General features: G+C 63.5%; 87 protein-coding genes and 1 riboswitch. Of the genes, 56 read left to right on the top strand and 31 right to left on the bottom strand.

The window, feature by feature from the left end; genetic code table 11:
- Positions 1-117: 117 nt before the first annotated feature.
- The 7 genes from BG61_RS19940 to BG61_RS19910 form a co-directional block, all read right to left on the bottom strand.
- Positions 118-774: an SDR family oxidoreductase gene (locus BG61_RS19940; protein WP_035936413.1), complete on the bottom strand. Its 657-nt coding sequence runs from the start codon at positions 772-774 to the stop codon at positions 118-120.
- Between the two features lie 96 nt (positions 775-870).
- A complete protein-coding gene (locus tag BG61_RS19935) occupies positions 871-4,176 on the bottom strand; it encodes an efflux RND transporter permease subunit (protein WP_035936410.1) in 3,306 nt (1,101 codons plus the stop codon).
- A 4-nt stretch (positions 4,177-4,180) separates the two neighbouring features.
- The gene (locus BG61_RS19930) at positions 4,181-7,303 is read right to left on the bottom strand and encodes an MdtB/MuxB family multidrug efflux RND transporter permease subunit (protein ID WP_035936407.1); all 3,123 of its coding nucleotides are present in this window, start codon (positions 7,301-7,303) and stop codon (positions 4,181-4,183) included.
- A gap of 19 nt (positions 7,304-7,322) precedes the next feature.
- The gene (locus BG61_RS19925; protein WP_035936405.1) at positions 7,323-8,657 is read right to left on the bottom strand and encodes an MdtA/MuxA family multidrug efflux RND transporter periplasmic adaptor subunit; all 1,335 of its coding nucleotides are present in this window, start codon (positions 8,655-8,657) and stop codon (positions 7,323-7,325) included.
- Positions 8,658-9,069: 412 nt separating this feature from the next.
- Positions 9,070-9,900, bottom strand: a complete 831-nt coding sequence (locus tag BG61_RS19920; protein WP_035936402.1) for an IclR family transcriptional regulator — start codon at positions 9,898-9,900, stop codon at positions 9,070-9,072.
- A gap of 582 nt (positions 9,901-10,482) precedes the next feature.
- Positions 10,483-10,791, bottom strand: a complete 309-nt coding sequence (locus tag BG61_RS19915) for a hypothetical protein (protein WP_035936399.1) — start codon at positions 10,789-10,791, stop codon at positions 10,483-10,485.
- Between the two features lie 175 nt (positions 10,792-10,966).
- Positions 10,967-11,548 carry a DJ-1/PfpI family protein gene (locus tag BG61_RS19910; RefSeq protein ID WP_035936396.1) on the bottom strand — a complete coding sequence of 194 codons (582 nt, stop codon included), beginning with the start codon at positions 11,546-11,548 and terminating at the stop codon, positions 10,967-10,969.
- A gap of 248 nt (positions 11,549-11,796) precedes the next feature.
- Between BG61_RS19910 and BG61_RS19905 the strand changes: the two genes are divergently transcribed.
- Positions 11,797-12,252 (top strand): BCAL1086 family glycoprotein, encoded by a 456-nt coding sequence (locus BG61_RS19905; protein ID WP_051672668.1) that lies wholly within the window; start codon positions 11,797-11,799, stop codon positions 12,250-12,252.
- Positions 12,253-12,408: 156 nt separating this feature from the next.
- The gene (locus tag BG61_RS19900) at positions 12,409-15,096 is read left to right on the top strand and encodes a mechanosensitive ion channel family protein (protein ID WP_035936394.1); all 2,688 of its coding nucleotides are present in this window, start codon (positions 12,409-12,411) and stop codon (positions 15,094-15,096) included.
- Here the strand turns inward: BG61_RS19900 and BG61_RS19895 are convergent, their stop codons facing one another.
- The gene (locus BG61_RS19895; RefSeq protein WP_035936391.1) at positions 15,097-15,666 is read right to left on the bottom strand and encodes a cysteine dioxygenase family protein; all 570 of its coding nucleotides are present in this window, start codon (positions 15,664-15,666) and stop codon (positions 15,097-15,099) included.
- A gap of 129 nt (positions 15,667-15,795) precedes the next feature.
- Here BG61_RS19895 and BG61_RS19890 point away from each other — a divergent pair, with 129 nt between their 5' ends.
- The 7 genes from BG61_RS19890 to tnpC all read left to right on the top strand — a co-directional run bounded on the left by BG61_RS19890 (position 15,796) and on the right by tnpC (position 24,041).
- Positions 15,796-16,272, top strand: a complete 477-nt coding sequence (locus BG61_RS19890; protein WP_075584189.1) for an Lrp/AsnC family transcriptional regulator — start codon at positions 15,796-15,798, stop codon at positions 16,270-16,272.
- A 172-nt stretch (positions 16,273-16,444) separates the two neighbouring features.
- On the top strand, positions 16,445-17,653 hold the full coding sequence (locus BG61_RS19885) for a site-specific integrase (protein WP_063741066.1): 1,209 nt from the start codon (positions 16,445-16,447) through the stop codon (positions 17,651-17,653).
- A 480-nt stretch (positions 17,654-18,133) separates the two neighbouring features.
- A complete protein-coding gene (gapS1, locus tag BG61_RS19880) occupies positions 18,134-19,645 on the top strand; it encodes a GapS1 family protein (protein ID WP_035936388.1) in 1,512 nt (503 codons plus the stop codon).
- A gap of 47 nt (positions 19,646-19,692) precedes the next feature.
- A complete protein-coding gene (locus tag BG61_RS19875; protein ID WP_081868130.1) occupies positions 19,693-21,525 on the top strand; it encodes an AAA family ATPase in 1,833 nt (610 codons plus the stop codon).
- Positions 21,526-21,648: 123 nt separating this feature from the next.
- A complete protein-coding gene (gene tnpA, locus BG61_RS19870) occupies positions 21,649-22,056 on the top strand; it encodes an IS66-like element accessory protein TnpA (RefSeq protein WP_051672664.1) in 408 nt (135 codons plus the stop codon).
- Positions 22,053-22,400: an IS66 family insertion sequence element accessory protein TnpB gene (gene tnpB / locus BG61_RS19865; protein ID WP_035936384.1), complete on the top strand. Its 348-nt coding sequence runs from the start codon at positions 22,053-22,055 to the stop codon at positions 22,398-22,400. The genes tnpA and tnpB overlap by 4 nt, the downstream gene beginning before the upstream one ends.
- Positions 22,401-22,451: 51 nt before the next feature.
- The gene (tnpC, locus tag BG61_RS19860; RefSeq protein ID WP_035936382.1) at positions 22,452-24,041 is read left to right on the top strand and encodes an IS66 family transposase; all 1,590 of its coding nucleotides are present in this window, start codon (positions 22,452-22,454) and stop codon (positions 24,039-24,041) included.
- Between the two features lie 389 nt (positions 24,042-24,430).
- On the opposite strand, the gene BG61_RS19855 is transcribed toward tnpC, so the two are convergent.
- The 9 genes from BG61_RS19855 to BG61_RS19825 form a co-directional block, all read right to left on the bottom strand.
- The gene (locus BG61_RS19855) at positions 24,431-24,697 is read right to left on the bottom strand and encodes a pyocin activator PrtN family protein (RefSeq protein WP_035936380.1); all 267 of its coding nucleotides are present in this window, start codon (positions 24,695-24,697) and stop codon (positions 24,431-24,433) included.
- Entirely contained in the window at positions 24,694-25,791 is a 1,098-nt protein-coding gene (locus BG61_RS19850; protein WP_081868129.1) for a ParB/RepB/Spo0J family partition protein, read from the bottom strand. The genes BG61_RS19855 and BG61_RS19850 overlap by 4 nt, the downstream gene beginning before the upstream one ends.
- On the bottom strand, positions 25,784-26,068 hold the full coding sequence (locus tag BG61_RS19845; RefSeq protein ID WP_035936378.1) for a hypothetical protein: 285 nt from the start codon (positions 26,066-26,068) through the stop codon (positions 25,784-25,786). The genes BG61_RS19850 and BG61_RS19845 overlap by 8 nt, the downstream gene beginning before the upstream one ends.
- Positions 26,058-26,300, bottom strand: a complete 243-nt coding sequence (locus tag BG61_RS19840; protein WP_035936376.1) for a hypothetical protein — start codon at positions 26,298-26,300, stop codon at positions 26,058-26,060. Before BG61_RS19840 ends, BG61_RS19845 begins: the two co-directional genes overlap by 11 nt.
- The gene (locus BG61_RS19835; RefSeq protein ID WP_035936375.1) at positions 26,297-26,653 is read right to left on the bottom strand and encodes a hypothetical protein; all 357 of its coding nucleotides are present in this window, start codon (positions 26,651-26,653) and stop codon (positions 26,297-26,299) included. The genes BG61_RS19840 and BG61_RS19835 overlap by 4 nt, the downstream gene beginning before the upstream one ends.
- An 8-nt stretch (positions 26,654-26,661) precedes the next feature.
- Positions 26,662-26,865 (bottom strand): hypothetical protein, encoded by a 204-nt coding sequence (locus BG61_RS42020; RefSeq protein ID WP_129572225.1) that lies wholly within the window; start codon positions 26,863-26,865, stop codon positions 26,662-26,664.
- A gap of 8 nt (positions 26,866-26,873) precedes the next feature.
- On the bottom strand, positions 26,874-27,128 hold the full coding sequence (locus BG61_RS19830) for a hypothetical protein (RefSeq protein ID WP_129572224.1): 255 nt from the start codon (positions 27,126-27,128) through the stop codon (positions 26,874-26,876).
- Positions 27,125-27,289: a hypothetical protein gene (locus BG61_RS42860; RefSeq protein WP_161783688.1), complete on the bottom strand. Its 165-nt coding sequence runs from the start codon at positions 27,287-27,289 to the stop codon at positions 27,125-27,127. Before BG61_RS42860 ends, BG61_RS19830 begins: the two co-directional genes overlap by 4 nt.
- A gap of 139 nt (positions 27,290-27,428) precedes the next feature.
- The gene (locus BG61_RS19825) at positions 27,429-28,097 is read right to left on the bottom strand and encodes an XRE family transcriptional regulator (RefSeq protein ID WP_035936371.1); all 669 of its coding nucleotides are present in this window, start codon (positions 28,095-28,097) and stop codon (positions 27,429-27,431) included.
- 71 nt (positions 28,098-28,168) lie between these two features.
- On the opposite strand from BG61_RS19825, the gene BG61_RS42015 reads away from it, so the two are divergent.
- The 17 genes from BG61_RS42015 to BG61_RS19745 all read left to right on the top strand — a co-directional run bounded on the left by BG61_RS42015 (position 28,169) and on the right by BG61_RS19745 (position 42,447).
- On the top strand, positions 28,169-28,366 hold the full coding sequence (locus BG61_RS42015; protein WP_035936368.1) for a hypothetical protein: 198 nt from the start codon (positions 28,169-28,171) through the stop codon (positions 28,364-28,366).
- 109 nt (positions 28,367-28,475) lie between these two features.
- Positions 28,476-28,673, top strand: a complete 198-nt coding sequence (locus BG61_RS19815; protein ID WP_035936365.1) for a hypothetical protein — start codon at positions 28,476-28,478, stop codon at positions 28,671-28,673.
- 111 nt (positions 28,674-28,784) lie between these two features.
- A complete protein-coding gene (locus tag BG61_RS19810) occupies positions 28,785-29,321 on the top strand; it encodes a phage regulatory CII family protein (RefSeq protein ID WP_035936362.1) in 537 nt (178 codons plus the stop codon).
- Positions 29,322-29,325: 4 nt separating this feature from the next.
- Positions 29,326-29,718 carry a hypothetical protein gene (locus tag BG61_RS19805; protein ID WP_051672663.1) on the top strand — a complete coding sequence of 131 codons (393 nt, stop codon included), beginning with the start codon at positions 29,326-29,328 and terminating at the stop codon, positions 29,716-29,718.
- Positions 29,719-29,860: 142 nt separating this feature from the next.
- The gene (locus tag BG61_RS19800) at positions 29,861-32,560 is read left to right on the top strand and encodes a VapE domain-containing protein (protein WP_035936360.1); all 2,700 of its coding nucleotides are present in this window, start codon (positions 29,861-29,863) and stop codon (positions 32,558-32,560) included.
- A 276-nt stretch (positions 32,561-32,836) separates the two neighbouring features.
- On the top strand, positions 32,837-33,574 hold the full coding sequence (locus tag BG61_RS19795) for a hypothetical protein (RefSeq protein ID WP_051672662.1): 738 nt from the start codon (positions 32,837-32,839) through the stop codon (positions 33,572-33,574).
- Positions 33,575-33,833: 259 nt separating this feature from the next.
- On the top strand, positions 33,834-34,007 hold the full coding sequence (locus BG61_RS42855; protein WP_161783687.1) for a hypothetical protein: 174 nt from the start codon (positions 33,834-33,836) through the stop codon (positions 34,005-34,007).
- A complete protein-coding gene (locus BG61_RS19790; protein WP_035936359.1) occupies positions 34,007-36,079 on the top strand; it encodes a phage terminase large subunit family protein in 2,073 nt (690 codons plus the stop codon). Before BG61_RS42855 ends, BG61_RS19790 begins: the two co-directional genes overlap by 1 nt.
- 10 nt (positions 36,080-36,089) lie before the next feature.
- The gene (locus BG61_RS19785) at positions 36,090-36,296 is read left to right on the top strand and encodes a phage head-tail joining protein (protein WP_035936356.1); all 207 of its coding nucleotides are present in this window, start codon (positions 36,090-36,092) and stop codon (positions 36,294-36,296) included.
- On the top strand, positions 36,293-37,783 hold the full coding sequence (locus BG61_RS19780) for a phage portal protein (RefSeq protein WP_035936353.1): 1,491 nt from the start codon (positions 36,293-36,295) through the stop codon (positions 37,781-37,783). The genes BG61_RS19785 and BG61_RS19780 overlap by 4 nt, the downstream gene beginning before the upstream one ends.
- Before the next feature lie 14 nt (positions 37,784-37,797).
- Complete coding sequence (locus tag BG61_RS19775) at positions 37,798-38,931, top strand: head maturation protease, ClpP-related (protein ID WP_035936352.1); 1,134 nt, start codon at positions 37,798-37,800, stop codon at positions 38,929-38,931.
- A gap of 29 nt (positions 38,932-38,960) precedes the next feature.
- Positions 38,961-39,308, top strand: a complete 348-nt coding sequence (locus tag BG61_RS19770; RefSeq protein WP_035936350.1) for a head decoration protein — start codon at positions 38,961-38,963, stop codon at positions 39,306-39,308.
- Positions 39,309-39,378: 70 nt separating this feature from the next.
- On the top strand, positions 39,379-40,374 hold the full coding sequence (locus tag BG61_RS19765) for a major capsid protein (protein ID WP_035936349.1): 996 nt from the start codon (positions 39,379-39,381) through the stop codon (positions 40,372-40,374).
- A 10-nt stretch (positions 40,375-40,384) separates the two neighbouring features.
- Positions 40,385-40,678: a head-tail joining protein gene (locus BG61_RS19760; RefSeq protein ID WP_035936348.1), complete on the top strand. Its 294-nt coding sequence runs from the start codon at positions 40,385-40,387 to the stop codon at positions 40,676-40,678.
- 2 nt (positions 40,679-40,680) lie between these two features.
- Positions 40,681-41,220 carry a phage tail protein gene (locus BG61_RS19755; RefSeq protein ID WP_035936346.1) on the top strand — a complete coding sequence of 180 codons (540 nt, stop codon included), beginning with the start codon at positions 40,681-40,683 and terminating at the stop codon, positions 41,218-41,220.
- Positions 41,210-41,773 (top strand): hypothetical protein, encoded by a 564-nt coding sequence (locus BG61_RS19750; RefSeq protein WP_051672667.1) that lies wholly within the window; start codon positions 41,210-41,212, stop codon positions 41,771-41,773. Before BG61_RS19755 ends, BG61_RS19750 begins: the two co-directional genes overlap by 11 nt.
- Positions 41,770-42,447, top strand: a complete 678-nt coding sequence (locus BG61_RS19745; protein ID WP_035936344.1) for a phage baseplate assembly protein V — start codon at positions 41,770-41,772, stop codon at positions 42,445-42,447. Before BG61_RS19750 ends, BG61_RS19745 begins: the two co-directional genes overlap by 4 nt.
- Here the strand turns inward: BG61_RS19745 and BG61_RS42010 are convergent.
- Positions 42,431-43,189 (bottom strand): hypothetical protein, encoded by a 759-nt coding sequence (locus tag BG61_RS42010; RefSeq protein ID WP_129572223.1) that lies wholly within the window; start codon positions 43,187-43,189, stop codon positions 42,431-42,433. The genes BG61_RS19745 and BG61_RS42010 overlap by 17 nt on opposite strands.
- Positions 43,190-43,243: 54 nt before the next feature.
- Here BG61_RS42010 and BG61_RS19730 point away from each other — a divergent pair, with 54 nt between their 5' ends.
- The 15 genes from BG61_RS19730 to BG61_RS19660 all read left to right on the top strand — a co-directional run bounded on the left by BG61_RS19730 (position 43,244) and on the right by BG61_RS19660 (position 56,098).
- Positions 43,244-43,588: a GPW/gp25 family protein gene (locus tag BG61_RS19730; RefSeq protein ID WP_035936338.1), complete on the top strand. Its 345-nt coding sequence runs from the start codon at positions 43,244-43,246 to the stop codon at positions 43,586-43,588.
- Positions 43,585-44,469: a baseplate assembly protein gene (locus BG61_RS19725; protein WP_035936336.1), complete on the top strand. Its 885-nt coding sequence runs from the start codon at positions 43,585-43,587 to the stop codon at positions 44,467-44,469. Before BG61_RS19730 ends, BG61_RS19725 begins: the two co-directional genes overlap by 4 nt.
- Complete coding sequence (locus tag BG61_RS19720) at positions 44,459-45,004, top strand: phage tail protein I (protein WP_035936333.1); 546 nt, start codon at positions 44,459-44,461, stop codon at positions 45,002-45,004. Before BG61_RS19725 ends, BG61_RS19720 begins: the two co-directional genes overlap by 11 nt.
- Before the next feature lie 2 nt (positions 45,005-45,006).
- Complete coding sequence (locus tag BG61_RS19715; RefSeq protein WP_035936330.1) at positions 45,007-46,584, top strand: phage tail protein; 1,578 nt, start codon at positions 45,007-45,009, stop codon at positions 46,582-46,584.
- Positions 46,585-46,594: 10 nt separating this feature from the next.
- Positions 46,595-47,467, top strand: coding sequence for a phage tail protein (locus BG61_RS19710; RefSeq protein WP_063741063.1), 873 nt, complete (start codon positions 46,595-46,597; stop codon positions 47,465-47,467).
- Positions 47,468-47,534: 67 nt separating this feature from the next.
- Positions 47,535-48,707: a phage tail sheath subtilisin-like domain-containing protein gene (locus BG61_RS19705; RefSeq protein WP_035936329.1), complete on the top strand. Its 1,173-nt coding sequence runs from the start codon at positions 47,535-47,537 to the stop codon at positions 48,705-48,707.
- Positions 48,708-48,789: 82 nt separating this feature from the next.
- Positions 48,790-49,293 carry a phage major tail tube protein gene (locus tag BG61_RS19700; RefSeq protein ID WP_035936327.1) on the top strand — a complete coding sequence of 168 codons (504 nt, stop codon included), beginning with the start codon at positions 48,790-48,792 and terminating at the stop codon, positions 49,291-49,293.
- 113 nt (positions 49,294-49,406) lie between these two features.
- Positions 49,407-49,730 carry a phage tail assembly protein gene (locus tag BG61_RS19695; RefSeq protein WP_035936324.1) on the top strand — a complete coding sequence of 108 codons (324 nt, stop codon included), beginning with the start codon at positions 49,407-49,409 and terminating at the stop codon, positions 49,728-49,730.
- 64 nt (positions 49,731-49,794) lie between these two features.
- Positions 49,795-52,251, top strand: coding sequence for a phage tail tape measure protein (locus tag BG61_RS19690; RefSeq protein WP_035936321.1), 2,457 nt, complete (start codon positions 49,795-49,797; stop codon positions 52,249-52,251).
- Positions 52,252-52,259: 8 nt separating this feature from the next.
- On the top strand, positions 52,260-53,141 hold the full coding sequence (locus BG61_RS19685) for a phage tail protein (protein WP_035936318.1): 882 nt from the start codon (positions 52,260-52,262) through the stop codon (positions 53,139-53,141).
- Positions 53,116-53,322, top strand: coding sequence for a tail protein X (locus BG61_RS19680; RefSeq protein ID WP_035936316.1), 207 nt, complete (start codon positions 53,116-53,118; stop codon positions 53,320-53,322). Before BG61_RS19685 ends, BG61_RS19680 begins: the two co-directional genes overlap by 26 nt.
- A gap of 20 nt (positions 53,323-53,342) precedes the next feature.
- Positions 53,343-54,395: a phage late control D family protein gene (locus BG61_RS19675; protein WP_035936314.1), complete on the top strand. Its 1,053-nt coding sequence runs from the start codon at positions 53,343-53,345 to the stop codon at positions 54,393-54,395.
- A 67-nt stretch (positions 54,396-54,462) separates the two neighbouring features.
- Entirely contained in the window at positions 54,463-54,912 is a 450-nt protein-coding gene (locus BG61_RS19670; RefSeq protein WP_035936311.1) for a hypothetical protein, read from the top strand.
- Positions 54,909-55,460 carry a glycoside hydrolase family 108 protein gene (locus BG61_RS19665; protein ID WP_035936309.1) on the top strand — a complete coding sequence of 184 codons (552 nt, stop codon included), beginning with the start codon at positions 54,909-54,911 and terminating at the stop codon, positions 55,458-55,460. Before BG61_RS19670 ends, BG61_RS19665 begins: the two co-directional genes overlap by 4 nt.
- Positions 55,457-56,098 (top strand): hypothetical protein, encoded by a 642-nt coding sequence (locus tag BG61_RS19660; protein WP_051672661.1) that lies wholly within the window; start codon positions 55,457-55,459, stop codon positions 56,096-56,098. The genes BG61_RS19665 and BG61_RS19660 overlap by 4 nt, the downstream gene beginning before the upstream one ends.
- A gap of 94 nt (positions 56,099-56,192) precedes the next feature.
- Here the strand turns inward: BG61_RS19660 and BG61_RS19655 are convergent, their stop codons facing one another.
- Positions 56,193-56,543, bottom strand: coding sequence for a hypothetical protein (locus tag BG61_RS19655; RefSeq protein ID WP_035936306.1), 351 nt, complete (start codon positions 56,541-56,543; stop codon positions 56,193-56,195).
- A 263-nt stretch (positions 56,544-56,806) separates the two neighbouring features.
- Between BG61_RS19655 and BG61_RS19650 the strand changes: the two genes are divergently transcribed.
- Positions 56,807-57,598, top strand: coding sequence for a DNA adenine methylase (locus tag BG61_RS19650; protein ID WP_035936304.1), 792 nt, complete (start codon positions 56,807-56,809; stop codon positions 57,596-57,598).
- Between the two features lie 191 nt (positions 57,599-57,789).
- Here BG61_RS19650 and BG61_RS19645 read toward each other — a convergent pair whose 3' ends face one another.
- The gene (locus BG61_RS19645) at positions 57,790-58,233 is read right to left on the bottom strand and encodes a hypothetical protein (protein ID WP_129572222.1); all 444 of its coding nucleotides are present in this window, start codon (positions 58,231-58,233) and stop codon (positions 57,790-57,792) included.
- Between the two features lie 343 nt (positions 58,234-58,576).
- On the opposite strand from BG61_RS19645, the gene BG61_RS19640 reads away from it, so the two are divergent.
- Both BG61_RS19640 and BG61_RS19635 read left to right on the top strand, forming a co-directional pair.
- The gene (locus tag BG61_RS19640) at positions 58,577-59,506 is read left to right on the top strand and encodes an HNH endonuclease (protein WP_035936300.1); all 930 of its coding nucleotides are present in this window, start codon (positions 58,577-58,579) and stop codon (positions 59,504-59,506) included.
- 388 nt (positions 59,507-59,894) lie between these two features.
- Entirely contained in the window at positions 59,895-61,994 is a 2,100-nt protein-coding gene (locus BG61_RS19635; protein WP_129572221.1) for an ATP-binding protein, read from the top strand.
- A gap of 377 nt (positions 61,995-62,371) precedes the next feature.
- Here BG61_RS19635 and BG61_RS19630 read toward each other — a convergent pair whose 3' ends face one another.
- Both BG61_RS19630 and BG61_RS44835 read right to left on the bottom strand, forming a co-directional pair.
- Positions 62,372-64,651, bottom strand: a complete 2,280-nt coding sequence (locus BG61_RS19630) for a hypothetical protein (protein ID WP_206540603.1) — start codon at positions 64,649-64,651, stop codon at positions 62,372-62,374.
- A 167-nt stretch (positions 64,652-64,818) separates the two neighbouring features.
- Positions 64,819-65,382 (bottom strand): hypothetical protein, encoded by a 564-nt coding sequence (locus BG61_RS44835; protein WP_169743313.1) that lies wholly within the window; start codon positions 65,380-65,382, stop codon positions 64,819-64,821.
- On the opposite strand from BG61_RS44835, the gene BG61_RS19620 reads away from it, so the two are divergent.
- Positions 65,315-65,578: a hypothetical protein gene (locus tag BG61_RS19620; protein ID WP_051672660.1), complete on the top strand. Its 264-nt coding sequence runs from the start codon at positions 65,315-65,317 to the stop codon at positions 65,576-65,578. The two genes, BG61_RS44835 and BG61_RS19620, sit on opposite strands and share 68 nt — an antisense overlap.
- 10 nt (positions 65,579-65,588) lie before the next feature.
- Here BG61_RS19620 and BG61_RS19615 read toward each other — a convergent pair whose 3' ends face one another.
- Positions 65,589-68,252, bottom strand: coding sequence for an FUSC family protein (locus tag BG61_RS19615; protein WP_035936289.1), 2,664 nt, complete (start codon positions 68,250-68,252; stop codon positions 65,589-65,591).
- Positions 68,253-68,442: 190 nt separating this feature from the next.
- Between BG61_RS19615 and recC the strand changes: the two genes are divergently transcribed.
- From recC to arfB, 4 genes are read left to right on the top strand one after another with little or no spacing between them, the layout of a single operon-like run.
- Positions 68,443-71,859, top strand: a complete 3,417-nt coding sequence (gene recC, locus BG61_RS44035; protein ID WP_035936287.1) for an exodeoxyribonuclease V subunit gamma — start codon at positions 68,443-68,445, stop codon at positions 71,857-71,859.
- Positions 71,856-75,569 carry an exodeoxyribonuclease V subunit beta gene (gene recB, locus BG61_RS19605; protein ID WP_035936285.1) on the top strand — a complete coding sequence of 1,238 codons (3,714 nt, stop codon included), beginning with the start codon at positions 71,856-71,858 and terminating at the stop codon, positions 75,567-75,569. The genes recC and recB overlap by 4 nt, the downstream gene beginning before the upstream one ends.
- Entirely contained in the window at positions 75,566-77,644 is a 2,079-nt protein-coding gene (locus BG61_RS19600) for an AAA family ATPase (RefSeq protein WP_035936283.1), read from the top strand. Before recB ends, BG61_RS19600 begins: the two co-directional genes overlap by 4 nt.
- A 3-nt stretch (positions 77,645-77,647) precedes the next feature.
- On the top strand, positions 77,648-78,058 hold the full coding sequence (gene arfB, locus BG61_RS19595) for an alternative ribosome rescue aminoacyl-tRNA hydrolase ArfB (RefSeq protein ID WP_035936281.1): 411 nt from the start codon (positions 77,648-77,650) through the stop codon (positions 78,056-78,058).
- A 239-nt stretch (positions 78,059-78,297) separates the two neighbouring features.
- On the opposite strand, the gene BG61_RS19590 is transcribed toward arfB, so the two are convergent.
- The 6 genes from BG61_RS19590 to thiC all read right to left on the bottom strand — a co-directional run bounded on the left by BG61_RS19590 (position 78,298) and on the right by thiC (position 85,001).
- Positions 78,298-79,239, bottom strand: a complete 942-nt coding sequence (locus BG61_RS19590) for a DMT family transporter (RefSeq protein ID WP_035936279.1) — start codon at positions 79,237-79,239, stop codon at positions 78,298-78,300.
- A 381-nt stretch (positions 79,240-79,620) separates the two neighbouring features.
- A complete protein-coding gene (locus BG61_RS19585) occupies positions 79,621-81,219 on the bottom strand; it encodes an L-lactate permease (protein WP_035936276.1) in 1,599 nt (532 codons plus the stop codon).
- Between the two features lie 247 nt (positions 81,220-81,466).
- Positions 81,467-81,730 carry a hypothetical protein gene (locus BG61_RS19580; RefSeq protein WP_035936273.1) on the bottom strand — a complete coding sequence of 88 codons (264 nt, stop codon included), beginning with the start codon at positions 81,728-81,730 and terminating at the stop codon, positions 81,467-81,469.
- A 134-nt stretch (positions 81,731-81,864) separates the two neighbouring features.
- Entirely contained in the window at positions 81,865-82,293 is a 429-nt protein-coding gene (locus BG61_RS19575; protein WP_035936270.1) for a hypothetical protein, read from the bottom strand.
- Between the two features lie 269 nt (positions 82,294-82,562).
- Entirely contained in the window at positions 82,563-82,775 is a 213-nt protein-coding gene (locus BG61_RS19570) for a glycine zipper 2TM domain-containing protein (RefSeq protein ID WP_035936268.1), read from the bottom strand.
- A gap of 294 nt (positions 82,776-83,069) precedes the next feature.
- Positions 83,070-85,001 (bottom strand): phosphomethylpyrimidine synthase ThiC, encoded by a 1,932-nt coding sequence (thiC, locus tag BG61_RS19565; RefSeq protein ID WP_035936265.1) that lies wholly within the window; start codon positions 84,999-85,001, stop codon positions 83,070-83,072.
- A 157-nt stretch (positions 85,002-85,158) separates the two neighbouring features.
- Positions 85,159-85,289: riboswitch (TPP riboswitch) on the bottom strand.
- 293 nt (positions 85,290-85,582) lie between these two features.
- Here thiC and BG61_RS19560 point away from each other — a divergent pair.
- Complete coding sequence (locus tag BG61_RS19560) at positions 85,583-86,536, top strand: EamA family transporter (RefSeq protein ID WP_051672659.1); 954 nt, start codon at positions 85,583-85,585, stop codon at positions 86,534-86,536.
- A gap of 439 nt (positions 86,537-86,975) precedes the next feature.
- A complete protein-coding gene (locus BG61_RS19555; protein ID WP_035936262.1) occupies positions 86,976-87,758 on the top strand; it encodes a DUF4397 domain-containing protein in 783 nt (260 codons plus the stop codon).
- Between the two features lie 279 nt (positions 87,759-88,037).
- Here the strand turns inward: BG61_RS19555 and BG61_RS19550 are convergent, their stop codons facing one another.
- Both BG61_RS19550 and BG61_RS19545 read right to left on the bottom strand, forming a co-directional pair.
- Complete coding sequence (locus BG61_RS19550; protein WP_035936257.1) at positions 88,038-88,172, bottom strand: entericidin A/B family lipoprotein; 135 nt, start codon at positions 88,170-88,172, stop codon at positions 88,038-88,040.
- 242 nt (positions 88,173-88,414) lie between these two features.
- A complete protein-coding gene (locus BG61_RS19545; protein ID WP_081868128.1) occupies positions 88,415-89,935 on the bottom strand; it encodes a sensor histidine kinase in 1,521 nt (506 codons plus the stop codon).
- Between the two features lie 173 nt (positions 89,936-90,108).
- Here BG61_RS19545 and BG61_RS40170 point away from each other — a divergent pair, with 173 nt between their 5' ends.
- The 5 genes from BG61_RS40170 to BG61_RS19520 all read left to right on the top strand — a co-directional run bounded on the left by BG61_RS40170 (position 90,109) and on the right by BG61_RS19520 (position 92,576).
- A complete protein-coding gene (locus tag BG61_RS40170; RefSeq protein ID WP_035936254.1) occupies positions 90,109-90,285 on the top strand; it encodes a DUF1328 domain-containing protein in 177 nt (58 codons plus the stop codon).
- 169 nt (positions 90,286-90,454) lie between these two features.
- Positions 90,455-90,616, top strand: coding sequence for a DUF1328 domain-containing protein (locus BG61_RS40165; RefSeq protein ID WP_035936253.1), 162 nt, complete (start codon positions 90,455-90,457; stop codon positions 90,614-90,616).
- A gap of 173 nt (positions 90,617-90,789) precedes the next feature.
- Entirely contained in the window at positions 90,790-91,365 is a 576-nt protein-coding gene (locus tag BG61_RS19530) for a ferritin-like domain-containing protein (protein ID WP_035936250.1), read from the top strand.
- Between the two features lie 114 nt (positions 91,366-91,479).
- The gene (locus tag BG61_RS19525; RefSeq protein WP_035936247.1) at positions 91,480-92,112 is read left to right on the top strand and encodes a response regulator; all 633 of its coding nucleotides are present in this window, start codon (positions 91,480-91,482) and stop codon (positions 92,110-92,112) included.
- Between the two features lie 38 nt (positions 92,113-92,150).
- Positions 92,151-92,576 (top strand): response regulator, encoded by a 426-nt coding sequence (locus tag BG61_RS19520; protein ID WP_035936245.1) that lies wholly within the window; start codon positions 92,151-92,153, stop codon positions 92,574-92,576.
- Positions 92,577-92,599 lie beyond the last annotated feature (23 nt).

Raw genomic sequence — 92,599 nt, 5'->3', positions numbered from 1 at the left:
GCGAACAAAGCAAGTTTCATAGAGGCCCGAGCGCATCAAACGGTGTAAACAACAAGCGCCGCTTAGCAAACACCAATCGCATAGCGAAAAAACCGCCAAGGGTCAGCCCCAACGCAACTACCCCCCGAGCGCGAGCGAAGAAATCCCGGCCAGTACGTCGCCGATAGGCAAATCCCCGCCGACAAATCCAACGACGCCATCCCGCAGCCCAAGCTGCACGCACTGCACGGCGACGTGCGCCACATCTTCCCGCGACACCGGCGGCGCATTCGCCGCACGTTCCGATGCAAGCGCGATCGTCCCGCTCGCCGGTTCATCCGACAGCGGCCCCGGCCGCAAAATCACATACGGCACGCCGCGCTTCTCGACGTAATCGTCGCCCTCGCGCTTCATCTTCGAATAGTGCTTGAGCGCAAGCGAACTCGCGTCGGGCCAGTAAGCCGAAATGGCGCTAATTACGACAAGTTGCTGCACGCGCCGGCGCCTGGCGTAGTCGGCGGTACGCTGGACAGCATCGCGATCGATCGCGCGCTCCTCGTTCACGCCCTCCGATTCGGCGGAACCGGCGGCATAGATCACGTGCGTGACGTCGTCGAATGCGTGGGAGAAATCGTGCGTCAGGTCGCCGAGCACGATCTCCGCGCCCAGCGCCACGAATTCAGGCTTGTGGGCGGACTTGCGCAACATGACCTTGAAAGGAATGGCTTCGCGCTGCAATTCCCGTGCGATGTGGCGCCCGGTGCGGCCGTGTGCGCCGATCAGCAGAACTTTCATCGAAAACGCTCCTTGTTCGGGATGAACCGTCCTCAACGTTAAGCGATTTTCGCCGATCGCGCTGTCAGCAGCATGCAGGCGCCGCACCGTGCGCCGCTATTTCGCCGCGCCCGCGGGACGCGCGCCGCCGTTCTTCGCGGCACGCCGCCGCTCGCCCCACAGCCGGACGCGGTCCATGTACAGATAGACGACCGGCGTCGTGTAGAGCGTGAGCATCTGGCTCACGATCAGCCCGCCCACGATCGCAATGCCGAGCGGCGCGCGCATCTCCGAACCCTCGCCGGTGCCGAACGCGAGCGGCAGCGCACCGAGGAGCGCCGCGGCCGTCGTCATCATGATCGGCCGAAAGCGCAGCAGGCACGCCTGTTCGATCGCCTCGCGCGATGAACTCGCGCCCTGCCGCGACGCCTCGATGGCGAAGTCGACCATCATGATCGCGTTCTTCTTCACGATGCCGATCAGGAGGATCACCGCGATCAGCGCGATGATGCTGAATTCGGTCCGGAACAGCAGCAGCGCGAGCAGCGCGCCGACGCCCGCTGAGGGCAGCGTCGAGAGAATCGTGATGGGGTGGATGTAGCTCTCGTAAAGGATGCCGAGCACGATGTAGACCGCCGCGAGCGCCGCGAGAATGAGGAGCGGCTGGTCGTTCATCGACTGCTGGAACGCCTGCGCCGTGCCCTGGAAGCTGCCGTGAATCGTGGCGGGCACGCCGATCTGCGCCATCGTCTCGTAGATCGCGGCGGTGGCGTCGGAGAGCGACTCGCCGGGCGGCAGGTTGAACGAGATCGTCGAGGCGACGAACTGGCTCTGGTGATTCACCGAAAGCGGCGTGCTGCCCGGCCCGAACTTCGCGATGGCCGAGAGCGGAATCATGGTTTCCCTCGACGTCGACACCGCCGCGCCCGAGGACGAGCCCGACTTGCCGCTTGCCGCGATCGAATTGGTCGCCGAATTGCGCACGGATTCGAGCGAGAGCTGCGTGGCGGTGTCGGTCGCCGCGCCGGTGCTGGCGTTGGCCGCGGCCGTCGCGTTCGAGGTGGTGGTCGAATTGGTCGACGCCGCGCCGTTCGCTGTCCCGCCCGACGTGCTGACGTAGATCTGCTTGAGCATCTCCGGGTCCTGCCAGTACTTCGGCGCAAGCTCCATCACGACGTGGTACTGCGAGAGCGCGTTGTAGATGGTGGACACCTGGCGCTGGCCGAACGCGTCGTAGAGCGTGTTGTCGATTTGCGCGGGCTTGATGTTGAAGCGCGCGGCGGTTGCGCGGTCGATCGTGACCATCGACTCCAGCCCGCCTTGCTGCTGGTCGGAATTCACGTCGGCGAGTTCGCGCCGCGCCTGCAGCGCCTCGGTCAGCTTCGGGCCCCACGTGTAGAGATCTGTGGTGCTGTCGGAGAGCAGCGTGAACTGGTACTGCGCATTCGATTGCCGGCCGCCCACCCGGATGTCCTGCACGGCCTGCAGAAACGTGCGTGCGCCCGCGACGTCCGCGAGCGGCTTGCGCAGCCGCTGGATCACGGTGTCGGCGGACACCTTGCGCTCGCTCTTCGGCTTGAGCGAAATGAACATGAAGCCCGAATTGGTCTGCCGGCCGCCCGTGAAGCCCGCGACGCTGTCGACGGCCGGATCGGCCTCGACGATGTGCATCATTTCCGAGAACTTGCCCTTCATCGCCTGGAACGACGTGCTCTGGTCCGCCTGAATGCCGCCGACGATGCGCCCCGTATCCTGCTGCGGGAAGAAGCCCTTCGGCACGATGATGTAAAGATAGACGTTGAGGCCGATGGTCGCGAGAAGCACCACGATGATGAGGCGCGGGTGCGCGAGCGCCCAGCCGAGCGTGCGCGCATAGCCGCCCTGCATGCGCTCGAACTGGCGTTCGAGCCACGCGGCGACGCGCCCCGGCTTCTTCTGCTCGTGCGGCTCCTGCAGCAGCCGTGAGCACATCATCGGCGTGACGGTCAGCGAGACGGCGAGCGACACGGCGATCGCAAGCGAGAGCGTGAGCGCGAACTCGCGAAAGAGCCGCCCGACGATGCCGCCCATCAGCAGGATCGGCAGGAACACCGCGACGAGCGACACGCTGATCGAAAGCACCGTGAAGCCGACTTCCTTCGCGCCGAGTATTGCCGCCTTCATGCGCGGCACGCCGTTCTCGATATGCCGCGAGATGTTTTCGAGCACGACGATCGCGTCGTCGACGACGAAGCCGGTCGCGATCGTCAGCGCCATCAGCGAGAGGTTGTCGAGCGAGAAGCCTAGCAGGTACATCGCCGCGAAGGTGCCGATGATCGATATCGGCACGGCGACGCTCGGTATCAGCGTGGCGCGCCAGTTGCGCAGGAACAGGAACACGACCATCACCACGAGCGCGACGGCGATCACGAGCGTCGCCTCCGTGTCGTGCAGCGACGAGCGGATCGTGACCGAGCGGTCGGAAGTCGGCGTGATCTCGACGTCCGCGGGCAGTGCCGCCTGCAGTTGCGGCAGCATCGCCTTCACGCGGTCGATGGTTTCGATGATGTTCGCGCCCGGCTGGCGATACAGGATCACGAGCACCGCGCGCTTGTTGTTGATGAGGCCGAGGTTGCGCAGGTCCTCGACGGAATCCACCACCTCGGCGACGTCCGAGAGCCGCACTGCCGCGCCGTTGCGGTACGCGACCACGAGGTCGCGGTACTGGTCGGCCCGGCTCGCCTGGTCGTTGGTGTAGAGCTGAAAATGGGTGCCCTTGAATTCGATCGCGCCCTTCGGGCTGTTCGCATTCGCCGACGCGAGCGCGGCGCGCACGTCCTCGAGCCCGATGCCGTAGTGAAAGAGGGCGCCCGGCTCGAGCTCGACCCGCACGGCCGGATTGGCCGAGCCGCTCACGTCGACTTCGCCGACGCCCGGCACGGTGGAGAGCGTCTGCTGCAGGACGGTCGCGGCGGAATCGTACATCGAGCCCGCCGTGCGCGTGGGCGACGAGAGCGCGAGCACGAGGATCGGGGCGTCGGCGGGATTGACCTTGTGGTAGGTCGGATTGCTGCGCAGCGCCGTCGGCAGGTCGGCGCGCGCCGCGTTGATCGCGGCCTGCACGTCGCGGGCGGCGCCGTCGATGTCGCGGTTAAGGCCGAACTGCAGCGTGATGCGCGTCGCGCCGACCGAGCTCATCGACGTCATCTCGGTGACGTCGGCGATCGAGCCGAGATGCCGTTCGAGCGGACTTGCGACGCTCGTCGCCACCGTCTCCGGGCTCGCGCCGGGCAGGCTCGCCTGCACGGAGATGGTCGGGAAATCGACTTGCGGCAGTGGTGCCACCGGCAGCTTCACGAACGCGAACATGCCGGCGAGCGCGACGCCGATCGCGAGCAGCGTCGTCGCGACGGGGCGGGCGATGAAGGGGCGCGAGAGGTTCATCGCGTCACTCCGCCTCGCTCACCGGGCGCGGCGGCGGGGCGCCGCGGTGAAAGCGGGCCCGCAGGCGGCGGCCGAGCGAATCGAACGCGAGATAGATCACCGGCGTCGTGAAGAGCGTGAGCAGCTGCGACACGATCAGGCCGCCCACGATCGCCACGCCGAGCGGGCGCCGCAGCTCGGAGCCGGCGCCCCAGCCGAGCATCAGCGGCAGCGCGCCGAGGAGCGCTGCCATCGTCGTCATCAGGATCGGGCGAAAACGCAGGAGACACGCCTGGAAGATCGCGTCGCGCGGCGCCTTGCCTTCCTCGCGCTCGGCTTCGAGCGCGAAGTCGATCATCATGATCGCGTTCTTCTTCACGATGCCGATCAAAAGCACGATGCCGATGATCCCGATGATGTCGAGATCGTGCCCCGTGAGCATCAGCGAGAGCAGCGCGCCGACGCCCGCGGAGGGCAGCGTCGAGAGGATCGTGATCGGATGGATGAAGCTCTCGTAGAGCACGCCGAGCACGATGTACATCGTGATGATCGCGGCGAGGATCAGGAACAGCTCGTTCGACAGCGACGCCTGGAACGCGAGCGCCGCGCCCTGGAAGCGGATCTGGAACGACGCGGGCAGGTTGATGTCCTGCTTCGCCTTCTCGATTTCCTTGACCGCCGCGCCGAGCGACGCGCCCGGCGCGAGGTTGAACGACACGGTGGTCGCCGGGAACTGGCCGAGGTGCGTGACGAGCAGCGGCGCGGCGCGCTCGTGGAACGTCGCGATCGACGAGAGCGGAACCTGGCCGTTGGTCGCCGTCGACGACGGCAGGTAGATGCCGTTGAGGATATCGGCGTAGTGCGCGTCGGTCGGCTCGGATTCGAGAATCACGCGGTACTGGTTCGACTGCGTGAAGATCGTCGAGATGATGCGCTGGCCGAAGGCGTCGTAGAGCGCGTTGTCCACCGTGGCCGGCGTGATGCCGAAGCGCGCGGCCGTCGACCGGTCGATTTCCACGTATACCGACTGGCCGTTCTGCTGCAGGTCGGTCGCGACGTCCGCGAGCACCGGCGAATGCTGCAGGCGGTCGATCAGCTTCGGCACCCACTCGGCGAATTCGGTGGCGTTCGGGTCGGTCAGCATGAACTGGTACTGCGTCGGGCTGACGGTCGAGTCGATGGTCAGGTCCTGCACCGGCTGCATGAAGAGCTTGATGCCCGGAATGTTCGCGACGTCGCTCTGAAGCGCGCGGATCACGTCGCTCGACGTGTTGCTGCGGTCGTCGCGCGGCTTCAGGTTGATGAGCATGCGGCCGCTGTTGAGCGTGATGTTCGTGCCGTCCACGCCGATGAACGACGTGAGGCTCTCCACGTCCGGGTTCTTCAGGATCTGCGCGGCGAGCGCCTGCTGCTGGTCCGCAACCGCCTTGTACGACGCGGCCTGCGGCGCCTGCGTGATCGCCTGGATCACGCCGGTGTCCTGGGTCGGGAAGAAGCCTTTCGGAATCACGACGTAGAGCAGGGCGGTCACGACGAGCGTCATCACCGCGACGAAGAGCGTCGCGCGCTGCCGGTCGAGCACCCACGTGAGCGCGACGGCGTAGCGCGCGATCACGTAGTCGATGAACTGGTGCGCGCGCGCTTCGAAGCGCTTGCTTTCCTTCGGCGGCGTGTGGCGCAGGAGCTTCGCGCAGAGCATCGGCACGAGCGTGAGCGACACCACCGCCGAAATCACGATGGTCACGGCGAGCGTGATCGCGAATTCATGAAAGAGCCGCCCGACCACGTCGCCCATGAAGAGCAGCGGAATCAGCACGGCGATCAGCGAGACCGTGAGCGAGATGATCGTAAAGCCGATCTGCCTGGAGCCCTTCAGGGCGGCTTCGAGCGGCGGATCGCCGTCCTCCACGTAGCGCGCGATGTTCTCGATCATCACGATGGCGTCGTCGACCACGAAGCCTGTCGCGATCGTGAGCGCCATCAGCGAGAGGTTGTCGAGCGAGAAGCCGCACAGGTACATCACCGCGAGCGTGCCGACGAGCGAGAGCGGCACCGACAGGCTCGGGATCAGCGTCGCCCAGACGTTGGCGAGAAAGAGGTAGATCACGAGCACGACCAGCACGACCGAGAGCGCCAGTTCGAACTGCACGTCGCGCACGGACGCGCGGATCGTGGTCGTGCGGTCGGTGACGATGCGCACGTCGAGCGCGGCGGGCAGCGACGACTGCAGCTGCGGCAGGACCTTCTTGATGCTGTCGACCACCTGAATCACGTTCGCGCCCGGCTGGCGCTGCACGTTCAGGATGATCGCGGGCGTCGAATCGACCCACGCGCCGAGCTTCGTGTTCTCCGGCCCCTCGACGATCGTCGCGACGTCCGTCAGCATCACGGGCCGCCCGTTCCGGTACGCGATGACCGCGCTCTGATACGCCTTCGCGTCGGTCAGCTGGTCGTTCGCGTTGATCGTGTAGGCGCGGCTCGGGCCGTCGAAGCCGCCTTTCGGCGTATTGACGTTCAGGTTCGAGATGGTGGTGCGCAGGTCGTCGATGTTGAGCCCGTACGACGCGAGCGCGCGCGTGTTCGCCTGGATGCGCACGGCCGGGCGGTTGCCGCCGCTCACCGACACGAGGCCGACGCCCGCCACCTGCGAGATCTTCTGCGCGAGGCGCGTGTCGGCGAGATCCTGCACCTGGGTGAGCGGCAGCGTCTTCGAGCTGATCGCGAGCGTGATGATCGGCGCGTCGGCGGGGTTCACCTTCGCGTAGATCGGCGGCGCGGGAAGGTCCGACGGCAGCAGGTTGCCCGCCGCGTTGATCGCGGCCTGCACTTCCTGCTCGGCGATGTCGAGCGGCAGATCCAGGTTGAACTGGAGCGTGATCACCGACGCCCCCGCCGAACTCTGCGACGACATCTGGTTCAGGCTCGCCATCTGGCCGAACTGCTTTTCGAGCGGCGCGGTGACGGAGGACGTCATCACGTCGGGCGACGCTCCGGGATAGAAGGTCTGGACCTGGATCGTCGGATAGTCGACGGCGGGCAGCGCGGAGAGCGGCAGAAAGCGCAGCGCGACGAGGCCGACCAGCATGATCGCCGCCATCAGGAGCGCCGTGCCGACCGGGCGCAGAATGAAAAGTCGTGACGGGTTCATGCTTTACGTACCCGCGCCGTCATTGCGGCTGTTGCTGGCGATGGCGGCCGCGGCGCGCGCCCGACGCAGCATGGGCCGCCGACGCGCCCGACGCCGACGCCGCGCCCGATGCCCCCTTGGGCTTGTCGGCGGGGATCGTGATCTTCGCGGCTTCCTTCAGGCGGTCCGAGCCGTCGATCACGACGCGCTCGCCCACCTCCAGGCCGCTCTTGATGCTGGTGCGCTCGCCGTCCACGGGGCCTGTCTTCACCTTGCGCACGGTGACGGTGTTGTCCGGCTTCACGACGTAGACGAACGTCCCCGACGAGCCGTTGAGCACCGCCGACGTCGGCACGATGGTCGCGTTCCGGATCACGTCGACGAGCAGTTTCGTGTTCACGAACTGATTCGGAAAGAGCATGCCTTCCTTGTTGTCGAAGGTCGCGCGCAGCTTGACGGTGCCGGTGGTCGTGTCGATCTGGTTGTCGACGGTTTCGAGGTAGCCGGCTTCGAGCGCCGTGGTGTTGGCCCGGTCGTAAGCCGTCACCGACATCTTCGTGCCCGCGTGCAGCGGCTTGAGGATCGCGGCGAGGTTGTCCTCCGAGGTGGTGAAGACCACGCTGATCGGCTGCAATTGCGTGATCACCACGACGCCGTTCGTGTCGCCGGTGGTCACGTAATTGCCCGCGTCGACCTGCCGCAAGCCGACGCGCCCCGAGACCGGCGCCGTGATGCGCGCGTAGGTCAGGTCGAGCCTGAAGGTATCGACGTTCGCCTGGTCCGATTTCACCGCGCCTTCATACTGCTTGACGAGCGACGCCTGCGTGTCCACCTGCTGCTTGGCGATCGAATCCTGCGCGAGCAGCGTCTGGTAGCGCTGCAGGTCGAGCCGCGCGGTCTGCAGGAGCGCCTGGTCCTTCGCGAGCGTGCCCTGCGCGTTGCGCAACGAGATTTCGTAGGGGCGCGGGTCGATCTGCGCAAGCACGTCGCCCTTCTTGACCATCTGGCCTTCCTTGAAGGCGACATCCACCAGAATGCCGTTCAGCTGCGTCTTGACGGTGACGTTCGCGAGCGGCGTGACGGTGCCGAGCGAATTGATGACGACGGGCATCTCGCCCTGGGTCACGCTCGCGACATGCACCGGCTGCGGCTGGTTGCCCGTGCCGCCGCGCCGTCCGCCCGCGGACGAACCCGCCTGCGGCTCCTTCGCGCCGTCGCCGCGGCTCCACGGATGCCACCACGCGAGCGCGCCCGCGATGACGAGCAGTGCCACGACGAGCCATCCGAGCCGGCGGCCCCGGGTGGAAGGGGCGGGAGCGGACGTCGGGGAGGCGGTCGGATGCGGCGGTGTCGGAGGGGTTTTCTGGTCGTCCATCGGTCTGGTGGCTTGCGTGTTTCGGTGTTCGATTGGTGCGCGGGATGGGCGGCTTTCGGCAGTTGCGCGCTCGCGGACGCAAGCGCGCTGGCGAGCGGCGCAGTTGGCCCGATGCATGACGGATCCCCGGAATCAGCCCGGGAGTCGTTGTCTGGAAAGCTTTGAAAGCCGGCCCGGTGCGCGCGAAGCATGATGCTACGTCCCGTGCTTCGTTACAGTCCAGCTATCTTTCTTTCGGATGATTACGAGTGTTACACCCGCGCGAAGGCGGATGTAACGGATCGGGCGGACATGCGGATGGCGGCCGGGCCGCCGGCGATCGTGACTTCGGCGGGCGCGGTGCCCCTTTGACCGGGCGCGCCCGGCTGGATGAATGCGGTGCCGGAATCGGCGAGTCGGGCGCTCGTTGGCGTCACTCGGCGAGACGGGCCGCGGGCGTGCCGCCGATCTCGTGGACGATGATATCGACGCATTTGAGCAGCGCCGGCGCCACGGATTCGATGAGCGTCTCGCGCGGGCACTGATGCGCCGCGCCGCCGCAGTTGACGGCGTAGCGCTGCCCCGACGGGCCGACGAATCCCGCCGCGACCGCGTTCAGGCCGTAGTGCCATTCGCCCGTCGAAATGGAAAAGCCGAGGCGGCGCGAATCCGCGAGGCCGGCCTGAAGACCGTTGCTGATGTTTGGCCAGTCGTCGCCGGAAGCTGTCTGAAGGCTTGCGAGGAGCGTCTGGCGATCCGCCGCCGTCAGCACCGACAGATAGGCGCGCCCGACCGCGGTGCGGCACATGTCGATGTGACCGCCCACTTCCAGCCGTGACACGAGGACGGCCGAACGCGGCCGGATCGCGTCGATGACGACCATTTCCAGCCGGTCGCGCACCGCGAGATGCACGCTCAGGCCCGTGAACTCCGCGAGTTCGATGAGAAACGGGCGGGCACGGGCGCGGATGTCGAAATTGCGCAAAAAGCCGTTGCTCAGTTCCAGCACCGACGCGGTCAGGACGAATCGCTCGCTGTCGGGCAGGCGAAGGAGCAGCCCCGCGCCGACCAGCGTGGCGGTGATGCGCGAGACGGTGGGTTTCGGGATGCCGGTCAGCTCGGTCAGTTCGCGGTTGCTCACGGGGGCATCCGCGGCGGCGATCCGGCGCAGGACATCCAGTCCGCGCGCGAGCGCCGTGACTTCCTCTCCGTCCTTCTCTCTGGCCTTTTCCCGAATGGCCGCTCGACTCTCGGAGGTGTGCATTGTTTTTTTAAAACGTCGTTTCGACTCTTGCTAAATGGATGCGGAAGTCACCGGGATTTCCCAACATTGCAGATTATGCAAGGCTTCTTTAAAAAGTGCATACGGCGTGACAGTTTTGGCATATTACAGAACAATATGCTGCGTTGGGCAGTTGCCCAAGTCGAGAAATTTTGCTTGACTTAGGCAGCATTACCGGAAAAAATGGAACCCGATTTCGAAAGTGCGGGCGTGCTGCGAGTAGGTGCAACGTGCATTCGGATACCGACTCTCAGGTTCTAGCACGGCCCTCGGAATGGCTAGAACTTTTAAGGCGCTGCGGCAACGCGGCGCCTTTTTTTTGCCGAATCATTTCGGTATGCCCCCAATATACGCTCGCAGCGCGCGGCGTTCCATCGAGAAATAAGGGCTGGGGTGACTGCGCAGACTGGGTCCGACCGGAAGGTCGGCAGGCGGGAGGAGGCAGGAGGAGGGCAGGGCTGACCGATCGGATGCCCGTGTGGCCGGACCGCTATATGGATAGACGGGAGCCTCGAGGGACCGCTCCCCGGCGAACCACCGGCTCGGCGCGGTCCGGCAAGCGGATCAGTGCCGCTCGATAAACATGCGGCGAGGCTTCAGAAGACGCGCACCGCGCACGATCCAGTAGACGCCCGCAAGCGCGAGCAATGCCGCGACGCCGAATAAGAGCAACGGCGAAAGGCGTTCCGGCGCGGGCTGGCTCGTCGCGATCATCAGCGACGCCATGATCGCGACGCCCGCCTGCATGAACGAGCGCATGGCGCGATTGCGGCACGCGGCGACGCGCATCGATCGGGAGACGGGGGCGCGTGTGAAGGGTTCGAAAAGGATGATGCCGGCGACGAGGGCGACCACGAGACTCATGAGGTTCATAACAGCGCTTCTGGGCGGGGCGGTTGACCCGCGACTATAAGAAGCGCGCTCGCCACGGAGAATACGAAACATCCTAAAGGTAGTGCGGCAATGCGTTCTATCGCATTGCCGCGGCGGATGTTGCGTCGACACGTCCCACCGCATGCCGAGCAAAACGTGCATTACACCGCGCGCCTCACAGCTCGATGCGCGTCCCCAGCAGCGCCAGGAACTGCCGCAGCCATTCCGGATGCGCGGGCCACGCGGGCGCCGTGACGAAGTTGCCGTCTGTGATCGCGGCGTCGACCGGGATATCGGCGTATTCGCCGCCCGCGAGCCGCACTTCCGGCGCGCAGGCCGGATACGCGGAAATGCGTTTGCCCTCGATCACGCGTGCCGCCGCCAGCAGTTGCGCCGCGTGACACACGGCGGCGATCGGCTTGTTCGCCTCGGCGAAGTGGCGCACCAGCTCGATCACGCGCTCGTTCAGGCGCAGATACTCGGGCGCCCGGCCGCCCGCGATGGCGAGCGCGTCGTACTGGGCGGGATCGATGTCGTCGAAGGTGGCGTTGAGCGCGAACAGGTGGCCCGGTTTTTCGGTATAGGTCTGGTCGCCTTCGAAGTCGTGGATCGCCGTCTTGATGCGCTCGCCGTTCTTTTTGCCCGGGCACACCGCGTCGACCGTATGGCCGATCGCCTGCAGCGCCTGAAACGGCACCATCGTTTCATAGTCCTCGGCAAAGTCGCCGGTGAGGAAGAGAATCTTCTTTGCTGCCATCGATAACCTCCGGGAAAGATGAATTCGGGTTGCGCCGAACGGGTCCAGCCATCGGTTAGTCTACTCTCACGGCCTTGACGGTTTGACGTCGGCCGGCCCGCCGGACGCTGCCGCGCCGCAGCGTATCATTGGCGCTTTTGGTGAATCCCGGACCGCGCGAGCGCCGCCGCAGGGCGCGTACGCAAAGCCGGTCCGTACGGTGCGCTGGCGGGTTTCGGGCGCAGCCTCAATTGTGGAAGGGCATGATGATGCAAAAGAACACTTTGAACCGGATCGCCGTCGCGCTCGCCGCGCTTGCCGTGCTCGCGGCGTGCGAGAAGCACGACGCGACGGCCGGACAGGCGGCGAGCGCGCTGAACAATCTCGCGAGCCAGACGAACCAGAAGTTCGATCAGGCCGCGAGCTACGTCGGCCAGCACGTCGATGCGGCGAAGCAGGCCGCGCAGAACAACCTCGATTCGGCGGCATCGGTGCCCCATATTTCGGCAAGCGGCGTCGCTGAGACGGCGAAGGCGAATCTGGCGGGCGCCGCGAGCGCCACCAACGCGGCGATCGCCGATGCCGCGAGCAGCACGGGCGCCGGCCTGCAAACGGCGGGCAGGAAACTTCAGGAGTGGTCCGCGAAGGACGGCACAGCGAACCAGGGCGCGAGCAGCGGCGCGGCGGCGGATTCGAGCGGCGCGCGCACGGAAATGGACAAATAGGCCGCTTTTCGCGACCCGCAATAGTGCTCCCGCAGCCAGCGGGAACCCTCAGACGAAACCCGCCACGCCGGCGACTAACATTCGGTTACGCGCCGGCCGCGCGCCGAGCAGGGCCCAGCGGCTAAACTGGCGGTCTTCCCGATCTTGCAGACCGCTATGAAGTCAAGCATGTGCGCACTGGCGAGCCTCGCGATCCTTTTTGTCGTCATCTGTGCGCGGCTCGCCGGCCCCCTTGGCGTGCGCCGCGTGCGCCCCGGATACCGCGTGTTTGCCGCGCTCGCCGCCGCCGCATCGTGCGCGCTGTTTTCGCCCGTCGCGGGCGCGGCGGGCCCGGCGCTCACGCTGCCGTCGTTCCAGGAACTGATCACGCCTCCGGCCCCGGCTTCCGCGCCGGATGCCGCAGCGGCGAGCGCCGTCGGCGATGCCGAACTGACCCGCTCGCTCGACAACGTCATCTCGACACTCGACAGCGACAAGCAGCGCGCTGCGCTCGTCGCCCAGCTGAAAAAGCTGCGCGACGCCAAACGCGAGGCCGATGCCGCGCTCGCCGCGTCGGCAGCCGGGACCGGCGCGCCGGCGGCCGGCGCGAGCGCCAGCGCGGCTGCGGCCGTGAGCGCGCCCGCGGGGGCGAGCGCCGCGCAGCCGGCGGCGTCGTCGGTGGTTGCGACCATCGCGCAGAACGCCGGCCTGCTCGGTGCGATCGCATCGGCCGTGTCGAACATCGAAGCCGACGTCAAGCGCGGCAAGACGCCGATCGCCTATTGGGGCGGCCGTTTCAACGCGGCGGGCAACGAGCTTTTCACGATCGTCACGAGCCAGAGCCGCGAGCCGTTCGGCCGCACGCTGCTCAACTATTTCGCGACGCTCGCCGGCTGGGGCGCGTGCGCGTTCGCGCTCGTGTATCTGCAGCGCCGCGTTCACGCGCACTACGGGATCGCCGCCGGCCTGCATCACAATCCGACCACGCGCGAGCTCCTGCTGTTCGCGCTGCGCCGCGTTGCGCCCTATCTCTTCGCGTTTCTCGCCGCGCTCACCTTCGTGCACCTGATGCCGCAATCGCTCGGCCGCACGCTCGCGATGGTCACGGCCTACGCGATCGTCGCGGGCGCGGTGTTTTCGTCGATCTGCCTGATCATGTTTTCGCTGTTCGGCTCGGCGCACCGGCGCGTGGCGGTGAACGTGCTGATCCTCCACGCGCGGCGGCTGCTCTTTCTGATCGGCACGTTCGGCGCGCTCGGCGACGCCGCCGCCAACTACGACGTCGCGCAGCAGCTCGGCAGCAATCTCTCGGCGCTGATCTCGACCGTCGCGAACATGGTCGCGGCGGGGCTGACCGCGTACTTCGCGCTTGCGTACCAGCGCCCCGTCGCGCACCTGATCCGCAGCCGCTCCTACGAGCAGCGCCACAACCGGCGCGCGGCGACGGAAACCTTCGAGGTCGTCGCCTCGCTCTGGCAAGTGCCGATGCTGCTGCTCGCCTCGGCGTCGGTGATCGCGACGCTCGCGGGCATCGGCACGTCCGAAAACGTGCTGCAGATGGCGATCGCAACCGCCGGCCTTCTCGTGGTCGCCTTCTTCCTGAACGCGATCGTGCTGCGCATGACGCGGCTCAAGACGAAGAAGCCGCGCCGCCAGTCGGCTTACGTGCAGCGCCTCGTGAAGTTCATCGGCACGCTGATCGTGGTCGGCATCTGGCTCGTGTTTTTCGAGCTTTCGTCGCGTTTCTGGGGCTTTTCGCTCGCGAAGCTCGCGGAGGAGAGCGTCGCCGCCCGCGGCATCACGCACGCGGTGAGCGCGATCGTGCTCACGTTCTTCGTTGCGTGGCTGATCTGGATCCTGATCGACACCGCGATCCAGGAAGCGCTCAGCCCGAACGCGCTGCGCGGCAAGTCGCGCGGCCCGAGCATGCGTGCGCGCACGATGCTGCCGCTCGTGCGCAACGTGGTGTTCGTCCTGCTGCTCACCATCGCGGGCATCGTCACCGCGGCCAATCTCGGGCTGAACGTCACGCCGCTGCTCGCCGGCGCGGGCGTGATCGGGCTTGCGGTGGGCTTCGGCGCGCAGTCGCTCGTCGCCGACCTGATCACGGGGCTGTTCATCATCATCGAGGACACGATCTCGGTCGGCGATTCGATCGAGGTCGACGGCGGCCATGCGGGCGTCGTCGAGAGCCTGACGATCCGCACCGTGCGGCTGCGCGACGGGCAGGGCGCGATCCACGCGATTCCGTTCTCGCAGATCAAGATCGTGAAGAACCTGTCGCGCGACTTCGCCTACGCCGTGTTCGAGGTGCGCGTGCCGTTCTCGGCGGATGTCGATCAGGTCACGCAGATGATCCGCGAAGTCGGCGCGGAGCTGATGGCCGATTTCCGCTACCGGCGCGAGATGCTCGGCCCGATCGAGGTATGGGGGCTCGACCGGTTCGACCCGAACTGGATGGTCGTCAAGGGGCAGATCAAGACGCGGCCGCTGCAGCAGTGGAGCGTCGCGCGGGCGTTCAACGTGCGGATCAAGCGCAAGATGGATGAGATCGGCATGCGGGTGCCGGTGCCGCAGATGAACGTGCAGATGTCGCCCGAGGCCGCGGGGCTCTTCGCGCCGCGCACGGGCGAGGACGAGGACAAGAACGAGGACGCGACGGGTGAATCCGCGGATGCGCGCGAGACGGACGGCGGCGAGGCCGGCGCGCCGGCGGAGCCGCCGCCGCTCTCGCCGGTGGTGAAAAGCGCTGTCGCCAAGGCGCGCGACGTCTCCCACGAACCGCGGCCCGCGCCGCCGCCGACCGATCAGTCGGCGCAGGTTCCGCCGCAGATTCCGACCGCGACGGAGCCGGGCAAGGGCTGATCAGACGGCGACGAGGTCGTTGACGTGCGTCGCGATCCGCGCGCCCTCGACGCCGTACACGTGCAGCGATATCGCGCGACGGCCCGAGCCGTGCGCGTTGCCGAGCTGGTGAATCGCCCCGCGCCCCGCGCCTACCACGGAGACCGCGCCCGCCTCGCGTGCATGGCGTCGCGTGGGAATCGCGCGATTGTCCGCGGCGTCCCATTGAAAGAGCGTTTCCGTGAGCGTGCCCTCGAGCACCGCATACCCGCACCATGTCTGATGGCCGTGAACGGGGCTCGCCTGTCCCGGCTCCCAGACGAGCGCGGCGAGCGCGTAGCGCCCGAATGGGTCGGCGGCGAGCAGATGGCGCCGATAGGTGTGCGCGTCGGCCGCACGCTGCTCCGGCGTCAGGAATTCGCTGTCGCGCGAGGCCTCGGCGAGCGCCGCCCGCACGCGCCGTGCGAAGGTGCGGGGATCGTTGAGGGCGGCGTCGAGTTCGGCGCACAGACGGGCGAGCGCATGAGAGTCGGCGCTCGAAGCGAAGCGGGGCGCGTCTGACGGGGATGCGGCGAGAGGGGCGGGGAGCATAATGGCGGACCGTGTCGTTGTTATTGCGATAGGCCATTTATACCGGTTTGCATCGGGAAAAAGTTTCCATATAATTTCGCTCAAGCATCCAAAAGTAGAATAATTTCCTATAAGGGGCGCAGTGTGGGAATGGACCTCATCGACCGAAAGCTGCTGGAACTCTTGCAGACCGACGTCACGATGCCGATCGCGGAACTGGCGCAGCGAGTGAACCTCTCGCAGACGCCGTGCTGGAAACGCGTGCAGCGGCTGAAGGAGACCGGCGTAATTCGCGCGCAGGTGGCGCTGTGCGACCCGCGCAAGCTGGGCGTGGGCACGACGGTGTTCGTTGCCGTGCGCACGAACCAGCACACGCAAAGCTGGGCGGAGGATTTCACGCGCGCCGTGCGCGATATTCCGGAGGTGGTCGAGGTGTACCGCATGAGCGGGGAAACCGACTATCTGCTGCGCGTGGTGGTGTCGGATATCGACGACTACGATCGCGTCTACAAGGAACTGATCCGCGCCGTGCCGCTGTACGACGTCAGTTCGAGCTTCGCGATGGAGCAGATCAAGTATTCGACCGCGCTGCCGGTCAGGCCGCCGCTCGTCGATACTGGGCGCTGACGCGGGCCTTGGGATTCCCGGCTCTGCGTTGTCAAATAAGGCTTTCCGGTATTTTGTCGGCGGTGCTTATTTGATCGTATGAATTCGCGTTTTCTCTTGTTTTTGTGGTGCCGTGGCTCCAAAATGGGTGCCATTTTGACGTGGCACCACGACGACGGGAAAAGGAGCGCGAATGGGAGCGATCACGCCGCGAACGAACAAAGATGGCAGCACCTCGTACAAGGCGCAGGTGCGCGTGCGCAAGGGCGGCAAGGTGCTGCACCAGGAAACCAAAACGTTCGATCGGAAACAGGCAGCCCAGATCTGGGTCAAGAAGCGTGAAACCGAGTTGGCTCACGCGGATGGACTGAGGGCGGCGCTGCAGGAAAACCCGTCGGTGAAGGAGATCATCAAGCGGTACACCGAGGAGCTGAACAAGCCCCTGGACCGAACCAAGAAGATGATCCTCAACCAGATATCGGCATCGGCGCTCGGTGCCACCAAGGCGGCGGACCTGACAAGTGCCGATATCGTCGCGTACATGCGAACGATCGATGTCGCGGCGTCGACGCGCGGTCATTACCTTGCGCACCTGTCGAGCGTGCTCAAGCTCGCGCGGCCAGCGTGGAACTATCCGGTTGATGGATCCGTTGTCGCGGACGCGCGCGTGGCGCTGACCAATATGGGCGTGGTGGGGCGCTCAAAGCATCGCGAGCGCCGACCGACGCTCGGCGAATTGGATCGTCTGATGGCCGAGTTCGGGAGGGTCCGTGTGGGCGCGCCGGACAGTATTCCGATGCAGGCGATCGCAGCATTCACGATCTACTCGATTCGACGCATTGGCGAGGTCTGTCGGCTCTTGTGGACGGATCTGGATGAGGAAGGGTGCCGTGTCATGGTGCGCGACCTCAAGCACCCGAATACCAAAGTCGGCAACGACACCTGGGTCGACCTGACGCCCGAGGCGCTGCGGATTATTCTCGCCCAGCCTCGAGCTGATGACCGCATTTTTCCGTATCGAGCACTGACAGCGAGCACAGCATTTACGAACGCAGTTCAACTGCTCGGTATAGAAGACTTACACCTCAACGATCTGCGTCACGAAGGGGCCAGCCGGCTCTCAGAAATGGGTTGGACGATCCAGCGCGTGGCGGGAGTCAGCGGGCATCGCAGCTGGAACACGCTGAAACGGTACACGCACCCGCGGAAAGTTGGTGACAAATACGCAAACTGGAAGTGGCTCGATGTCGTCGCGTCCGCTGACTCGATTCTTCGGCAAACCTGTCTTAGACCTGGGACCGCAACAAGCGTCGAGTCAGCACCACTCTCGTCGCAGCCATCAGTTCTTGTCTCATTGGACGAGCCGCGTACGATCCTCGTCGAAGGGGGCAGCCCGGCGTAGATCTGCCATCTTCGGACGTTGACCAGTGTGCAGACTTGACCACTAGATCGTCCCCTCACGTTGGTGACGGACGTTCGCGCGGGGAACACGGTCGTCAGGTCGTTGGCCTTTTCGCAACGCACTCTTGCGCGACAAGGTTCGCCACACGTTCATCGCCTAGACGGCGTCGACGCCTTGCACTCGGTCTTCGACCTAAACGCAGCAGCGCTCTCTGCAGAATTCAACGGCAGGGACGTCGCTCACCAACGCGACCGATCAATGTGTCAGTCTGATCTCTGCGTCTACCGGCACGTTCGACATGGACCGGTGCTGTTCCACGAGTGTTTCGGCGGGTCGACAGAGTTCTTGCGTTCAGGGGAGTTTTCTCCAGCGATGCGCAGTGGTAGCGTATCGGCTTTCGGAAACCTACCGGGCCGGACAGCCTGTTCATCGCTGATGAAAGTTTCATCGTTTTCAGGAGATGCGCCCTTCGCGCATCGGATGGCAGCGCAGATACCGATGCCGAAGGTAGGTATCGAAGAAGCGTACCGTGCGATCAGAAACAGATTGCGGAGGTATAGCGCGACGTCGATTATCGACGCAGCTTTGCACATCCTCTGGAACCCGCCGGTAGGGCGTCTTGATGAGGTCAGGAGCGCGCCGTGGCTGACTTTGCTCATCGTAAAGTGGGCGCTACAGGACGACGGCGTACACCTGCGCATTGGTCCGCCGATCCCCATGGAAGAGATGGACAGGATCCGGCAGGCGCTATGGGATATGCCGGAGAAGGTGCGTGACGATCCGGTGCCGAACATCTTCTTGATGCTTCGAACACTTATGCACGCTCAGATCGAGTTTCAGCGTCCAGAGAGCCGCGGGTTCATGCGATGGGCCGCATTGTACGCGCGGATCCCCGAGAACCGAAACGAGCGGCGGCAGTTCCGCGATGCTTTCGGGATGGAGCCGGACGTGTTTTTGGTACTTTCCTTCGCGCTCTACGCGGCCGTTCTTGCTGGCGACATGCCAGTCACGCGAGGCTGGATGCAGCCGTTGCGTCAAACTTACGGTGCCAGCGTCGACCGCATCTACGAGATTTTCTCGCGTGACATCATCAGCCTTCGAGAAGAGCTGCGGAAGGACGCGGCGCGAAAAGTCCGCAGGAAGGCGGAGCTCCACGAGTTTCCCTACGTGAAGCGCTTTCCGCTCGTGCAGTTGCAAGACGGGATGATCCATTGCTGGCATCGACTCGTTTTTGCACGAGGCGTTGAGGAAATCGTGCACCTTCGGCTCTCGGAGCTTTTCGGGGAGCAGTACACGCAGTCCTTTAGTCGCGTGTTCGAAGACTACGTTACTGAACTTGCCAGGGAATCTGGCCTTCCCATGATGACCGAGGCCGAATATAAGGCGATTGTCGGTGGGCATATGGCAGCCGTCGAGGTCATGTTCGATGGCGACGACTGCAACATCCTCATCGAGGCGAAGATGAGTTTGTTCGCGGACGATGTGCTCTTGCAGGACAGTCCGCTCGTCGCGCATCGAAAGACCAAACGCGTGCGCGACGCAATCGCTCAGGGTTGGAAGGTCGGTAAACTTATCAGGGAAAACGCGAGTCTTGGTGAGCGTTTTCGGAAGCCTCGCGATTTTCTGTTGGTCGTGACCAGTCGCGAGCTATACATCGGCGGCGGGGAAATGCTGCAACGCCTTTTTCCAGCCGGAGAATTCGGCTACCCCGATGAGGAGGCCGCACGCTGCCTTCCCCTGTCCAATGTATTTGTGATGGGTATAGAGGAATTCGAGCGTCTGATGGGCTGCGTGAAGGCAGGGGAGGTCAAGCTGCCTGAGCTGCTCCGCGAAGCTGCACTCGCTAACCAAGATGGCCGGACGTCGCGGATGTTCTTCAGCGACTTCCTGAAAAAGTACGTCAAGGCGTGGACACTTCCCACAGTCCTGCAAGAAGTTCAACAGGACGTCGAGGACCAGATTCACGCAGCGCTCACCGGGCGCAAAGGATAGCCGGGTGAGCACATAACCGGATTTTCAACGCCTCGGGTCACTGTAATATGACTGATGCGCTACCTTGCAAAAAAAACAGAAGCGAGAAGGAGCAGGTCCGAATGGCTAAGTCAGCTGGTTCAATACGCGTAACTAGCGTTACTTTTAATCATTACAAGGGTCTTAGACGCTATAGCGTTGCGTTAGATCGAGTTAACGTGTTTACGGGAGCGAATAACTCAGGAAAATCGACCATCGTGGGAGCCTTTCGGAGTCTAGCGGTAGCGCTGCGCACAGCACGCACTCGAGCCCCTCAATTGGTTACTGTGGGCGACTCGCAGACCTTCGGCTATTTGATCAACGAAAGCCAGCTTCCTATTTCTCTTGAAAATGTGCGCACTAACTACGAGGAAGGGGATTCCCGTGTCAGCTTTCGGATAAGCAATGGTAACCAGCTTCACTTGCACTTCGATCAGAACAGTTGCGTGCTGGTTCCTGAGACACGTGGCGCGGCAATTAGGACGCCGGCCGCGTTTAAGTCGAGCTTCCCCCTTGAACTTTCAGTGGTCCCGGTGTTGGGGCCGGTCGAACACCGCGAAGTGTTGCGCGAAAAGGAGACAGTCGCGTCTGCGTTAGCAACACACCGAGCCTCGCGACATTTTCGTAGCTATTGGTACCACTTTCCGGAGACTTTCAAGCAGTTCGCCGATCTCGTGGCGTCGACATGGCCCGAGATGGTCGTTCACCTTCCTACCCTCGCACTTAATCGTGAATTAACAATGTTCGTTCGTGAGGGACGCATGGATCGCGAACTATATTGGGTCGGTTTTGGATTTCAAATTTGGTGCCAATTACTGACTCATATACACCGTGCTTCCGATAGCTCATTGATCGTCGTCGACGAACCTGAGGTCTATCTCCACCCCGACGTACAACGACGGCTACTGGGAGTACTTCGCTCTGCGGGTCCGGATATTATAGTGGCAACGCATTCAACGGAGATCATTGCCGAGGCTGATCCCGCGGACATAGTTCTCGTTGATAAAACGAAGTCCAGTTCCGAGCGAATCAAGGACATTGATGGTGTGCAGAGGGCCATGACCTTGCTCGGATCCCAGCAAAACATCTCGCTGGCGGCTCTGGCGCGAAACCGCCGGGTGGTCTTCGTTGAGGGCGACTATGACTTCACGCTTCTGCGACGCTTTGCCAAACGCCTTGGGCTCGATGATCTTGCAGCAGGGCTTGGCGTGGCCGCAATGCCATCGGGGGGCTTCGGCTCTTGGTCGCGAATCTCAGCTCTGGCGCAAGGTGTATCACAGACGCTAGGCACCGAACTACTAATCGCCGCAATCTACGACCGCGACTATTATTGCGAACAGCAGATCGAAGACGTGCAAACCAAGTTACAGGCAGCGCTGAGGTTCTCGCATATACATAAGCGCAAGGAAATTGAAAATTATCTTTTGGTTCCGGCCGCCCTTGATCGGGTGGTGGCAAAGGGCATTGCAGACCGCAGGTCGAAAGGGGTCGACATAGGCGACGCCGATGAGTCGGCGCTCCAAACGCTTCTCAGACTGTCTGACTCCCTAAAAGACGATGCTCAAGACCAATATGTAGGGAAATACATCGAGTTTCATCGGGGGGGTGGAAAAGACACTCCAACAAAAATGAAAGACGCTACAACATACTTTCGCACCCGATGGAATGTTCCTGACGAACGGTTGATGATTGTGCCCGGCAAAGAGCTGCTGCGGCGTTACCGCGAACATGTCCAGAATACATACAGTGTGTCCGTAACCGATGCCAAGATCGTCGAAGCTTGTCGTCATGATGAATTGCCTGGAGATTTAGTTGAATTGCTCAATGGTATCGACGCGTTTCGCCAGGCAAAGGTTAGCTAGAAATTCTGGTTGGTGAACTGTTCGTAAGCATCTGATTTGTACCGTTCCCCGCTTTGCGTAGAAGATGCAATCATCGGCTGCGACGGACACGAGTGACCGACTCTGTCCACAAACAGCCCGAGAATGGACACAGTGCCTCAGACAGTCGAGTTACCTGCCAAGCGCCAGAACCGACGGCATCCATTGGAATGGAAGCGATCGGTCGTAGAGCAGACGCTTGAAACCGGCGCGTCAGTCGCCAGGGTCGCTCGCGACAACAACATCAACGCCAATCAGGTGTGGGCCTGGCGCAAACTGTACGCCCAGGGTCTGCTGGTCGAAGATGCGCAGGCGGAGATCATGTTGCCCGTCGTTGTCGATGGACGGTCCGATCGTCCGGCGGCCCATGCGCTGGAGGCGACGAACGCGCCGGCACCTCCGCAGGCTGCAAACGGCAGCATTCAGCTTCGGCATGGCAATACGTCGGTCCGGATAGAAGGCGTGCCCGACGCGACGATATTGTGCCTGGTCCTCGAGCGGATTCTGCGATGATCGGGCCGCCTGCAAACACACGGATCTGGATCGCTGCCGGCGTCACTGACATGCGCTCCGGCTTCAATTCCCTTGCGGCGAAGGTACAGATGGTGCTTGAGAAGGATCCATACGGCGGCCATGTTTTTATCTTCAGGGGCCGCCGTGGTGATCTGCTGAAGGCGTTGTACTGGAGCGATGGCGGCCTATGTTTATTTGCGAAGCGTCTTGAGAAAGGGCGTTTTGCATGGCCCCGCGCCGACACCGGCGTCGTGGCGTTGAGCACCGCTCAACTATCGCTCCTGCTCGAAGGGTTTGACTGGCGACAACCGGTCGAGGCAGCACGCCCGCGCAGTGCTTTGTAAACGTCTGTTACCCGATGATCCGCATGTAGCAGATGGTCGTAAACTGTCGCAATGGATCTGACCGATACCGACCTGCCCGACGACATTGATGCGCTCAAGGCGCTGGTGCGCGCGCATGCGGCGTCAGCTCATGCAAACGCGCAGCGGGTCGTCGAGTTGCAGGACCAACTCAGCTCCCGCGTAATCGAGATCGAGCATCTGAAGCTGACGATTGCGAAGCTGCGCCGCATGCAGTTCGGTCGCAAGTCTGAGAAGGTGGAGCGTCAGATCGAGCAGCTCGAACTGCGACTTGAGGACCTGCAGGCCGATGAAGGTGCGGCCGCCCAGGCTGATTCGAAGAAGGCGCATCAACGCCGCGAGAGCGCCTGTCGCAAACCACTACCTGATCACCTCGAACGCGAAGAGCGTGTGCATCGGCCCATCGAGGAAGACTGCCCGGAATGCGGTGGCACACTCAAACCGCTGGGCGAAGACGTATCCGAGCAACTTGAATACGTGCGCGCGCACTTCCGCGTCATCCGTCATCGCCGTCCCAAATTCGCCTGTTCGTGCTGCGACTGCATCGTGCAAGCCGCTGCGCCGAGCCGGCCGATCGATCGCGGCCTGCCCGGTCCAGCTTTGCTCGCCCACATCACGACATCGAAGTTCGCGTACCACATCCCGTTCTATCGCCAGTCCGTCATGTACGCGCGCGACGGAGTCGAGATCGAACCGGGCACTATGGGCCACTGGCTGGGCAGTCTGACCTGGCTACTCAACCCGCTGGTCGACGCGGTGCGCCGCCATGCACTTGGCGGCAGCAAGGTTCACGCCGACGACACACCGCTGCCGGTGCTTGCGCCGGGCAATGGCAGGACGAAGACCGGCCGGCTCTGGGTGTATGTGCGCGATGACCGGCCCAGCGGTTCGGACGAAGCGCCGGCGGTCTGGTTTGCCTATACACCGGATCGTCGCGGCGAACATCCACAGCGTCACCTGGCCAACTTCACGGGCGTACTGCAGGCAGACGCCTTCGCCGGCTATGCAGATCTGTACCTCGGCGGTCAGATTCGCGAAGCAGCGTGCATGGCGCATGCACGTCGAAAGCTACATGATCTGCACGCTGTTCGGGCATCACCGATCACCAGCGAAGCACTCGAGCGCATCGGCGCTCTCTATCGCATCGAAGAGCACATTCGTGGCAAGCCGCCTGAAGAACGACGGCGCGTTCGCCAGGAGAAGGCTGTGCCGCTGCTTGATGATATGAAGCGGTGGTTCGAGGCGACGCTTCTCACACTCTCCGCGAAGTCGGACACCACCAAAGCGATCCAGTATTCGTTGAATCGCTGGCCTGCGCTGGTCTATTACTGCAGCGATGGTCAGACTGAGATTGACAATCTGATTGCCGAGCGCGCATTGCGCGGTGTAGCAATCGGAAGGCGGAATTTTTTATTTGCCGGTGCGGACTCAGGCGGTGAACGTGCGGCTGCGATGTACAGCCTGATCGGTTCTGCCCGCCTGAACGGCATTGATCCAGAAGCCTACCTGCACTACGTCATCGAACGCATCGCAGATCACCCGGTGAACCGGATCGACGAACTGTTACCCTGGAACGTCGCTCCTTTGCTTCCCGCTGCCTCACACATCGATCCCGTTCGCTAGCAGCCGATCCCCTCACACGTCAACGTAATCCGCGACGGTGCAGGTCGAATGCTTACAACTGTTCCGCGGGGCGTTTGGCGCTATGCATGCGTAGACCACGGTCCAGTAGGAGGATTGACGAGCTGCGAACATTCGTCTTGCGTCCGGAATCGGTCGCGCTCTTGGTTGCCTGCGGGTGGCACCCACCGTTTGTTAAGGGATCCGAACGCGACTGTCCGAGGCCAGTCGCGTCCTACCGCTGTAGCAAGGAAGCAACCGAGTTGATGGCGCTCGGTCGCTCGCGATCAGTGTCGGACACCTCGTTCTTGTCGGTGACTGGACAAAGAGGTCTTCGCTCGGTTGTTAGAGTTTTCGCATTCACTTGCATTCGACACGGCGCTTTGCAGGTATCAGGACGTGTGAGTCAACTGGTTACATTCTTTCTTCGCTGCCGCCCTGCGTTCATCAATGTAGTTGGCGAGGTCTTGCACATAGACCCCTTTGGCGCTCTTCTGCGACGCCTCAATGCGTACAAGAGGAAGTTTGATCTCGCCGTAGTTGATCTTGCGCAGGAGCTTGTCGACCTCAAGATGCGGAAAATAGGCGCGGCACACCTCATCGATGGGGATCACAGCCCTCGCGCCGAACTGGGCCATCAACAGGAATACCGTGTTCATTCAGCTGCTCCATTAATTTTATCTGTCCGCTTTCCGTCGCTATCGCGACCGGGCGCATACTGCGCGATGCGGATCTCGGCCAAAGGCCTGTCGCCGCGCCGTCCGCCCGGTGTGAAGATCTCGCTCGGTTCGACATTGCCGTGCTCATCGGGAGGCGTCACCGCGTAGTCGTTTGGGTCGCCTTCTGCATCGATATGCGCTGTCTCCGGTGAGCCCTTTTTAAGTGCCGCATCGAGTAGGTCCGCGAGTGGCATGAGAGCGGTGTGTACACCGGTAATCGTGCCCGGCGATAGTTTTCCGAAGAACGGGTCGTGCAGCACAGCGTGCAATGCCTGCAAAAGTTGCTTTGCATGTGGGGCGCTGATTTTGTCTATCGCCGGCTTTTCGAGTGCCTTCTTGGTGATCTTGTATTTTCCGCTTGCCTTGGCATTTGACACCGCCTTTGCAAGGCGGTCTAGCGCCTTTTTCGCACCGTGCTGACGAATCTCTTCGATGGCGAGAGTCGATGAGACTGTCTTTGACCGAACAAGCGAATGAATCTGCTCGGGCGCATTTGCCAGCAGCACAACATCACGCACAGTCTGGTCCGAAATGCCGAGGCGTTTGCAGATCGTCGCCTGGTCGACGTCGAGGAGCTGCAGCTCGACGACGGCAGCGGCCAGCTCGAGTGGCGTGAGCTTCTCGCCATCGTTGTTCGTAACGCCCGCGATAATCAGGTTTACGCGATTGACCGATTTCGCTTCGTCGATGACGATAGGCAGGCGTTCGATGGGGGCACCTTCGCTGATCGCGAGCAAGGCGCCATGGTAGCGATGTTGGCCTTCGTACACGTAAATCCGATCCTCGCCGTCGACCTTCTTGACGATACAGCCGATCGGTTTCTTGCGGTCGTATCCGTTGGCCTTGATCAGGTCAGCAACGTGACGGACTCGCTCCGGGTCGAGGGAGCGCACATTGTCGCGTGAGTCGTAGTGCAAGGCGGAGGGCGGGACCGTCCAGAGGTCAGACGATCCGCCGCCCGCGGCTTTCACTGCGGCTTTTGTGTTGCCGGTGACGATCGGCTCGTCGAGCGCCAATCCGCGCGACTTAGACATGGTGATCCTCCTGCGGACGGGGGAGCAGCGGGTCCACTTCCTCCTGGATGTGGCGATTTGGATTTACGTCATTCAGCCAGTACACGACGCGACCGGTTTTCGTGTCGACGCCGCGACGGACAACGCGCGATCGCCAAAGCATCATCAGTTCGGCGACGATCCATTGGAAATCTGCATCGGGCAGTTGCTCGCGGAGCTCGTCGAAGTTGAGCGCGGCGCTTTTGTCGCGAAGCAATAGGATCAGGTGCTTTGCGATGTCGGACAGGTCAGTGCGCATGTGATCTCCGGAACGATACGCTCGCAACTGCGAGCAGGAAGCATGCGAATTGCAGCGCGCAAACGCCGGCGACCAGGGCGACCATGTTTGTGCCGGCCGAGAGTGCCGCGAGGATCCAGAGGAGGGTGTTGGCGAGACCGAGCACCGCACCGTACACGCGGCGCCGGCCGTTTTGCAGCAACAGCCACACAGCGATGCAGATGGTGATCGCTATGAAAGAGGACAGCGTCACGCGGCCTCCTTAACGGTCATCGGCTTCGCCTGCCAGCCCTTCTTTCCGGACCGCTTCGCTTTGCTAATGGCGGCACATGCTGCGCGCCGAGCGTTCGTTCGTGCGCGGAGTGCGGTTTCGCAGTCACCTTCGCTCGGATACGAGATCTGTGTCCGCGCGACGTCGCCTCCGTCCATGATCATGTAGAGCGTATGAACGCTGCCTTGAAGCGGCTTGCGATGCACGACGTAGGCGCTGACCATTACAGGCGTCGATGCGCGTGACGCCATCGGATCGTATTTGACCCGAGTGCGAAGGCAGAGCGTGTCGGTACGCTCAACTTCGCGATGCGGGAGTTGATTAATTTTTGGCATGGGTCTCTTCAGTCGATATCGCCGGCCGCGAGGCGTTTCAGGTCCGGCTCTAATGGTTCTGGATGATGCTGCTTCTTGCGCAGCTCGGCGCAGTTGGTCAGGCAAATTCGAATTGCGGCGTTGGTGATGGCGGAGGAGGCCGAACCACGGACGCCGCGAAGGCGGTGTTCCTTCGCGATCTCAGCATCAGTAACGGGGATCCGATTGGACATGGCCGCACCTACACGGTCGGGCGGGCTACGGCGCGCGTGTCATGCGCGGTAGCCGGTGCAGGATCCGATCGCGGCGCAGGCTCAACGAGATTGACAATCCCGATGACGAACGCCGCGATGAACACTGCTCGCCAGAGCTTGGACTTTTCAAAGTCACTTTGGCGGTAGATGGTGTGGCCGAGCGGAATCTCCGGCGGCAAGCCTTGCATTTCGCGCAGTCGCGCTATGCGGGCTGAAGTTCGGAAGTCGGGGAGGCCGCTCATTCGACGTCTCCCATGCGGACAACGTCCGTCACCATGGCGCAGCCGGTGACGCTCGCTGCGAGCCGAGCGGCTCGGCTCGCATCGGCAGCATGTAATTGAATGGATCGGGTGAGCGAGGGCTCGTCACCCGCCAGCAGGTAAAAGCAACGGTAGCGTTTCATCACAGTCCTCTTGTCGAAAACGTGATGTAGGATAGAACGCTAAACCACAGCAGTCAAGAAAACTAAACCACCGAGATAGTTTTCTACCGCTCTGCGAAAAAAAACCCGCCGAACGGCGGGTTGCTCTTAAGACTGAGGGTCAAGTTGGGCGCCACGATGCCTTCTTCACAATGGCTCCGACAAAGTGCATCTTTGCAATCTGCTCTTTGGGGATCGCGATGGTCGCGTGGGCAGCGTTGGTGGAAAGCAGGTGAATGCGACCAGCGCGGGAGTACGCAAACTCCTTGACCATCACGCGACCGTCTTCAGATTTCACCAGCACCTCGTCACCCGGTTCGACGGGCCGATTGGGTTCAATCACCACAAACTCACCATCTTTAATCCGCGGGCGCATCGAGTCGCCTACGCACTTCAAGGCGTACGCATCCTTGTCCGTCGAAGGGAAGTCAATAAACCCGTCCCCATGGCCGACCGGGTATTCGATATCTGCCCAGTAGCCGTCGTCCCCTAACTGTGCCATGCCTAAAACTGGAATTGGTCGTCCCGGCGGAACCGGCTGCGGGTCCCACACGATTTCGTCGTTGTCTGCCTTTGGAGCAGTTTTCTTACCTTGGCCCATAACGATCCACACCGCGTTATACCCGAGCGCGTTTTGAATTCCCACCGCGTATTCGAGCTTGATGGACTTGATTTGCCCTGTCAGCCACTGATTGACAGTGCCCTTGGTCACCCCGGCATGGTTGGCAAGCGTCGGCTGGTCGATGCCAGTCTCGGTGAGGATTGTGTGGATACGTTCGGCAAGGCTCATGGTTTAAGAATCTAAACCATCAGTGGTTTAGATTGCTTGTCTCCGATGGTTTAGCGTTCTATACTTCAGACATGGATGCGACCAAAATTATCGAAGCAATGGGCGGGCGACGCAGGGTGATGCAGATCACCGGCTTAACCAAGGGCCGAATTTCGCAGTGGGTAAGCGGAAACCACATTCCAGATCCGTGGATGGTCGCATTTCGCGCCATGAATCCTGACGCGCTCCGCCAATTGGATGAGTCCATGCAGGAATCGCAGCAGCCGTGAATTGTGAGCACGTACTCTTTGAGATTTGCACCGGGTATCCACCACGCGTAGGCCGTCGCCTGGCGTCGTCTCATCCCACCACCGAGATCCAACACCTCTCGATGCCGCCATGGCTCGCGCGGACAAGGAAGAGGGCGACTTGCGGTCGACTGCCGAACTGACCGACGTGCCTTACTCCACACTCACCGACATCAGCGCTCGCTTGATCACCGGTCGCGGCGATTCGGGGATTCAAGTGCTGCCTTATTACTTCACGAGTCTTTCTGAGGAGTCGGTGTTGGCCGAAAGCGCGGACGGGGCGCAATGAAGATTTTTTGAACATCGAGTTTGGATTTGGTTGAGCCAACTTCGCATCGTACGAGCACAGGCCAGCGGCAGACAGTATGAAAAAGCACATTCCAAAGAATTGGGGCGGGGCATGACGTGTCGATACAGTGGGACCGAATGGCTCGACGTGCTGTACACGTCGGTCCGCAAAGCACCGGGCGGAGTCGCTGATGCCGCCAACTTTCTCGCGCACCGTCGCGGCAAGAACATCACGCCCGAGTCGTTGCGCTTGCGATTGCGCGGCGAGGGCGAGAACCGTCTCTCGATGGAGATGTTCGAATTAATGCTCGAATGGATGCAGGAGAAGCGCGAGAGCGAACCCTACGCCCTCGATGCGCTCCACGCGCTCAATGAGCGCTTCGGCTTGATCGCAGCGCCGACGACAGTCTCCGGCGAGCAGGCCACTGATCACGAACATCCGCACGACATTCAGTCCCTAACCGTGGCAACGTTGGATCTGCAGGCTCATGTCGGCGAAGTCGCAACCGAGGTGATCCGCGCCGTACAGGACCGCCGTATCGACCTACACGAGGCCGAATCGCTAACGGTGGTCAGCCGCAAGGGGCAACGCATCTTCGAGCGCCTCATTCGCACGGCCATCCGCCTTTCAAAACTTCGCCGCAAGTAAGCAGATGCAGTTTCCGATCGATCGCATCTGCTGCAACGCACATCGCGCGCGCATTGGCCTCGCATGCGACCCTGACCGGCGCTTTGCCTGCGCCACGCACCAACTCTCCCTCCTTTGTGCCAATGAGCCGCACAAGGTCGAAGCGTTCCTGCAGCCGCTCTTCGGTCCAATCCCGGCGGACGTGCTCCTTGCCGCCTGTCGCTCTCTGAACATCGTCAGCGAGTGGACGGCCGGAGCCGCTCTTTATTGCGCCGCCCGTCCGACGAAAGACGAACGGCGCAACTTCTTTGAATACCTTCGCCATTACCTCAGCGACGCCGAATACGAGGCACTGTACGCCCGTCACGACGCGCAGTGGCATCAACTGCGCGCGCGACGCGCCCCGAGGCCAAAGTGACTTTGAACACGTGTTGCACCGCGCTTCGTCGACGCAATCCATCGACCCATCGATGCGCGATCGGGCGCCAATCCTATGTTGCAGGACGCGCCGTCTGGCGCAGCCGTCTTTATCAAGCTGAACTGCTCAGGAGAGTCATCGAATGTCATCGTTAGACCAGGTCATCGGGCAACTGATCGCAGCTGGGCATCCGCCATTACCGCAAGGCCATCCGATCGCGGACGGCAAGCACCACCGCTATGGTCAGAGGAAGAAATTCTGGTATCAGCTGCGCGAGGTCGTTCGTGCAGGCACCGTGCTCGGGTACACCGGCACGTACGGCCATTTCTCCGGCGATGACGCCGGAACCGAACGTTTCCAGTGGAACGGCGCGAAGCTCACGCCCGATGATCTTGCCGAGACGCGCAAGCGGCAAGAGGAGACGGAGCGCATCGAGGCAGCGAAGGCCGCCCAGGCTGCCAAGCTCGCAGCGAACCGAGCGCATTCGCAATGGCAGAAGGCGAAAGACGACGGTGCGTCGGCCTATCTCGATCGCAAGCAGATCACGCCGGAGGGCGTGCGATTCGATGACGAAGGCGTGCTCCTGGTGCCGATGTTCCACTATGACAACGGCATGCGTCTCGCGGGGCTTCAAAAAATCACTCCCGATGGTGCCAAGCGGTTTAACAAAGGCATGGAAAAGAAGGGCGCCTCGTTCCTGCTTGGCGACATCGATGCGCACGATCGGGTCGCAATGATCGCCGAAGGCTATGCGACCGGCCGCTCGATCCGTATGGCCACCGCCGAGCGGATCCCGCTCACCGTGTGCTTCGATGCGGGCGGCATTCTGCCCGCTGCTCGCTACCTGCGTCATGCGTACCCGAATCTGCACCTGCTGATCTGCGCCGACGACGACTGGAAGACCGAGCAGCGCCTGCGCGATCACCTCGCGGAGGACTATGGCTTCACCGGTGAGCTGCTGGTCGACGGCGACGCCGTTCGGATCGAGGCGAAGCACACGTGGTACATGGTGCGCGTGCGAGCCAAGGCCGACGAGCAGGGCGTCGGGTATCTCGAGCTCACGATCGCCAACGACGTGATGCCTGAGCGTAAACGTCGGTTCGAGAATACCGGCCTCAAACGCGCCTATGAGGCGGCAGCGGAGGTCGGTAACGCGAGCGTCGTGTTTCCTCTATTCGCCAACCGCGACGATCGTAAGCTTACCGACTTCAACGATCTGCACTGCGAGGAAGGCCTGCATGTCGTGAAGGCGCAGATCGAGGCGGGCCTGCTTGCAGCACTCGCGCCGGCCGCGTCGGAAGTCCCAGTATTTCCGCACCTGCAGGCGGTCGAGCCGGGCGACGATCCGTTCTTCGACCAGGCGGTCGGCATCGTGCGCAAAGAACGGCGTGCGTCTGTCTCGCTTGTGCAGCGGCACCTACGCATTGGTTTTAACCGGGCGGCACGTCTGATCGAGGCGATGGAAGCGGCGGGCATTGTGTCGGCTGAGTCGGCGAACGGTGTGCGTACGGTTCTTGGCACGATCACGCCGATCGACGCAACGTCCGCCGGCGCTGCAACGCCGGAAGACGACGGGCGCGAACCCGAGAATGGCGCGTGGACCTGGGAGCGGGATCTGGCCCGTTCGGACAAGGGCGCACTGCTGCCCGTGCTCGGCAACGTCCATATGATTCTGACGAATCACAAGGATTGGGACGGCGTGATCGCCCAGGACGACTTCGCCGGGCGCGTGGTGAAGCGCAAGCTGCCTCCGCTTCAGCAGGCCGAACTCGGCGAGTGGACCGATATGGACGATCACCGCTGCGTGCTGTGGTTATCGCAAAAATACGGAATCTCCGTGCGTCCGGACATTGTGATGAACGCGGTGCTGCTGGTGGCCGATCAGCATCACTTCCACGACGTCCGGCAATACCTCGAGGGCCTCACGTGGGATCGAACGGAACGCCTGCAGGCGTGGCCTGTAACGTACCTGTGCGCGGCCGATAGCGAGTACGTGCGGCTCGCCGGCTTGAAGTGGATGATCGCCGCAGTGGCTCGTGTGATGCGACCCGGGTGCAAGGCTGACAACGTGCTGATCCTTGAAGGCAAGCAGGGGTGGGGCAAATCGACGGCACTGGAGGTTATTGCAGGCAAACCGTGGTACACGAACTCGCCCATTCGCATCGGCGACAAGGACTCGTACGCGGTGATGGCGGGCAAGTGGATCATCGAGCTGGCCGAACTCGACTCGCTGAACAAGAGCGACTCGTCGGCCGCCAAGAGCTTCTTCGCGACCGAGACGGACCGCTTTCGAAACTTCTACGGAAAGCGAGCCACCGACGTGCACCGGCAAGGCGTGTTCGCCGGTTCCGTGAACTTCGACACGTATCTCAAGGACGAGTCCGGCAACCGGCGATACTGGCCGATTCGAGTGGGCGGGCCGATCGACGTCGACGGCCTGCGCCGTGATCGCGACCAGTTGTGGGCGGAGGCCGTGCACCTGTATCGACAAGGGGTCGTCTGGCACGTCACGGAAGCGGAGAAGTATCTGTTCGAGCTCGAGCAGGCGGAGCGCTATGAGGGTGATGTGTACGAGGACAAAATCGCTCATCACCTGGAGCTGGTTGCGCGAATCACCATGGAGGAAATCCTCGCCGACGTGTTGAAGCTGGACACGTCGAAGTGGACGTTGCCCGAGCAGCGGCGCATCGGCAAGGCGCTCAAATCGCTCGGCTGGGTCCGCAAGCGTGAGTCGACCGGGCGTCGCGGCTGGTATTACGTGCCGGAAGACAATGCGCCGGCCACGGCTGAGCTCGGGGCGCCAGCGTTGGTCGGCGGTGACGACGATGACAGCCCGCTCTGATTCGCTCATGACACACCAATTCCTTTCCAACCCGCGCGCGCAGCGCGCCATGCATGTCCATTTAGCGACCCGTTCGGCGCGCTTCGGCGGCAGCGTTGGCGCGCCGTGTGCGGTCTTTTTTGTCACCGTCCCGTGTCCCAACGTCCCAATCGCTCCCTGGCCTGACGTGCGCAGGCGTGCGACGTGCGCGGAGGGCGCATGTCGCGCGCGGGCCCGCACGCCTACGACCTATCTCCTTTGGGACATTAGGACATTGGGACATAAAGGAGTAAGCCGATGAGCGTTCTCAAAGAGAGGGCCGGAATTGCGATGAATGTTCGCGTGCAACTTGCGGACGTGGCGCCGGATCGCCAAGTAACTTTGGGTGCGTTGGCGTCGGTCGATGAATTGGGCAGTATGCTCTGGCACTTGAAGTACGGGCAGGACTTGCGACAGCGTGCGCTGCATCGCGCGTCGCTCCTGCTCGCTTCGCGCATTACGCTGAACGGTCGATACAGGCGCGGCAAATCGAGCTTCGCGAAGGCAGCCGAAGAAAAGAAGCAGGGAGACGCCGCCGCCGATCGATCTTCGTTGCTGGTGCGATTCGCCGAACGGGCCATCGTCGAGTGGGTGGCGGACCAATGCTCGGCGTGCGGTGGTCGAGGGATGCTCGGCGGTGGCGGCCGTACCACCAAGCGCGTGGATTGCAAAACGTGTCGACCTGTGCGTGATGCGGTCGATTCTCGCTTGCGCTTCTCCAGGTGGCCGATCGCCGATCGGACGCTCTGTCCCGGTTGCTATGGAAAGGGCTTTTACGAAGAACATCCCTTTGCGGACGTGCCGCACCTGTGCACTCACTGCAATGGCAGCGGCAAAGAGCCGATCAATGCTGCGAAGCGGGCACGCGCGCTCGGTGTTCCACTCGATCAGTACCATCGTCGGTGGGCGGATCGCTTCGAATGGCTTATGTCGATCCTGCTCCAGATTGACGCCGAGGCCGAAGCCCAGTTCGAGCGGGCGCTCCGCGCGCGGTGAGGCTTGCATTTTGGTGAACGCACGAATAGACTCGCACTCGTTTGGTCAACAAACAATTCGCTGGCACCGCGCGTTAGTCGTGCAACCTCAACGGGACAGAAGAAAGATAAATGGAGCCTGCTGAGTACGCTGGAGTCGTGCGCCCTGAATTTCCGTGAAGCCCCGAGTGCGAAAGCCTCGGGGCTTTTTGTTTGCCCGTGCGGTTCAACCAGTCGCAGCGTAGACGCCGGAATGGCCGCCCTGTAATGAGATGCGCCCGATGGCGCGGGCGACGGTGGCGAAACGGCTGCTGGCGCTGCCCGAACGTATCCACCTTCAGGTGGCATTCGAATCTGATCCGCTGAAGGTAATGAATATGCTCGACGCTGAAATACGCGACTGCTTAAAGCAGATCGCGACGACGGTTCTCGTGCCACAACGGCCTGTCGACTAATGAGATCGATAGATGCTTGGACGCTTGCCACCGACGCGTGGCGAGCGGGGATCGAGCTCGACCCGATCGTGCAGGTTTCCGAGTGGGCCGACGAGAACCGCCAGCTTTCGCGCAAGGTGGCTGCTGAGGCCGGCGAGTGGCGTACATCGCGCACACCGTATCTGCGTGAGCCGATGGATTGCCTCTCGGTCACCAGTCACGTGCAGGACGTCGTGTTCGTCGCAGGCACGCAGGTGGGCAAGAGCGAGACCGGCATGAACTGGCTCGGCTATTCCATCGATCGGGTGCCGAGTCCGTTTCTGGTCGTGCTGCCGACGCTGAATCTTGCGAAGCGCTGGAGCCGGCAGCGGCTGTCGGAAATGGTCGACAGCACACCGGCAATCAAGGCGAAGGCAGCGGAGAAGCGCTCGCGCGATAGCGCCAACACGATCCTCGAAAAGGAATTCGACGGCGGCTCGATGGTCGTCGTCACGGGCGCGAATAGCGCGGTCGGGCTGCGCTCGATGCCGGCGCGCAACATCCATTTCGACGAGGTCGACGGATATCCGAACGACGTCGACGGGGAAGGCGATCCGATCGGGCTTGCCTCGAACCGGCAGGATACGTTCGGCGCGCGAGCAAAGCGGCTTTACACCTCGACGCCGACCGAGAAAGATGCGTCGGAGATCGAGTTCCGCTACCAGAACAGCGACCAGCGCCGCTACTACGTGAAGTGTCCGCACTGCGCCATCGAGCAGCCGCTCATTTGGGCGGACGCCGATGGTCGTCGGCGCTTGCGTTGGGTCGATGATGACCCGGACACCGCGATGTACATCTGCGTCGATGTCGAGTGCAACGGGCTGATCGAGGAACGCCACAAGCCGGACTTGTTGGCGGGCGGCCGTTGGATTGCGGAGGCGCCCGGTCCGAACAAGGCCGCGGGCTTCTGGATCAACTCGCTGTATTCGCCGTGGGTTCGCTGGCCCGCGCTCGTGCGCGAGTTCATGGAGGCACAGAAGGCAGCGGACGCCGGCGACTTCGCGAAGCTGAAGAAATTCTGGAACACGCGCCTCGCATTGACATGGGAGCAGCCGGGCGACCGGATCAAGGCGCACGCATTGCAGGAGCGGGCACAGACCGAAACGTATCGCCTCGGCACCATCCCGCCGGGCGGCCTCGTGCTGACGGGCGCCGTCGACGTGCAGCCCGATCGGCTGGAGCTCCTGATCATCGCGTGGGGCATCGGCGAGGAGGCGTGGGTGGTCGATTACCGGGTCATCTACGGCGACACCAACGAAGACGATCCATGGACCGAGATGCGCGACATTGTGCGCACGCCGATCCGCAATGCCTGGGGCCGCGACCTATATGTGCGGGCCTGCGCGGTGGATACCGGGTACAACGCGCAACGCTGCTATGCGTGGCTGCGTGAGCGCTCGCACGAGGGATTCTTCGGCGTGAAAGGGTTTGGCGAAGAGAAGCGGCCCCTCCTGGGCAAGCGCAGCGCGCAGGACTTCAATTGGCAGGGCCTGAAGGTAGAGAACGGGGCGTATATCTATCCGATCGGCACGTTCGCGGCGAAGGAGCAGCTCACGGGTTGGCTGAAGCTCGAGGGGCGCGGCGCACACCGTATTCACTTCTCGCCGGAGCTGCCGCCCGACTTCTTCGATCAGCTCACGGTCGAGCGGCTCGTGACCAAGTGGATCGGCGGCAAGGCGAAACGCGAGTGGTGGAAGCCGAAGGCGGCTCGCAACGAGGTTCTCGACATCATGGTCTACAACATGGCCGCGGCAGCCTTTGTCGGGTTACCTCGTTGGCGAGCATTTCAGTGGGAAACACTGCAATCGAATCTCGAACGCGACGATCTGTTCAGGCCGACGCAGCCCGCAGACCCGCCAGTTGCCGAAGGCGGAGAAGTGGCGCAAGCGCGACCGATCGAACCGAGCGCCGAGATCGTCGAAGTGGCGCCATCCGTTGCCTCCGTGCAGCCTTCTGTTCATCCGGCCAAGCCGACCCAGCCGATCCAGCCTCCTGCAACCCGCTTGCCCGTCCGACGCGTCGGGAGTTCGTCTTATCTGAAACGCCGTCGGTAGGAGTGACCTTATGGCCTATACACAGGCTGACCTGGACCGCATTCAGAGTGCGATCGCGAAAGGTGAGCTCGAAGTGCAGTATCACGACCGCAGGGTGCGTTATCGCTCGATCGCCGAGCTGCGTGAGGCACAAACGGAGATCGTGCGCGGGCTCGATAGCGAGCGTCCCCGCTCACGGATCTCCCGGTTACGCAGCGCGGGCAAGGGGGTTCGATGAGCGGATCTTATCCCGCACTGGCGAAGCGAGGCTTTGTCATGCCGACGCGCGTGAAAGCGGCCGCATACGAGTCCGCAAGTTCAGCTGGCGCGCGCGGGCGGACGTGGAAGACATCGAGTGCCGGTCCGAACTTCGCCGCGGTGCAAAACCTTCCGCTGCTGCGTAGTCGTGCGCGCGATGCGATCCGCAACGATCCGTGGGCAAAGACCGCGATTGCGCGACTCGTCTCCAACACGATTGGCACCGGAATTCAGCCGCATCCTCAACACCCGAACAAAGATATCGCCAAGCAGCAAAAGCAACTTTGGGATGACTGGGTCAAAGAGGCAGACGCGGACGGCCTGCTCGACTTCTACGGGCAACAGACGCTCGCGGCTCGAGCGTTCTTCAGCGACGGCGAGACCTTGCTCCGGCGACGGCTTCGCAGGCCATCCGATGGCCTCGCGGTGCCCCTGCAGGTGCAATTGATGGAAGCTGATCAACTGCCCGTAGAGAAGAACGAGCTCGGTCGCAATGGGGGCGAGATTTTGAACGGCGTCGAGTTTGACGCCGATGACCTGCGCGTTGCTTACCACCTCTACCGGAGACACCCGGGCGAATACAACCGGCTCAACACGACGAGCATGGCGACGGTGGCGGTTCCGGCGGATGACATCGCGCACGTCTTCCAGCCGTTGCGCCCGGGACAGATTCGCGGTGTTCCGGAGCTTGCGACGGTGCTGTTGCGCCTGCATTCGCTCGACAATTTCGACGATGCCGTGTTGTTCCGACAGGAGGTCAGCAATCTGTTCGCCGGCTTCATCACAAAGCCGCAGGCGACGGCATCGGGCCCCGGTGATATTGACCCGATGACGGGGCAGCCAGTGGTGTATGACGGGGACGGCTATTCGCCGATCGTTTCGCTCGAACCGGGTTCCATGCAGGAGTTGGCGCCAGGCGAAGAGGTTGCATTTGCGCAGCCGCCGGGCGCGGGTAGCGACTACGGGCCTTTTATGCGTCAGCAGCTAATGGCAGCGGCGGCATCAGTCGGCATGCCGTACGAGATCCTTACCGGCGACTTGCGCGAAGTCGGCGATCGCGTACTGCGCGTGCTGCTCAACGAATTTCGCCGCGCGATCGAGCAGCTGCAGTGGAACATTTTCATTCACCAGTACTGCAACCGCGTGTGGGCGTGGTGGGTAGACGCCTGCGCGTTGTCGGGTGCCATGCCGATGCCGGATTTCTATCGCACGCGCCGTGAGTATTTGCGGGTCCGGTGGGTGCCGCAAGGTTGGCCGTACATCCATCCGGTGCAGGACGTCAATGCGCAAAAGCTGGCGATCCGCTCGGGCCTCACGAGCCGCTCCGCATCGATTCTCAAGCAGGGCGAGGATCCGGAGCAGGTCGACGAAGAGAACGCGGCTGACAACGCACGCGCCGATGCGCTCGGCCTGCAATACGACACCGACCCGCGCGATCGCGATATCGCCGGCGACGTACCAACTTGAAAGCAGGGACCTCGATGAAAAATCGTAAGTGGTGGGACATCAAGGCGACGACGAACGCGCAGGGGGCCGTCGTCGAGCTTCGGATTTATGACGAGATCGGCTTCTGGGGCGCGACAGCGAAGGGCTTCATCGAGCAGCTCGACGCCGTGGCGGGAGGTGCAGCGGAGGTCATCGTCGCTGTGAATTCGCCGGGCGGCGACGTGTTCGACGCCTTCACGATCTACAACGCTTTGCGCCGGTATGCGGGCAAGGTGACCGCTCGCGTCGATGGCGTTGCGGCATCGGCGGCGTCGCTCGTCGTGATGGCGGGCGACCAGGTCGTGATGCCGGAGAACGCGATGCTGATGATTCACAACCCGTGGACGATTGCGCTAGGTACGGCGGCCGATCTGCGCAGCACGGCGGACATGATGGACAAGGCGCGCGACGGCATTCTCGCGGCGTATCGGCGCAAGAGCGGACAGTCCGATGACGAGCTCGTCGCGATGATGGACGCCGAGACCTGGCTCACGGCACTCGAAGCGCAGTCGCTCGGGTTCTGCGATGTGATCGAAGAGCCGGTGCGCCTTGCCGCGTCGACCAACGCCGCCGGACTGCTCGCCCGTTTTCAAAAGGCCCCGGAGCCGGTCAAGGCGCTCGTCGAGGGCGCGGGGGATTCGCCGCCCGCCAACGATCCTCCGGCAGATGAGCCACCGCCGGCCGTCGCACCGACTTCGAATCCTCCGCCGGTCGATCCACCGCCTGCGCCTGCGCCGCAAGAGCCGGTTCCGGCCGCGTCAGCGGAGACGGCGAGTGTCTTGGCAGCGCATGTGTTTAACGCGTGCCGCGAAGCGAATCTGTCGGCGCTGGCGGAAAGCATTGTCACGGCGTCGGGCTTGCGCGATCGCGCCACTGTCGATGCATCGATCCAGAGCGCGAAGGACATCGCTGGCCTATGTCTCGCGGCCGAGTTGCCGGAGCGGGCCGTCGAGTTCGTGCGCGACGGTCTGACGTCCGATCAGGTGCGCGCTCGGCTCTTCGAAGCGGTGACGGCCTCGCAGCGCCAGCTGAACAACCGGCAAAGGCCAACCGCCGGCGACGTTTCCGCATCGCCCCAAGGACCGAAGGCGGCGTCCATCTACGCCGCTCGAAAAGGCGGTGCAAAGTAACTTGGTCCATCCCTTAAAGGAGCAGTTGTATGTCCACTATCTATACCCAAGGCGTGCAGACGGGCGAGTTTCTCCTGTCCGAGGGCCAAGGCCGGATTTCGCGCGAGCCGATCATTGTTGAAGCTGGCGATGCGCTGCCGGCCGGCCAGATCCTCGGCACGCTCGGCACCGGTAAGTACGCGCCCTACGACAACGCCGCGAACACCGGCGCCGAAGTGGCGAGCGCCGTACTCTACGGCCCGCTCGCGGCGTCGAGCGCAGACCGACCGGCCGTCGCGATCGTGCGGCTCGCCGAAGTCGCCGAAGCGTTGCTGACGGGGTTCGATGCCGGCGCACGCAATGACCTGGCCGAGCAGTTCGTCATTGTCCGTCCGTAACGCCTGACGCCCCACGTTGCACAACGTCTCGCCCCCGCGCGAGCTCGCTTTAAACTCCAGGAGAGCTTCTATGGCGGATATCGCCCTCTTTAACGACGACGCCTTCTCGCTGTCGTCGCTCAGCGCTGCCATCAACGAAACGCCGTATGTGCCGAGCCGGCTGGCGGCCCTCGGCTTGTTCGACGAGCAGGGGATCACCACGACCGTCGTCCAGATCGAGAAGGACGGTGACACGCTGGCACTCGTGCCGGCCGGTCGCCGCGGTGTTCCCGCGCAGGTCATCAAGGGCAGCAAGCGCAGCATGCTGCCGTTCAATACGGTGCACCTGCCCGAACGCGCGACCATCGGCGCCGACGAGGTCCAAAACCTTCGCGCCTTCGGATCGGAAACTGAGCTCGAGGCGGTGCAGACGGTGGTGAATCGGCGCCTCGGCAAGATGCGTCGCCAGCTCGATGCGACTCATGAGTATCACCGCATCGGCGCGATCAAGGGGCAGATTCTCGACGCAGATGGCCAGACCATCGTCGAGGATCTGCTCGATCGCTTTGGGATCGAGCGCACGACGATCGACTTCGAGCTCGACCAGGCAAACACCGAGATCCGTAGCAAGTGCGCGCAAGTGCTCGATGCGATCGAGGATGCGCTCGGCAACACCCCATTCACGGGCGTGCGCGTGCTGTGCGGTCGCAACTTCTGGAACCTCCTCATCGTGCTCAAGACGGTCAAAGAGACTTACTTGAACTCGACGTTGGCCGCGCAGCTGCGCGGTGACACGCGGGATGCGTTCGATCTCGGCGGGTGCACCTTCGAGCGTTACCGCGGCCGTGTCGGTGGCATCGGTTACGTGGCTGACAACGAGGCGTATGCGGTGCCGGAAGGGGTGCCGGAGTTGTTCATCACGCGCTTTGCGCCGGCGGACTACATGGAAGCGGTCAACACGACCGGCTTGCCGTACTACGCCAAGCAAGAGCTGATGGACTTCGACAAGGGCGTGGAGCTCGAGGCGCAATCGAATCCGATTCACCTCTGTACGCGACCGAAAGCCGTCATCAAGCTGACCGTGTAAGGAGTCACGTATGGCATTCCGCGACCTGGTTGCGGATCTCGATGCGGCAGTGGTCCGGGACCTGGCCGACGACGACATCAAGGTCGACGGCGTGCCCGTGCCCGGCATGTTCGCGGCGCCGTGGCTCGGTCCGGACCTCGGCCACCAGCGAACGCAACTCGATCATCCGCAGGTGAGCGTGCGTGACAGCGACGCAGTGCGCATGCGCGAAGGCAGCGTCGTTGAGGTCGGCGAGGAACGGTACACCGTCTTCGAGTTGCAGCCGGACGGCACCGGCTGGACGGTGTTGCTTTTAAAGGGGTGACGATGGACCGACTCAAGGTCGAGATCGACATCAAGCAAGTGACGGCCGCTTTGGACGGATTGTCGTCCGCCGCTATGCAGGCCGCGTGGCGGCGCACGCTTCGCAAGACCGCCGCCTGGATCAAGAGCCAGACCAGTAAAGAGGTATCGGCGGCGACAAAGATCCCGCAGAAGGTGATCAAGAGCCGCCTGTATTTCTTTCTCCGGTCGGCCGACACGGGCAAGGTCTGGCTCGGCTTGAATCCCGTAGAAGCTCACCGTATCGGGACAATCACCAAGACCGGCAAGGGTATGCGGGCCGGGCGATTGACCTTCGAAGGGGCGTGGCGACAGACGCAGGCCAAGCCCGACGGCCCGCTCTATCGTCGGGCCGGCAAGGCCCGCACGCCGTTCGAGATGGTGACGGTGGACTGGTCGACGTCCGGCGACCCCGCGTTCAGGCGGGCCGCGCAACTGTGTGAGGCGCGGCTGATGACGATCCTGAAGCAGGAGGTGAACTATGAAATTCAGAAAGCAATAGGGAATGCGCGACGTGCTCGATAACCTCAAGACACTGCATGACGCGATCGTCGGTGGCCTGCGCGACGCGGTCGCCGGGATGGACTTCATCGACGCGTATCCGAAGCTCGGGCGCAAGATCCCGACGCCGTGCATCGTGATCGAGCTGTCGGAGATGGAGCCAGGGCATGATCCCGGTACCGGCCAGACGTCGTTGATCGGCCGCTTTCAGGCGCGAGCGATCGTGGACCCGATGGCTGACGAGGCGGAGCTGGGCGTGCGCGAACTGGCTGCACGCATCGCGCAGGCTATTCACGCGCAGACGTGGGAATTGCCGGTGACGCCCGCGAAGCTCGTGCAGATTGCCGAGGATCCGTTCAGGCCGCACCTGGACACCTATTTGGTGTGGCTGGTCGAGTGGACGCACGAGTTCGACCTGGGCGACATGATGCCGCCGTTCCCGCCGGGCGGCTCGGCAGTGGTGTGGGGCGTCGAGCCCGAGATCGGTGGCGAGCACGCGTCGGCGTATTGGGATCCGGCGCAGGATCCGCAGGACACGCTGCAGGGCATCGGCGCGAGCGAGGGAGATTCAACTTGAGCGACTACGAGATCGGCGAGATCGATCGCCTGCTAGCGAGCATCGTGCAGGCCGGCTTCATCGATAGCGTCCAATACGATCCACCGCGATGCAGGGTGCGCAATGGAGAGTGGGTGAGTGCGCTATTGCCGTGGAAGACGGTTGCGGCCGGACGGGTGCGAACCTGGTGCCCGCCGTCCGTGGGCGAGCAGGCGGTCGTGCTCGCGCCCTCCGGCACGCTGGCGGGCGCCTTCGTCGTGGCCGGCTTTTATAGCGACACGCATGGCGGTGCGAACGGCCAGGCGCCGAACATGACGGTGACCGACTATCCGGACGGCGCACATGAGCATTACGACCACGATGCGCACGAATACGTGTTCTCCGTGCCGGCGGGCGGGCGAATCGTGTTTCGCATCGGTGACACGCAGATGGAGATGACCACGGCCGGCATCACGCAGACCACGCCCAAACTGCTTGTCGATGCGCCGGACTCCACCTTCACCGGTGACAGCACGACGCAGAAGCGCCTGACGTTCCAGGGCGGTATGACGGGTAGCAATAGCGCGGGTGGGCCAGCCTCGGAAATCGATGGCGAGGCGCATTTTTCGAAGGATGTGACTGCAGCCGGGGTCTCTTTGATGCATCACACACATCGAGAACAGGGAGACGGTGCGCCCACTAGCGAACCGCTGTAAGCACTGCGTTCCAAGCGAGCGCTGCGCCGCTCGAAAGCGCATAGCTTGCGCCTTTTCGCATCGCCTCAACCGCACCGGCCTTGACGGAGTCGGTCAAATACTCGCCCAGCGTCTTCTCCGAGCGGCCGGACGAATCTTTGAGAGAGTCGGGCACTGCCTTGAGCACTTCCAGACCTTTGGAAGTGAGAGTCGCGTCGTAAAAGGTTCCCAGATTGCTTTCGGTGCGGAACTCCAGGTATCCGGCTGATGCAAGCCAGCGGACGGTACTCGCAAAAAACTCAACATCTTTCAATAGTGGCGCGTTGATCGCGTCTGCGTCGTTGAAGGCGGCCTCCGCACCGATGTCGAAATCGGCGGGTTGTAGTGATTTCTCGACCGGAAAAGCCTCGTAAAGCGAGGCAAATACGCGCGCGGTCAGATTGTCGAATTTCTCAATATTGGACGGCATCGTATGGATTGGAACGATTCCACAGTGAAGCTCCTGCTCCGGGTTGTGGAGGGTTACTGGGAGGGTTGGCACGGCGATGCCGAGGCGCCCGCCCTTTGCATCCGTGCGAGGCCTTTTTATTTGGAGGTCGGATATGCCGAAAGAAAGCGAAGTGAGTAGCACGTCGCGCGTCGCCGCCGAGCAAACCGTCACGTTTCGCGACAAGGCGTTCAAATCGCGCACGTTCGTCTTTGCCGACGGAAGCACCGCACCGGTCGAGAAAAGCCTGATCGTCGCGACGAGTGCGGAGCGCATCGAGCAGCTCGAGCGGCACGGCGACTTCGAGCGCACTGCAGCCGGAGTTTGATCATGGGCGCCGGCGCAGCACTGGTTGGAATGAACCGCATGACGGGTGCGCCGCTGACCGGGCTCGATCATTTGCGCCAGAGTATTGGCGACATCCTGTCGACGCGAAAGGGCACGCGTCGCGAGCGGCCTGAGTACGGCTCCGATATTCCGAGAATGGTCGATTTGCCTGTCACGCGCGGATGGATTTCCACTGTGCAGGCCGAAGCCGCTCGCGCGATCGAGCGGTGGGAACCTCGCATCAGACTCGCGCGCGTTTCAGTCGTATCAATTGTGGGCGGCACGGTGACATTTTGTGTCCGGGGCACGTATGAGGGTGATGCCATTGTGTTCGAGGTGACGACGTGACGACCATCGATTTGACGGCAATTGACCCTCCGGATCTGGTCGAAACCCTCGACTTTGAAGAGATCTATCAGGACCTGCTCATGAATTTTAAAGGCATCTATTCCGACTGGAGCGCTGCCCTTAAGTCTGACCCCGTGGTGAAACTGCTGGAGCTAGCGGCTTACCGCGAAGTGCGCTATCGCGCTCGGGTGAACGATGCCGGTCGCGCCGTGATGCTCGCCTTTGCGACCGGCTCCGATCTCGAGCACCTCGCGGCGCTCTTTGGCGTGCAACGATTGACAATTGCCCCGGCCGATCCGGAGAACCACGTTGAAGAGGTAAAGGAACGGGACGACGATCTGCGTGCACGCACGCAACTTGCGCCGCAAGGCTATTCGGTCGCGGGCCCCGAGGTTGCCTATATATCGCACGCACGCAATGCTGATGGCCGCGTGCTCTCGGCCTCGGTGATCAGCCCTGCGCCTTGCGAGATCGTGGTCACGATCCTGTCGCGCGAAGGGGACGGCAGCGCGGACGATGACCTCATCAGGATCGTCACCGAGGCCTTGCGCTCCGACGACGTGCGTCCGCTCACCGACAAAGTCACTGTGCAGAGCGCTGAGATTGTGCACTACGAAATTCGGGCGACGCTCAAGTTCTTTTCCGGTCCGGACCGTTCGGTGACGCTTGCCGAGGCAAATAGGCGTGCGCAGCAGTATGCGGACGATATGCACAGGCTCGGGATGGAGGTGACGGAAGATGGCTTGTACGCCGCCATACGCGTCGCGGGTGTGCAAAAAGTGGTGCTTCTTACCCCGGCTGACGCGATCTCTGTGACAAAGCAGCAGGCGGCGTATTGCACGCATATCGAGCTGATCGACGGGGGCGTCTATGACGAATAGCCTACTGCCCGCCAACGCGACTCCGCTCGAACGCGCGCTTGCAGCAACGAATGCATGCACGCATGAGGTTCCGATTCCAATCACGACGCTGATGGATCCGGATGCGATACCGCTCGCGCTGCTGCCTTGGCTTGCGTGGCACCTCGGCGTCGATACCTGGAAAGAATATTGGCCGGAGCAGGTCAAGCGTGCGCGCGTGAAGGCCGCGATTCCGATCGCTCGTAGGCGGGGCACGGCCGCATCGGTGAGGGAAGTCGTCTCCTCGTTTGGCGGCAACGTGGCGCTTCGTGAGTGGTTCGAGTTGGAGCCTCCGGGGACGCCCGGCACGTTTGACATCGTGATGACAGTAAGCGGCCGAGAGGGCCAGCCACCGACGGCTGAGTACGTTGCCGACATCATCGCGGAGATCGAGCGTTCAAAGCGCGCGAGCGCGCATTACACGTTCACGCAAGGTTTATCGATGCAGGGCTCGCAACGTGTCGCGGCGGCGGTGCGACCGGCCTTGTATCGCCGCCTATCACTCTCGGATATCTGAACATGGGAAGCCTTATCACCGTAACGGACGCCGGCCGCGCGGCACTCGTTGCCCCCGGCAATGACGGCACGAACGCACACAAGATCGTCCGGATTGGCCTCGCCACGGCGGTATTCTCGACCGACCGCGGACTGACGACGCTGCCGAATGAGCTCAAGCGCATCGCCACGTTCGGCGGCGAGAACATCGCGCCCGACACGGTGCATGTGACGATGCAGGACGATACGTCCGACCAGTACACGCTGTTCGGGTTAGGCCTGTACCTCGAAAACGATGTGCTGCTCGGCGTCTACAGCCAAGCGACGCCGATCATGGAAAAGTCGCCAGCCGCAATGCTGCTGCTGTCGGTTGACATTCAATTCGCGACGATGGACGCGGCAGCACTCACGTTCGGCGACGCGACGTTTCTGAACCCGCCGGCGACGACCGAAGTGCCGGGCGTGATCGAGCTGGCGACGCAAGTCGAAGTCAACGCTGGCACCGACGCATTGCGCGCTGTCACGCCCAAGACGGCCGCGATGCGATACGCCGCGCTCACGGGCGCCGATTTCACCGGCCCGATCACCGCGAAGAATTCGAGTTTCGGCGCCGGCACGAAGCGCGGGAATATCTGGTCGGATGCGACCAACGCATATTTCTACTCGGACGGACACGCCTATCTCGGCTCGCAAGCGGCCGACGGCATCGCCGCAATCGTCGCGGGCAACAACGTTGCGGCCCGTGCGCTGCCGAGCGGGCGCGTGCTGGTCGGCCCGGCGAACGATGACGGCATCGGCTTGTTGCAAGTCGCCGGCCCGATCACGGCGCAAACGCCGGTGGCGGGCGATTCGTCGAAGCGCGCCGCGACGACCGAGTTTGTCGTCACCGCGATCGCGTCGGCCTCTGTCGGAAGCATCGTGCTCGAGCCCCGCACGACCGCCCGCGCTGGCTTTCTCAAGTGCAACGGCGCGTTATTGAATCGCGCCGACTATCCGGCGCTGTGGGCGTACGCCCAGGCGAGCGGCGCGATCGTCGCTGAGGCGAATTGGTCGGCGGGCTGGTGGGGCTGTTTCTCGACCGGCAACGGCGCGACGACCTTTCGAATCCCGGAGCTGCGCGGCGAATTCCTGCGCTGTTGGGACGACGCGCGCGGCGTCGATGCAAGCCGAGGCATCGGCTTCACACAAGGCTCACAAAACATCTGGCACGCGCATGGGGCGAGCGCCGCGGCTGTGGGCGATCATGTGCACACCGCATGGACCGATTCGCAAGGCTGGCACGGGCACCACGGCAACACGTATGCAATCGGCGATCACCAGCACGTGTTAGATCAACCGGTACCGATTTACGTAGTAGACAGCGACCGAGGCGTCGGCGCTAGCTCGCAATTCTCGATCGACACCGTGCCGCGCTATCCATACACAAGCTGGAGCGGCGCGCACGGCCACGGTTTCGACACGGACGGCGCCGGCACGCACGGCCATAACGTCGGCATCGGCGGCGCTGGGACTCACACTCATGGAATCACCGTCAACGGCGACGGCGGCGGCGAAGCACGGCCGAGAAATATCGCCCTGCTTGCCCTGATCCGAGCTTACTGAGGACTCGACCATGCTGATTCATCAATACGACGCCACGACCGGCGAATACATTTCGAGCCGGCTTGCCGACTCGGACCCTCTCAACCTCGACCGCTGGCTCATTCCCGCATTCAGCACCGCCGACGAGCTGCCGGCGCGCACGCCACTTTCCTGGCCGTTCTATCGCAATGGCGCCTGGACGCTTTTGCCGGACTATCGGGGCCGGATGCTGTACCGCCAGAGCAACGGCGAAGCGGCCGAAATTCTCGTCGCCGGCACTGCGCCCGCTGAAAACGGCTTGACAGAAACACCGCGCCCGTCGGACGAATACACCTGGCGCGATGATGCCTGGCAAGTCGATCCGGCCGTGATCGCTCAAAAGGTTCGCGCGGCGGCAATGGGCGAATTCGATATGCGCATGGCTCGCGCTCGCACGATGAACGCGGGCAAGGCCGACGCACTCGCGGCCGGCTTGCTGTCGATCGAAGAAGCCTATTTCTTTCGCGCCTGGTCGGCCTATCAACTCGACCTGGTGCGCGCCATTCAGCGCGAAGAGTTCCCCGGCGCCGTAACCTGGCCGAGCGATCCGATCCCGTTCGCCGAGGCCAGTGCGCCGGCAATGGCCGAGTTTGACGTTCGCATGGCGAAGGCCGAGGTGATGCTCGAAGGCAAAGCCGACGCTCTGGTGGCCGGCGCGCTCGATGCCGAGGGGTATTACACGCTCCAAGCATGGACGGCCTATCAGGACGCCCTTAAGCGCGCGATCGCCCGCGAGACGTTCCCGCTCGCCGTTGTATGGCCCGAGGAGCCCGCGCCCTACGAGCCACCGCCGACGCCGATTCTGGAAACCCCAACACGGCCGGCCGACGATTCGTCCGGGCAGGAAGAGGCCCCGGCCGTCTGACGCGGTACCCCCCACCAATGAGCGCCCCGGAGAGTGTTTTGGGGCGCTCTTTTTTTGGAGAGACTTAATGAGTGCAACATCGTTTTTCCACGGCGTGACCGTGTCGCTGGTCGACACCGGGCCGCGCACCATCGCCGTGCCGTCCTCGTCGATCGTCGGCCTTGTCAGTACCTATACGCCGGGCGCGGACCTGGCAGCGCCAAATGTGCCGACCCAGCTGACAAGCTACCGTGAAGCAGTGGCCGCGTTTGGCGAGGGCAGCGCGATCGCTCAGGCTGCCCGCGCGATCTATGCGCAGAGCAAGGCGGTCATTGTCGCCACCGGGGTGGCCGCGGGCGAAGATCCGGCTGCGCTCACCTCGGCGATCATTGGCGGGGTCAGCGCGGGTGGTGCGCGCACCGGCCTGCAGACGATGCTCGACGCCAAGTCAAAGTACAACGTGCAGCCACGCCTGCTCATTGCACCGGGCTTCTCCGCCACGCAGGCCGTCGCCACCGCGATGGACTCGCTCGCTGGAAAGCTGCGGGCGATCGGCATCATCGACGGCCCCAACACCGACGATGAAGCGGCCATCGCTTACGCGGCGAACTTCGGCAGCAAGCGCCTCTACATGGTCGACCCCGGCGTGACGTACTGGGACACCACGGCCAACGCCGACGTCGCCGCTCCCGCGTCATCGATCGCCGCCGGGCTCTTCTGCCAGACGGACGCCAACATCGGTTTCTGGGCTTCACCGTCGAACAAGGAGATCGTCGATATCACGGGCACCACGCGCCCGATCGAGTTTCTCGATGGCGACGAGACCTGCCGCGCGAATCTGCTCAACAACGCGTTTATTGCCACGATCATTCGCGATGGCGGTTATCGCCTGTGGGGCAACCGCACACTGTCCGCTGATTCGAAGTGGTCGTTCGTTACGCGCGTGCGCACCCTCGACATCGTGATGGACGCGGTGCTCGCCGGTCACAAGTGGGCCGTCGACCGCGGGATCACCGCGACCTACGTCGACGACGTGACGAAGGGCCTGCAGGCGTTCATGCGCGATCTGAAAAATCAGGGTGCGCTGATCAACTTCGAGGTGTATGCCGATCCGGAGCTCAACACGGCCTCGCAGCTGGAGCAGGGCAAGGTGTACTGGAACATTCGCTTCACCGACGTTCCGCCGGCGGAAAACCCGATCTTCCGCTTCGAGATCACGAACCAGTGGTTGACCGAAGTGCTCGACGGCCAATCGCAATAGCGCCACGTAATAGCACCACGTAATAGCACCACTGAAACCAACGTTGAATTCAACGTAGAACCCAACACCTGAGAGGTGACGTGTGATTCCGGAAACACTTTCAAATTACAACCTGTACGTCGACGGTAAGGGCTTCGCCGGCCTGTCGACCTCGGTGACGCTGCCCAAGCTCAAGATCAAGACCGACGAGCATCGCGGCGGCGGCATGGACGGTCCCGTGAAGATGGACCTCGGCATGGAAGCGATGGACGCCGCGTTCGCGATGGCGTCGATGACGCGCGAGGTGCTGAACTTCTTCGGGCTTGCCGATGCGACTGCGTTCAACGGCGTATTTCGCGGGGCGTTCAGGGACATGAAGGGCAAGACCAAGTCGGCCGCCGCGTCGTTTCGCGGGATGCTCTCCGAGATCGATCCGGGTGATTGGAAGGCCGGCGAGAAGTCGGAGGCGAAGTACACGGTCTCGCTGAGCTACTACAAGCTGGAGATCGACGGGGCCGCAGTGCACGAGATCGATCTGCTCGGCATGGTGCGCATGATCAACGGGGTCGATCAGCTCGCGGAGATTCGCAAAGCGATCGGCATGTGAAGGGCAGGACTGCGGTAGCTGCTGTGAGGGGGCGCGACGCGACCCGCCGCAAAGTCACTTTTCACCATCACGGCGGGCGCGCAATGCCCGCCGTTTTTTGTTTGAGGTTCTGAATGGACACGGTAACGGTCAAGCTCAACTATCCGACGGCATTCGACGGCGTCGTGCGCGACAGCCTGACGCTGCGTCGCCCGAAGGTTCGCGACATGCGCGCGGCACAAAAGGTGGCCGCGGGCGATGAAGACGGGCAGGAACTGGCGCTTTTCGCGGCGCTGGCGGAGGTCGCGCCGAGCGACCTGGAGGGCATGGATCTGGACGACTATCACCGCCTGCAGGATGCCTACTTTCGATTTCGCACCCCTCGCAAAGATCAGCCCGCAGACGCTCAAAAAGCTGGTGAGGCGCCTGCTGATCGAGCTTCGGATGTCGCCGCCTGACATTGATGAGCTGACGCTCGATGACGTGATCTGGTGGCTGACGGATTAACGAACGGGGGATGAAATGGCAAATGACATCGCGCTCGGAATTGTCATTGGCGGGGCCGTGTCGGCGACGTTCGGCAAGGCCGTCAGCGAGACGAGCTCACGCATTGTCGGTCTGAAGAAGACGGCGAGCGACACGCGGCTTTGGCAACGCACGATCGGTGACACGATCAAGCTGCAGGACGAGTTTCGGCGGCTGCACACAGCCGGTGACAAAACAGCCGACGGCATTCGGCGCAAGATCGACACGAACCTGCGGTCCCTGCGCGAGGCCGGCATCGAAGTCGATCGGCTCGATCGTGCGTATCAGCGGCTTGGCCGCACAGCACGCGGGCTTGACCTGAAGGCGGCGGGTCGCGAGCGCATCGTCGCCGGCCGCGAGGGCGTGCGCGGCGCGATCGGTGATGCGGTCAAGTTCTCCGCCGCCGTCGCGGTGCCCGCCACGATCTCGGCGAACTATCAGGCGATTATCCGCGACATCGCGATTAAGACGGGCATCGCGCGCACCGAACAAGAGGCGTCAATGGCCGGCCGGATCCGGCGTGACGCGTCGGCCAACGGCATCGATCGCAACGAGCTCGCCGAGGCGGTCAACCAGATGGTCGCTGGTGGCATGGAGGTGGACCGGGCGCTCGAGCTCGCGCCGCTCGTTGCGAAGTTCTCCGTTGGGCAGGGCGCCACGAGCGTCGAAACGGCCGGGATGATTCAGGCGCTGCAGCAGAACGCGAGGATCACGGACCCCGCGCAGATGGGCAAGGCGCTCGAGGCGATCGCGTTTCTCGGCAAGGCGGGCTCCTTCGAGTCGGCGGACATGGCTCGCTGGTTTCCGGTGCTGCTCGCTGAGATGCAGAAGATCGGCATCACCGGGCAGGACTCTGTGACGCAGCTCGGCGCAATGCTGCAGGTGCAGATGAAGACGGCCGGCACAGCGGACGAAGCGGCGAACAATCTGAAAAACTGGTTTTCGAAGATCGGATCGAATGAAACCGCGAACAACTACAAGAAGGCTGGCGTCGACTATGAAGCGAAGATGCGCGAGGCGATCGGCAAGGGCTGGTCGACCCTCGAGGCTTCCTTCGTTCTGGCTCGGGCGTACATTGAACGCACCGATCCTGCCAAGGCGAAGCAACTCGCTGACGCCGCGAAAGGCATAAACAGCGAGGCGGATCCGGCCAAACGCCGGGCGCAGATCGCGGCGTTCGAAGACACGATGAAGACGGGCGACCTCTTCAACGATATGCAGGTGAAGGCCGCATTGACCGCGTACCTGCAGAACGCCGATCTGTATCAGCGACTCAAGAAGGATTCCGCGCAGGCGACGGGCGAGATCGCGAAGGACCTGGCCGACCGCCGTGACGCCTCGAAGCAGGTGTGGAGCGAGGTCGGGCAGCAGTGGAACGACGCCATGCGGAGCATAGGCGATGCGCTGCGACCCGTCACCGATGCTGCAGGACACGCGGCGAAGGCGACCGGCGAAGGGCTCGCCAAAGTCACGGATGCTGCGCCGAAGGCGACGATGGCGGTGGCGGGCCTCGCGGCGGGCCTGCTTGCCTATCGGGGCGCCAAGTCACTGTTCCAGATCGGGCGCGGCGCGGTCGATATCGCTCGCGGTGCGATTCTGGTCGGACGCGGTGGCGCAGGCGGCGCTGCTGGTGGGGGCGGCAAGGGTGGACCGGCCGGCCCGGTTGGCCGCGCTATTGAAGCGTTGGGTGGCGTCGCAGCCGGTGGCGTGCAGCGCGTATTCGTTGTCAATCTTTCCGGCGGTGGTGGCCTGGGCGGTGCCGCCGGTGCTGCGGGCGCCATCGCCGGTGAGCTCGGCGCCGCAGGTGCCGCCGCCGGGGGCGCTGCCGGAGCCGCCGCTCAGGGCGGACGGCTGGCGCGCATCGCGGGCGCCGCGCGCGGCATCGTCGGCCGGGTGATGCCGTACGCGGGCCGGCTCGCGACGGCGGGCACCGTGGTCAAGCTGGGCATGGCCGCGACAAACGCGTATGCGGTCGCGAATAGCGATGACGGTCGCGCGGAGAAAGCTAAGGGCTTTGGCGGCATTGCGGGCAGCCTGGCGGGCGGTGTGCTGGGCGCCAAGGTCGGCGCCATGATCGGTGCGCTCGGCGGGCCGATCGGCGCAGCGGTGGGCGGCCTCGCCGGCGGTGCGGTGGGCGCCTTCGCGGGTGAGAAAGCGCTCGGCGCGGTCGCGAAGTGGGCATTTGCCCGCCCCGAGGACGCGCAGCCTTCCGCCGCGAATGCGGTGGTGCAGGCGAAAGCGCTCGCCAAGCCGCTTGGCGCTGACAAGCCGTTCACCAAGGTCGAGCAACAGAACACCTTTGCGCCGGTCTTTCACGTCACGCTGCAGGGCGAGCCGAGCAGCGATGCGGCCGATCGCCTTCTCGCGAAGGTCTCGCCGCAGCTGCAGCGCATGATGAAAGACGAGCTTGCGAAAAACAATCGCTCGGCGATGTTCGATTCGCCCCACCTGTAGGAGATGCTTTGGAATTTGAGAGATACATCACGCAGGCTGCGACGCAGTCCAGTATCGCAACCGAGCGCGTGCGCCAGTTAAGCCGCGTCGAAGCGCGTAATCGGCCGGCGAGTGCCAACACGGTCGCCGTCCTGCAGAAGCTCGCGACCGGCAATCTGCAGAATGCCGGCGAGTTGCTATCCGGTGCGAGCAGCGCATTATCGGTGGCAAGCGATACGATTCCGAAGGTCGGCGCCGTGGTGCGCAGCTTCAACGCCGTGCAGTCGTCAGTCGGCAGCGTCCTGAAGCTGGCGGATGCGTCGAGCCACCCGCTGATCAAATCCGCGGCCGATACTGTGACCCGCGCCTTGGGCGACGTCCGTACCAAGTTCAATGCCCTTGCGGGGATCAAGGAGACGCCGTCACCAGGGGCTGCCGCGACATCGACCGGGGCAGGTTCGCTGTTTTCGGGGCTGCTCGATGGGGCGTCGACCGCGACGCCTCACCTGATGACGCTGACGTCCGATGCGGGCGATACGTTCCACTTCAACCTGTCGACTGCGGCCTTCGACCGGCTGCGGCGCACAACCAGGTACAAGGTGGCTTCGCAGGAGCGTCTGAATCGTCAGGAGGCGCTGCAGGCGGTCAGTCAGGGCGGCGAGACGATCGCGCTCTCCGGCGTCGTGTTCGCGGCATCCGGCCCCGGCGCCAAGCAACTCGACGCACTGCGGACAATCGGCGACAAGATGGTGCCCGTGCAGCTCACGACGGGCTACGGCGAAGTGCTCGGGCGCTGGTACCTGCAGGGCATCGATGAGGAGCAGGAGGCGCTGATGTCCGACGGTGCCCCACGCAAACAGACCTTCAGCCTGGAGTTCGGCCGCTATGGCGAAGACTATAAGAACGTCTGAGGGCGACGTGCTCGACGAGATCTGCTATGCGGTGTATGGCTCGGTGACCGGAATGGTCGAGGCCGTGTACGAGGCCAATCTGGGCCTGGCCGCACAGGAGCAGCCGTTCTCTGCGGGAATCTTGATCACGCTGCCCGACGTCGAGGCGCCACGCGACGAGCCCGTGCAGTTGTGGACCTAGAGTGAGATCGGGGAGCATTGATGAGGGCAATTTTTCAGATCATTGCGAACGGCGATGACATCACGAGGGTGATTCAAGATCGCGTGTTGCGCATCCACACCGTCGACAAGCCGGGGTTGGATGCCGACGAGTGCGAGATCGAGCTTGACGATCGGGACGGCAAGATCGAGTTTCCGCCGAAGGGCGCCACGCTCAAGGTCTCGCTCGGATGGGAGGGGCAGGGCCTGGCATTCCTCGGCGAGTACGCAATCGATGAGATTTCGCTTAAAGGGCCGCCCGCCTCGGTACTGATCCGGGGCCGGCCCGCGAACATGCGGGCGACCTCAAAAACGCATCGCTATGGCAGTTGGGAAAACACGAAGCTCGCCGACATCGTCGGCGACGTCGCGCGTCGGAACCAATGGACGCCGGTGTGCGCGATCGACGTGCTGGTGCCACGTGCCGATCAATTCGGTGAGAGCGACTTGCACTTCATCACGCGTCTGTCACGGCAGCACGGGGCGACCGCGACCGTGAAGGCGGGCAAGCTCATCGTGGCGGGCCGCGGTGCGGGCAAGAGCGCAAGCGGGTTTCCGCTGCCTTCGATCATGCTCACGCCGAACATGCTGCTCGACTACGAGATCACGTTTGCCGACCGTGCCAGCTTCGCCGCGGTGCGCACCAAGGTGCACGACGTGAAGACCGGCAAAAAGATCGACCTCGTCATCCCGAATCCGGACGCCCCGAAGGGCGCCGCTGCCGTGCATACCGAGCGGCATGCGTTCGCCAGCTCAGAGGCCGCGAAGGCGGCGGCGAATGCCCGTCTGCAGAAGCTGAATCATCACACGGCGAAGAGCACGATGCTCATGCAAGGCCGTGCCGATTTCTCCGCCGAGAAGACGGTCACACTCAAGGGCTTCAAAAAGCAGGCGGACGGCGATTTCCTGATCGAGTCGGTCACGCACGACTACGCGGGGCGCAGTTGGGAGACGCGTGTCGAACTCAACGCCGGGAACAAGGGTAAGGCGAAGGTCGGGCACGAGAAAAAGAAGGGTAAGCGGATCAACCTCGTGGTACCTGCACCGTCGAAATAACGCATCAAAGCAACTTTGCGCAAACCGCCCGCCCGGGCGGTTTTTTATTTGGGGAACGGGCGAGTCGATGGGTGACCAGCAAAACAACGACCTGGCGATACAGATCGCACGCTTTGGCGAGCAACTGCGCAGCGTGGCGACCAGCGTCGAAGACATCAAGAGCTCCGTGAAGCCGGTTGCGGCACTCGATCGCGCGATTGCGGAGATGTCCATTCACAACCAGAACGCGCGCAAGGACATCGAGCTGCTGTGGGGGCGCGTGGACAAAGGCAAGAAGGAGCGTGAAGCGCTCGAGGAGCGGATCGGCGAGGTGGACGACCGGGTCGCGGCGATGAAGAACACAGCCAAGGGCGCGATGTGGGTGCTCGGCGTTGTGCTGGGCATCGTGCAGACCTTCATGGTGGGCTCGATCGTTTGGGTGTTCACGCATATCAACGAAGGCGACATCCTCAACCGCCTGCAGCAGCAGCGCCTCGAGGTTCTGGAACAGACCATGACAAAAGGAACGAAGCAATGACGCTTGACGAGAAAATTGACGTGCTGATCGGCCGCGAGGGCGCGTATTCGAACCAGGCGGCGGACGCTGGAGGCGAAACGATGTGGGGCGTTACGATCGCCGTGGCGCGCGCATTCGGCTATGTCGGCCCGATGCGCGACATGCCGCGTGCGACCGCCGTTCAGATCTACACGAGCCGGTACTGGCTGCAGCCGAAGCTCGACCTGGTTGATGCGGTGTCGCCGGCCCTTGCCGACAAATTGTTCGAGATCGGCGTGAACACCGGGCAGGCGACCGGCGTGCGGTTCTTGCAGCGTGCACTGAATGTATTGAATCAGGCTGGGCACGCGTTTCCGGACCTGGTCGTCGACGGCGGCATTGGCGCGATGACCATCGCGGCGCTGAAGGCGTTTCTCGCCGCGCGTGGCGCGGAGGGCCATCGTGTGCTGCTCGGCATGGTGAGCGCGCAGCAGTCCGTCTATTACATCGAGTGTGCCGAAAAGCGCGTCGAGAACGAGACGTTCGAATATGGCTGGCAGCTCAATCGGGCCTTGGGGGTGAGCGCATGATGGATTTCCTGAGAACGGTGGCGCCCTGGCTCGTCACGGCGCTGACCGGTGGTGTGCCGGGTATTGCTGCGATGGCCGCGACGGCGATCGCAGGCAAGCTTGGTCTTTCCGACGGTTCGGTGGACGCCGTGAAGGCGGCGTTGACCGGCCAGCAGGTGACGCCCGAGCAACTGCTCGCGCTCAAACAGGCGGACGACGAGTTCGCGCTGAAGATGCGCCAGGCCGGCTTCACGCATGCCGAGAACATGGCGGGCATCCAGGTGCAGGCCGACAAGGTGGCCGCTGACGATCGCGCGAGCGCGCGCGACTTCGCGGCAACCGAGCACGATCACACCGCGCGCAATCTCGCTTATATGTATACGGCGGCGCTCTTCGCCGTGATCGGACTGGAGTTCTTGCTCGCCGCGAAGCAGATCCGGGTCGATGACGGCGTGATGCGCGCGCTCGATACGCTGTTTGGGATTCTGATCGCGATGGTACTGGGCTCGAAGGAGTACTTCTTCGGTTCCTCGTCACGGGCGGACAAGCAAGCTGCGGCGATTACACAGTTCGCGGTGTCGCCGGATACGGTGGTGTCTCGATCGGACCCGACTACCGCGCGACTCGAGGAAGGGCGCACGACCCCGACCACTCAGTAAGCCCCGTTTCCGTCTTTCGTCGGCCGGAAGACATTGTCGGCTCAGACGGGGCGCAATCTGGTAGCGCTGATGGAGTCACGCCCGGAACCGCACGTTAAGCGCGGCGCAGATGCCGTTCGCACGCTCCGTAGATGCCTTGAACCATGGGCGACCGATAGTCCAGTTGCCATCGATCCGCGAACAGTTCGAGGAGCGACGTTTCGTCTTTGGAGAATGGCAGCGCCGATAGCCGAGGTGTGAGTTCAAGCGACATTCGCGCGAGCTGTAACCTCTCGGGCCAGTCTGCTATGCCGCCGTTCGCCCGCAGCCAAATCCGCGCCGATTCATAGATTTGTTCGACCGTCAGCCATTCGCCGACTGTCGCGCGTGCGACCAAGTGCGATACCACGAGATAGCAAAGCAGCTCGGCGCGCGCTTCCGCGTCCAGGTTCGACCCAGGCAACATGCGGTGCTCTCCGCAAGTATTCGGACGTCCGCTCCTTCGGTGGGGGACGTCCTCTACAGAGTCATTATTCGCCCGTTTTGGGCATCTTAAAAGTCACTTTGACCGTGCTTCGCGGCGCGGGAAAAGACAGGGCGACGCCGAGCATGTTGGAGCATGCCCGGCGTCGCCTTTCCACTGAAGCAGCCAGTGAATTAGCCAAGGCCCTGCCACCTACCGGTAGGCGGGCCGAATTCTATCGCAATTCCAGAAAAGGCAATCCACTTATGGCAACCCCAATCATTCCCTGGATCGGCGGAAAGCGCCGTCTCGCAGACCATCTAATTCCGCGCTTTCCGAGACACGAGTGCTATGTCGAAGTGTTCGCGGGCGGGGCCGCGCTGTATTTCCTGCGTCCGCCGGCAGCAGTCGAGGTGATCAACGATATTAACGGCGAGCTGGTGAATCTTTACCGGGTGGTGCAGCACCACCTCGAGGAATTCGTGCGCCAGTTCAAATGGGCACTGACGAGCCGGCAGGTTTTTAAGTGGCTGCAGGACACGCGCCCCGAAACGCTGACCGATATTCAGCGCGCCGCGCGGTTCTATTATCTGCAGCACAACTGCTTTGGCGGGAAGGTCGAGGGGCAGACATTTGGTACGGCGACGACAACGCCACCCGGTCTTAACCTCTTGCGTCTAGAAGAAACACTCTCCGCGGCCCACCTCCGGTTGGCGGCGACGTTCATCGAGCGTCTGGACTGGAAGGCCTGCATCGACCGCTACGATCGTCCGCATACGCTGTTTTATTTGGACCCGCCGTATTGGGAGACGGAAGGGTACGGCGTGCCGTTCGACTATGCAGAGTACGTCGAGATGGCAGCGCGCCTGCGCGCTTTGAAGGGCAGGGCGATCGTGAGCCTCAACGACCATCCAGATATTCGACGAGCCTTCGAGGGATTCCACATCGAGACCATCGACATCAAATACACCGTGGGCGGCGGCGGCCGCGAGGCTGCGCGCAAGGAGGTGATCATCTTCAGTTGGAACGACGCGCGGGAACCAGCCGGATTGTTCTAAACCGATAGCAAACGAAACCGGAAGCTTTACGCTCGAACTCGGCCGATGACTTAGTATGGCGCCCCAATTCGAGATGTCCTGATCGACGGCACCCGGGCCAGAAGCCGCCGTTGGCGCAATCAACTGGCCGGTCACTCAGACGACGGCTTCCCGGGGTAGCGGAAACGTCGAAGGGAACTCGGACAGATAACTCATTTTTCGCAGACGATGTAAGCAAACGACGCGCAGAACGCTTCGGAGCACACTTGACTTGTACTTATGAGACGGGTTCTGACATTTTGATTGCCAACGTTTTCCTGCCGGTAGTCCGAAGCGCGAGACATACCATGTGTCTTGCACCACGCAGTAGCTGCGGGCTCACCACATTTTTTCCCCCACTCAAGGCAGGCGTCCAACCGCAAATCTCCTTGCATAGGTTCTTGGAATGTTACTTTCGATTCTTTTTCGCTAAACAACTGCGGAGATTTGACGTAAATCGCAAGCACGACGAAGCAGACACCTACGCCTACCGAGAGGTAGCGAGCAGCGATGCCGATCTGCGGAAGCTTCAATTCCTTTATCTCTAGCCCGCCACCAAAAAGGCCCGCAGCTACAAGGATGCCTCCAAGGATGAACGACATGGTATCGAGGGACACGATAGCTTCCTCCCCAGCATGGATCATTCGTGTAGGAACGTCATCTCCGTTGAAAGTAAAATATGACTCACGGTAGGGAAGCCAATGAAATACCGCGTCTTTTCCAACGGCTCTTTGCCCCCTCTGCAATAGCGCGTTCCGTAGATGTAACTCTTCAGTATAGTTGGATAAATCACGTTCAGCCTTGTGTCATAAGGCTTTTGGCTCCATTTTTTCGCTCGAGACTTGCGTACGAGAAGGTACAATCGCGGCACGAAGAATCAATGACTTGAACGACGGCTCTTGCACGGCGCTGTCCCATGCGCTTACAGCATTGACGCTGCACTGAGATGAAAAAAACGGCATGCGATATTGGTGGGTCAATCAAAATCAAACGTATAAGCACGAAGTAAGCGGCGGGTACCTCTGGTCTCCGAAAAAAAAGAGCGACGGCAGCCGGAATCATTTTTACGACACGATGACACAGGTTAGCGTCGGTGATGTGATCATGTCGTTCGCCGATACGAAGCTTAAAGCTCTCGGTATAGTCCAAGCTCCGGCAGCAACCTCTCCCAAGCCGACCGCGTTCGGAACTGCTGGCGCGGAGTGGTCGAACGAAGGCTGGTATGTCGAAGTCGATTATCAACCGTTGGAGAAGGCTGTGCGGCCCGCGGACCATATGGCGATCCTGCAACCGCTTTTGCCAGAGCGCTACTCGCCACTGCAAGCCAATGGGAACGGAAACCAGGCGGTATACCTGACTGAACTGCCGGAGGTCATGGCGCTTGCGCTGGGGGCTTTGATCGGCGACGAATTTTCCTTACTCATGCAAAGCGCGGTCAATGCGTCTCTAGAAGGCCTTAACGAGAAGGAAGAATCCGACGTCAAAAAACGCATTGATATTCCGGAGACGGAAAAGTTACAGCTAATCAAAGCGCGCCGCGGCCAAGGTCTTTTCCGCTCCCGTGTCGAACTGGTCGAGGATGGATGTAGGGTCGCGGGCGTCGTCGATCGTCAGCATCTCCGTGCCAGTCACATCAAGCCGTGGTATCTCTCGACTGATGAGGAAAAGCTGGATGGTAACAACGGACTGTTGTTGTCGCCTCATGTTGATCACCTGTTTGACCGTGGCTTTATTTCATTTTCTAGCAACGGGACGTTGTTGGTGTCGACTCATCTGGCGGCGACGGTCGTCTCTTCATGGCATTTGCAGGCGAATTTGACAGCGAAAATTCTTCGAGCAGAGCAAGAAGTTTTCATGGAATTTCATCGTCAGAATATATTCCGGGCATAGATCTGCCAGGACGCCCAGCATGAAGGTGCCTCGCTTCTTCGTACCGATTCGAACACTTGTTTGCCGCGGGATGGTCACCTCACGCTGCCATTAGCGATACTTGTCGGATGTCGCTGGGCCAGCGTCGGTCCGGGCTCGGCCAACTGTGGCCACTCGCCCGCGCGCCAGAAAAGACGCTCCAGCGTCGGTTCCACTCGGACAACGGACGTTCGCCGCATCTATTCCTTCGTCGTGTCGTCGGTCATCGCGTTCGATTACATTCTGTCCCATTGCGGTAGTCCATCGGCGGGCTGCTCCGAGAAAATGACGAGGGCTGAAGTCGTACCACTACGCCCGTTGGATCTCACGCCATCCTGCAGTTGCAACGCATTCGGAAACATAGCACCATGTGCCCTTCGCCAAAATTGATCAATCAGATTCGCACGGGGGCGTTATGGATGCGTTAGCTTTAAAAGACAGAATTCAGAAAACAATAGAACTTCGTGAAAGCCAGTTTCGCGAATTCAAAAGCGCTTTGCATGGCGAACCTGGTAACAAGAAGCCACGGGACTTGAGTTCGGTTTCCAAGGATATTTCCGAAACGCTGGTGGCATTCGCAAATGCTGATGGCGGGGAGCTACTCGTCGGTGTGGAAGACGACGGTACCGTAACCGGAATTTCCTATTCCGAGCAACAGGTCGATGTGTTACTAAAGGCCCCGGTAACTGGGGTGCATAAAGACACCCCTCTCCCCTCTCCATATGGGACGAGAATCACGATTGATGAAAAATCAATATTGTATTTCTATATCGATAAAAGCACGCGAGGAATACACCAAACAAGCGATGGCCGCTGTCTCCAGAGACGTGATCTAGAGTCCGTACCCGTTTCGGCCGCCCGGCTGCAGTTCGAAAGACAGGAACAGCTATCTAGACAGTACGATCGCGAATTTGTAGATGGCGCGTTAGTTACGGATCTGGACCTAACTCTCGTTGCTGCAGTCTCGGAAAATACCGCGCGCATGTCGCCCGAACGTTGCTTACAGTATCTCGGGTTGGCGGAGTACGGTCTGGGTATTCTGCGCTTACGCCGTGCAGCGCTCCTATTATTCGCCAAAGACGTTGAAAGATGGCATCCCCGTTGTCAAGTGAGAGTTGTCCGCATCCGCGGAACAGAACTCGGCACGGGGCGAGACTATAACGTGGCTACTGACGAGACCGTCACTGGTAACATCCTCCAGCTTCTTACTCAGGCATGGGAGCAACTCAGACCTCATTTGGTCGGAACAAAGCTGACCGATGACGCACTTTTTAGACAGCGCATTATGTACCCCGAAGACGCGTGTAGAGAGGCGTTAATCAACGCAATTACTCATCGTGATTATAGTATCGAGGGCAAGAATATCGAAATCCTGATTTTCGACGATCGAATGGAAATCCACTCCCCCGGCTCGTTGCTGTCAACAATAAGCGTTGACGATCTGAAGAGGCAGCAGGGATTGCACGAATCGCGCAATGTCCATGTCGCGAGAGGTCTGCGCGAGATTGGGTATGTTCGGGAAATGGGCGAGGGAATGCGTCGAATTTTTCGGTTGATAAAAGACGCCGATCTTGTTTCGCCGAATCTCGCCTCCGATCCTGGGAAGTTCGCGATTACATTGTTTCATAAGTCGGTCTTTTCCTCCGCTGATCAAGCGTGGCTCATTGGATATCAGCCACTGAAGCTGTCTCGTGAGGAGATGCTAGTGTTGCTGGCGGGGAAGAGCGGTGACCTAATGTCGCCTCAGCAGATATACGATTCGCTCGATCTGCATGACTGGGATCTGTACCGAATTCTTTACGAGCAACTTGCAGGAAAGGGGTTGATCGTGAACGCTGGAACGGGCGGAAAGAAACGGGGACTCGGGCGGCGCGAAATTCCGCGGCTTCGTATCCGGGATCCGCATGAGGTTGAGGCAATGCTTGCGGAACTTTATGGAGCACTGAGGCATGTTGTGCCGGTGCAGGTTGTGGACACAACTTTTCTGCAAGAGACGCTCGACGCGCTGCCCGCCAATAATGCCTATAAGAGCACGACGAAGCGGATGAGGAGGCTACTTGTAGATTTAGAGCTGTTGACCGCGGACGGAAAGGTAACAGGAAGCCTGACAAAAATGTGGCAAGCCGGCTCGCCACCGCCACCGCCGCCGCCGCGCACTGCACCGAAGGAGAAGGCAGAAGAGCCCTTGCCTCTTTTTTCTAAAGCGCCGACCGATCTCCGAATCGGAGGTGCGGAGGCCCTCCACATTGGAAACCTTGGTTATGCGGTGACCATCGACGAAATACGAGCCTTATTCGAACCATTCGGCGAAGTGACTGCGATTGATATGCAAACGGACTACGTTACAGGGAAAAATAGGGGGTACGCCTTCGTGAAGATGCTTGATCGGACGCAGGCTGTGCAGGCAATGGAAGCGTTGCGCGGTAAGGACATTAAGGGACGAAGTTTGCGGCTGGCGTGGAAGCGTTAGAGCGTTAGTTCGCCATTTAGTGGTGAAGATTGCGGTCTTTCCGAAGCGCGGAGTGCGTTCGTTGAAGGAAACCAACGGATGCAACCCTTTTCCGCGACTTCACTTTGCATAAGGAGCGGGTGTGCGAGTCGACCGTGCGTTTTGGCCGAACACCCGACTTCCCATGCGAATCGGCAGACGGCCGTTGTACGTTGGAAGCCGTCGTTGAGGACGCGCTGGGTGGACGGGCCGAAGTGGGTCGCGTGCTGCCGCTCGTAGGAAGGCTCCTGCCGATCGCGCGACGATCGGCAAGATTCGCCCAAGAAGCATCACTCGCCCGTATCGTCGTTTGGACGTTTAGACGTCCGTTTCGTGTGGGAAGCCGTCCAACGACGACTTCAGTGTGGGTCTAACTTTAATTGGAGCTTATTTTGATAGATGCCAATTCTCTTCTTCGCCCGCTCGATTACATCGCTGAAGTAAAGTATTTCGAAATAAGTTTCGCCGAGCGGGTATCGGGTTTTCGGATCCAGAAGCGCGTCCGATCGAAAATATCCATTCCCAAGCGGAAATGGTGTCCATCCAGATAAGCGCAGGGCATTTACAGTATCGCCTATGAGATAACCGTATATTTTCTTTAACTTTCCACCGGACTTTGCGGCCAACAGATGAGAGTATTCCGCAAGATCACCCACATAGTCATCCAAATGCACTCCAGGCGCCTTGAATTCAATGATTATCGCCGACCCCTCCTTGCTGAAAATTGCTATGTCTGGACGCTTTCCGCTATTTGCTGAAGCACGCTTTTCTAAAATCTTTTTTATTTCAACATCAATATCGCGTTCAAATATTTTTTCACCCCCATTCCAAGCGATATTCGCAAGAGGAACGTCTGATGCTATATAGTCGTAATAATGGTACTCCTCGCTTAGTAGCCAAATATCGTGATCATCGACCTCCGAGCTATCCTTACGCATCGGAAAGAATATGTTGTGAATGATCTGCTCATTCTTGCGACGAGCTCCATTGCTTACAGTCTGCATTGCAAGCTTTTCGTTGCATGCCAAGTCTAAAATTTGGACGATAGCGGCCCGGCGAACGATAAGCTGGGATAAATTCGCCATATCGAAGTTTTTTAACGAAGACGTGTATTTCCACGCCAAATCATTAATCAATGCCCGAAATTCCTCGGAATCCGGCTCCGCCTTAATGATTTCCTCTTTTAGGTTGTAAATAGCGGCGGTTTCGTCAACCACTCGCTCCTGATATTTTTTCAACACACGCTCGGCGACCGCCTGTGGTGTTTCGCCGTAAACAATGCGGGTTGATGTATCTTGGAGCATAGCCTCGCTTATGCCAAATTGGTTGGTTATATCCCGGAGTACATCGTCTTTGTTCCAGTTCGCGGGGACCACCATCTCTTCGATCACAGGATCGATAGCATCATAGATCGTGGCGTAGGACAGCTTTTCGCCGGAAAATAGATCGCCGATAGAGATTTCGGCTGGAATGTTTTCGAAGTCATCGCGTTGCTCGTTCACGCGCTGATCCAGATAGTCGCTCTCAATAAGGACGATGTGATGCGATCCATCTACAGGGTTATTTTGTTGAGCTCGGGTCCGTAGATAGCGCTGCGTAATGTCCTTTACCGGTGACGACTTTGCACAAAATGCGATCGCGTTTCTTGGAAGCCCATACTCGCTAGCGTTAAGTTGATAGTGGTACAGCGTGAAGTGTTGGTAAGTACCGAGACCGTCACCCGTATCCGGATCGCGTTCCTCGACTTTGACTTCGCGCTTTGCCGTAACCGCTGGCAAATCAGAACGTGTTAGCGAATCGCTTCGTTCGCCATCCTTCCAATGGCGTGTGACGAACGTGATTTTGAAATTGCCCAGACGGCGATCGAGACCGACCAGTCGTTGAAGGAACGCGATCAACATTTGCTTTTTCAAAACCGACGCCGAGAAGAGGGCGCTTAGTGGTTGCCCTTGTGCGATTCGGCCTCGCACGGCTTCCTTGAAGCCTTTGAGCAGAATTGTCGTTCCGATTTCACTCTCATTTCCGGAGCTACTACTAAAATTTTCGGCGTCAATTTGCTTCGCCGGCTCCGAGTAATGCATTTCTCGCCTAATAAACTTGCCGCCTTTCCGGTATGTGCTATTGATGGCGAGGCCGGAAAAATGATGGAAAAATTGTATGCGACCTGCGCCTTTGCAGCTGCCAATCCCGGAGATGGAAAGATCGTCTTTATAAGATGTGTCTTTCGTCAAGAACGCCTTAAGCTGATCGTCGCCGAGGCCGCATCCATTGTCCTTGCAAAACACTGTCATGTCTTCTTTAGCGTCAAGGAGATCTTCCCAATTGAACTCAACCTCGATCTCAACACGCATATCTTCCGCCGAGGCGTCTACATGCTTTCGTATGAGAAAGGAATCGATGGCGTTGGAGATCAGCTCTTCGAAAACGACATATGGATTAGAACTGAGTTTGGTGTTCTTTATGCTGCCCCGGATATCAAGCGTCATTTCTGTCCCAAGTGCTGTAGAGGATGGGTTGCGAATTTTCGCGGCGGTCCTAAAGATAGCCACTCTGCTTTCTGCGCCTTCGATTCGGCTCTCCCTATCGGTAAGAGTATAACGAAGCGGCCACTTCGATGCCTTAACCTCAATATGGGGCAAATGGAAATTCCAGTGATCTTATCGACATGGGCCGCTGCGCCTTGGAAGCTGCCTTTGAGTGGGTCGTACGAAGAATGTCTCAGAAGGGTCAAAAAGAGACTTCCTAGGACGAGACACGCTGGGGTACCCTCGCGTGATCATTCGCGGCGCGCTTCGCTGATTTACCGCTAGCTGGGCCGGAACAATGCTTGCCTTACGGGAGGCAGATCACCGAAGGAGCGCGACATGGCCGAACAGCACAACCCGGCGAGAAGATTCAGACGTCTGGCATCTACAACGTGGTGAAAGAAGGCGACGGCGGCTCCGGCTTCGAAGTCGAAGGCGAGGGCGAGCATTTTCCGCCCCCGCGCAGCGGCAAGGATGCGCATTACGAGTTGGTTCACGGCGCGACGGCAGCGGCGAAAAGTAGGTCGTTCAGTGATGGTGCCAATGCGGTGCCATCTTTGGTGCTGATTCCGCCAGTTCTTTGATTTAATGATCATATTTTTCCGTATCGAGCAGATCAAGTATTCGACCGCGCTGCCGGTCAGGCCGCCGCTCGTCGATACGGGGCGCTGACGCTGGTTCAGGATCGCTGGGCGGCGCGCAAGGCAAAGGCTTCTGAAATCCGATGCGGGTAACATGACGGCTTCGTTTCCCCCAAGACCCGCAGAGCCTGCCTTCATGACCGACGACCGCCGCAGCAACAGTTCGCCCAAAAAGAATCCGACATTCGCGATCAGCGTGTTCATCGTCGTCGTCGTACTGCTCGTGGTCGGGACGCTCTTCTTCAATGCGATCCGCGAGAAGCGCGAATACGACCGGGAGAACGGCGAGCCGGCGGCGGCGAGCGGCGCGAGCCCCGCGGTGCCGGCACTCGGCGCTTCGCAGCCACAACCGCAGCCACAACCGCAATCACCGCCGCAATCGCAGTCTCAGTCCCAGTAAGCGAGGCCCCTCACGCGGGCAGGTGGATCAGGCTCGCGTCCTTGCGGATCAGTGTCGACGCGGCCAGCATCTGCTTGCATTGATGCGCGAGCAGCTTCAGGTCGTGGACGGTTTCGCTCGGCACGTTCGACGCGCGTTCGGCCGCGACGACCATCGCATCCAGTTCGCGCGTGAGCTGGCGAATCTGCTCCTGCTGATTCTCGCGCGGCGGTGCGCCGCCTTGCGCCTGCGTCAGGTTGTCGCGGACTGTGTCGAGCGTGCGGTGCACGGGCTCGATCGTGAAGCCGCCCGCGCCCGGCAGCGACTGCAGGAGCGGCGCCGCGGCCGTGATCTGCGACGCGAGCACGTGGCTCTGGATCAGCAGGTCGTTGAGTTCGGCGACGAACTTCTGGTGCGCCTTCGGTTCGAGCATCATGCGCTGAAACGCCTGTCCGAGATTGGCGAACGCAATATGTACGTTCTTGCGAGCCAGCCGGTAGCGAAAGTCGCGATCGAGCGCGGTGGCGACGACGGTCGCCGCGGCCGATGCCCCCGAGCCCGTGGTCGCGGCCGTGCTTTCGCCGACGCTGACCGACGACAGCTTCGCCGCCGCTGCCGTCGCGGACTTGACGGCTGTGTCGGCGCTTGCCGGTGAAGGCTGAACTGGCGCCTTTGCGGTTTGCGCCGCTTGCGCCGGCTGTACCGATGGCACCGACGGCACCGACGCCACCGCCTTCGCCGCCTGCACCTCGCCCGCCGTTGCGACCGCTGCCCGCGCGTTGCTGTCGGCGAACACGGCATCGGCGAGCGCTTTCGCCTGCGCCTCGGTTTGCGCCTCGGCCGGAAGCGCGGCTTGCACCAGGACTTTCGTGTGTTGCGCCTCGTGACTCGTCTCGGCCGGCGCTTGCGTGCGCGCGCTCGCCGCCGCGCCCGCCTGTGCCTTCACGGCCGCGGCATTCTCCGCCTGCGCCGCCGCTGGCTTGCCGTTCCACCACCAGCTGGCCTCGAGGTAATTGCGCGTCGCGGCGATCATGTCGTTGACGAGCTTGCCCATCAGCCGGTATTCCCAGTAGGGGAAGAGGTGGCTCGCGGCGATCGCGATCGCGCAGCCGACCACCGTGTCGATCGCGCGCTCGCCGATGAGGCGCAGGCTGCCCGGCGCGAGCAGGTGGAACATCAAGAGCACGAACGACGACGTGAACACGACGCTCGCCGTGTAGTTGAAGAGCAGCAGGCTGTAGCTCATCACCATCGACGCGAACATCACGATCATCAGCAGATGCGGTTCCTTGACGATCAGGATCAGCGCGACGGTCGCCGCGCAGCCGATCGCCGTGCCGATGATCCGCTGCGTGTTGCGCTGCTTGGTGAGCGAATAGCCGGGCTTCAGGATGATGACGGTCGTCATCACGATCCAGTAGGCGTTGGTGAGCGGCAGGAGCCGTCCGAGCCAGAAGCCGACGCCTACCGCGATCGTCACGCGCAGCGCGTGCCGGAAGCTCGGCGAGGCCATCGTGAGGTTCGAGAAGATCTGCATGTACGACACGCGCCGGCTGGAGACGAAGCGCGACAGCGCGTGGTCGATGCGCACTTCCGTTTCCGTCGTGTCGTCGCCGGTGCGCGTGTGGCGGCGCATCCGGTCGATCAGGCGCGTCGCGCTCCAGAGCCGCCGGAACACCGCCGCGACCGCCGCATACGCTTCGGGATTCTTCTCGGGCAGCCCGTGCTTGCGCATCAGTTCGAGCTCGTACTCGATCGCGCGCAATTCGGCCTTCACGCTGATGCGCGCACGCGCGGGCTCGTTCTGCAGCACCGCGAGGCCGATTTCCTCGAGGTCCGTCGCCGCCTTCATGCAAAGGTCGCGGTAGAAGATGAGCAGATCGGAGCCGCTGAAGGCGCTGCGCACGAGCGGATAGTCGGTATGCGCGCCGACGAAGAACTCGTGCAGATCGACCACGTTGATGAACAGGTTGAAGAGCTTCGCGCGGCGCGGGTCGAGCTTGCCGCTCTGCAGCTTCGGCAGGTTGCGCAGCACGATGTCGCGGGCGGCGTCCTGGCGCTCGACGGCCGCGATCTGCGTTTCGATCAGCTTTCGGTAGCACTCGTCCAGATCGGCGTCCGGATCGTAGAAGCGGGCGCGCGCCATCAGGTATTCCCCGCAGCTGAAGATGCTTTCCGCAAGCGCCTGCTGCTCGATGCGGTAGACCTGCCAGCGGCTGATGAGGGTCGCCCAGTACGTATACCAGAGGCCGCCGAGCAGGATCCACGATGCGTTGACGAGCGCCTGCATCGGCGTGAATTGATCCTCGAGCGTCACGATCATCATGAAGAGCGTGGCGAAGCTGATCTGCGGCCAGCGGTTGCCGTACACGACGATCAGCGAGAGCACGAACGTGAGCGGCACGACGGTGAGCCACAGCGTGACCGGATGTGCCGACGCGATGCCCGTGGCGAGCGCGGCGAAAAAACCGATCACCGAGCAGGCGAGCATCTCGTTGTGCTTGTGCTTCAGCGGCCCGGGCATGTCGACGACGCACGCGCCGAGCGCGCCCGTCGCGATGGTGAAGCCGAGATCCCGGTTGTGAAAGACCGTGAGCATCAGTACGGCGGGTAGCGACACGCCGAGGGCGATGCGCAAGCCGCCGAAGAAATACTGGCTGTAGATGAACTTCCTGATTTCGAGCGAATAGCGCATCGACTTCCTGTGTGTTGCTTGTTTGTTGCGTGTGTCTATCGCGCCGTCCCGTGCCGATGCCGGCGGGGCGTGAATGCCGGGTTCGAGTCTAACCCAACTGAGTCGGGTTCTGACCTCGGCCGTTCGGCCAGGTTCTGTGCGCGGGCCGCGTTTGTTATGCTGTTGCTTCATCGGAAAGCGCACAGGCCTTATGCTCGAACTCTTCTATTCGAACCGCCACGAAACGCTGTCGCAGGCGCTTTTCGACGACCTCGCGGCGTTCTCGATGCACGGCGGCGATCCGTTCGCCATCCAGCCCGTGATCGTGCCGAGCGCAGCGGTGCGCCGCCGGCTCGAACTCGATCTGGCCGGACGTTTCGGCATCTGCGCGAATGTCGGGTTCGGCTATCTCGCGCAGTGGCTGTGGGCGCAGATCGGCCGCGTGATGACCGTGCCCGCGCACTCGCCGTTCGCGCCCGACCGGCTCGCGTGGCGCTGTTACCGGCTCCTGTCGCAGCCTTCGTTCGGCGAGTCGAAGCGGCTTTCGTCCTATCTCGATGCCGCCGACGACCCGATGCGCTACGAACTCGCGCGCCGCATCGCGACGGTGTTCGACCACTATCTGACCTATCGCCCGGAGTGGCTCACGCAATGGCAGGCGGGCGGCTCGATCCTCGCGTCGCCAGGCGCGCCGGAAGGCGACCTGCGCGGGCCGCGCCTGCCGGGCGCGAGCGACATCCAGCGCGAGGACGAACGCTGGCAGGCGGCGCTGTGGCGCGCGCTGCTCGCCGATCTCGCGGACCACGCGCAGGAAGCCGGCCACGATCCGACGCCGCCCGCCTACCGCTTTCTCGCAGATTCCGCGAAGCTCGATCTCGACGCCGTCATGCGCGCCGAGTGGCCCCAGCGCATCAGCGTGTTCGCGCTGCCGACCATGCCGCCGCTGCATATCGCGCTCTTGCGCGAGCTGTCGCGCTGGATCGACGTGCGCATCTACGCGATCAATCCGTGCCGCGAGTTCTGGTTCGACATCGTGAGCGTCGCGCGCGTCGAGCAGCTCGAGATGAAGGGCGAGCTCGACTATCAGGAAGTCGGCAATCCGCTGCTCGCCGAATGGGGCCGCCAGACGCAGGCGCAACTGCACATGCTGCACGAACTGACCGAGAGCGCGGCGTCGCGCGAGGCGAGCCATTTCGAGGAGAATCCCGCGCCCACGTGGCTCGCGCGCGTGCAGAACGCGATTCTCGACCTGCGCGAATCCGCTGGCGGCGAAGGCATCGGGCATGAGGTCACGCATCCCGGTATCGAAGTGCACGTCTGCCACAGCCTGTCGCGTCAGCTCGAGGTGCTCCATGACCGCCTGCTTGGCTGGTTCGACGAGATCGAGGGGCTGGAGCCGTCGGACGTGCTCGTCGCGTTTCCGGATCTGGCGGTGGCCGGGCCGCTCATCGACGGCGTGTTCGGCACGGCGCCGGGCGGTGCCGCCGGCGAGCGGCGGCGCATTCCGTACCGCATCACGGGCTTGCCGCCGTCGCAGGCGAATCCGGTCGCGCGCGTGCTGCTCGACTGGCTCGCGCTGCCCGAGCGCAGCGTCGGCGCGCCCGAGCTGATCGAGTGGCTGCGCGTGGATGCGATCACCGCGCGCTACGGCATCGACGCCGCCGCGCTCGAAACCGCACAGTCGTGGCTCGCGGCGGCGGGCGCCCGCCGCGGCCTCACGCCGGACGAAGTCGCGGCGGAGCACGTGCCCGCGGCGCGTCACACGTTCTCGGATGCCCTCACGCGGCTCTTTCTCGGCTACGCGCTGCCCGACGGCGGCGCGCCCGTCGACGAATGGCTGCCGGTGGAAGGCGCGAACGGCTCGGACGCGGCACTGCTCGGGCGGCTCACGCGCTTCATCGACGACATCGACGCCTTCTCCGAGCGCGTCGCCGCGCCGCGCACGCCGCGTGCGTGGGGCGAGATCATGCTCGACGCGCTGGAACGGTTCTTCGACTCAGGCCTCGCGTTCAGTGATTCCATTGCCGACGTGCGCGGCACGCTCGACGCGCTCATCGTCGCGATGGACGAGGGCGCGGGCGAGACCGAAGTCTCCGCCGCCGTGCTGCGCACCGCGTTCGCCGACGCGCTCGACGACCCCGCGCGCGGCGGCGTGCCCTGGGGCGGCGTCACGTTTTCGTCGCTCACGAGCCTGCGCGGGCTGCCGTATCGCGTGATCTGCCTCGTCGGCATGGACGACGGCATGCTGCCGAGCCTCGCGCGCGCCGACGAATTCGACCTGATGGCGAGCTTCGGCAAGCTCGGCGACCGCCAGCGCCGCGACGACGAGCGCAATCTGTTCCTCGACCTGCTCCTGTCGGCGCGCGATCGCTTCGTGGTCGCGTACACCGGGCGCAGCATTCGCGACAACGCGGCGCTGCCGCCCGCCGCGCTGATCGACGAGCTGCTCGACTATCTGGCGGAGTCGGCGGCAGGCGAGCACGCGTCGCCCGACGAACTGGCCGAGGCCCGCGCGCGCTTCGTGTTCGAGCATCCGTTGCAGCCGTTCGCGCCGGACTATTTCGAGCCGCAGGCGCCGCTCTTCACCTACGAGCCCGAGCGCGCCGAGCTTGCGCGCACGCTCGCGCTCGGGCGCCCCGAGCCGCCGGTGAGGTTCTTTTCCGAGCCGCTTGCCGCTGAAGACGATGAAGACAACGGGGCGCAAGCCGTCGCTTTCGACGACTTCGTACGCTTCTGGCGCCATCCTGCCCGCGCGCTCCTGCGCGACCGGCTCGGCATCGCGCTCTTCGACGCGCAAGGCGAGCTTGGCGACACGGAGCCGTTCGAACTCGACTACAGCGGCCGCGACGCGCTTGCCGAGCGCGTGCTGCCTGCGCTCCTGAACATGACCGGGGACGGCGATCACCTTGCGCGCGAGCGCGCGCGGCGCGTTGCGCGGGCGAGTCCTGAAATGCCGGGCGGCGCGACGGGCGGCGTATGGCAGACGCAGGAACTGCGCGCGCTGCATCAGCTTGCGAATCGCGTGCGCGTGTCGACGGGCGAAGGCACGACGCGCCTGCCGTTCACGCTCGATATCGAGCCGCGCTGGCCCGACACGGAAGGTGTCGCGCTGTTCGGCACGCACGACGCACGGCTCGCGGACGCCCGGCCGCTGCAACTGCACGGCACGCTCAACCTGCTGACGCCGCAGGGCCAGGTGATCTACCGGTACGACGCGCCGCGTGCGCGCGACTATCTGTCGGCGTGGCTCGCGCATCTCGCGTATTGCGCAGCGGACCCGGGCGGCCCGCGCCGCACCGTCTGGCATGGGCGAGGGGCGCAGTCGTCGGATTTCGAACTGACGCCGGTCGCCGATCCGCTCGCGCATCTCGCGGCGCTCGCCGCGCTCTATCGCGCGGGGCGGCGTATGCCGCTGCGTTTCTTTCCGAAGAGCGCGTGGCTCAAGATGACCGAAGGCGATTCGAAAGCGGAAAGCGCGTGGCTGTCGGAGCGCACGCGCAGCGAATCGGACGATCCCGCGTTGCGCATCGCCTTCCGGGGCGCGAATCTCGCCCTCGACGACACCTTCGCCGTGCTCGCGAAGATCGTCTTCGAGCCGCTCATCCGGCATGTGCGGAGCGACGCATGACGAACGCACCGCAAACCGGTTTCCAGACCGCCCCGCACGCCGACGCGCAGGAGCTCGACGTCTTCGCATGCCCGCTCGACGGCGTCAACCAGATCGAGGCGTCGGCGGGAACGGGCAAGACCTGGAACATCTGCGCGCTCTACGTGCGCCTGCTGCTCGAAAAGCAGCTCGCCGCCGACCAGATCCTCGTCGTCACCTTCACGAAGGCCGCGACCGCCGAGCTGCACGAGCGCATCCGCTCGCGCCTCACCGAACTCGCGCACGCGATCGAGAACGGCGACGCCGGCGGCGATCCGTTCATCGAGCGGCTCTTCGAAACGACGCTTGCCGCCATCGATCCGCAAGAAGCGCTGAAGCGTATCCGCATCGCGCTGCATACCTTCGATCAGGCCGCGATCCACACGATCCACGCGTTCTGCCAGCGCGCGTTGCAGGAAGCGCCGTTCGCGGCCGCGATGCCGTTCGCGTTCGAAATGCAGGCCGACGATAGCGCGCTGCGTTTCGAGCTCGCCGCCGACTTCTGGCGCGAGCGTGTCGAGCCAGCGGCGGCGCGCGAACCGTCGTTCGCGGCGTGGCTCGTCGCGAAGGGCGCGGGGCCCGCGTCGCTCGACGCGCAGCTCGCGCGGCGTCTGAAGAAACCGCTTGCGGCGCTGCGCTGGGGCGGCACGCAGGCGGCGGCCACGGAGGATGCGCGAGCCGTCTTCGATGCAGCTTGCGCGCTCTGGCACGCCGAGCGCGACACGATCGCGCGCCTGCTTTTCGACGCCGAGGCGAAGCTCAGCAAGACGACGCACAAGCGCACGCTGATCGACGCGGCCATCGACGCGTGGGCCGCGTACTTCTCGAACGCCGACTGCTACGCAGCGCCCCCGCACGAGGCGCTCAGGCTCACCGCGAGCGCCTTGAAGAAGGGCACGAAGGTGAAGCACCAGCCGCCGGAGCATCCGTTCTTCGAGCACGCCGATGCGCTCGCGGTCGCCGCCGAGGCCGCCGAGGCGGCGCAGCGCGCGCTGTGGCTCGGCATCGTGCGCGAATGGCTCGACCATGCGCCCGCCGAGCTCGCGGCGAGGAAGCGCACGCGCCGCGTGGTGTCGTTCGACGACCTGCTCTCGAACCTGTACCACGCGCTGATGAAGCACGCGTGGCTCGCCGATGCGTTGCGCACGCGCTATCCGGCCGCGCTGATCGACGAGTTCCAGGACACCGATCCGCTCCAGTTCGCGATCTTCGAGCGGGTGTTCGCGCCGCGCGGGCCGCTCTTTCTCGTGGGCGACCCGAAGCAGGCGATCTACAGCTTCCGCGCCGCCGATTTGCATACGTATCTGGCGGCGCGCGCGGGGGCGTCGGCGCGCTATACGCTCGCGGTCAACCAGCGTTCCACGGCGCCGATCATCGACGCCTGCAACCGCGTCTTCAGCGCGAACCCGGCGGCGTTCATCCTGGACGGACTCGACTATCAGCCGGTGCGCGCGGGCACGCGCAAGCGCGCGCCGTTCGCGGACGGCACGGCGGCCGGCGCCTGGTCCGACACCGCCGACTTCTGCGTGTGGATGCTGCCGCACGGCGAGTCGATCCGCTCGAAGTCGGGCGCCCAGCGTGACGCCACCGAAGCGTGCGCGGCGGAAATCGTGCGTCTCCTGCGCGGTGCGCAGCAGGGCGAGGTGACCGTCGGCGGCAAGCCGCTTTCGCCCGGCGAGATCGCGGTGCTCGTGCAGACGCACCGGCAGGGCAGTCTCGTCAAGCGCGTGCTCGCGGCCTGGGGAGTGGGCAGCGTGGAACTCGCGCAGGCATCGGTGTTCGGCTCGCTCGACGCGGAGCAGATCGAGCGCGTGCTGGCCGCCATCGACACGCCCGGCGACCTGCGCCGCCTGCGCGCCGCGCTCGCGACCGACTGGCTCGGCCTCGACGCCGCCGCGCTGTGGCGCCTCGAACACGCTGATTCGGCCGACGCCGCGAGCGACGCGATGAGCTGGGTCGAGCGCTTCTCGCGCTACCGCGCGCTCTGGCACGAGCGCGGCTTCGCGGTCATGTGGCGCACGCTCGCGCGCGAACTGCAGATCGCGCAGCGGCTCGTCGCGGGTCCGGACGGCGAACGGCGTCTGACCAACGTGAACCACCTCGCCGAACTGCTGCAGGCGCGCACGGCGGCGCAGCCCGGCATCGCGCCGACGCTGCGCTGGCTCGCCGCGCAGCGCATGGAGGAGGGCGGCGGCGAGGACGCGCAGCTGCGGCTCGAGTCCGACCGCAACCTCGTGCAGATCGTGACGGTGCACAAGTCTAAGGGACTGGAGTACGCGGTCGTGTTCTGCCCGTTCCTCAACGACGGATCGTTGCGCGAGCCGCCGTCGTCGGGTCTGCCCGATGCGAAGGAGTATCACGACGACGCCGGCGACGCCGTGCTCCATTACGGCACCGACGACGAGGAAGCGGCGCGAGCGGCGGCGAGCATCGCCCGCGAGCACGCCGCCGAACGCGCGCGGCTCGTCTACGTCGCGCTCACCCGCGCGGTCTACCGGTGCTACGTGGTGGGCGGCGTCTACATGGTGGGCAAGAATTCGAGCAAAGAGTCGCGCCGCAGCGTGCTCAACTGGCTCGTCGCGGGCAGGGGGCATGCGTTCGGCGACTGGCTTGCCGAGCCGCCCGGGGAGAACGGGATCGTCGACGGCTGGCGTGCGCTCGCCGCACATTCCGGCGGCTCGATTTCGCTCGAGCCGCTGCCCGTGATCGATGCGCGCGAACCGCTCGTCTCGCGCGCATCGTCGGCGCACGAGCCCGCCGCGCGCGCGAGCCGGCGCCTCTTGCGCGACAGCTGGCGCATGGCGAGCTTCAGTTCGCTGATCGCGGCGGGCGCGCGCGACGAATCGAACCAGCCGCCACCCGCCGACGCGCGTCCCGATCACGACGAACTGGTGGACGCGATCGACGCGCTGCAGGCGGGTGTCGTGGCGCCGCGCGAACGGGCGCCGCTTGCCGAGGACGACATCCTCGCGTTCCCGCGCGGCCCGGCCGCGGGCGAATGCCTGCACCGGATGTACGAACTGGCGGATTTCACGCAGCCGGACACCTGGCCGGAGGCGATCCGGCGTGCGCTGCGCGAACATCCGACGCCTGCCGCCGAGGCGCTCGCGCGGCAGTTGCCGTCGATGATGGCGCGGCTTCTCGCCGATACGGTCGCGACTGAACTCGTGCCCGGCATGCGGCTCGACGCGATCCCGCCCAAGCGCCGCATGAACGAACTGGAGTTCCTGTTTCCCGCCCGCTCGCTCGATTTCGCGGCGCTACGGCGCCTGCTCTCCGAGCACGATTTCCCCGATGTCGCACTCGAGGCGGGGAGTCTGCGCGGCTTCGTGAAAGGATTCATCGACATGATCGTCGAACACGGCGGCCGCTTCTGGATCGTCGACTGGAAGTCGAACCATCTGGGCGACACGCCCGCCGACTACGACGCGCCAGCGCTCGAAGACGCGATGGCGTCGCACGCGTACCACCTGCAGGCGCTTTTCTACGCGGTCGCGCTGCATCGCTACCTGCGCACGCGCCTGCCCGGCTACGCGTACGAGACGCATGTCGGCGGCTATCTGTACCTGTTCGTGCGCGGCGTGCGGCCCGGCTGGCGCAACGGCGAGGCGCCCTCGGGCGTGCACGTCGGGCGGCCGTCGAAGGCGCTCGTCGAGGCGCTCGACAGGCTGATGTCGGGAGGCGCGGCATGAGCACGCCCGACGCGAATCCCGCCATTGCCGCCATGCCCGCCGACGACGGCGTCGCGCTCGCCGAAGGCTTCGCGCGCAGGATCGGCGCGCTCGGGCGGCGCCTGCGCGCCGATGCCCGCAACGTGCGATGGGCCGAGCGCGCCGCATTCGCCGTCAGCCGCGCGACGGCGCAGGGGCACGTCTGCGTGTCGCTAGCGGCGCTCGCCGGGCGTTACGGGGAAAGCGCGGCGGCGGTGCGCGCCGCGCTCTTCGCGAGCGGCCTCGCCTGCGATGGCGAAAGCGCGGGGGCGGACCTGCTGCCGCTCGTGATCGACGAAGGCGGGCGCGTCTATCTCGCGCGCTATTACGAGTACGAGCGGCGGCTCGCGCAGGCGCTCGTCGCGCGCTCGGGCGCGGACGGTGCGACGGCGAAGGCACCGGATGCACGGGACGCTCCGGACCCCGCGACCGCGGCGAAGCGCATCGCGCGCTACTTCGGCGCACCGCAAGACGACGACATCGACTGGCAGCGCGTCGCGGCACTCGTTGCGCTTTCCGGGCGCCTCACGATCGTGAGCGGCGGACCGGGCACGGGGAAGACGACGACCGTCGTCGGCGTGCTTGCCTGTCTGCTCGACGAAGCCCCGAGCCTGCGCATCGCGCTCGCCGCGCCCACCGGCAAGGCCGCGCAGCGCTTGCAGGAAGCGTTGATCGAGCGCGCCGACCGCTTACCGCGCGAACTGGCCGAGCGGCTGCCGCGCACATCGTTCACGCTGCAGCGGCTGCTCGGCACGCAGGCGAACGGGCGCTTTCGCCATCATCGCGACAATCCGCTGCCGTATGACGTGATCGTGGTCGACGAGGCGTCGATGATCGACGTCGCGCTTGCCGCGCATCTGCTCGAGGCGGTGTCGCCCGAGGCGCGGCTCGTGATGCTCGGCGACAAGGATCAACTGGCGGCGGTCGAAGCCGGGGCGGTGTTCGCGGAGCTGAGCGCGCGGCCCGTGTTCAGCGAAGCGGGCGCGGCGCGCATCGCGGCGGCCCTGTCGATCGCTCCCGCGCGCCTGATGGCCTCGTTGCCGGACGAAGCGGCCGAGCCCGCCGACATGTCCGGTACGTTCGCGCCACCCGATGACGAAGTCGCCTATCTGCCGGATGCCGACAGCGAAGGTTACGCGCAACTGCATGAAGCGATCCCCGAGCCGTGGCATCCTGTTCCCGTTCCTGTGCCCGACGGCCAGCCGGCGGGAAATCCGCTGACCGATTGCGTCGTGTGGCTCGAGCGCAATTACCGGTTCGGGCTCGATTCGGATATCGGCAGGCTGTCGCTCGCGATCCGGCGCGGTTCGCCGCAAGCGGCGCTCGATGCGCTTGAAGCCGATCGCGGCGCGGCGTCCGAACGCGCGGCCGTGCTCGTCGACGACACCGCGCCTGCCCTCTCCGAACGCACGCTCGCGCGCCTGTCCGCGGGTTTCGCACCCTATGCCGAGGCGCTCGCCTCGACGCTCGACGCGCAGGCGGACCCGTCGCAATTGTTCGACGCGCTGAATCGCTTTCGCGTGCTCTGCGCGACGAAGAAAGGCGCGCGCGGTGTCGACGAAATCAACGCGCGGGTGGCGGCGAAAGTGCGCGAGCGCGCGCGCGTCACGCATGCGCTCGGCGCGCAATGGTTCGCGGGGCGGCCGGTGATCGTGACGCGCAACGACTATGCGCTCGGCCTTTTCAACGGCGACATCGGCATCGCGCTGCCCGCCGCCGACGGCGCGCTGCGCGTCTGTTTCCGGATGGCCGACGCGTCGCTGCGCTACGTGTCGCCGGCCGCGCTCCCGCCGCACGACACCGCGTTCGCGCTGACCGTCCACAAGTCGCAGGGCTCGGAGTTCGATCACGCGGCGCTCGTGCTGCCGGCGGCGTTCAATCGCGTGCTCTCGCGCGAACTCGTCTATACGGCGATCACGCGCGCGAAGAAGCGCATCGAGGTGATCGGCTCGCCCGCGATCCTCGCGCAGGCGGTCGCGACGCCCACGCGCCGCGATTCGGGGCTGGCGGCGCGCATCGAACGTATCGCGCGCATCGCGAGCCTGGCGGAGCACTGACCCATGACCACCCACGCATTCGAGGTCCTGCCGAGCGAAGTCGAGCTCACCGCCGTGCGCGCGCAGGGCGCGGGCGGGCAGAACGTCAACAAGGTGTCGAGCGCGATCCATCTGCGCTTCGACATCCGCGCGTCGTCGCTGCCCGAGGCGATCAAGCTGCGCCTGCTCACGCTCTCCGACAGCCGCGTGACGCGCGACGGCGTGATCGTGATCAAGGCGCAGGAGCATCGCACGCAGGACATGAACCGCGCGGCGGCGCTGGCCCGGCTCGACGAGATGATCCGCAGCGTGAGCGTGACGCGGCGCGCGCGGGTCGCGACGAAGCCGACGAGGGCGTCGCAGGTGCGGCGCGTCGAGAGCAAGGTGAAGCGCGGAGCGATCAAGGCGGGGCGGGGGAGGGTCAAGGGGGAGTAGGGCGGTTGCGCCGCAGGCGCCGGGGCCGATCGCGCCTCGCCGGCGTGCGCATCGAATGAAGGCGAAATGAAGGTGCAGTGAAGCGGATCGGCGCGCGCGAATCCGGGCCGGGCGGCGGCGAAGGAAGCCGCGCTCAGGCACGCAAAGCGAAGGACAAACCCGCGCATCCCGGGCCGCGAGTCCGTCGCTGAAAAAACAAGGGGCGGCCAAAGCCGCCCCCGATCAACCTGTGCGCGCGCTCACTCGCAGCGCGCCGCTTCCCGCCGCCGCCACCCCGGCACCCGGCTGATCACGCCCGTCGCAAGCGCCGTGCCGACCAGCACGACCGCGCATCCTTCGAGCATCACGAGCGACACCTGCTCGCCGAGAAACACCGCGCCCCACAGAATGCCGAAGATCGGGATCACGAACGTGACGGTCATCGCTCGCGCGGGACCCGCCACCGCGACGAGATGGAAGTACACGAAGTACGCGATGCCCGTGCAGGCCACGCCGAGCGCGAGCACCGCTTCCCAGGCCGTCGCGGACACGGGCGCGGCCGGCCACGTCGCGAACGCGATCGGCGCGAGCATGATGGTCGCGCCGAGCATGCTGCCGGTGGCGGTCGTCAGCGCATCGACGCCCGTCAGATACTTCTTCGTGTAGTTGCCCGCGACGCCATACAGCGCCGATGCCGCCAGCGCCGCGGCCGCGGCCAGCACGCCCTGCGCGGGGACGCTCGCCGCCGAGCTGCCCGCATGCGGCGTCGCGATCTGGTTCCACACGAGGATCAGCACGCCCGCGAAGCCGATCGCCATGCCGATGGTGCGCAGCGTCGTCAGCCGGTCCCTGAGCCAGAGGAACGCGACGAGCGCGCCCCAGAGCGGCGTCGTCGCGTTGATGACGGAGGTGACGCCCGCCGACAGCGTCAGCTCGGCGTACGCAAACAGGCAGAACGGCGCCGCCGAGTTCAGGATGCCGACGATGAAAAGCGGCACCGCCCGCTCGCGCAGCGTGGCAGCCGACTCGCGCAGCGGCCGCCGCGCAAGCAGCATCGCCACCAGGAAGATCGCGCCGATGCCGACGCGCAAGGCCATCAGCGGCGCGACGCCGAACTCGCCGACGCCCACGCGAATGAAGAGAAACGACGCGCCCCACAGCGCGGCGAGCACGAGCAACTGGATGAGATTGGCGGGAGACATGGTGAACGCGAACGACGTCCGCTGGCGAAAGGTTCGCGAATCTTATCACCGGCGTCGCGCGTGCTGCAGGGCGCCTGAAAGAGACCGCAAGGTTCGGGAGGTTTTCGGGCGATGCTGCGGTGCGGCACCGTCCGGCATGCGCGACGGCGCTCTCGCGGGCGCGCCTCATCCGCAATCTCGTCACACCGCGCGCGCACGCAAAGCCCCGCGGCGGGATCGCCCCGCTCGATGCGCAATCAGCCGCGCCCGGCTCACGCGCAAGCTCGTCGCGCGGCACGCGCAGGCAACAGCTGCGCCTTCATTGCGCTCAATGCCGGATCAGCGCGCACATGCGAGAACGCGCTCGCATCACGCGCAGGCAACGCCCCCGCCCGTTCACGCTCAATGCGGAATCATCCACGCCAGCATATTCTGCTGGAGCCACACGAGCACGCCGAGCAGCACCGTCAGCAGGATCGAATGCTTGAAGGTGCGCGCGAACACGACGCCTTCCTTGCCCTTGAGATCGGTTGTCGCGACGCCCGTCGAAATGTTCTGCGGCGAGATCATCTTGCCCATCACGCCGCCCGACGAGTTCGTCGCGGCCATCAGCACCGGGTGCAGGTTCAGTTGCCGTGCGGCCACCACCTGCAGGTTGCCGAAGAGCGCGTTGCCCGACGTATCGCTGCCCGACAGGAACACGGCCACCCAGCCGAGGAACGCGGAGACGAGCGGAAAGAGCGCGCCGACCGATGCGACGCCGAGCCCGAGCGTGTAGTTCATCCCCGAGTAGTTCATCAGGTAGGCGAGCCCGACGATGGTCGCCACGGTCAGGATGGCGATGCGCGTCTGCACCCACGTATCGACGACCGCCGCGCCGAATTCACCCGCCGGCAGGCGCACGCAGAGCGACGTGATGATCGCGGCCACGAGAATGGCGGTGCCGGTCGCGAGCGGCTGGAAGTCCCAGATCGCGCTGTACGGCGTGTTGTAGAGCGTGATGAACACGGCGTGGTCGAGGCCCGGCCACGCGATCTTCATGTCCCCGATCATGAAGACCTTGAGCACCGTCCACACGATCACGACCGCGGCCACCACGATCCACGGCAGCCATCCCTGCGAGCCCGAGATCGCGCCGCCCGTGTTCCCCGCGCGGTCGACGTTGACGGCGAAGCGCTCGTCGGGCGCGGGCCTCCAGATGCGCAGGAAGCCGATCGTCAGGATCAGCGACACGAGCGAAGAGAGCACGTCGGTCAGCGAGTAGCTGATGTAGTTCGACGTGACGAACTGCGTGAGCGCGAACGTGCCGCCCGAGACGAGCAGCACCGGCCAGATCCGCAGCATGTTGCGCACGCCCGCGTAGACGGCAAGCACGTAGAACGGCAAGAGAAAGGCGAAGAACGGCAACTGACGGCCGACCATCTTGGCGAGGGCATCGGTGGGCAGGTGCGTGACCGCGCCGAGCACGGTGATCGGCACGCCGAGCGCGCCGAACGCGACCGGCGCCGTGTTGAAGATGAGCGTGAAGGTGAGCGCTTCGAGCGTCGGGAAGCCGAGCAGGATCAGCAGCGAACTCGTGATCGCGATCGGCGTGCCGAAACCGGAGATGCCCTCCAGCAGCGCGCCGAACGAGAAGCCGATCACGACGAGCACGATGCGCCGGTCGTTCGGCAGGTTTTCGATCATCCAGAGCCGGAACGCCTCGAAGCGGCCCGAGCGCTGCGCGATGTTGTAGAGCAGGATCGCGGCGAACACGATCCACATCACGGGCCACAGCGCGAACACCGCGCCCGCGGCCACCGAATCGACGGCGAGCGAGAGCGGGAAATGCCAGCCCGCCACCGCGACGACGAGTCCCACCGCGAGCCCCGCGAGCGAGGCCTGCCACGCCGGCCGCCGGGCCCAGCCGAGCAGCGCGAGCACGACGATGATCGGCAGCGCGGCGACGATGAACGACAGCGGAAGCGAGTCGGCGATGGGTGTCAGCAACTGATGGAACATCGGGTCTCCTTTCTTGCGTGCGAGTTGTCGAGCCCCGGCGTCGGGGCGCCGGCAACTGCGCGCGGAGGACGATGTTTTCAGCGGACGGCCGCCGGCGGCTTAAGCGGCCGCATAACGCGCATCGACTAAGAATAGAGCGCCGATTGCCCCCGTCAAGTCCGGAATGCCAAACAAATGCCAAACGCGCAGGCGGCCTGTCCAGGCCTCCCTGCACGGTCCTTGCAGCGTTCTTTCATCGAGCGTCCGGTCAGCTTTCGATCGCCTCGGCTCGTTCGTGCTCGACTGCCGGTGTCTGGCGGAAAACCCAGACGGTCAGCAAGCCGAGCGAAGCGATGATCCACAACAGGAAGAACGCGAAGGCCATCATGTCGAATCCCCTGGGAGCCGCTTGCGACGGGCGGATGCCGGCGCGGAAGCGGCAAATAGGGGAAATGCAGAGCGAGAAGCGTGCCCGCAGCGTGGCGGTTTTCGCCAGAGCCTTGTCGGATAAGGAAAGCGCGCGAACGCACATTACGCACCAGCGGCAGCAGCCGCGACAGGGCGCGGAAAACGTTACATCGGTGAAACATCGGGCCGGCGGATGAAACGTTGCCGAAACGAATTTGTCGGGATGTCTTGCGCGTAGCTGCGCGTATCTTTTGCGCGTCAGTGGCCGTGTCCGCCGCCGTGTCCGCCACCGCCGCCGCCGTGCCAGTTGCCGTGCCCGCCGCCCCAGCAGCAGCCGCGTCCGCCGCCGCTCCAGTAGCCGAAGCCGAATGAAATCGACGGATACCCATAGCCGTAATACGCCGGATAGGGCGCATAGGCAGGGTAAGCCGGGTAGGGGGGATAGTAGGCCGGATACGCCGCATACGCGACAGGGGGCGCCGCCGCCGCGTACTGCTGCGTCGTGTATGACGAAGGCGGTGGCGGCACGGAGTCGGAGCCTTGCGTGCCGACAGGCACTTCCTGCTGCGTGTAGGCGCCCCCGACCACCGGATAGGCGGGATAGGCCGGATAGTAACCGTACGGGTAATAGCACCCGGCGAGTCCCAGTGCGCTCACGAGAGCCGTCAATGTGAGCTTCGGGTTCATGATGCCGCTCCTTGCTTGCTTATTGCCGTGGAAATGTTGCGGTGTTCGTGCGTTGCATCGAACGGGTCGGCGAGGGGAGCTTAGCGCATCATCGGTTGCCTGGGCGCAGCAACAGCGGGACGCGTTGTTTCGGCGTATTTCTTTCGATCCATTTCAAAGGCCGCGGGCGCTTCTCTTCGTCACGCTCATTATCATCCAGCGTCGTGCTTCCGGACGCTTGCCGCGGCGTGCTCGCGCAAAGCGAGCATCGGACACGCACTCAGCCCGGACTACTTGCCGACCTGATTGCCGATGACACCGCCGACCGCCGCGCCGCCGAGCGTCGACAGCGCATTGCCGCCGATCGCGGCACCCGCCGCGCCGCCGACGCCCGCGCCGATCGCGGTGTCGCGCTGACGGGTGGTCATGCTGTCACAGGCGCTCAGTCCGCCAATCAGCGCAACGACGAGAGCAGCAACCCCAATCTCCTTGATTGTTTTCATTTCGACTCTCCGAAGTGATGAAGAAGATACGGCCTCGGCCGAAGCGGCTTCGTGTCTCCATCGGGGGCCGGGCCACATGTCATGGTTCTTGTCGGAAGCTTGCCGCGACGGAAGTTTTTTGCCGGTTCATCCTGAGTGGAGCACGAACGATGCCTGATTCGTGCGGCGAATGTCCGTGAAAGGTCGTCGCGCCGAATGAAAACGGCCTGTCGGGCGCGAGGCGCGACAGGCCGTGGTTTCCTTCAGACAGGCAGCGGCGCGCGAGGGCGCCGCGCCAGCCGCAGGAGGATGCGCTTACGTGCGCTGGTAAATCTCGGCGCCTTTCTTCACGAACTCGATCGCCTTCGTCTGCATGCCCTGCGCGAGCGCTTCGCTATCGCTTACGCCCTGCTTGGCCGCGTAGTCGCGCACGTCCTGCGTGATCTTCATCGAGCAGAAGTGCGGGCCGCACATCGAGCAGAAATGCGCGACCTTCGCCGAACCCTTCGGCAGCGTTTCGTCGTGGAATTCGCGCGCCTTGTCCGGGTCGAGGCCGAGGTTGAACTGGTCTTCCCAGCGGAACTCGAAGCGCGCCTTCGACAGCGCGTTGTCGCGCACCTGCGCGCCCGGATGGCCCTTCGCCAGATCGGCGGCGTGCGCGGCGAGCTTGTACGTGATGATGCCTACCTTCACGTCGTCCTTGTTCGGCAGGCCCAGATGCTCCTTCGGCGTCACGTAGCAGAGCATCGCCGTGCCGAACCAGCCGATCATCGCAGCCCCAATGCCCGAGGTGATGTGGTCGTAGCCCGGCGCGATGTCGGTGGTGAGCGGCCCGAGCGTGTAGAAGGGCGCCTCGTCGCACCATTCGAGCTGCAGGTCCATGTTCTCCTTGATGAGCTGCATCGGCACGTGGCCCGGGCCTTCGATCATCACCTGCACGTCGTGCTTCCACGCGATCTGCGTGAGCTCGCCGAGCGTCTTGAGTTCACCGAGCTGCGCTTCGTCGTTGGCGTCGTAGATCGAGCCGGGACGCAGGCCGTCGCCGAGCGAGAACGAGACGTCGTACTGCTTCATGATTTCGCAGATGTCCTCGAAATGCTCGTAGAGGAAGCTCTCCTTGTGATGCGCGAGGCACCACTTCGCCATGATCGAGCCGCCGCGCGAGACGATGCCCGTCATGCGGTTGGCCGTGAGCGGCACGTACTGCAGGCGCACGCCCGCGTGGATCGTGAAGTAGTCGACGCCCTGTTCCGCCTGCTCGATCAGCGTGTCGCGGAAGATCTCCCACGTGAGGTCTTCGGCCTTGCCGTTGACCTTTTCCAGCGCCTGATAGATCGGCACCGTGCCGATCGGCACCGGCGAGTTGCGGATGATCCACTCGCGCGTCTCGTGGATGTGCTTGCCGGTCGAGAGATCCATGACCGTGTCGCCGCCCCAGCGGATCGCCCAGGTCATCTTGTCGACTTCCTCGCCGATCGACGACGTCACCGCCGAATTGCCGATGTTCGCGTTGATCTTCACGAGGAAGTTGCGGCCGATGATCATCGGCTCCGATTCCGGGTGATTGATGTTCGCGGGGATGATCGCGCGGCCGCGCGCCACTTCCTCGCGCACGAACTCGGGCGTGATCTCCTTGAGCGCATTCTCGCCGAACGCGGCGGCGCCGAACGCCTGCCCCGGATGCTGGCGGCCCATCATCTTTGCGAGCTTCTCGCCGTTCGGGCCGCTCGTCCTCAGGCTTTCGAGATACTCGGCGCGGCGCTGGTTTTCGCGAATCGCGATGTACTCCATCTCCGGCGTGACGATGCCCTGGCGCGCGTAGTGCATCTGCGAGACGTTTCTGCCCGCGGCCGCGCGGCGCGGCGTGCGGTGCAGGTCCGGGAAGCGCAGTTCGGCGGTGGCGGGGTCGGCGGCGCGCTCGCGGCCGTATTCGCTCGAGAGGCCGGCTAGGCTTTCCGTGTCGCCGCGCGCCTCGATCCAGCGGGCGCGCAAGGCGGGCAGGCCCGAGCGGATGTCGATCTTGGCTTCCGGATCGGTGTACGGACCCGACGTATCGTAGACGTAGACCGGCGGATTCTTTTCTCCACCGAAGCTGTCCGGCGTGTCGGACTGGGTGATCTCGCGCATCGGCACGCGGATGTCGGGCTGCGAGCCCGTCACGTAGACCTTGCGCGAATTCGGCAGCGGCGCGATGGCGGCCGCATCGACGACGGCATCGGCGGACAGGAACTTCGGGTTGGCATTCATGTGCTGTCTCTCCTGTGGGGACGGTTGTATCCAGCATGCCGACGGAACGCCAAAGAGGCCGCCGGCGGCGACTGATTCAGGAGCTAAACAGGGAGGAACGAGACGGGAAACTGTGCGGGCTTCGGAAGGTTGCGAGAGAGTGAGAAGAACCCCAGCGCGGTAAAGCCCGAACGCTTCCCTGCGCTGGCATTATCCAGATCAGGTTCAAAGGGTATTTCTCACCCACGACGCACGGGCAATCCAGATGGACGGATTGCGATGCGCGGCGCAGGACCCCCGCGTTAGCAGCCGCTACGTTACACCGCGCCGTGGTGTCTTGGCAACCATGTGTAACACGGGCGGTTGCGCGCCAAGCGCTTACTGCATAATGGCGGGCACCGCGGTTTCCGTACTTTCCCTAGTCTTTTCCGGACTTTTGCCGGTACGCGCGGCGGCCTCGTTCCATGCCCGTTCTCCTTGCGTGTCCCGACATGTTGTCCTGCCTTGCCCGTTTTGCCGCCACGCCCCTGCGGCATGCGCGTGTTTCCCCGGTTGCCCGTATCGAGGCAGTTGCCGCGTTCGCCGCCGTCGCGGAGTAACGGATGTCCGCTCCGCTGCCCCCGAAGTTGCCGCCCGCGCTGCCGTTCAGCCTTCCCGACCGCTTTCCGTTCCGCCTGCCGCAGACGCAGAAAGGCCGCATCGCGCTCGCGCTCGCCGTCGTGTACATCGTGTGGGGCTCGACCTACATGGCCGTGCACCTGTCGCTCGCGTCGTTTCCGCCGCTCCTCCTGTCGGGCCTGCGTAATCTCTTTGCAGGCATCGGTCTTTTCGTCTTCGCCGCCCGCAAGAAGCCCGTGTGGCCGACCGGCGCCGAGATCCGCAACGCGGCGCTCGTGGGCACGCTGCTCGTCGGGCTGTCGAGCGGCATGCTCGCGTACGGCATGCGCACCGTCGAAACCGGAACGGCCGCCGTCATGGTCGCGACCGTGCCGCTTTTCGCGACGATCATCGCCGCCGTCGCGGGCCGCAAGATCGCCAGAGGCGAGTGGGGCGCGGTCGCGCTCGGGCTCGTCGGCATTGCGCTCCTCAATCACGGCGATCCGTCGTCGGGCTCGACGGCCGGCAGTCTCGCGATCCTCTGCGGCGCGATCTTCTGGGCGGGCGGCGCGCATCTCGCCGGGCGCCTTGCGCTGCCGTCGGACCTGTTCGTCTCGACCGCGCTGCAGATCGGGCTCGGCGGCTCGATTTCGACCTGCGTCGCGCTGCTCTCGGGCGAGCGCATCGAGAGCATCGGCTTCGTGCCGTTCGTCTCGTTCCTGTATCTGATGCTGATCGGCACGATGGCGGCGTATGTCGCCTACGGCTACCTGATCCGCCATACGAGCCCGATCATCGCGAGCAGCTGCATGTACGTGAACCCGGTCGTGGCCGTCGTGCTCGGCGCGCTGCTGCTCGGCGAGGTCATCACGCGCTGGACCGTCATCGCGACGGTGATCATCCTGCTGAGCGTGGGACTGTCGTTCTGGTTCGACTACCGGCGCCGCGGGCTCGTCTGATCTCCGCGCACCGCTTCCGAGGCGCGCGGCCCGGTCCGGCCGCCACACAACTTCTCACACGCACATATTCGAGTAAGGCATGCAAGCCAGCGTGTAATTGTTTCGCTGACTCGAACAATGCGCGCCGATCGTGCCCGACCATTCGAGCGCTCGCTCTAAACCCGGCGCGGCCGTTGTGCGGCCGTGCTTCCCGGGACGCTACGCCCCACGCTTCGACCGCTGCGGCACACCCGTTGCTCAATGCGGACACCCGCCGGGTGCCGCGCATCGCACGTCGATCGAGCGGCCTCGAAGGGGATAAAGGAGGGTTTCGCCGGCAAAAGCCATGAACAAGGCAAGGCGCAAACACGCCACGAGCCGCGGGCGGCAAGCCGCGGCTCGACGAAAACCGCCGGCGGCCCCGCATAACAACGAGTGCACACTTTCAGGAAGGTGAATCATGAAGCTCATCCGAACCATGGCAGTCCTGGCGGGCGCGGCGTCGCTCATGTCGGCGTGCGGCGGAAGTTCCGACGATCTCGGCAAGGAGCTGGGTCTCACGCAGCCGCAGGTCCATTTCATCCACGCGATACCGAGCGGCCCGAACGTCGATTTCTACGACAACGGCAAGATCCTGCAGCCGAATCTCGCCTACAAGGCCGTCACGAATTTCGCGAACATCGACACGGGCGCGCAGACCTTCTCGTACGCGGCCGTGAACACGACGACGCAGCTTGCCTCGGACACGAGCATCACCAACGCCGCGAAGGGGCACGAGTACACCGTGATCGCGCTGCCCGATGCGGGCCTCCTGCCGTCGATCGCCGTGATCGACGACCCGTTCGACAAGGGCCTGCTCTCGGGCAGCGCACGCGTGCGCGGCTTCAATGCGTCGGCGAATGCGCAGAACCTCGACCTCTACCTCGTTGCGCCGGGCACCGACATCAACACCGTCAGCCCGACCATGGCAGGCGTCGCGTTCAAGAACGCGGTGCCCGCCACGACGCAGGACTCGATCTACGTATCGGGCGGAACGTATCAACTGGTCGCGACGCTGCCGGGATCGAAGACGCCCGTGTACAAGTCGGGCTCGTTCGACCTCGTCAACAATGCCGACTGGCTCGTCACGACGCTGCCGGCCGGCAATATCCTGAGCGAGGTGATTCCGAACAAGATTCGACTGCTCGTCGCGCAGGGCGGCAACACGCAGACACCGGCAATCGAGTTGCCCGACACGCTGTGAACAACGCTCGCGCTGGAACCGGAGGCCGCGATCGCGGGGCTGGAATCGCATAACGGGGGCGTAGCCGCCAACGGCAACGGCAACGGCGACGGCGCGAGGGGAGGGGCGGCGGCCCGCTCGGAATATCGGGCGGGCCGCGGCTTTTTGAGGCCGCGGCGTGGCTGAAGACATGCCGCGCACCACGCACGACGCGTGCAGGCGAAAAAAAGCCCGCCGCATGCGCGACGGGCCGACAGGAAACATCGGCGGCCGCGAGGCCGCCGGAAACTTCTTTCTTGCTTACTTATGCTCTTCAGCCGAATTGGAGATGGCCTGCCCGCCCTTCGAGATGTCCTGGCCGGCGCCCGAAACGGTATTGCAGCCCGCGAGCGCAGCGGTACCAGCGATCAGCAGCAAAGCAATGAGTCGAGACATGAGTGTTCCCCTTGAGTTGGAATGCGCGACTGGAATTGCTTCACGCATCGGGTTGGATCAGCTCGGCGCACAGCGCGCGAAGCGTTGGCTTCGACCGACCAGGAACGGGTTCGCGTACCTGACGAAGACCCTTCGATCGACCACACCGGTCGTGACCATCTTAAAAAAACACCCCGGCCGGGAATGTCGGCGCCGATGCGATTTTCGTGTCGGACGGGTCCGCAAGTCGTGTCGGCATCGTCCTACGCGACCGGAAACGATGCGTGAGCGGCCGCATCGCTCGCGTCGGCGGCGCGCGCGCGCGGCATCGTCACGCGAATGGCGGTGCCGTGCGGCACGCGCCGCTCGATCTCGATGCGCCCGCCGCGCGCGCTCACGCGCTGGCGCATGCCGAGGAGGCCGTGCGTATGCGTGCGCTTGAGGTCTTGCGGACGAATGCCGACGCCGTCATCGGCGATGAAAAGCGACACGCGCTCCTCATCGAGCGTGAGCGCGACCGAAATGCCGCTTGCGTGCGCATACTTCGCCGCGTTGGTGAGCGACTCCTGCGCGACCCGGAACAGCGCGATCTCGATGTCCCCGCCGAGCTTGATGTCGTCGTCGGGCACGGTGAGCGCAAGCGTCCAGCCGTTGCGCTGGGCCGCTTCGTCGGCGAGCGTGGAGAGCGCCGTGACGAGCCCGAAGTTCGCGAGCACGGTCGGGCGCATGTCCTCGATGATGCGGCGCTTGAGCGCGATGCCCTGATCGAGGTTCGCGAGCGCCCGCGCGAGCTTCTCGGCCATGGCCGGCTCGCTTTGCTTCAGGCGGGCGTTCACCCAGGACACGTCCATCTTGCTCGCGGTCAGGATCGAGCCGAGTTCGTCGTGGAGTTCGCGCGCGAGCTCCGTCTTCTCGTTCTCGCTCACTGACTGCAGGTGCCACGCGAGCGCTTCGAGCTGGCGGGTGCGCTCGAAGACGAGCCGGTCGAGTTCCTCCTGCTGCGTGATCAGCTTCTTCTGCGCGCGGTCCTGCTTGTCGAGCTGGATGCCCAGATTGCGAAAGAGCAGCAGGAACAACACGATGTTGAGCGCGCACAGGGCGCCGACGCAGAACGTCGAGATGCGCTGGTCGGCGCGGCTCGCGTCGAGCGCGTGCTGGGCGCGGCGCTCCTCGGTGAGGCGCAGGAGGGCGAGCGCGCTCGCGAGGATCTCGTCGTCGCCCGACGCCGCGAGCGCCCGGGCACGCCCGGTTTCGCCCCGCGCGGGGTCGGCGAGCGTGGCAAGGCCGGTGCCGATATGCGCCTCGGCCGCGGCGCTGACCTGCGCGAAGCTCGCGAGCGCGGCGTCGTCTCCCTTGCGGCGGTAATACTCTTCGAGCGTGGCGACGGTGCGGCGAATCCGCGCCGCGCTTTGTCGAAAATGCGCGGCGTAGGACGCGTCCGGGGTGATCTGGTAGGCGCGCTCGTCGGCGGTGAGGGTGGCGAGATCGGCGGCGAGCGCGGTCAGCCGGGTCGTCGCGCCCTTGGCGTCGAGCGCGATTTCGTACTCGGCCGCGATGCGCATGCGCCCCGACTCCAGTATCACCAGCCCTCCAACCGTGATGACGATCGCGACCGTCATCGCGACGGCCCAGCTCCAGCGGCGCATCCAGTTGTTGATCCGGCGGGCCCCGCCTGGCTTGCCTGATTTTTTTTGCGCCGCGTTTTCCCCCGGGTCCGTCCCCGGGGGGCCGCTCGGCTGCCCAGCCGCGTCGTGCGCGGCGGCTGCGCTCGTGATGGTGCTCATGTCGGTCGCCATGTTCTGAAGAATCCCCGTTTGCGGCAAGCGGCGCGGCCGAGGCCATTTGAAAGCCGCTGTCAGTGGATTCCCACAGCAAAAAAGGCGCCTGCCCGAGTGCGATGCTGCAATCCGCCCACTAACATGGTTGGAGTCAGTCCAACTTTCTACGGGGAGCGATCATGTTGAAGTGGGCATTGTTTTTCGCGATCGCGGCCGTGATCGCGGGTCTTCTGGGCTTTACCGGCGTCGCCGCCGGTGCGGCGACCATCGCGAAATTCCTGTTCGTGCTGTTCCTGATCCTGTGTGTCGTGTTCCTGGTGCTGGGATTCGTCGTCACGAAAAAGATAGTCGACTAGCGGCCAGCGCCGCCGCATCGGAACGCATCACTCGGAACACTCGTTTTTCCGGCACCAGCGGGACCATGTCTCGGCCTCGGCTGTGGCTGTCATCCGGGCATCGCGCGACGGATGACAGCCGCCGCCGACCGCGCGCCGAACCCGGTCCCATCTCACAAGGAGGGCCGCCGTGCTGCACTACGCCGCCATTTTCTTCGTCATAGCGATCATCGCCGCCGTGTTCGGCTTCACCGGCATCGCCGCGGGTGCGGCCGAGATTGCGAAGATCCTGTTTTATATTTTTCTGGTCGTGTTCGTGGTCACGCTGCTGCTCGGCGTGTTCAGGACCTGACCACGCCCTGACCCGGCTGCCGTGTTTTCTTGCCGGTATGGCAGCGGGCAGGCACGTTGCGTGCATCGGAACCGTTGAGCGGATAGCACGGCGCTATGGCGGACGGGTCGTCGTGGCCCGATGAAGGCGCTGGCGCCTCCGGTTTCATCACCTCATTTCCCAGGAGCAATTAAATGTCGAAATCGTCTGCTGCAAAAGCCGCGCCGGGCACGTCGAAGGATCCGTTCGTGCTGGATGTCGAAAAGATCCGCTCCGATGCGCGCCAGCACATGGACGAAGGGCCCGTGACGGCGACCTACGGCGCGGACCGCGAGGTCGTCCTGAAGCTGCTCAACGACGCGCTCGCGACCGAAATCGTCTGCACGCTGCGCTACAAGCGCCACTACTTCATGGCGAAGGGCATTCACTCGGAAGCCGTCGCGGCCGAGTTCGCCCAGCACGCCGCCGAGGAGCAGGAACACGCCGACACGCTCGCCGAGCGCATCGTCCAGCTGGGCGGCGAGCCGAATTTCGCGCCCGACAGCCTCAAGTCCCGCGCGCACTCGGAGTACAAGGAAGGTCAGGATCTCATCGACATGATCCGCGAGAACCTGATCGCCGAGCGCATTGCCATCGACACCTATCGCGAGATCATTCGCTATCTCGGCGAAAAGGACGTGACGACCCGGCGCATCTTCGAGGAGATCCTGGCCGTCGAGGAGGAACACGCCGACGACATGGCCGACCTGCTCGCGGGCCGCAATGGCTGACATCCGTGAGTCGCGCGGCGCCCCGACAGGGCGTCGCACGGATGTCGGCGTGTCGGCGCATGAGCGGGATGAACCACGTGAAGGCTACATGCCGGTGAGGCTTGGACGGGGCAGATGATTCGAGTGTTGATAGCGGACGACCATGCGATCGTCCGGAGCGGTTTCAGGCAGTTCGTCGCGGACGAGCCGGACATGGAGGTCGCCGCGGAGGCGGCCACCGGCGACGAGACGATCGCGCTCGTGCGCCAGCAGGCGTTCGACGTGGTGCTGCTCGACATCGCGATGCCCGACAAGAACGGCATCGACACGCTGCGCGTCATCAAGCAGATCCGCCCGGAGCAGGGCGTGCTGATGCTTTCGGGGTTTCCCGAGAGCCAGTACGCGATCAACCTGCTGCGCGCGGGGGCGAACGGCTATCTGAACAAGGATGCCGCGCCCGACGAGATCGTGCGGGCGATCCGCACGGTGGCGCGCGGGCATCGCTACCTGTCGGAGTTCATCGCCGATGCGCTCGCGGACAAGCTCGAGAAGCCCGCCGCCGATCGGCCTCACGAAGCGCTCTCGGAGCGCGAGTTCCAGATCTTCTGCAAGCTCGCGGGCGGGCGCATTCCGACTGAAATCGCGGAGGAACTGCATTTGTCGGTGAAGACGGTGAGCACGTACCGGGCGCGCGTGCTCGAGAAGATGCGGCTGTCGAACAACGCCGATCTCACGTACTACGCGATCAAGAACGGCCTGATCGAATAGCCGTTCGACGGTCGAGTTACATCGGGAGGGCGCCCGCCGTGGGCCATCACACGATCACCGACGACGGGCAACGAGCGCAGAAGCGGCCGCTGCGCGTGCTTCTGATCGAGGATTCGCCGCTGATCCGGCGCAGTCTCGTCGAGGCCATCGATGCGTCGGGGCAGTTGCGGGTGACGGCGTACGCCGATTCGCCCGACGATGCGATCGCGCTGCTTTCGTCGGAAGCGTTCGACGCGGTGATTGTCGATCTGCAGTTGAAGCGCGGCTCGGGCGTGGAGGTGCTCGCCTATCTGCAAAAGGCGGGGATCGTGGAGTCCGCGTTCGCCGCCGTGTTGACCAATCACGCCCTGCCGGCGTACCGGGAGCGGTGCCGGCAGTACGGCGTACAGCATTTTTTCGACAAGTCGCTTGAATTCGATCGCGTCATCGATGCGTTGCACAATTATGCTCGGAGGAGGGTTTGAGTGGTACTCGGGGTGGGGCGTTT

This window comes from Caballeronia glathei, from assembly GCF_000698595.1.
GTDB lineage: Bacteria > Pseudomonadota > Gammaproteobacteria > Burkholderiales > Burkholderiaceae > Caballeronia > Caballeronia glathei.
Note: the sequence above shows the minus strand (reverse complement) of the source record. Positions and strands in the feature narration are given on the sequence as shown.

Bases quoted from the DNA above. Each gene is read 5' to 3' on its own strand.
- BG61_RS19940 (WP_035936413.1), bottom strand. From the start codon at position 774: ATGAAAGTTCTGCTGATCGGCGCACACGGCCGCACCGGGCGCCACATC.
- BG61_RS19935 (WP_035936410.1), bottom strand. From the start codon at position 4,176: ATGAACCTCTCGCGCCCCTTCATCGCCCGCCCCGTCGCGACGACGCTG.
- BG61_RS19930 (WP_035936407.1), bottom strand. From the start codon at position 7,303: ATGAACCCGTCACGACTTTTCATTCTGCGCCCGGTCGGCACGGCGCTC.
- BG61_RS19925 (WP_035936405.1), bottom strand. From the start codon at position 8,657: ATGGACGACCAGAAAACCCCTCCGACACCGCCGCATCCGACCGCCTCC.
- BG61_RS19920 (WP_035936402.1), bottom strand. From the start codon at position 9,900: ATGCACACCTCCGAGAGTCGAGCGGCCATTCGGGAAAAGGCCAGAGAG.
- BG61_RS19915 (WP_035936399.1), bottom strand. From the start codon at position 10,791: ATGAACCTCATGAGTCTCGTGGTCGCCCTCGTCGCCGGCATCATCCTT.
- BG61_RS19910 (WP_035936396.1), bottom strand. From the start codon at position 11,548: ATGGCAGCAAAGAAGATTCTCTTCCTCACCGGCGACTTTGCCGAGGAC.
- BG61_RS19905 (WP_051672668.1), top strand. From the start codon at position 11,797: ATGCAAAAGAACACTTTGAACCGGATCGCCGTCGCGCTCGCCGCGCTT.
- BG61_RS19900 (WP_035936394.1), top strand. From the start codon at position 12,409: ATGAAGTCAAGCATGTGCGCACTGGCGAGCCTCGCGATCCTTTTTGTC.
- BG61_RS19895 (WP_035936391.1), bottom strand. From the start codon at position 15,666: ATGCTCCCCGCCCCTCTCGCCGCATCCCCGTCAGACGCGCCCCGCTTC.
- BG61_RS19890 (WP_075584189.1), top strand. From the start codon at position 15,796: ATGGACCTCATCGACCGAAAGCTGCTGGAACTCTTGCAGACCGACGTC.
- BG61_RS19885 (WP_063741066.1), top strand. From the start codon at position 16,445: ATGGGAGCGATCACGCCGCGAACGAACAAAGATGGCAGCACCTCGTAC.
- gapS1 (WP_035936388.1), top strand. From the start codon at position 18,134: ATGGCAGCGCAGATACCGATGCCGAAGGTAGGTATCGAAGAAGCGTAC.
- BG61_RS19875 (WP_081868130.1), top strand. From the start codon at position 19,693: ATGACTGATGCGCTACCTTGCAAAAAAAACAGAAGCGAGAAGGAGCAG.
- tnpA (WP_051672664.1), top strand. From the start codon at position 21,649: ATGGACACAGTGCCTCAGACAGTCGAGTTACCTGCCAAGCGCCAGAAC.
- tnpB (WP_035936384.1), top strand. From the start codon at position 22,053: ATGATCGGGCCGCCTGCAAACACACGGATCTGGATCGCTGCCGGCGTC.
- tnpC (WP_035936382.1), top strand. From the start codon at position 22,452: ATGGATCTGACCGATACCGACCTGCCCGACGACATTGATGCGCTCAAG.
- BG61_RS19855 (WP_035936380.1), bottom strand. From the start codon at position 24,697: ATGAACACGGTATTCCTGTTGATGGCCCAGTTCGGCGCGAGGGCTGTG.
- BG61_RS19850 (WP_081868129.1), bottom strand. From the start codon at position 25,791: ATGTCTAAGTCGCGCGGATTGGCGCTCGACGAGCCGATCGTCACCGGC.
- BG61_RS19845 (WP_035936378.1), bottom strand. From the start codon at position 26,068: ATGCGCACTGACCTGTCCGACATCGCAAAGCACCTGATCCTATTGCTT.
- BG61_RS19835 (WP_035936375.1), bottom strand. From the start codon at position 26,653: ATGCCAAAAATTAATCAACTCCCGCATCGCGAAGTTGAGCGTACCGAC.
- BG61_RS42020 (WP_129572225.1), bottom strand. From the start codon at position 26,865: ATGTCCAATCGGATCCCCGTTACTGATGCTGAGATCGCGAAGGAACAC.
- BG61_RS19830 (WP_129572224.1), bottom strand. From the start codon at position 27,128: ATGAGCGGCCTCCCCGACTTCCGAACTTCAGCCCGCATAGCGCGACTG.
- BG61_RS42860 (WP_161783688.1), bottom strand. From the start codon at position 27,289: ATGAAACGCTACCGTTGCTTTTACCTGCTGGCGGGTGACGAGCCCTCG.
- BG61_RS19825 (WP_035936371.1), bottom strand. From the start codon at position 28,097: ATGAGCCTTGCCGAACGTATCCACACAATCCTCACCGAGACTGGCATC.
- BG61_RS42015 (WP_035936368.1), top strand. From the start codon at position 28,169: ATGGATGCGACCAAAATTATCGAAGCAATGGGCGGGCGACGCAGGGTG.
- BG61_RS19815 (WP_035936365.1), top strand. From the start codon at position 28,476: ATGGCTCGCGCGGACAAGGAAGAGGGCGACTTGCGGTCGACTGCCGAA.
- BG61_RS19810 (WP_035936362.1), top strand. From the start codon at position 28,785: ATGACGTGTCGATACAGTGGGACCGAATGGCTCGACGTGCTGTACACG.
- BG61_RS19805 (WP_051672663.1), top strand. From the start codon at position 29,326: ATGCAGTTTCCGATCGATCGCATCTGCTGCAACGCACATCGCGCGCGC.
- BG61_RS19800 (WP_035936360.1), top strand. From the start codon at position 29,861: ATGTCATCGTTAGACCAGGTCATCGGGCAACTGATCGCAGCTGGGCAT.
- BG61_RS19795 (WP_051672662.1), top strand. From the start codon at position 32,837: ATGAGCGTTCTCAAAGAGAGGGCCGGAATTGCGATGAATGTTCGCGTG.
- BG61_RS42855 (WP_161783687.1), top strand. From the start codon at position 33,834: ATGGCGCGGGCGACGGTGGCGAAACGGCTGCTGGCGCTGCCCGAACGT.
- BG61_RS19790 (WP_035936359.1), top strand. From the start codon at position 34,007: ATGAGATCGATAGATGCTTGGACGCTTGCCACCGACGCGTGGCGAGCG.
- BG61_RS19785 (WP_035936356.1), top strand. From the start codon at position 36,090: ATGGCCTATACACAGGCTGACCTGGACCGCATTCAGAGTGCGATCGCG.
- BG61_RS19780 (WP_035936353.1), top strand. From the start codon at position 36,293: ATGAGCGGATCTTATCCCGCACTGGCGAAGCGAGGCTTTGTCATGCCG.
- BG61_RS19775 (WP_035936352.1), top strand. From the start codon at position 37,798: ATGAAAAATCGTAAGTGGTGGGACATCAAGGCGACGACGAACGCGCAG.
- BG61_RS19770 (WP_035936350.1), top strand. From the start codon at position 38,961: ATGTCCACTATCTATACCCAAGGCGTGCAGACGGGCGAGTTTCTCCTG.
- BG61_RS19765 (WP_035936349.1), top strand. From the start codon at position 39,379: ATGGCGGATATCGCCCTCTTTAACGACGACGCCTTCTCGCTGTCGTCG.
- BG61_RS19760 (WP_035936348.1), top strand. From the start codon at position 40,385: ATGGCATTCCGCGACCTGGTTGCGGATCTCGATGCGGCAGTGGTCCGG.
- BG61_RS19755 (WP_035936346.1), top strand. From the start codon at position 40,681: ATGGACCGACTCAAGGTCGAGATCGACATCAAGCAAGTGACGGCCGCT.
- BG61_RS42010 (WP_129572223.1), bottom strand. From the start codon at position 43,189: ATGCGCTCCGCACTCGTCGCGACGATCAGGCTTTTCTCGACCGGTGCG.
- BG61_RS19730 (WP_035936338.1), top strand. From the start codon at position 43,244: ATGGGCGCCGGCGCAGCACTGGTTGGAATGAACCGCATGACGGGTGCG.
- BG61_RS19720 (WP_035936333.1), top strand. From the start codon at position 44,459: ATGACGAATAGCCTACTGCCCGCCAACGCGACTCCGCTCGAACGCGCG.
- BG61_RS19715 (WP_035936330.1), top strand. From the start codon at position 45,007: ATGGGAAGCCTTATCACCGTAACGGACGCCGGCCGCGCGGCACTCGTT.
- BG61_RS19710 (WP_063741063.1), top strand. From the start codon at position 46,595: ATGCTGATTCATCAATACGACGCCACGACCGGCGAATACATTTCGAGC.
- BG61_RS19705 (WP_035936329.1), top strand. From the start codon at position 47,535: ATGAGTGCAACATCGTTTTTCCACGGCGTGACCGTGTCGCTGGTCGAC.
- BG61_RS19695 (WP_035936324.1), top strand. From the start codon at position 49,407: ATGGACACGGTAACGGTCAAGCTCAACTATCCGACGGCATTCGACGGC.
- BG61_RS19690 (WP_035936321.1), top strand. From the start codon at position 49,795: ATGGCAAATGACATCGCGCTCGGAATTGTCATTGGCGGGGCCGTGTCG.
- BG61_RS19680 (WP_035936316.1), top strand. From the start codon at position 53,116: ATGGCGAAGACTATAAGAACGTCTGAGGGCGACGTGCTCGACGAGATC.
- BG61_RS19675 (WP_035936314.1), top strand. From the start codon at position 53,343: ATGAGGGCAATTTTTCAGATCATTGCGAACGGCGATGACATCACGAGG.
- BG61_RS19670 (WP_035936311.1), top strand. From the start codon at position 54,463: ATGGGTGACCAGCAAAACAACGACCTGGCGATACAGATCGCACGCTTT.
- BG61_RS19665 (WP_035936309.1), top strand. From the start codon at position 54,909: ATGACGCTTGACGAGAAAATTGACGTGCTGATCGGCCGCGAGGGCGCG.
- BG61_RS19660 (WP_051672661.1), top strand. From the start codon at position 55,457: ATGATGGATTTCCTGAGAACGGTGGCGCCCTGGCTCGTCACGGCGCTG.
- BG61_RS19655 (WP_035936306.1), bottom strand. From the start codon at position 56,543: ATGTTGCCTGGGTCGAACCTGGACGCGGAAGCGCGCGCCGAGCTGCTT.
- BG61_RS19650 (WP_035936304.1), top strand. From the start codon at position 56,807: ATGGCAACCCCAATCATTCCCTGGATCGGCGGAAAGCGCCGTCTCGCA.
- BG61_RS19640 (WP_035936300.1), top strand. From the start codon at position 58,577: ATGCGATATTGGTGGGTCAATCAAAATCAAACGTATAAGCACGAAGTA.
- BG61_RS19620 (WP_051672660.1), top strand. From the start codon at position 65,315: ATGACCGACGACCGCCGCAGCAACAGTTCGCCCAAAAAGAATCCGACA.
- BG61_RS44835 (WP_169743313.1), bottom strand. From the start codon at position 65,382: ATGAACACGCTGATCGCGAATGTCGGATTCTTTTTGGGCGAACTGTTG.
- BG61_RS19615 (WP_035936289.1), bottom strand. From the start codon at position 68,252: ATGCGCTATTCGCTCGAAATCAGGAAGTTCATCTACAGCCAGTATTTC.
- recC (WP_035936287.1), top strand. From the start codon at position 68,443: ATGCTCGAACTCTTCTATTCGAACCGCCACGAAACGCTGTCGCAGGCG.
- recB (WP_035936285.1), top strand. From the start codon at position 71,856: ATGACGAACGCACCGCAAACCGGTTTCCAGACCGCCCCGCACGCCGAC.
- BG61_RS19600 (WP_035936283.1), top strand. From the start codon at position 75,566: ATGAGCACGCCCGACGCGAATCCCGCCATTGCCGCCATGCCCGCCGAC.
- arfB (WP_035936281.1), top strand. From the start codon at position 77,648: ATGACCACCCACGCATTCGAGGTCCTGCCGAGCGAAGTCGAGCTCACC.
- BG61_RS19590 (WP_035936279.1), bottom strand. From the start codon at position 79,239: ATGTCTCCCGCCAATCTCATCCAGTTGCTCGTGCTCGCCGCGCTGTGG.
- BG61_RS19585 (WP_035936276.1), bottom strand. From the start codon at position 81,219: ATGTTCCATCAGTTGCTGACACCCATCGCCGACTCGCTTCCGCTGTCG.
- BG61_RS19580 (WP_035936273.1), bottom strand. From the start codon at position 81,730: ATGTGCGTTCGCGCGCTTTCCTTATCCGACAAGGCTCTGGCGAAAACC.
- BG61_RS19575 (WP_035936270.1), bottom strand. From the start codon at position 82,293: ATGAACCCGAAGCTCACATTGACGGCTCTCGTGAGCGCACTGGGACTC.
- BG61_RS19570 (WP_035936268.1), bottom strand. From the start codon at position 82,775: ATGAAAACAATCAAGGAGATTGGGGTTGCTGCTCTCGTCGTTGCGCTG.
- thiC (WP_035936265.1), bottom strand. From the start codon at position 85,001: ATGAATGCCAACCCGAAGTTCCTGTCCGCCGATGCCGTCGTCGATGCG.
- BG61_RS19560 (WP_051672659.1), top strand. From the start codon at position 85,583: ATGTCCGCTCCGCTGCCCCCGAAGTTGCCGCCCGCGCTGCCGTTCAGC.
- BG61_RS19555 (WP_035936262.1), top strand. From the start codon at position 86,976: ATGAAGCTCATCCGAACCATGGCAGTCCTGGCGGGCGCGGCGTCGCTC.
- BG61_RS19550 (WP_035936257.1), bottom strand. From the start codon at position 88,172: ATGTCTCGACTCATTGCTTTGCTGCTGATCGCTGGTACCGCTGCGCTC.
- BG61_RS19545 (WP_081868128.1), bottom strand. From the start codon at position 89,935: ATGAGCACCATCACGAGCGCAGCCGCCGCGCACGACGCGGCTGGGCAG.
- BG61_RS40170 (WP_035936254.1), top strand. From the start codon at position 90,109: ATGTTGAAGTGGGCATTGTTTTTCGCGATCGCGGCCGTGATCGCGGGT.
- BG61_RS19530 (WP_035936250.1), top strand. From the start codon at position 90,790: ATGTCGAAATCGTCTGCTGCAAAAGCCGCGCCGGGCACGTCGAAGGAT.
- BG61_RS19525 (WP_035936247.1), top strand. From the start codon at position 91,480: ATGATTCGAGTGTTGATAGCGGACGACCATGCGATCGTCCGGAGCGGT.